We start from the raw sequence: 107897 nt of genomic DNA on the forward strand, positions 1-107897 counted from the left end.
GATCACCGGCTCGGTGGAGGGGCGGTGGTCGCCGAAGGAGGCGAGCAGGCTGTCGAGCGGGCGTCCGCGCAGGGCCTCGACCACGGCCGGGGTGACGTCGATGATCTCGTAGCGCGCGAGCACGCCGCCGTCGGCCGTCGCGACTTCCGCGCCCGCCTCGATCGCGCTCGCCGTCGGTCCCGCCGCGGGCAGATACGTGCAGCCCGAGATCGCCGTCATGGCGAGCAGAGCGAGGGGGAGTTTGCGCATCCAGATGTTGCCCATCGGTTTTGCCGAGCCCGTGCCTAGCCCATAGCGGCTAGGGTGTCCGTAGCGGGTGGGCCACACTTCGCCCGCGACGGGCGAGAGGACGGTTTCATCCTCGCTAAGCACAGCTTTTTCGAGGCGACTCGGGGAAACGTGCCCGGTGCGTTCGGCAAACGGCCCGCCGACGCGACGCTGCAGCGACCGATCGAGGCGGCCTCGGATGGCTGCAATCACTCGGCTTGCGTGACGGTGGCGCTGATCTGGTTGTAGATCGGGATCATCCGGGAGCCGTAATAGCGGATGCTTCCGGCCGCGACGATGAAGATCAGCGCGCCGATCAGCGCGTATTCCATCGCCGTGGAGCCGTTCGCGTCGCGGGCGAACCCCCGGGCCCGGCCGGTCGCGCGGAGGCGGGATCGTCCGGCATCCGCCCCTGACCTGTCGCGGCTCGGCTCGCCCATCCGTGACTCCGACATCCGCCGCGTCCGGCCGGCCCTTACGCGCTGGCTTTAAGTCTAGCCCGGTCCCATTGCCGCCGCCTTAATGCAATCTCCGAAACACGGCGCATGCGGCGCCCGGACCCAAAACGGCGAAGGGCCGGAACCCGGACAGGTCCCGACCCTCGCGGATGCATCAGCGTCGCACCGGGGCCCGCCGAACGGCGAGACCCTGGAGACAATTCAGGCGTGGCCGGCCTTGTGCCGCAGGTCGTCGATCCGCTTGGAGGCCTCGGCCTTGTCGAGATCAGCGTCGAACGCCTCCGGCTCCTTGGCCTCCTCCGACAGGGTCTTGAGATACGAGGCCTGCGCCCCGGTCATCGGCTCGCCGCCGGTGGTCCACTGATCCGGATCCTTGATCTGGTTCGACACGTCCTTCGGATCGGTCTTCGGGTTCTCCTGGGTGGTGTCGTGCTTGTCGGCTGCCTTGGCCATGGGATTTCCGTTCCTGAAATGTTCCGTCTTCGCCATCGAGAACGCGGCGCCCTCGCCCGGGGTTCCGGGCGATGTTGGGGGGCTGCCCGGTGTTCCCCAGAAACCTTTTCTTCCCGGTCCCCGATCCTATTGATGAGGCGCTGGCGCACGGTTGCGCACCTGAACACGGTGGTCCGGATGACCTCGGAGAGGCGGATTCCTGAAGAGGCGGGCGCGGCCGCCCGCACGGCGCAGGTGCTCGTGGTGATGGGGGTCTCGGGCTCCGGCAAGAGCACGCTCGGCGCGCTGATCGCCGAACGGCTCGGCTGGATCTTCGTCGACGGCGACAGCTTCCACACCCCCGAACACATCGCGAAGATGCATGCGGGCCACGCCCTCGACGACGAGGACCGCGCACCGTGGCTCGCCCGGATCGCAACCTGGATCCAGCACCGGCTCGAGGCCGGGGAATCCGGGGTGGTGGTCTGCTCGGCCCTGCGCCGGGCATACCGGGACGTGCTCACCCGCGGGAGCCGGCGCGTGCGCATCGTCTATCTCGAGGGCGAAAGGGCGCTGATCGCCAAGCGCCTCACCGAGCGCCACCGCCATTTCATGTCGCCCCGCCTGCTCGACAGCCAGTTCGCGACCCTCGAGGCCCCCGGCCCCGATGAGCGCCCGATCGTCGTGGGGATCGATGAACCGCCGGACGCGATCGCCGATCGCGTCGTGGCGCAGCTCGCCGAAGAACCCTGCACCACCACCGGAAGGACCTGAGCCATGGATGCGGGATCGCGCAAAGCCTCGGGGATCGCCCTGGTGATTTCCGACGTCGACGGCACGCTGGTGACCGACGACAAGAGTCTCGCCGCCTCGACCATCGCGGCGGTGAAGCGGCTGCGGGCGGCCGGGATCGGGTTCAGCATCGCGTCGGCGCGCCCGCCGGTCGGCCTGAGGGCCCTCGCTGCCGAACTCGCGCTCGACCTGCCGATGGGGGCCTTCAACGGCGCCAGCGTGGTCCGGCCCGACCTCTCGACAATCGAGGAGCGGCTGATCCCGGAGGCCGCCGCCCGCGAGGCCTTGCAGCGCCTCGAGGCCGAGGGCCTCGCCGCCTGGGTCTTCGCCGAGGGGGCTTGGTTCCTGCGCGAGCCGGACGGCCCCTACACCGACCTCGAGCGCCGGACGATCGGCGCCGAGCCCCGCGTGGTCGCCGATCTCGGCACGCTCATGGGCAAGGCCTCGAAGATCGTCGGGGTCAGCCGCGATCACACCCATCTCGCCACCTGCGAGGCGCGGATCGGCGCCGCCCTCGCCGAGCGGGCCACGGTGCACCGCTCCCAGGCCTATTACCTCGACGTGACGCCGCCCGGCCTCGACAAGGGACAGTTCGTGACCTGGATGAGCCGCCATCTCGACATCCCGTCCGAGCGGATCGCGACCTTCGGGGATGCCGGAAACGACCGTCCGATGTTCGCCCACAGCGGCTTCTCGGTGGCGATGGGCAATGCCGAGGATGCCGTGAAGGCCGCAGCCAGCACCGTTACGGAGAGCAACGACGCCGACGGCTTCGCCCACGGGGTCGCCCGATTCATCCTGCCCTGATGGGCCCGACCTCGCAGCGTCCTGTGGATAACCGGGATGGTTAACCGACGGCGCGCGCCTGTGGCCGGCGAGGCACAGACCCGCCCCAGGCGGCGGTCGCCCACAGGCTGCCGAATCCGGGCCGCTTTCCGGCCTCATTTCCCCGCGACCTAGCTTGACCACAGAACAAGCAGGACCGGGTCTCGGAATGCATCGCCTTCTCCTGGCTGCCGCTCTCGCGGTCGCGCCCGCCGCCGCCTTCGGGCAGGCCCCGCGCGACAACATCGACGCGCTGATCGAGCAGCAGGCCAAGGCGAACGGTGTCCCGGCGAGCTTCGTCCACGCGGTGGTCAAGCGCGAGAGCAACTACAACCCGAACGCCAAGGGTGGCAGCGCCCTCGGCCTGATGCAGATCAAGCACGCGACGGCGCGCAGCCTCGGCTATACCGGTGACGCCGCCGGGCTCCTCGACCCGGCGACCAACCTGCGCTACGGCGTCGCCTATCTGGCGGGGGCCTATCGCACCGCGCAGGGCAACGTCAGCCAGGCTTACCAGTACTACAACCGCGGCTATTACTACGCCGCCAAGCGCCGGGGCATCTCCAGCGAGGTCGCCTCGGTGGTGGCCCCCGTGGCGGCCTCGGCCAGCGCCCTGGCCAGCCTGTTCAGCGGCGGCGTCACGGATTCCGGCGCCGCCTCGTCAGCCCTGGCCTACGCGCCCACCGCCACCACGGTGGCCGCCGCGCCGACCGAGACGGTCGAGGTGCCGCTGCCGCCCCGGCGTCCCGCCGCCCTCGGCGCGGCGGTCGATTATGCGAGCCTTTCCGTCGAGCCCGTCTCCACGAGCCCGGCGCCGAGCGCCGCCGTGCAGAGTGCCGCGGTCGAGACCGTGGAGGTGCCGCTGCCGCCGCGTCGCCCGGCCGGCCTCGGCACCGCCGTCGCGGAGGCCGCACCGGCCCAGCTCGCCGAGCTGCGCCTGACGTCGCAGCCGGAGGCGGCCGCGATGACGCAGGCGGCCGCCCCGATCTCCGAAACCGTCGAGGTGCCGCTGCCGCCGCGCCGGCCGTCGATCCAGCTGCTCGCCGCCGCCGCGCCGCGCCGGGCCCCCGCGACTGCGCCGGTCCGCGAGGCCACGGCGATTCCCGTCGAGTGATGCCGCAGGCGGCAGATGGGCTATCGGACAACCACCGCTTGTCCAACATCTGCCCACACGAGGATCCTGCTCAAGGCTTGACCACCGGGCCGTTCCGCAACACATAGGCGCCACGCCAGCAACAGGGTTGGATCGCCGCCGCAACGGTCCGTCAATCGGTCGAGGCGGCCGGACACAGGCGGCGCAATACAGATTTCAGGGCAGGACTCGCCAGGCTTCGCACGAACGGTCGGGCAAGCACCCGCTCGATCCCAGGTTGCGAAGCAGAATTCATCTTGAAGTGGCAGACATGCAGGGCAAGCACTCTGCTTTCGGGCTGGCAGGAAAGCGGACGACGCCATGACCGGCGTGTTGGAACAGGAATCACTCTTTCTCACGGATCTCGGGCGCCGCGTCAGGCACGCCCGCACCGTGCGCGGCCTGTCGCGCAAGGTCCTGTCCCAAACCTCGGGCCTGTCCGAGCGCTACATCGCGCAGCTCGAGGGCGGCCAGGGCAACGTGTCCATTATCCTGCTCCGGCGGGTCGCCAACGCCATGGGCGTGCGCCTCGACGACCTGATCACCGGCAATGACGGCCTGCCCGACTGGCCGGTGGTGCGCGACCTGCTCGGCCAGGCGACGCCGGCCCAGATCGCCGCCGCCAAGGAAGCCCTGTCCGGCGGCAGCCGCCCGGAATCGAGCGGCCGCCTGCGCGTGGCGCTGATCGGCCTGCGCGGCGCCGGCAAGTCGACCCTGGGCAAGCTCGCCGCGGAGCGGCTGGGCTGGACCTTCGTCGAACTCAATGCCGAGATCGAGCGCGAGAACGCCCTGTCGGTCCAGGAGATCTTCGCGATCTACGGCCAGGAGGGCTACCGCCGGCTGGAGCAGGCGGCCCTGCGCCGCCTCACCGAGCATCCGGGCCCGCTGATCCTGGCGACCAGCGGCGGCATCGTGGCCGAACCGCTGACCTACGACCTGCTGCTCCAGGCGTTCTACACGATCTGGCTCCGCGCCCGCCCGGAGGAGCATATGAGCCGGGTTCGCGAGCAGGGCCACTTGGCCACCACGGGCGATCATGCCTCGGCGATGCAGGAACTGCGCGCCGTGCTGGCGAGTCGGGAACCGCTCTACGCTCGGGCCTCGGCCACGGTCGACACCTCCGACATCCCGCTCCAGACCATGGTCGATCGGCTCACGACGGCGATCGAGGCGCGGTTCGGCGAGACGGCGGTCGCGAGCTGAACCGCGCCCGGAACCGGTGACAGCGCCGCCGGTGCGGCATTCCCGGCGGTCCCGATGCCCTTGATCGCCGCAGTGCGGTGCACCACGCTAAGGCCTCATCCCGACGGGGCCAGCCGGGCTACGGAACGCACGATGCATGAGATCAAGCGCCTCGCGCATGGCTTCGCGTGTAGGGCGATGTGCTAGGATGATCCGCGACGGCGGGGTCCTTCACCTCGCTGGCGGCTGCGTCGGAGCTTTGCTGCAGCGCCGGCCGGACCCGTCTTCGGAACAGCGCGGTGCGAGCCCGACAACTCGATCATGAGCCATCGTCCATGAGCGCCAGTCCAGCCTTCAGCCCGGCCTTCAACCACGATTCGGCTGACCTCTCGGTCTGCGATCCGGTCTGGTCGCGGCTGCGCGCCGAGGCCGAGGACGTGCTGCGCACCGAGCCGCAACTCGCCTCCTTCATCGTCGCGACGATCCTCAACCACGCCACCCTCGAGGGCGCGGTGGCCCACCGGGTCGCGGCGCGGCTGGGCCATCCGTCGCTGCCGGCCGAGCTCGTCGCCCACGCGTTCCACGAGGCGATCGGCGCCGATCCCGCCATCGGGCAGGCGTTCCGGGCCGATATCGGCGCGGTGATCGACCGGGATCCCGCGACCCTGCGAGCGCTGGAGCCGGTCCTGTATTTCAAGGGCTTCCACGCGCTCCAGGCCTATCGCCTCGCCCACCACGTCTGGACCCGGGGTCGGCGTGACCTCGCGCTCTACCTGCAGAGCCGGGTCTCCGAGGTGTTCCAGTGCGACATCCACCCGGCCGCCCGCATCGGCCGGGGCGTGTTCCTCGACCACGCCACCGGCCTGGTGGTCGGCTCGACCGCGGTGATCGAGGACGACGTGTCGATCCTCCACGCGGTGACGCTGGGCGGCACCGGAAAGCAGCGCGGCGACCGGCATCCCAAGATCCGCCGCGGCGTGATGATCGGCGCCGGCGCCAAGATCCTCGGCAATATCGAGGTCGGTGCCTGCGCCCGGGTGGCGGCGGGCTCGGTGGTGCTGCGGCCCGTCCCGGCCAACACCACGGTGGTGGGCGTCCCGGCGCGGGTCGTCGGCACCGCGGGCTGCGACGATCCGGCCCGCGCGATGGATCAGCTGGTCGCCCTCGACCAGTTCATCCATGTGGGCGACGGGATCTGACCCCGACGCGACCGCGCTTGCCGCTCCGCCGTGGGCGTGGCAAGCCCTCCGCCGATCCGGGCGTCAGCGCCGACAGGGGAGGCCAGACAGCGTGACCAAAGCCGAGACCGCGAAGCTGCAGGACTACCTGCGCCGCAAGTTCGCCAACAACAACATCCGCCTGACCGCGATGAAGACCGGCGATTCCGCCGAGGTGTTCATCGGCGAGGAGTCGATCGGCGTCATCGCCGACGACAAGGAGGATGGCGACGATTCCTTCGTCTTCCGCATGGCGATCCTCGACATCGACCTCGAGGAAGAAGCCTGACGCCTCCATCGCGGGCCGGGTTCCGCCGGCCCGCGCCTGTGCACGGGTTAAGGCTAACCCGCGTGATTGCTTAACAACCGGTAAATCGTGTGGCTAAACTGCGCCCAACCTTTTTTGGAGCGCGAATAATGGTCCTCACGCCCGCCGCCCTCGAATCCATTCGGACCTTGTGCATCGGTCTGGCGCTCTCGGGGCTGATCGCCAGCGCGTTCGAGCTGTTCGCCGCGCGCCGCGCGAGCTTCAGCCTGCTGGAGCGGGGCGGCCTGCCGGCGGTGGCAGCCCTGCCGATGCTGGCCTTCTCGGCCCCGTTCATCATCCTGCGCAACACCCTGCGCGGCCGCAAGATCGAGGGCCGCCCGATGCCGTTCGTGATGCTGGCCACCGTCATCGCCTGCGGCTGGGGCCTGCTCTCGGGCCGTGTGGCCCTCGACCTCGCGGCGATGCTGGTCGGCGCCTGACATCTCATCAGGGCTCCGCGGTCGCCACCTGGGCGGCGCCGTCCCGGCCCTCGAGGGAAACCCAGGCCTGGCCGTCCTGACCCGCGCGCTTGATGAAGCTGTAGCCGGTGCGCCGCCACGGGCGGATCGCGTCGGTCTTGTTGTCGAGGATGAAGTCGCCGTGGTCGGTGCGCACCGTCAGCACCGCGTGGCCGGCACTGGTCTCGTCGATCACGACGGTCATTAGCAGGGCCCGCCGGGGCAGGCCGCGTTCAGCCAGCATCCGGCGCTTGAGCAGCTGGTAATCCTCGCAATCGCCGAACCCGTCATCGGGAAAGTCCCAGCGGTCGACGACGCCCCAATGCGCTTGGTCGGTGATCGGCCGGATGCGGGTGTTGACCCGGTGATTGACACTCCGCAGCGTCCGCCACACCGCCACGGTCAGCGGGATCACCGCGGGCTCCGCGACATCGAGCGCGCATTCCTCGGGCATACGTTCGCAGAACGCGGTCCAGCCGGCGATCGGGCTGATCGGGCCGTTGGCTTCGTGGGCCGGCGCCCCATCGGGCAGGGTCAAGCGGGCATGGGCGTGGGTGTTGGCGCCGCCCAGCATCAGGATCGTGCCGACCAGGGCGAGGCTCGCGGCCTGCCGGGCTCGGCGCAGCGGCGTGGCCCATCCGCGCCAGTGCGGCGCCAGGAGCGCGAGAGCCGGAATCCCACCATCCGCGTGCCGCATGGATCACGCCCCATCGACCGATGATGACGGGAAGGTGACACGCGGGCGTGCGACGCACAATGCCATGAAGGGCGGAAGAAACGCCCGAGGCCCCGCATCGGTTCCGCTTTAAAGAGGTGTTGCATCCGCGTTGCTCCCGCTCGGCATATGCGCTGGCGGAATGGCCGCCCTGCCATCTCACGGAAGAGCTTGATTCGAACCAGCTTTGCCGGCTTGAGACAGGGGATGCCCACGCGTGGATTCGCGGGTGGATCGATCGTTTCGCAAGAACCCGGCCATCCCCGCGCGGGATCGCCTCAGGCCAGAGAAGGATTTCACGATGCAGCCCGCCATCCAGCAGGTGATCAGAGCGCTCGCCGAGGATGGTCGGGCCGGTGCAATCGGCATCGCCGAGCACGCCGTGGAAGCCTATCTCGCCGGGTCGCCCACCGAGGGCGACCGCGCCCTGTCGCGCGACATCCTGGTCCGCGACCTCGCCAGCCTCCGGGGCATCGCCCCTCACCTCGCCGGCTTCATCGGCCGGGTCGAGACCTTTGTGGCGAACCTCGCGCAGCCCTCGCTGAGCCGTGCCGCCTGAACAGGCCTCGCAGAATCAAGGTTTCAAAGTCCGGAGCCTGAACCTTTCGAGGTTTTGGGGGAGGCGGCGGGCAGTTCACTGTCCCGCCTGCGCGACGACGCGCGGCCTTCGCGAAGGCTGTCCTGACACCAGTCCCGTCATCCCGGGGCCGCGCGGCGGAGCCCGGGATCCAGAACCACCGTGACATCAGGATCTTGCGCCGTCGGCGGCTCTGGATCCCGGTCTCGCCTTCGGCGCCCCGGGATGACAGGTTGGAGGCTGCTATGGTGGGAGGATCGCTTTGCGATGCGTCTCCCCCATCCCAAGCCCGCAAAAGGGCTGAGCCTTCTCGAAAACCGTGATCGGTTGGAGATCGAGGACCGGATCAGCGGTTGGCGGTGGTGACCGGCGAGGTGACGCCGCCGAGGGAAACCCAGGCCGTGGCGTCCTGGCTCTCGCGCTTGATGAACACGTAGCCGGTCTTGTGCCAGGCCTCGATCACGTTGGTCTTGTTGTCGAGGATCAGGTCGCCGCGGTCGGTGATCAGGGTCAGCACCGCGTGGCCCTCGCCCTTCTCGTCGATGACCACGGTCATCCGCATCGCCCGGCGGGGCAGGCCGGCCTCGGCCAGCAGGTGGCGCTTGAGCAGCTGGAAATCCTCGCAATCGCCGATGCCGTCCTCGGCGAGGTCCCAGCGGTCGGCGACGTGCAGATGCTCCATGTCGGTCTTCGGCTCGACCGACTTGTTCACCCGGCGGTTGACCGAGACGATCGTCGCCCAGATCGCCGGAGTCAGGCTGATGTGGGCCGGCTCGCTCCGGTCCACCGCGCATTCCGCCGCGTAGGCCTGGCAGAACGTCACCCAAGCCGCGATCGGGCGGGCATCGCCGCGCACCTTGGCGCCGACCTCGGTCGGCAGGCTCGCCAGGGTCTGGGCCTTGGCGGTCGCCGCGAGGCCGAGCAGCGCCAGCGCGCCGGCGAGCGTCACCCGAACCGTCTTGAGAAGCCCCGCGCCCATCGAACCGTCCTCGTTGTTGAGGACAGGATTGCGCCGCAGAGCCTCCGCGGCGCTGAAGCGGATCGGCGCAATTTTATCGATTCGCCGATGGCGGTGGCGTCTAGCGCGACAACGTCGACGGGGGGCTTGGGAACCCCGGCAAATCCGCGGCTTCCGGTTCGGAAACCGGAAACCTTGAGGGCGCCTTACGGGTCCCTGGCCGTCCGCATCAGCCCGCCGTCTGGTCGAGCTTGCGCTCCGTCTCGCCCTTCAGCTCGGGGAAATCCGACTGCGTGTAGGCCCGGCCCCGGTGCGGATCCTCGGTCACGCCGTCATGCTCCAGGCGGCGCAGCTGGACCCGGCGGATCTTGCCCGAGATGGTCTTGGGCAGTTCGGTGACGAATTCGAGGCCGCGCAGGCGCTTGAACGTCGCCAGCCGCGCATTGGTGAAGCGGAAGATGTCGAGCGCCGTCTCGGGGCCGGCCGAGGCGCCGGCCACCAGCGAGACATAGGCCTTCGGGATCGTGTGGCGCATCGGATCGGGGATCGGCACCACCGCGGCTTCGGCCACCGCCGGATGCTCGATCAGCACGCTCTCCAGCTCGAACGGGCTGATCCGGTAGCCTGACGACTTGAACACGTCGTCGGCGCGGCCGACGAAGGTGTAGCAGCCCTGATCGTCCACGAAGGCGACGTCGCCGGTGTGGTAGAGCGCGCCGTCCGCGCCCGACAGGTTGCCGCTGCCATCGTCATAGCCCTGCATCAGGCCGGCGGGGCGGTGGGCGCCGAGTTCCAGGCAGACCTCGCCCTCGCTGGCCGGCTCGCCGTCGGCGTCGAGCACGCGCACGCGGTAGCCCGGCAGCGGCCGGCCGAGGGCGCCGGGCACCACCGGCTGGCCGGGCGTGTTGGCCATCAGGGCCGTGGTCTCGGTCTGGCCGTAGCCGTCGCGGATCGTGACGCCCCAGGCGTCCTTCACGCGCTCGATCACCTCGGGATTCAGCGGCTCGCCGGCGGCGCAGACCTCGCGCAGAGCCAGCGTCCGGCCGGTCAGGTTCTCCTGGATGATCATCCGCCAGACCGTGGGCGGCGCGCAGAGGGTGGTGGCACGGGTGCGCTCCAGCTGCGTGAGCAGCGCCGCCGCGTTGAACGGCGCCTGGTTGATCACCAGGATGGTCGCGCCGGCATTCCAGGGGGCGAAGAACGACGACCAAGCGTGCTTGGCCCATCCGGGCGAGGACACGTTGCAATGCACGTCCCCGGGCTGCAGCCCGAGCCAGTACATGGTCGAGAGCGCCCCCACAGGATAGGAGCGATGGCTGTGGCGCACCAGCTTCGGCTTCGCGGTCGTGCCGGAAGTGAAGTAGAGGAGCAGCGGGTCGACGGCCGCGGTCGGCCCGTCGGGCATGAAGGTCTCGGAGGCGCCGAACGCGTCGTCGTAGGCGCTCCAGCCCTCCGTCGCCGCGCCGGTGACGATGCGGATCGCGCCGCCGGTCTCGAGGCCGGAGAAGCGCCCGAGTTGCTCCGGGCCGGCGACGATCGCCCGGGGCCGGCCGCGGGCCAGGCGGTCGCCGAGCTCGTCCGCGGTGAGCAGCGTGGTGGCCGGGATGACCACGGCCCCGAGCTTCATCGCCGCCAGCATGGTCTCCCACAGGGCCGGGACGTTGCCGAGCAGCAGGAGCAGGTGGTCGCCGCGCGTCAGCCCGAGCCCGCGCAGGTGGTTGGCGACCTGGTTGGACCGGCGCGCCATCTGCCCGAAGGTCAGGCTCTGCTCGGCGCCGCTGGCGGCCTCGACGATGTGGAGCGCGGTGCGGTCGCAGCTCTCCGGGCCGGCGAGCTCGGCGTCGAACCAGTCGAGCGCCCAGTTGAACGGCACCGGCTCCGGCCAGGTGAAGGCCGAAACCGCCGCCGCGTAGTCTGTGCGATGGGCCAGCAGCAGATCGCGGGCCTCCCGGAAGCTGGGCATGGTCGTTCCCCCCGTCGTTCTTGTCCGGCCGGAAGACCCGGCCCATCCCGCCCTCAGGCGGGAATCAGATCCACGCCGGCCGCGCCGCGCGCGAGGCGCTGCACCATGCCGGCGTGGAAATGGCGGATCTCGTCGGCGATCGCCTCCACCGCGCGGCCGTTGCGGGGGAAGTCGTCGGCGTTGAGCCCGATCAGGCCGGCGGTGTCGCCGGTCTCGTTGTTCTCGAATGGGTCGGCATAGAGCCAGGTCCACCCGTCCCGGGCCGGGACGAGGCTCGCGCCGGGCTTGACCCGCAAAGCCGCCAGGAACCGGAGGTGGCGGAGCAATTCCTTGCGCCAGACCGCACGCGTGTCCGGGGCCACGGCGAAGGCCAGCAGCGTGACGAGAGGCTCGTTGATGGTCTCCTCCCGCTCGCGCGCCTTCTGAGCCACGATCGCGCGCGGAAAGGTCATCTCGAAGCGGGCTTCGCTATCGCGGTCCAGGACGGCCATCGCCCATGCCCCAGCTCAGGTGTTCTCGAACCGGGCCGGTCGCTTCTCCACGAAGGCGGCCATGCCCTCCTTCTGGTCCTGTGTGGCGAACATCGCGTGGAAGACCCGGCGCTCGAAGCGCACGCCCTCGGCGAGGGTGGTCTCGTAGGAGCGGTTGACCGCCTCCTTGGTCATCATGGCGATCGGCAGCGACATGGACGCGATGGTCTCGGCGGCCTTCAGCGCCGCGTCGAGAAGCTGGTCCGCCGGGATCACCCGGGAGACCAGGCCGGCGCGCTCCGCCTCGGCGGAATCCATCATCCGGCCGGTCAGGCACATTTCCATGGCCTTCGACTTGCCGACGAAGCGGGTGAGCCGCTGGCTGCCGCCGATCCCCGGCATGACGCCGAGCTTGATCTCGGGCTGGCCGAACTGCGCCGTGTCGGCGGCCAGGATGAAGTCGCACATCATGGCGAGCTCGCAGCCGCCGCCGAGCGCGTAGCCCGCCACCGCGGCGATGATAGGCGTGCGCACCCCCGTGAACCGCTCCCAGTCGGCGAAGCGGTCGCCGGCATACATCTCGGCGTAGGTCGCGTGCTGCATCTCCTTGATGTCGGCCCCGGCCGCGAAGGCCTTGGCCGAGCCGGTGATGACGATGCAGCCGATCCCCGGATCGGCATCCGCCTCGGTCGCCGCCTGGATCACCTCGCGGGTGAGCTGCGCGTTGATGGCGTTGAGCGCCTGCGGGCGGTTCAGGGTGATCAGCAGGACGCGCCCGCGCGTCTCCGTCAGGATCGTCTCGTACGCATCCATCACGACTCACTCCCTGGGCCGCGAAGCATACGGATGATCGCGGAAAAGTCCTCTCCCCCGTGGCCGAGGCCCTCGAACAGCCCGTAAATCTGCGCGGCCTCGGCGCCGAGCGGCGTCGAAGCCCCCGAGGCGAGGGCGGCGGCCTGTGCCAGCCGGAGGTCCTTGAGCATCAGCGCGGCGGCGAAACCCGGCTTGTAGCCGGAATTGGCCGGCGAGGTCGGCACCGGGCCCGGCACCGGGCAGTAGGTGGTGAGCGACCAGCACTGGCCCGAGGAGACCGAGGCGACGTCGTAGAGCGCTTGATGCGACAGGCCGAGCTTCTCGCCCAGCGCGAAGGCCTCGCTGACGCCGATCATCGAGATCCCGAGGATCATGTTGTTGCAGATCTTGGCCGCCTGCCCGGCCCCGGCCGCGCCGCAATGGAACACGTTCTTGCCCATGGCCTTCAGCAGGGGCTCGGCGCGTCCGAAGGCCGCCTCGGTGCCGCCGGCCATGAAGGTCAGCGTCCCGGCCTTGGCGCCACCGGTCCCGCCGGAGACCGGCGCATCGACCGACAGACAGCCCCTCGCCTCGGCGAGGCCGTGGGCCTTGCGCGAAGACTCGACATCCACGGTCGAGGAATCGATCAGCAGGGTGCCGGCATGCAGCGCTTCGACGAGCTGGGTCCAGACCTCGACCACGTGCCGTCCGGCGGGCAGCATGGTGACCACCACCTCAGCGCCCTCGGCCGCCTCCAGGGCCGAGCCCGTCACCGCGACGCCCGCGGCCCGGGCCGCCTCCAGGGAGGCCGGCGCCAGGTCGAACCCGCGCACGGCATGCCCCGCCTTCACGAGGTTGGCGGCCATGGGGCCGCCCATGTTGCCGAGACCGATGAACCCGATGGTCTGTGCCATCATACCCCTCCCATTCGCTTGTTTGTGCCCCTCCCAACCATCCCCTCATCTTGAGGTGCGGCGAAGCCGCCTCGAAGGAGGGCTCCAGGGATCGCACGGCGACTGGAGGGCTCCTTCGAGGCCCGCCGATCCTATGGATCGCCGGGCACCTCAGGATGAGGGCGTTGTCGGGAGACGCCGCTCACATCACACCGGCCCCGTACGGGCTTGCGAAAAAACCGGCTCCGCCTGCGTCTCGAGCCAGCGGGCGATCCGGGCCGGGTCGACCGCGTCGAGGCTCGGCGGGTTCCAGCGCGGGCTCTTGTCCTTGTCGATCACCGCCGCCCGGATGCCCTCGCGGAAATCGCCCTCCTCCAGCAGCGCCAGCGAGGCGTGGAACTCGCGCTCCAGGCAGGCTTCGAGGTTGGGCGAGCGCCGGCCGAGGCGCAGCAGGCACAGGGTCAGGACCAGGCTCGACGGGGATTTCGTCAGCAGCGTCTTGCGGGTCGCCGCAGCGAAATCGGAGCCGTCCGCCGCCAGAGCGGACAGGATCTCGTCGATCATGTCGAAGGCGAAGCAGCGATCGATGGTCTCGCGATGCTGTACCAGGGGCGGCGCGCCGGGATCGCACGCCAATCGGTCGATCGCCTCCCGCACGCCGGCATCCCCGGCATCGGGCGGCAGCGCCGACAGTGCGTCGATCAGGTCCGGCAGCGCCTGGGACGGCACCATCACGTCGGCGAGCCCGCAATAGAGCGCGTCGGCGGCGCCGACCGGCTCGCCGGTGAGGCCGAGATAGGTGCCGACCTGGCCGGGCGCGCGCGGCAGCAGCCAGGTGCCACCGACATCCGGCAGGTAGCCGATGCCGGTCTCCGGCATGGCGACGCGGGAGCGCTCGGTGACGACCCGGTGGGCGGCATGCCCGGCCAGGCCCACGCCGCCGCCCATGGTGATGCCGTCCATCACCGCCACGAACGGTTTTTCGTAAGCCGCGATCCGGGAATCCAGCCGGTACTCGTCCCGCCAGAAGGTTTCGGCGAAGGCGGTGCCGGAATTGTCGTACAGGCCGCGCAGGTCGCCGCCGGCGCAGAGGCCGCGCTCGCCCTCGCCGGTGAGCAGCACCGCGGCGAGGCCGGGATCGGCCGAGAACTGGTTCAGGGCCGCGTCGATCTCCTGGACCATGCCGTGGGTCAGGGCGTTCAGGGCCTTGGGCCGGTCGAGGCGCAGGCGACCCAGGGCGCCGACGCGCTCGACGATCACATCCGCCATCAGCGTCCCCCGGTCAGCGCGCGGGCGATGATCACCCGCATGATCTCATTGGTGCCCTCGAGGATCTGGTGCACGCGCAGGTCGCGGACGATCTTCTCGATCCCGTACTCGGTGAGATAGCCATAGCCGCCGTGGAGCTGCAGGGCCTGGTTGGCGACCTCGAAGGCGGCGTCGGTGACGTGGCGCTTGGCCATAGCGCAGAGCTGCGTGGCCGCCGGGTCCTTGGCGTCGAGCGCCGACGCGGCGTGGCGCAGGAAGGTGCGCGACACCTCTAGGGCGGTCGCCATGTCGGCCAGCCGGAACTGGAGCGCCTGGAAGTCGCTGAGCCGGGACCCGAAGGCGCGCCGGTCGCTCATATAGGCCAGCGTCTTGTCGAGAGCCGATTGGGCACCGCCCAGCGCGCAGGCGGCGATGTTGAGCCGGCCGCCGTCGAGGCCGCTCATGGCGATGCGGAAGCCCTGGCCCTCCTCGCCCAGGCGGTTCGCCACCGGCACGCGGCAGCCGTCGAACCGCACGGAGCGGGTCGGCTGCGCGTTCCAGCCCATCTTGCGCTCTTCCGCGCCGAAGGAGAGGCCGGGCGTCCCCTTCTCGACCACGATCGCCGAGATGCCCTTCGGCCCCGCCGCGCCGGTGCGGACCATGCAGACGTAGAGGTCGCTGACGCCGGCGCCGGAGATGAACTGTTTCTCGCCGGTCAGCACGTAATGGTCGCCGTCCCGCTCGGCGCGGGTGCGCAAAGCCGCAGCGTCGGAGCCCGAGCCCGGCTCGGTCAGGCAGTAACTGGCGATCGTCTCCATGCCCATCAGGGCGGGGATCCAGCACTGGCGCTGGTCCGCATCGCCGTAGGCGTCGATCATCCAGGCGCACATGTTGTGGATCGATAGGAACGCCGCCACGGTCGGGCAGCCGGTGCTCAGCGCCTCGAAGATCAGCGCGGCGTCGAGCCGCGACAGGCCCGAGCCGCCGACATCCTCGCGCACGTAGATGCCGGCCATGCCGAGCGCCGCGGCCGCCCGCAGGGTCTCCACAGGGAAGGTCTTGTCCCGGTCCCAGTCGAGAGCGTGCGGCGCGATATGCTCGGCCGCGAAGCCGAGCGCCATGTCGCGGATCGCGGTCCGATCCTCATCGAGCCCGAAACTCATGGGCGTAGCTCCAATAGATCAGAACATGGCCCCTGCCCCTGTGCGGGGAAGGGCTATCGCAAGAGCTTGAGCCCTGCACAGACGCCCAAGCATCCCCCGCCATCCCGGGGCCGCGAAGCGGAGCCCGGGATCCAGATCCGCCGGTTGGGCGAACTCTTGCACCGTCGGCGGCTCTGGATTCCGGGCTCGCCTGCGGCGCCCCGGAAAGACCCGATGCTTGAGTCGCCCCAGTCACGGACTGCAGAAGACATCTGAGAGGCCGCAAGATTTCCCAGAGGGCCTGCTGCACGGCCCCTCGCAACGAGGGGGCCCCTACCGCATCGTCGGGATGGAGAACTCCGCCCCGCTCTTGATGCCGCTCGGCCAGCGCTGCGTGACGGTCTTGGTCTTGGTGTAGAAGCGGATCGAGTCCGGCCCGTGCTGGTTCAGGTCGCCGAAGCCGGAGCGCTTCCAGCCGCCGAAGGTGTGGTAGGCGATCGGCACCGGGATCGGCACGTTGACGCCGACCATGCCGACATTCACCCGGGCGGTGAAGTCGCGGGCCGCGTCGCCGTCCTGGGTGAAGATCGCGACGCCGTTGCCGTATTGATGGGTCGAGGGCAGCGCGAGCGCCTCCTCGTAGTTCTGGGCCCGCACCACCGAGAGGACGGGCCCAAAAATCTCTTCCTGGTAGATGGTCATATCGGGGGTCACGCGGTCGAACAGCGAGCCGCCCATGTAGAAGCCGTTCTCGTAGCCCTGGAGCTTGAAGCCGCGGCCGTCGACGGCGAGATGCGCGCCCTCGGCGACACCCTGGTCGATATAGCCCGCGACCTTCCGGACCGCCTCGGCGGTGACCAGCGGGCCGTAATCGGCCGAGCCGTCATGCGACGGGCCGATCTTGAGCGACTCGACCCGCGGGATCAGCTTCTCCATCAGCCGGTCGGCCGTGGCCTCGCCCACCGGCACCGCCACCGAGATCGCCATGCAGCGCTCGCCGGCCGAGCCGTAGCCGGCGCCGATCAGCGCATCGACCGCCTGGCCCATATCGGCGTCGGGCATGATGATCATGTGGTTCTTGGCGCCGCCGAAGCACTGGGCGCGCTTCCCCGTCTGGGCGGCACGCACGTAGATGTACTCGGCGATCTGCGAGGAGCCGACGAAGCCCACCGCCTTGATGTCCTCGTCGTCGAGGATCGCGTCGACCGCTTCCTTGTCGCCGTTGACGACGTTGAGGATGCCCGGCGGCAGGCCGGCCTCCAGGAAGATCTCGGCGATGCGCAGCGGCACGCTCGGGTCGCGCTCGGACGGCTTCAGGATGAAGGCGTTGCCGCAGGCGATCGCCGGGGCGCATTTCCAAAGCGGGATCATGGCCGGGAAGTTGAACGGCGTGATGCCGGCGACCACGCCGAGCGGCTGGCGCAGGGAATAGACGTCGATCCCGGGCCCGGCGCCCTCGGTGTACTCGCCCTTGAGCAGGTGCGGGATGCCGCAGGCGAACTCGACCACCTCGACGCCGCGCTGAATGTCGCCCTTGGCGTCCGGCACGGTCTTGCCGTGCTCGGAGGCGAGGAGCTCGGCCAGGGCGTCGTTCTCGCCGCGGATGAGCTCGAGGAAGCGCATCATCACCCGGGCGCGCTTCTGCGGATTGGTGGCGGCCCAGGCCGGCTGGGCTGCCGCAGCGTTCTCCACCGCGGCGCGAATCTCGGCCTTGCTGGCCAGCGCGACCTGGGCCTGGACCTCGCCGGTCGAGGGGTGGAACACGTCGGCGAATCGCCCGCTCTCGCCGCCGACGAGACGGCCGCCGATGAAGTGTCCGATTGTGCGCATGAGCGCCTCCCTGTTGTCGTTATCGAGTTGGTTTTGGCGCAGCCTAACAGGATCGCTTGAACGATAAAGCCGGATGCGCTTACAGCCGCCGTGCATCGATGCACAGCGGGTTTGCGATCATGAGCCGGACCGGGCGCAACTGGGACGACCTGCGCTTCTTCCTGGCGGTGGCGCGCACCGGCACCCTGAGCGCCGCCGCGGCGCGTACCGGCACCGAGCACACCACGGTCGGGCGCCGGATCCGCGCCCTGGAGGAGGGGCTCGGCGCCCGGCTGTTCCACCGCAGCAACCTCGGCTACGCGCTCACCGAGGACGGCGCCAACCTGCTGGCCGTGGCCGAGACCATGGAGAGCGCCTTCCTGTCGGCCAGCGCCGCCGCGCAGGCCGGCGCGCAATCCGTCTCCGGCACGGTGCGGATCGGCGCCCCGGACGGGTTCGGCAGCGTGTTCCTCGCCTCGCGGATGCACCGGCTGACCGAGCGCCATCCGGGCCTGGAGGTCGAGATCATGGCGACCGCCCGAATCTTCAGCCTGTCGAAGCGCGAGGCCGACATCGTCATCGGCCTCTCGACCCCGCAGCAGGCGCGGGTGGTGGCGCGCCGGCTCATCGATTACCGGCTGTTCGTCTACGGGGCCGAAGCCTACCTCGCCGCGGCGGCGCCGATCGCCGCCGTCTCGGACCTCACGGCGCATCCCTTCGTCGGCTATATCGAGGACATGCTGTTCGCGCGCGAGCTGAACTATCTCGGCGCGCTGGAGCCCGCGGTCTCCGCGCGACTGCGCTCGACCAACCTGCTTGCCCAGGTCCACGCGACGCTGAACGGCGCCGGCCTGTGCATCCTGCCGGCCTTCATCGCGGCGGCCCATCCCGGGCTGGCGCCGGTCCTGCCCGGGGCGGTGTCGCTGACGCGCTCGTTCCACATGCACATCCACGAGGATCACCGGAAGGCCGCCCATATCCGGGCGGTGGCGGGCTTCATCGCCGGCGAGGTAGAGGCGGCGGGCGCGCTGTTCGCCGGGCCGGCGGTGTAAGCGGCGGCGGTTTCGCGGGCCGGCGCCGTGGCCTAAGATCGGCGGAGACCGGCCGACGAGACAAAGCGCCGGGTGGGAGGATCAACAGATGGTCGCCTCGATCGCCCTGCCCCGGCTGATGCGCATCGGCGCCGGCGCCTCGCGGCTGCTGCCGGAGATCCTGGGCCAGCTCGGCCTGTCGCGCCCCTTCGTGGTCACCGACCCGTATCTGGTCAGCAGCGGCCGCACCGACACATTGCTCGAACGGCTCAACAGCGCGGGCGCCCGCGGAACAATCTTCTCCGAGACCGTGCCGGACCCGACCGTCGCCTCCGTGGAGGCGGCGCTGGCCGCGCTCCAGGCCGGCGAGTTCGACTGCGTGGTCGGCTTCGGCGGCGGCAGCCCGATGGACACCGCCAAGGCGGTGGCGGTTCTCGCCCGCCACGGCGGCCACATGCGCGACTACAAGGCGCCACGCCTGCAGGATGAGCCCGGCCTGCCGATCGTCGCGATCCCCACCACGGCCGGCACCGGCTCGGAGGCGACCCGCTTCACCATCGTCACCGACGAGGCCTCGGACGAGAAGATGCTCTGCATCGGCCTGGCCTACCTGCCGGTGGCGGCTCTGGTCGATTACGAGCTGACGCTGACCAAGCCCAAGCGCCTCAGCGCCGATACCGGCATCGATGCGCTCACCCACGCCATCGAGGCCTATGTCTCGCGCAAATCCAACCTGTTCTCGGACGGGCTCGCCCTCCAGGCGATGCACCTGATCGCCCCGAACCTGCGCCGAGTCTGGACCGATCCCAGTGACCGGGCGGCCCGCGAGGCGATGATGCTGGGGGCGACCCAGGCCGGCATCGCCTTCTCGAACGCCTCGGTGGCGCTGGTCCACGGCATGAGCCGACCGATCGGCGCGCATTTCCACGTGGCGCATGGGCTCTCGAACGCGATGCTGCTGCCGGTGGTCACCGCCTTCTCGGCCCCCGCCGCGGTGGCGCGCTACGCCGCCTGCGCCCGGGCCATGGGCATCCCCGGCGTCGACGGCGACGACCGGGCCGCCGTCAACGCCCTGGTGGCGGAACTCGAAGCCCTCAACGACGATCTCGACGTGCCCGGTCCCCGGGAATACGGGATCGACCCGGCCCGCTGGGAAGCGCTGCTCCCGACCATGGCCGCCCAGGCTTTGGCCTCCGGCTCCCCGGCCAACAACCCGGTCGAGCCGACGGCAGAGGAGATCCAGGCTTTGTATCGGCGGGTCTGGGCGGCGTAAGGCCGACCGGGACCCGGCAGGTATGACGCTCTAGCCATCGCTACCAAGCGTAGCTACATTCGGCCCACATCAGGAGCCGACGATCATGCCAGCAGATACGGTCGTTCGCGCGCGTATCGACCACGCCACCAAGGAGCGTGCGACGAAGGCGTTGGACGCGATGGGGCTTTCGGTCTCGGACGCGATCCGGTTGCTGATGGTGCGGATCGCGGATGAGCAACGCCTGCCGTTCGCCGTCAAGGTCCCGAACGCGGCGACCCAAGCGGCCATCGCCGAACTGGAGGCCGGCAAGGGCGAGCGGTTCGGCGATGTCGACGCGCTGATGGCCGACCTGCATGGGGACGACTGAGCGTTCCGCTCAGTTCAAGCGGGACTACAAGCGCGAAGCGAAGGGACGCCATGCCGCGACCCTCGATGCAGATCTGATACCCATTCTCCGGGCCATCGCCAGCGATGATCCGCTGGAGGCGCGCCATCGGGATCATGCGCTGAGCGGCACCTGGGCAGGCTATCGCGACTGTCACGTCAAGCCGGATCTCGTGCTGATCTATCGCAAACCCGGCGCGGACACGCTGCGCCTGGCCCGGCTCGGATCCCACAGCGAGGTCTTCGGCTGATCTGGTTTCCGATCGCGTCGCTCGACCGTCAGATCTCCGCCGTCATCGCGAGCGTAGCGAAGCGACCCAGGGACACGCCAAGGTCCGGGATCGCGCGCTGCACTGGGTTGCTTCGCTGCGCTCGCAATGACGACCACAGGAAGCGTAGCTCATTGGCGAAGTTTCACCTCGCCACTTGGAATGCCTTCGATTCGAGTATCCCGAAGCTCGGGATACTCGAGCAGCCGCTCTACTTCGCCGTCAGCGGGCAGCCGCTCTCGGCCGCGGTGGCGTAGGCTTCCTTGCCCGGGATGGTCGCGAGCTGCCGGTAAAGGTCCCAGGGGCCCTTCGACTCGGCCGGCTTCTTGACCTCGAACAGGTACATGTCGTGCACCATGCGGCCGTTCGGCTGGACGATGCCGCCATGGGCGAACACGTCGTCCACCGGGAGCGCCTTGAGCTTGGCGTTGACCGCCTCGGTCTCGTCCGTGCCCGCGGCCTTCACGGCCTTCAGGTAGGACAGGACCGCCGAGTAGGTGCCGGCCTGGATCATGTTCGGCATGCGGCCGGTGCGCTTCATGTAGCGCTGCCCGAAGGCCCGGGTCTCGTCGTTGGCGTCCCAGTACCAGCCCTCGGTGAGCGTCAGGCCCTGCGCCACCTTGAGCCCGAGCCCGTGCACCTCTGAGAGGGTGAACAGCAGCGCCGCGAGCTTCTGGCCGCCCTCGACGATGCCGTATTCGGCCGCCTGCTTGATCGAGTTGGAGGTGTCGAGGCCGGCATTGGCAAGCCCGATCACCTTGGCCTTCGAGCCCTGCGCCTGCAGCAGGAACGAGGAGAAGTCCTGGTTCGAGAGCGGGTGGCGGACGCTGCCCAGCACCTTGCCGTTATTGGCGAGCACCACGCGGCTGGTATCGGCCTCGAGCGCCGAGCCGAAGGCGTAGTCGGCGGTGAGGAAGTACCAAGTGTCGCCCCCGGCCCGGGTCAGCGCGCCGCCGGTGCCGACCGCGAGCGCGCGCGTGTCGTAGGCCCAGTGGTAGCCGTAGGGCGTGCAGGCCTTGCCGGTGAGGTCGCTGGAAGCCGCCCCCGTGGTGATCGTGATCTTCTTCTTCTCCTTGGACAGGCCCTGGACCGCCAAAGCCACGGAGGAGGTGGTCAGCTCCATGATCGCGTCGACGCCGTCGCGGTCGTACCATTGCCGGGCGATGGCCGAGGCGATGTCGGGCTTGTTCTGGTGGTCGGCCGAGAGGATCTCGATCGGCACGCCGTCGACCTTGCCGCCGAAATCCTCCACCGCCATCTTCGCGGCCTCGATGGAGCCCTGGCCGCCGAACTCGGCATAGAGGCCGGACTGGTCGTTGAGCACGCCGATGCGCAGGGCGTTGCCGGAGAAAGCGCCGGACGCGGCACCTTGGGCGGAGGCCGAGCCCGAGCTTAGCACCGTGCCCGCCAGGGCGGTGGCCAGCACCGCACCGCCAATTCGTCTGATCATGTCACTCCCCGGCATGTTTTGCCCGGATGATCCGAGCACCCGATTCTGACGCGGGTTCGGGGGCAGGATATTGCAGGTGCGGATCCCGCGCCACGGCCAGGATTGGGTCGAGATTGAGAGATTGCGCCGGTTGTGACGCGTCCCGGCAACCGCCCCGTTTCCGGACCGTATCCAGCCGGCGCAGTTATAATACCTTAACCATAAGTACACGAATGGTCGCGCAGGGTCTGGTGATGGACGGCAATTCGGCCGTCTCCGGCGCGTGGCGATGCGATGAATCCAGCCCGTCTCGCCGTCCTCGGCATCGCCCTCGCAGCGGGCGGCGGGGCGGCGTTCCTGATGAGCGGTGGCGATCCGCCCCCGCCGCCGCCGGCCCCCAAGGCCGAGTTGCCGCCGCCTCCGATGACCGAGGTGCTGGTGGCCGCCGCCGACATGCCGATGGGCCAGGTTCTGCGGGCCGCCGACCTGCGCTGGCAGCCCTGGCCGGACGGCGCCATGACGGCGGGCTACATCAGCCGCAAGGACAACGCGAAAGCGCTGGACGAAACCGTCGGCGCCTCCGTGCGCTCGAGCTTCCTCGCGGGCGAGCCGATCCGGGCGCAGAAGCTGGTCCGCCCCGACAGCGGCTTCATGGCCGCGATCCTGCCCGCCGGGATGCGCGCGGTCGCCATCGTCACCGACAGCCGCGGCACCAACTCGGCCGGCGGCTTCATCCTGCCCAACGACCGCGTCGACGTGATCCGCACCTTCCGGGACGATGCCAATTCCCGCGCCAACAACAGCGAGGTTCAGCTCTCCCAGACCATCCTGACCGACATCCGCGTCCTCGCGATCGGTCAGCTGATCCAGGAGAAGAACGGCACCAACGTCGTCACCGGCGAGACCGCGACGCTCGCCGTCACCCCCGCCCAGGCGGAGACCCTGACGCTCGCCCAGAAGGTCGGCTCGCTGTCGCTCTCGCTGCGCAGCCTCGCGGATGCGGGGCGACCGGTCGAGGCCCAGCCGGTCGATGCCGCGATGGCGCAGATGCCCGAACCCGGATTGACCGTCGTGCGCTTCGGCGTCGCGCGGCAGCAGACGCCGTGATCCCCATGATTGTCCTGCCGCGTTTCCTCCGCCCGGCGCGCGCACTGGCGCTTCTCACGCTGATGCATGCCGGCCCGCTCCTGGCGCAGGAGCGCCCGGCCCTCGGCCCGGCCCCGGTGCTCACGGTGGGCTCCGCGGAAGCCGCCTCGTCCCGCCGGGTCGAGCTGACCGCGGGCCGATCGGTGATCGTCGACCTGCCGCGGGACGCCAAGGAGGTGTTCGTCGCCAACCCGGCGGTGGCCAACGCGGTGGTCCGCTCGACCCGGAAGGTGTTCGTGATCGGCATGGCGGACGGCGCCACCTCGATCTTCATCATGGATGCCGAAGGCCGCCAGATCGCCGCCCTCGACGTGACCGTGGCCCGGGACCTCAACCTCGGGACCCTGCGCGAACTGCTCGGCCAGAGCATCCCGGGCGGCCGCTTCGACGTGCGCTCCTCGGGCGCCTCGGTGCTGCTCTCGGGCTCGGTGAACTCGTCCTCCGACGCCCAGCAGGCGATCGACATCGCCAACGCCTTCGTCGGCCTGGGCGGCGGCGCAGCCGCCACGGGGGCGCCGAGCGGCGGCGTCTCGGCCGGCGCGCGGGGCGCGGTGATCAACAACCTCACGATCCGCAACAAGGATCAGGTGATGCTCCGCGTCACCGTGGTCGAGGTGTCCCGCAACGTGCTGAAGCAGTTCGGGATCAACATGACCGGCAATTGGTCGGCGCTGAATCCGCTTGGTTCGGCCGCGTCGCCGGCCCTCGCGAACAACCTGCCGTTTCCGATAACGGGCGGAACGACGCCAACCACTAACCAGATCCAAGCCTCCGTCCAGGGGGCCGGCTTCTCGCTCCAAGCAACGCTCAAAGCGTTCGAGCAAGCCGGTGTTTCGCGCGTCCTTGCCGAGCCGACGCTGACAGCGATTTCCGGCGAGGCGGCGAAATTCCTCGCCGGGGGCGAGTTCCCGGTCCCTTCGGCCGCATCGAGCTGTGTCGGCGGACTCTGCTCTGCACCCGGGATCACCTTCAAGCCCTACGGCGTCGCGCTGAGTTTTACGCCCGTGGTCCTGGCCGACAACCGCATATCGATCCGCGTCGCCACCGATGTGACCGAGATCGATGCCCAGACAAGCTTCAACTACACGAACGACGGTGTCACCACTGCCATCCCGGGCACGCGCGTGCGCCGCTCCGAGACTACGGTCGAGCTGCCCTCCGGCGGCGTGATGATGACCGCCGGCCTGATCCAGCAGACGAACAGACAGGCGATCACCGGCCTGCCCGGCCTGATCAATCTGCCGATCCTCGGCGCGCTGTTCCGGTCCCGGGACTACCAGCGCATGGAGACCGAGCTAATGATCATGTGCACCCCCTACATCGCGCGGGCGATGGAGCCCAAGCAGGTGACCCGGCCCGACGACAACTTCGTCGACGCCACCGACGGGCAGGCGGTGCTGCTCGGGCAGGTCAACCGCCTCTACGGCAAGGTCGGCGCCGCCCCGCTCGGGCGCACCTATCGCGGCCGCGTCGGCTTCATCGTCGAGTAGCGCCGCGCTTCCAGGACCGGATCCATGACCCGACGTCGCCCGCCCGCCCCATCCCGCCGGCCAGCCAGCCTCCTGGCCGCCTGCGCGCTCGGCCTGCTGGCCGCTGCCTGCAAGGGCGAGCCCGCCACCACGGGCGGCATCGACCTGTCCGATTACCGCGCCCGGCACCCGATCGTGCTGGCCGACGGCACCCGCAGCCTCGACGTGTTCGCCACCGGTCCGGGCCATCTCGACCCGCGCCAGGCCGGCGACATCGACGCCTTCATGCTGGAATACCGCCGCTACGGCCGCGGCGGCATCCTGATGGAGGTGCCTCAGGGTCTGCCGCCGGCTCAGGCCGCCGCCGTGGCGCGTACGGTCGCGGCCGTGAGCCGGCGCAGCGCCGAGGACGGCGTCGGCGCCCGCGAGATCGCCCAGTCGCCCTACCCGGTGGCGGCACCGGGGCTGGCCGCGCCCATCCGTCTGAGCTTCCACCGCATGCAGGCCAAGGTCGCCGACCAGTGCGGGCTCTGGCCCCAGGATCTCGGCACCTCGAACTTCGCCTCCGACTACGGCAACCGGCCGAGCTGGAACCTGGGCTGCGCGACACAGGCGACCGTGGCCGCCCAGGTGGCCGACCCGGTCGACCTCGTGCGCGGCCGGCCCGAGGGCCGGATCGACACGGTCAAGCGCGTCCGGGACATCGGCCAGTTGCGGGACGGCAAGGATCCGTCAACCACATGGCGGCAAGATGGGACCAACGCCGTCAAGTCCCAGGTCAGCAACTAGGACAGGCGGTGCCACTCCCCCCGTCCCCACCACTCACGCCGCGACCCGAGCACGGACCCGAAAGTGTCGTCATGGCGGACCTATCCGAGACATCCGAGCGTACGATCGCCCCGGTGCCCCGGATCACGATCCAGGCCTTCTGCGAGACCGGCGAGACCGCCGCGATGATCGAGGGCGCTTCCCTCGACAGGCGCATGCAGAAGGCGCAGGTCAAGGTCCGGATGGGCGGCGGCGCCGCGGCGATCGAGGCCTACCGCCACGCGCCGACGCCCAACGTCATCGTCATCGAGACCCAGGGTGTCCGCTCGAAGCCGGTCGAGTGCCTGGATGCCCTCGCCGAAGTCTGCGACGAGGGCACCCGCGTCCTGGTGATCGGCCACGTCAACGACGTGACCCTGTACCGGCAGCTGATCCAGCGCGGCGTGTCCGACTACCTGATGGCGCCGGTCGAGCCGCTCACCCTGATCGCGGCGATCTCCGACCTGTTCACCGCGCCCGGCGTCAAGCCGGTGGGCCGCACCGTGGCGGTCTACGGAGTCAAGGGCGGCATCGGCGCCTCGACGGTGGCGCATAACTTCGCCTGGTCGGTGGCCCGGAACCAGGGCGTGCAAACGGTGATCGCCGATCTCGACATCGCCTTTGGCACCGCCTCGCTCAACTTCAACCAGGACCCGCCGCAGGGCATCGCCGAGGCGGTGTTCGCGCCCGAGCGCCTGGATTCGGCCCTGGTTGAGCGGCTGCTGTCGAAATGCAGCGACAACCTCAGCCTGCTCTCGGCCCCGGCGAGCCTCGACCGGACCATCGACCTGTCCGAGCCGGCCTTCGATTCCCTGATCGAGTACCTGCGCGCGAGCGTGCCCTGCGTGGTCCTCGACATCCCGCACCAGTGGAGCGCGTGGTCGAAGCGCGTCCTCACCGCGGCCGACGAGATCCTGATCGTCGCCGGTCCCGATCTCGCCTGCCTGCGCAACGCCAAGAACCTGCTCGGGGCGCTCAAGCACGGCCGCCCGAACGACCAGCCACCCCGGGTCCTGCTCAACGGCGTCGGCATGGCCAAGCGGCCGGAGATCGGCACGGCCGAATTCGCCAAGGCCCTCGACGCGCCGATCGCAGCCACGATTCCGTTCGAGCCGACCCTGTTCGGCACGGCCGCCAATAACGGCCAGATGATCGCCGAGATTCAAGCCGGCTCGAAGGTGGCGGAGCTGTTCAACGACCTGGCGGCGGTCACCCTCGGTCGCCCGGAGACCCGGCGCAGCCGGTCGAGCCTGCTGGAGCCGCTGCTGGCCAAGCTCGCCGGCCGCAAGGCCTCGTGATGCGCGGGACCTTCGCCGGGACGATGCCTCACGCGGGCCGCTTGGATCTGACGCATGTTCGGTAGGCGACAATCCGGAGCCGCCCCGGCGGCGCCCGCCCCGGTCCCGCAGATGCGGACCGCCCTGCCGGCGGCACCGGTGCTGCGCGACGCCGCGCCGGCACCGACGCCGCCCAAGCCCGCCGCCCCGGTGGTGGTCGAGAACCTGCGCTCCGAGGATTACTACCGGACCAAGAGCCTGATCTTCGGCGCCCTGATCGAGGCGATCGACCTCACGCAGCTCGCGCGACTCGACGCCGAGACCGCCCGGGAGGAGATCCGCGACATCGTCACGGAGATTATCGGGCTCAAGAACATCGTCCTGTCGATCGCCGAGCAGGAGGAGTTGCTCGACGACATTTGCAACGACGTGCTGGGCTACGGCCCGCTGGAGCCGCTGCTCGCCCGCGACGACATCGCCGACATCATGGTCAACGGCGCCAACCGGACCTTCATCGAGGTCGACGGCAAGATCCAGCTGACCAATGTCCGCTTCCGCGACAACCAGCAGCTGATGAACATCTGCCAGAGGATCGTGAGCCAGGTCGGGCGACGCGTGGACGACGCCTCGCCGATCTGCGACGCGCGCCTGCCGGACGGCTCCCGCGTCAACGTCATCGCGCCGCCGCTGGCCATCGACGGGCCGGCGCTCACCATCCGCAAATTCAAGAAGGACAAGCTGACCCTGGAGCAGCTGGTGCGCTTTGGGGCGATCTCCCCGGAGGGCGCCGAGGTCCTGAAGATCATCGGCCAGTCCCGCTGCAACGTCGTCATCTCGGGCGGCACCGGCTCGGGCAAGACCACGCTGCTGAACTGCCTCACCGCCTTCATCGAGCACGACGAGCGGGTCATCACCTGCGAGGACGCGGCCGAGCTGCAGCTCCAGCAGCCGCACGTCGTGCGCCTGGAGACGCGCCCGCCGAACATGGAGGGCCAGGGGCAGGTCACCATGCGCGACCTCGTCAAGAACTGCCTGCGCATGCGGCCCGAGCGGATCATCGTCGGCGAGGTCCGCGGACCCGAGGCGTTCGACCTGCTCCAGGCGATGAATACCGGCCACGACGGCTCGATGGGCACGCTTCACGCCAACAGCCCGCGCGAATGCCTGTCGCGGATCGAGTCGATGATCTCGATGGGCGGCTTCACGCTGCCATCGAAGACCCTGCGCGAGATGATCTGCGGCTCGATCGACGTGGTGATCCAGGCCATGCGCCTGCGCGACGGCTCCCGGCGCATCACCCACATCACCGAGGTGCTGGGCATGGAGGGCGACGTCATCACCACGCAGGACGTGTTCCTCTACGACATCGTCGGCGAAGACCCGAACGGCAAGCTGATCGGGCGCCATCGCTCGACCGGGGTCGGGCGGCCGAAATTCTGGGAGCGGGCCCGCTATTATGGCCTGGATCGCCGGCTCGGCGAGGCGCTCGACGCCGCCGAAATCGTCGACGGGGCGTGACCATGGCGGACGCGTCCCAGATGCCGCTCGCGGCCGGCCTGATCGGCGTCGCGGTGGCGGCCGTCGCGTATGTGGCGGTGCTGCCGCTGCTGGGCGGCCAGCGCCGGGCGAACCGGCGGCTGAAAGCGATCGGCGTCACGGCCTCCGGGGCGGCGGTGCGCGGCGTCGCGGTCAACCGGCGCGAGCAGGTCGCCAAGACGCTGAGCGAGATCGAGGCGAAGGCCAAGAACGCCAACAAGGCCACGCTGGAGCTGAAGCTAGCCCGCGCCGGCCTGAGCTGGACGAAGCGGACCTTCTACACGGTCTCGGGCGGCTGCGGCGCCGTCCTCGGCCTGCTGCTGTTCCTCATCACCGACAGCCCGGTGGCGGCGGCCGGCGCCGCCTTCGCGGGCGGCTTCGGCCTGCCCGCCTGGATGCTGCGCCACCTGCGCATCCGGCGCATCGCGAAGTTCAACAAGGAACTGCCCAACGCCGTCGACGTGGTGGTGCGCGGCATCCGCACCGGCATCCCGGTGGGGGACTGCTTCCGCATGGTCTCGCGCGAGGCCGAGGAGCCAGTACGCAGCGAGTTCAGGACGGTGATCGAGAGCCAGGCGATGGGCCTCTCGCTGGGCGAGGCCGTCTCGCGCCTGTTCGAGCGGGTGCCGACCGCCGAGGTGAACTTCTTCGCGATCGTGATCAACATCCAGCAGCAATCGGGCGGCAACCTGTCGGAGGCGCTGAACAACCTCTCGGTCGTGCTGCGCGACCGGGCCAAGATGCGCGGCAAGGTCCAGGCGATGAGCATGGAGGCCAAGGCCTCGGCCTCGATCATCGCGTGCCTGCCCTTCGGCGTGGCCGGCATCACCACGCTGACGAGCCCGGATTACATCTCGCTGCTCTGGACGACGGATGTCGGCAAGATCGCCCTCGTCGGGGCGGCGATCTGGATGTCGCTCGGCGTCTTCACGATCCGCAAGATGATCGCCTTCGACTTCTGAGCCCGCCCGGATTCGGACCCCGTTCCATGATCGACGCCATCGCGGAGAAGCTGTTCGATCCCCGCTTCATGGGCACGCTGCTGACCGCCATCGCGGCGGCCGCGACCGCCTTCGCGGTGGCGCAGCCCTTCTTCGAGTCGGACAAGCTTTCCAAGCGGATGAAGCTCGTCAGCGACGAGCGCGAACTCATCCGGCGGCGGGAGCGCCAGGCGGACCGGGCCCGGCCGAACGAGCGGGCGACCCTGCGCGTGGCGCCCAAGGCCTATATGAAGTCGATCGTCGACCGGTACCAGCTCCACCGCTGGCTCGGCACCGATACGGCCAAGCGCAAGCTGATGATGGCGGGTTATCGCGGCCAGGGCGCGGAGACCACGTTCCTGTTCTTCCGCTTCGTCGTCCCTGTCGCGTCGCTGATCGCGTCCGCGCTCTACCTGTTCGTGCTGGAGGTGATCGACGCCTCCTACCTGATGCGGATCGGGATGGTGATCGGCGCGGCCTATACGGGCATCAAGGCGCCGGAACTGTTCCTGGTCAACACCGCCAAGAAGCGGCAGGCGGAGATTCGCCGGGCCTGGCCGGACGCCCTCGACCTGACGCTGATCTGCGTCGAATCCGGCATGGCGATCGAGAACGCGTTCCGGAAGGTGAGCACCGAGATCGCCGCCTCATCGGTGGTGCTGGCCGAGGAGCTCGCTCTCATGACCGCCGAGATGTCGTTCCTGCCCGACCGGCGCCAGGCCTACGAGAATCTCGCCATGCGGACCGGGCTCGAGCCGGTGAAATCGGTCGCGACCGCGCTGATCCAGGCCGAGCGCTACGGCACGCCGATTGGCCAGGCGCTCCGGGTGCTGAGCCAGGAGAGCCGCGACCAGCGCATGAACGAGGCGGAGAAGAAGGCGGCCAGCCTGCCGCCCAAGCTGACCGTGCCGATGATCCTGTTCTTCCTGCCGGTGCTGTTCGTCGTCATCATCACGCCGGCCGTCATCCAGGTCATGCGCACGCAGTGATAGCCGTGCGCATGACCCGGTGATGGTTCAACGGATGCGGCCGGGGCGGGTCGGCTCGAACACGATCCGACGGTGGAAGGCGCACCAGCTCTTGCCGTCGGAGACCGGCGCACCGCAGCAGATCGCGCGGTCGTTCGGCTCGCCGATGATGTACTTGCACACGAAAGCCCCGGACTGCGCGAAGGGCACGCGCAGGTCCGCCGAAGGCTCCTGGACGCCTTCGGCATCGCCGATCTGAGACATGCGGACGAGTTGATTCATGGCGGTGATCGGCTCAATAAGCAGCTGCACGGTCGGCGCGGGCGCCTCGGCAGTGAGGGAGGGTTGAACGCCCTGCCTTCAGGCGGCGGCCCCGTCTCGCGTGTCCGGGACTTGCGTCTCGCGGAGCGGCATCGGGGGCGACCCGCCCGAGCCGGCCTCGACGGCTGGCGCGGTGAGCGTCATCGTGTTGTCGTAACTGGGGTTACAACGATTGAAAACAAGACCAGCGTGCATTCGCTGCATCGGACCACGGTGCGGGGTGCGTAGCTGGCCGCGGAGTCGCGGCTCTTCGGCCTCGATCCGCAGGGCCTGACGAAACCGCCGGAACGCGCCGCCGCAGCCCGCGACCGGGCGTGCAACCGGCCCCTGGCTGTGGTTTGGTGGGCGCTCACGCGAACAGAGCCGGATTGCGGATTATGGCCCACCCGCCCCTCGTGACCCCCGAATGGTTGCACGACCGCCTCGATGCGCCCGACATCGTGGTGCTCGACGCCTCGTGGTACCTGCCGGCCGCCGGTCGCGACCCGGCCGCCGAGTTCCGGGCCGCCCATATCCCCGGGGCGCTGCGCTTCGACCTCGATGCCATGAGCGACACCGAATCGAGCCTGCCGCACATGCTGCCGCGCTCCGACGTGTTCGCCTCGCGGATGCGGGCTTTGGGCATCGGCGACGGCATGCAGATCGTCGTCTATGACGGCCAGGGCCTGTTCTCGGCCCCCCGGGTCTGGTGGATGCTCAAGACCTTCGGGGTCCGCGACGCGCTGGTGCTGGATGGCGGCCTGCCCGCCTGGATCGCGGCCGGCTACCCGACCGAGGACGGCGACCCCGCCCCGCGTGAGCGGCGCCACTTCACCGCCCGCCTCGACCACGGCGCCGTGGCGGATGCGAACGACGTCGCCCGGGCTCTTGAGACCGGCTCGGCCCAGGTGGTCGATGCGCGCTCGGCCACCCGCTTCCGCGGCGAGGAGCCGGAGCCGCGCCCGGGCGTGCGGCCGGGGCACATGCCGGGCGCGCACAACCTGCATTACGCGTCCCTCCAGCGCGACGGCCGCCTGAAGAGTCCGAAGGAGCTGGAGCATCTGTTCGCGGAGACCGGCATCGATCCCGACCGGCCGGTCGTGACCACCTGCGGCTCGGGCGTGACCGCGGCGATCATCGCCCTGGCGCTGGAGACGATGGGCCGGCCGGCCCGCGGCCTCTACGACGGGTCGTGGTCGGAATGGGGTGCCGACACGGCGCGCCCGGTCGCGACGGGCGCTTAGGAAACCCCTGGTTCAGGCGGTGCGCACCGCGCGGCGCTTGTCGGCGGCGCTCCACTGCATCAGCCCGACCATCACCGCGATGGTGCCGACATAGACCAGCCCCTGCAGGGCGGTTGGTCGGTCGGTGTAGCCGACGAGCGCGTGCAGCACCCGGCCCGGCCAGGAATTTTCCGCGATCACCCCGGAGCTGTTCCACAGGGTCTGGCCGAGGACATCGACGACGCCGGCATTGGACAGGAACTGGGCGGCCTGCGAGGCCAGTCCCGCGGCGAGGAAGATGATCAGCGCGCTGGTGATCGAGAACACGTACCGGCTCGGGATCGCGGCCAGGCCGAAATAGGTCACCGCCGAGAGGAGGATGCCCGCCCCGATGCCCGCGAAGGCGCCGAACTGGATATCCGCACCCGAGGTGCCCGACGCCACGAGACCGTAGAGGAACAGCACCAGTTCCGCACCCTCGCGCAGGATTGCGGCGCCGACGACGATCGAGAGGGCGGCGGCCTCGCGCTCGCCCGAGCGCACGGCCTCGCCCGTCGCCCGCAATTCGCCCGCGAGTTCCTTGCCGTGCTTGCTCATCCAGGTGTTGTGCCAGATCAGCAGCAGCACCGCGACGATCAGCACGGCGGCGTTCAGGATGTCCTGGCCGCTGCCCTCGAACGCGTCGGAGATCGATTCCGCGAACAGGGCCACGAGGCCGGCCCCGGCGAGGCCGCCGGCGACGCCGAGCAGGACCCAGCGCATCCGGCCCGGGATGCCCCGGGTGGCCGCCAGCACGATCGAGATGATCAGGCCGGCCTCGATGACTTCGCGGAAGGCAATGATGAAGGCGCCGATCATGGCGTTCTCCTCAGTTGAACGCGGACCGCGCTACCAGACCCAGAACAGGAGCACCCAGTTGGCGACCGAGAGGGTCACCGCCGAGGCGATGCAGGCCGTGGCTGCGGCCCGCTGCAGGCCGCCCGCCGCCAGGCCGGCGACGCGCCACGCGAGCCACACGCTCCACAGGCCGGAGCCGATCAGCATGACGGCGCGGATCTCCGACACGTACGGGATGTGGATGCCGTCACCGCGCAGGAAGGTGACCGTCAGCGCCGAGAGGCCCAGGAAGACGCCGCAACCCGCCACCGGGATCAGCGTCTGCGTGAGGTGGTGAAAGCGCGGGCGCGACCAGCCGCCGAGCGCCACGGTCGCCAGCGCCACGATCCCCGACAGGGCCAGCCCTAGGATGACGGTCGCGGCGCCGATGTAGGCCAGCAGCAATCCGCCGTCGAGCAGGGTCATCACGTCGCTGTGGTCGGGGTAGTTCGTCAGCACGAACCACGGCGCGGACATCTCCAGCGGCCAGGTGATCCCGTGCTCGATCAGCCAGGTGGCGACGATCTGCTTGGCCTCGACGAACCAGGGGCTCGACGACCACTGGAACGCGCCCACCGCCAGGGCCAGCATGCCGAACAGGATCAGCACGGTCTGTTCCAGGCTCGGCTCCTGGCCGGCGACGTGGACGATCTCGTGGTTGGGCGAGCGCAACGCGAGGCGCACCGCGCCGCGATGGCCGCTGCAGCGCCCGCACATGTGGCAGGAGCCGGAGCCGCGCATCGCCTTCACCGGCACCAGGGGGGCGCAGTTGAAATGCTCGGTTCCCTGCGCGGGCTTGGGCGAGGCGGCCCAGGCGGCGCGGTCCACCTGGAAGCTGATCGGCGCGAGCTTCGAGAGCACCGCGAACACGCCGTTGACCGGGCAGAGGTAGCGGCACCAGACCCGCTTGTTGCGCCCGTAGAGCAGGCCGACGCCAATCGCCGCGAGCGTCGAGCCGCCGAGCACGGCGAGCACCGGCTTCGGATAGCCGTAGACGCTGGTCATCTGGCCGTAGACCGTGGTGCCGGCAAATGCCAGGAACGGCCAGCCCTGCCAGGTGATCCAGCGCGGCACCGAGTAGCCCCGGCTCCAGCGGCTGGCGAACTCGCTGAGCGCCCCCTCGGGGCAGAGCACGCCGCACCAGGCGCGGCCGACCAGCACCATGCTCAGGAGCACGAACGGCCACCAGATGCCCCAGAACGCGAATTGCGCGGCGAGCGTCAGGTTGGTCCAGATATGCGCCGTGTTGTCGGGCAGCGGCAGGAGCGCGGGCACGATCACCAGCACGCCGTAGACCCCGACGATCACCCATTGCACGGCGCGGATCATCCCGCCGTGCAGCCGGAGCCAGTCGCCGAAGCGGGCGAGCCGCTCGTCGATCATGTCCCGGCGCGAGGGCGCCTCGGCGAGGAAGGTCTGGGACGCCACCGTCAGGACGCGCTCACTTGGCCACCAGGGTGGCTTTCGCCTCGGGATGGAAATCGTCGAACACCTGGTAGGTGCCGGGATCGAGGGTGCGGAACACGATCGCCGAGGTCGAGCCCGCCGCCAGCGCCTTCTCGCGCTTGAGTTCCGTGCTCTCGAACTCCACCGGCGACTGGCCGGTATTCGAGATCTCCAGCTTGAACCGCGTGTTGGCAGGCACCTCGATGACCGCGGGCAGGATCACGCCGTCGCGCATCTCGACCTTGATGACCGGCATGTCGTCCGCACGCGCGGAAGTCGCCGTCCAGGAGGCGACGAGGAGAGCGGCGGCGAGCCGGAGGGGGCGCAACGAGCGTGACACGGATATCCCTTCGGTTCAGTAGGCGCCCTTCTTGCCGACGCCGGCGAAGGTGAAGTCCTGGGTGACGTCGAAGGGCTCGAACCACGGGCCGACCCCGGTCTCCTTGTCGACGTGGCGGCCGAAATGGCTGTCCTTGCCGGGCGGCGCGACCGTGACCTTCAGACGGTAGCGGCCGGGCCCGAACAGCTTGACGTTGTCGCCGTAATGCGGGCCGTCATTGGCGACCATCGGCATCAGCAGGCCCGACACTTTCTGGTCCGTCGGCTTGTCGCCGTCGAGCTTCACCGCCTCGAAACGGACCTCGAGCGCGGGCACCCAATCGCCTTCCGCGAAGCCGTTCCGGTTGTCCTTGGCGGCGCGGATATCCGTCTCGAGATGCAGGTCCGACTGCGCGGCTTCGCGCATCATGCCGGGCGGGTCCATCTCGATCGGCTGGAGGTACACGGCCGCGACCTCCAGGCCGTTCTTGGTTACGTGCGGACCGATCGGCACCTCCTTGGCGGAGGCGGCACCCGCGCTCGCAAGGAGGGCAGCCGCGGCGAGGCCGCGGAGAATCGGGAAGAGAGTCGAAGCGCGCATGGCATCGCACATAACGCTCTCGGCAGAAGTTTCAAAGAGGCAACCCGCGGTCTATCAAATCATAACAATTCTAAACTAATACCTCTGCAGCCTTGGCGAATGGTAGTTCTTGATCTTTACCTGCGGCATTGCCGAGTTGTGGTGTGCGGGCTGAAGTTATTCCGCCCGCTGTGGCCGGGCCTATCTTGACCGGTGGAGGGATGCAGGGATCGTCACGCCGTTGCCATGCGAGCCGACGACAAGGTGGCACAGGACGAGAAAACGGTGCGGTCTGTGTTCGAGACGATCCGGAACGGCTTGCGCGTCCGCAAATCCCATTATAGCAAGTGCTATATCTTTTCCGCGAGTCCGATGCCCCTCCGTTTCGCGCCGCTCCTCCGCGCCACAGCCCTCGTCCTGGCCGCGCCCCTGATCCCGTCCGTTCCCGCGACGGCCGCCGACCCCGCGGCGCGGCGTCCCGCGACGGACATCCCCGCCTATGCCGACTGGTCGGGGGGCTTCATCGGCCTCGAGGGCAGCGCCAGCGGCTCCTACGGCGCCTATAATTTCGGCCCGGCGGCGATCGGCGGCCGCGCGGTCCCGTCGTTCAAGAGCGGCGATTCGACCGGCCGCAGCGACCAGGGGGGCAACGCCACCACGGCGGTCGGGGGCGTGTTCGGCGGCTGGAATTGGCAGGCCGGCCCCTGGGTCTACGGCATCGAGGCCTCCCTCGACGCGGCGAACCTGAAGCGGCCCGTGCCCTCGACCATCGCGGGCTTCGGCTACGCGGATGTCGACCCGGCGTTCAACATCGTGCGCGCCAAGACCGACCTGTACGGCACCCTCCGGGCCCGGATCGGCTACAGCTTCGACCGGTACCTGGTCTACGGGGCCTTCGGGCTCGCAGGCGCCAATGCCCGCTTCCTGGCGAACTATCCGGATCTCGACGCCGGCGGCCAGAACACGGCACGGCGCGAGATCGGCTATCTCGGGTTCACCCTCGGCGCGGGCATCCAGTATGCCATTAGCGATTCGCTCGCGCTCGGGATCGACTACCGTTACATCGATCTCGGCGGCAGCCGGCGCTTCTCGCTGGGCAGCGTGCCCGGGGACAATGGCGGCCCGGTCACGTCCCGGGCGAGCTTCACCTCGAACCAGCTGTTCGCGCGGCTGATGTGGTTCCCGGACGGCCTGAAGGTGCCGGCCGATCCGGACGAGACCGCCCCGCACGATCCCGACAACGGCGATACTGGGCGCTTCTCGCTGCACGGGCAGACGACGCTGATCGCCCAGGGCGTGCCGGGCTTCCGCTCGCCCTACGAGGGGGCGCAGAGCCTGATCCCGCATCAGGCCCGGCAGACCACCACGGCCACGATCTTCCTCGGACTCAAGCTCACCGACAGCACCGAGCTGTACTACAATCCCGAGTTCAGCCAGGGCTTCGGCCTGTCGCGGACCTTGGGCGTCGCGGGCTTCGTCAACGGCGAGGCGCAGAAGGCCGGCGCCCCATTCCCGAAGCTGCGCTCGAACCGCTACTACGTGAAGCAGACGATCGGGCTCGGCGGCGAGACCGTGGAGGTGCCGGACGGGCCGAACCAGGTCGCTACCCGGTACGATGCGGAGCGGATCACCCTGATCGCCGGCAAGTTCGCGCTGGGCGACTTCTTCGACGGCAACGTCTACGCTCACGACCCGCGGGTCGACTTCTTCAACTGGTCGCTCTGGGGCGCCTCGGCCTGGGATTTCCCGGCCAACCTCCCGGGCTTCACCCAGGGCGTCTACGCCGAATACAACCGGCCGGACTTCGCGATCCGCGCCGCCTACACGCAGGTGCCCAAGGAGCCGTCGAGCGACGTGCTCGACCCGCGGGTGTTCCGGCGCGCCGGCCTGAACGCCGAGTTCGAGGAGCGCCACATCCTCCCGTGGCTGGAGCAACCCGGCAAGATCCGCATCGGCCTGTTCTCGAATGTCGGGGTCTCGGCCAATAACCGGCAGCTCGTCACCCTCACGCAGCTCGGCCTGTTCGACAACGGCAGCGACGCCGCCCTCGCGACCCGCAAGCCGCGTCGCAAGACCGGCGGCTACATCAACCTGGAGCAGGCGCTGACCCCCGAGCTCGGCCTGTTCGCCCGGGCCAGCCTGAACGACGGGCGCACGGAGAACATCTCCTTCACCGATATCGACCAGAGCTTCTCCGGGGGCCTGTCGCTGAAGGGCAAGGCCTGGGACCGCCCGGACGACACGATCGGGATCGGGGCGGCGATGAACCGGCTCTCGCCCTCGCACCGCGCCGCCTTCGCGGCCGGCTATTACGGCCTGCTGATCGGCGACGGGCGGCTCAATTACGGCAGCGAGCGGGCCGTGGAGACCTACTACGCCCTGAACCTCACGAAGTTCGTGACCCTGACCTTCGATTACCAGTTCGTGGCCAATCCCGGCTACAACCGCGACCGCGGGCCGGCGCATTTCTTCGCGTCGCGGCTGCACGCGGATTTCTGATTGCCGGCAGCTAATCCGCCGCCTCGATCACAGTCGCCCCAAAAATGGCCTCGAAGGCGGCGCGCAGCTGCATGTCGACCTCCGCCAGGCTCACCGGCAGGCCGAGATCGACCAGGCTCGTCACCCCGTGCTCGCGCACACCGCAGGGCACGATGCCGGCGAAATGCGACAGGTCGGGCTCGACGTTCAGGCTGATCCCGTGGAAGCTGACCCAGCGGCGCACCCGGATGCCGATGGCGGCGATCTTGTCCTCCACCCCTGGCCCCTTCTCGGGGCGGCGCACCCAGACGCCGACCCGGTCCTCCCGGCGCTCGGCCCGGACGTTGAAGGCCGCCAGCGTCTCAATCAGCCAACCTTCCAGGCTCGCCACATAGGCGCGCAGGTCCCGGCTCCGGCGGTCGAGGTCCAGCATCACGTAGGCGACCCGCTGGCCTGGGCCGTGATAGGTGTACTGGCCGCCCCGGCCGGTGGCGTAGACCGGGAAGCGATCGGGTGCCACGAGGTCCTCGGGCTTCGCCGAGGTGCCGGCCGTGTAGAGCGGTGGGTGCTCGAGCAGCCAGACGCATTCGGGTGCCGCGCCGCGCGCGATCCGCTCCACGCGCGCCTCCATCCAGGCCACCGCCTCCGCGTAGCCCACGGGCGCGTCGCTCACGCGCCAGCCCACCGGACCGGCGGCCGGATCCGAGCCGGGCCGCTTCGGAAAGGCGTGGGGTGAGACCGTGAGGCGGGGCGCGTTTACCAAGGGTTCACCATCCTGCGTCGATGGTCGAAGCCTTCAACATCCGCGGCCGGCGGTGGCAAGATTTTGCGTGCTCCGGGTCGGCTGCGAGACGGGATGGGCAAGCGGTGGCGGTCTTCGAGACTCTGAAGGTCGATCTGACGGTGGTGCTCGGCCGGGCGCGGATGCCGCTGCACATGCTGCTGCGCATGGGCCGCGGCGCCGTGATCGAGCTGGAGGCCAGCGACAGCGACATGGTCGAGATCCTGGCCAACGATCACCCGATCGCCCGCGGGCAGATCGTCGTGACCGGCGACCGCATCTCCGTCGAGGTGACGGAACTGATCCGCAAGGCGGCGGCGATCGTCGAGCCCGGCACCACCATCGGCGACAGCGCGACGCCATTCCTAGACGACGACTACGCTTCCGTTTGAGCGGGGCGCTTGTCGGCGGCGGATCGATCTGTTATCCGCTGCGCCGCCCGACATGACGACGACCCGAGGGGTTCCCCGGAGGTCGCAGCGTGCGGGCGAACGGGCGGATCTTCGCGTCCGATGCGGCCATGGCGGAATTGGTAGACGCGCTAGCTTGAGGTGCTAGTCCCGCGAGGGGTGGAGGTTCGAGTCCTCTTGGCCGCACCACACGTTCGATGTGGTGCTCTTCCTCAGAAATGGATCGTTGGGCGTGAGGCCGCGATCGTCGGTTCGGGAAGCAATCTTTTCTCGATCGCAAGATATGGAGCCCGGCAGGGCAGTCCCCCCCCGAAGGCCGAGGCGGTCAGTCCTTGCGGGTGAACAGCGCTTCGAACGAAGCCTCCGATCGGCGCAAGCCCTCCTCGGTCAGCACCACGGACTTGGCCCGGCCGACCGGATCGCCGATCAGCCCCTTCGCGTGAAGGCGGCCCAGGCTCGGTGCTCGCCGTGGAGCGTCAGCCACAGAAGGGCGAGCACCGCCTCGTCAATGCGCTCTTCGTCGATCTGCATCACCGGATATGAGCATAGCGCGCCTGCATCGGCTCCAGCTTGAAGCGCAGGTGGCGAGCCGTGCAAGTTTCACGACTTTAGATATCCACATCCGAACAACATGATCGTTGATGTGAGCTTTTCATCCAGGAGGCGGATGTCGTTTCGATAGAAACATCGGCCGCAAGCCGACTTACAGCGGGATGATACGCGGGGGCGCCGGTTGTATCCCTCAGCCGCCTATCGATAAACTCGGCGGATGAGGTCCCGGAGCTCGATTCGCATGTCCCGCGGCACCACGCCCGCCGAACTGACTTGGCGCGGCCTCCTGCTCGGCGGCGCGCTGACGCTGCTTTTCACCGCCGCCAACGTCTATCTCGGACTCAAGGTCGGCCTCACCTTCGCGACATCGATCCCGGCCGCGGTGATCTCCATGGCGGTGCTGCGGCATCTGCCCGGCGCCACGGTGCTGGAGAACAACATCGTGCAGACCGTCGCGTCGGCGGCGGGCACGCTCTCGGCGATCATCTTCGTGCTGCCCGGTCTGGTGATGATCGGCTGGTGGCACGGCTTCCCCTGGCTCACCACCGCGGGGATCACCGCGACGGGCGGGATCCTGGGGGTGATGTTCTCCGTGCCCCTGCGCCATGCCCTCGTGGTCGATTCGGACCTACCCTATCCGGAGGGGCGCGCCGCCGCCGAGGTGCTGGCGCTCGGCACGCAGGGCGCAGCGGGACAGGCCGACAGCGCGCTGGGCCTGCGCATCCTCGTCTGGAACAGCTTGGCCTCGGCCGGCTTCGCGATCCTGGCCCAGACCCGGCTGGTGCTCGACAGCGCCGCGACCTGGTTCCGCGTCGGCGCCGGCGCGACCGGCATCGCCGGCAACCTGTCCTTCGCGCTGCTCGGCGTCGGCCATCTGGTCGGCCTGTCGGTGGGAGCCGCCATGGCGCTCGGGCTGGTGATCGCCTGGGTGGTGCTGGCCCCGATCCTGACCGCGCAGCAGCCGATGCCGGACGTTTCGGTCGAGGCCTGGGTCGGCACCGTGTTCCGGCAGGAGGTGCGGTTCTTCGGCGCCGGCGTGATGGGCGTCGCGGCAATCTGGACGCTGATCCGGATCGCCCGCCCGGTGCTGGGCGGCATCCGCTCGGCCCTCGCGGCCGGGCGGGCGCGTCAGGCCGGCGCGACGCTCGTACTGGAGGAGCGCGACCTGCCGGTGACGGTGGTCCTACTGGTCTCGGTGAGCCTGCTCCTGCCAATCGGCTGGCTTCTGTGGGACGTCCTCGCCGGCACGAGCCTGGAGCATCACGGCGTGCTGCTGGTGTCGGGCGGCCTGCTGTTCGTCGGGGTGATCGGGCTCGTCGTGGCCGCAGTGACCGGCTACATGGCCGGGCTGATCGGTGCCTCCAACTCGCCCGTGTCGGGCATCGGCATCCTGGCCGCCCTGGCGAGTTCGGCGATGCTGCTGGGGCTGCTCGGCCGCGACGCGGATGCGCAGAGCAACGGGGCGCTCGTCGCCTACGTGCTGACCGTCACGGGCATCGTGTTCAGCATCTGCACCATCGCGAACGACAACCTGCAGGACCTCAAGACCGGCCAGCTCGTCGGGGCGACCCCGTGGAAGCAGCAGACGGCCCTGATCGTCGGCGTGGTGTTCGGCTCGGCGATCATCCCGCCGGTGCTGAACGTGCTGGCGACGAGCTTCGGCTTCGTCGGGACACCCGGGGCCGGCCCGAACGCCCTGGCCGCCCCGCAGGCCGGCCTGATCTCGACCCTCGCCAAGGGCGTGCTTTCGGGCGAGGGCAACTGGCGCATGCTGGGCTGGGGCGCGGCTGCGGGCGTGGGGCTGGTCGCCCTGGACGAGACCCTCGGCCGGCTGAAGCGCCTGCGCCTCCCGCCGCTGGCTGCCGCCTTCGGGATCTACCTGCCCATGAAGCTGATCGCGCCCCTGGTGGCCGGCGCATTGATCGGCACAGTCTACGAGCGCTGGGCGCGCCGCCAGGCCGACCCGGAGCGGGCTTTCCGGCTGGGCACCCTCACGGCCACGGGGCTGATCGTCGGCGAGAGCCTCTGGGGCGTCGCCTTCGCGCTGATCGTCTACGTCTCGGGCGACGATGCCGCCCTGGCACTGGTCGGCGACGGCTTCGGCGGCCCGGCGCTGATCGGCGGTCTGGTGCTGTTCGCCGGCCTGACGGCGGGGCTCTACCGACAGACGCGGCGGTTGGCCGTAGAGGGCCGACGCCAGGAGCACTTGGGTCGCTGATCGCGCGCGAATCGATACGTGAGGCTTCGCCGAGATACGCGCCCAGGCGATCGGTGCCATGTCATCCGAGGCGCAGCCATGCATTGACTTCGCAGCCGCACACCCGCATATCGGCGATGCAGCGTCAGCGGCCGTCAGGGCCCGCTTGAGGGGGCTGCGTGACGGATCGGGCGCCTTCCGGCGTGATCCGGCCCCCCTCTTCATAACGTGCATGCACCCGGGCCGCCCCATCACGCGGGCTGCCCCCTGCCAACGGACCGACCTGAATTCCGCGCTGCTCGCAAACGACGCGAAGCGCCCGGCCGGCCCTGCTGCATCGGATATCTCTTTGACCCAATTCACCGATTTCGGCCTTGCCCAACCCGTGCTCCGGGCGCTCGGCGAGGCTGGTTACGTCACGCCGACCCCGATCCAGGCCCAGGCGATCCCGCCGGCCATGGAAGGCCGCGATCTCTGCGGCATTGCCCAGACTGGCACCGGCAAGACCGCGGCCTTCGCGCTGCCGATCCTGCATCGCCTCTCGCTCTCCGACCGCCGGCCCCCGCGCCGCGGCTGCCGGGTGCTGGTGCTCTCGCCCACCCGCGAGCTCGCCAACCAGATCGCCGAGTCCTTCGCGGATTACGGTCGGCACCTGTCCTACACCACCACGGTGGTGTTCGGCGGCGTCACGATCAGCCGCCAGGAGCGGGCCCTGGCCCCCGGCGTCGACATCCTGGTCGCCACCCCGGGCCGGCTCATCGACCTGATCGAGCGCCGCTCGCTGACCCTCGAAGGCGTCGAGATCCTCGTCCTCGACGAGGCCGACCAGATGCTCGACCTCGGCTTCATCCACGCCCTCAAGCGTATCGTGAAGATGCTGCCGGCCCAGCGCCAGAGCCTGTTCTTCTCGGCGACCATGCCGAAGAACATCGCTGGCCTGGCCAGCCAGTACCTCAAGGATCCCGTGCAGGTCGCCGTGACCCCGGTGGCGACCACGGCCGAGCGCGTCGAGCAGAAGGTCATCTTCGCCCATACCGGCGCGAAGCAGGCGCTGCTCGCCCATATCCTGCGGGATCCGGCCATCGACCGCGTCCTGGTCTTCACCCGCACCAAGCACGGGGCGGACCGGGTCGTACGCGGCCTCGACAAGGTCGGGATCGCCGGCGCCGCGATCCACGGCAACAAGAGCCAGCCGCAGCGCGAGCGGGCGCTCCAGGCCTTCCGCGACGGCGATTGCCGGGTGCTGGTGGCCACCGACATCGCGGCCCGCGGCATCGATGTCGACGGCGTCAGCCACGTGGTCAATTTCGACCTGCCGAACGTGCCGGAGAGCTACGTCCACCGCATCGGCCGCACCGCGCGCGCCGGGGCGACCGGTCTGGCGATCTCGTTCTGCAACGACGAGGAGCGGGCCTACCTGCGCGACATCGAGCGGCTGACCCGCCAGAGCGTGCCGGTGGCGGGCTTCCCCGAGGGCTTCACGCCCCCGTCGCGTCAGGAAGCGGCCGACATCGCCCGCGAGGAGGAGCGCCGGCCCGAGCGCCAGCAGCAGCGTCCGGCCGGCGGCCGTCCCGGCCAGCGGTCCCGCCCGCAGCAGGGCCGGCCCCAGCAGGAACGCCCGGAAGGCGGCCGCGGCTTCGGCGGCGGCCAGGGCCAGGGTGCCCCGCGCCAGGGCCGTCCGCAGGACGGTCGCGGTGACGGTCGCGGCCCCGCCCCCCAGGGACGTGAGGCCCGGTCGGACCGGCCCGCACGTCCGCAGGGCGAGCGTCCGGCCCAGCAGCAGGCGCGCCCGGCCCGCGACAGCCGCCCCCAGCGGGCCGATGCCCGCCCGCGCAGCGCCGGCGGCGCCGGCGAGGGCCGCAACATCGGCTGGCTGGAGCGGTCGCCCCGGTCCTGAGGACAGCAGGGCTCTGCCCTGCACCCGCAAAAGGTCCCGGACCTTTTGAAACCAGGGTTTTTCTCAAAACCTAAAAAAGCCGCCCCGGGAGGAGACTTCCGGGGCGGCTTCTTTTTTGGACGCGGCATCCCATCTCACCGGACGGTCAGACAGGAGCCTGCCCCATGCGGTTCGAACTCTATCGGGATGCCAAGGGCGAGTGGCGCTGGCGCCTGCGGGCGCAAAACGGCGCAGTGATCGCGGATTCCGGGGAGGGCTACCTCCGCCGCGAGGATTGCGAGCACGGCATCGCCCTCGTCCGCCAGAGCGCGGAGGCGCGCCTCGTCGATATGACCACCCAGATCGCCTGAGCACCCGCGCGGTTGAGGATCTAAGCTCTTGATGCAGCGCGACGAAGTCCGGCGGGCCGCCAGGCCGGCCGGCGGCCGCTGCCGAAAATAAACCCTTTCGCCTATCCGTAGCGGTTACGCTGCAACGCTTGCCATCACCCGTGCGTTGCAGCGTTTCGGACCGCCGGGAGGTTTCTCGTACCTCGCGGTCCGTCGTCCAAGACGTGATCACGCGAAGGGAGTCGAGACCGTGCTGAGGAAATTCCTGCTCGCGGCCCTGCTGGTGCTGGGCTTCGCGGCTGCTGCGCCCCAGGGCGCGTCGGCCGCGCCGGTCGGCCCGGGCATCGCCCTGCCGGCCGATGCCGCGCCGGCCGTGGCCCAGAAGGCCCAGTACTACTACCGCCGTCGGTTCTATGGCCCGCGGCCGTTCTACCGCCGCCCCTACTACCGCCGCCGGTTCTACTACGGCCCGCGGCCGTTCTACCGCCGTCCGTATTACCGCCGTCGGTTCTTCTACTAAGCTCTTCCCGATCCTGACCGGCCCGGCGGCTCACACGAGGCGCCGGGCTTTTTCATGCCCTGATTCGGGATGCGCGGCCGGGCTCCATGCCGTATAATGCAGGAAAAAGTGGCGCCGGCGGCGGACCGGTCCGCCCGGGAGGAGTTTCCGATGAACGATATCGCGCGGCGCGCCGAGGCCACGGCCGCGACGCCGGACCTCTGGCAATCGATCCCGCTCGAATGCATCCTGGGTGCGGTCACCGTCTTTCTGGCGGCGGGACTGAAGCTCGCCGGCCTCCTTCCCTGACGGCGCGCGAGACAGGCGGATGGACGGCATGCAGCACGTCGGACGCGCGAATGGCGAGAGTGAGCGGGCGCTGGCGCCCGAGGCGGACCTGCCGCGGGGGGATCTGACGGTTCGGACCATCGCGATGCCGGCCGACACCAACGCCAACGGCGACATCTTCGGCGGCTGGGTGCTGACGCAGATGGACCAGGCCGGCGGCATCGCGGGGGTCGACCGGGCCCAGGGCCGGGTCGTCACCGTGGCCCTCGACGCGATGACCTTCATCCGGCCGGTCCGGGTCGGGGACGTTCTGTGCGTCTACACCCGGGTCTCGCATGTCGGCCGGACCTCGATGAAGATCGAGGTCGAGGCTTGGGCGCGGCGGTTCTGCACCCAGGTCCGCGAACGGGTGACGCAGGCCACCCTCACCTTCGTGGCGATCGACGAGGCCGGGCGCCCGCGCCCGATCCCGCCCCTGGTGCCCTCGCCCAACCCGGCCTGACCGGCCCTACTTAATCACCGCGCAGGCGACCCGGTCGCCGGCGCCGCCGATCGGCTGGCTGGTGTGGTCGTCCTCGTTGGCGTGGACGATCAGCGCCGAGCCGTCGCCGTCCTTGAGGCCGCCCTCGCCGGTGAGCGGCGTCTCGCTGGTCACCTCGGCATTCGCCGAGCCGTCCTGATTCGCGTAGAGGTTCGGCAGGTCGCCCTCGTCCGGCCCGTCCGGGTTGAGCAGGCCGTGCTTGCTCTGGTCGTGATTCACATGGGCCTTGGAGTTCAGGAATTTCGGATCCGAGCAATCGCCCACCGCATGGAAATGCATGCCGTGCCAGCCGGGCGGCAACCCGCCGGGCTGGATCGCGACGCGCAGCACCAGGCTGTTGGCGCCGTCGCGGATCGCGATCGTGCCGATCGTGTCGCCCTTGGCGTTCTTCACCGGCGCCTGGAACGTCTCGGTGGGCTTGGCGGCTGCCGGCTCCTGGGCCAGCGCGCCGCTCGCCGCGAAAGGTCCCAGCAGCGCGAGCAGCGGCAGGATGCGTGTCATACGGTGGCTCTCCTCTCCAGCCCGGTCTAGGTAGGATACAGGCCGCCCCTTCGACAGGGCCGGCCCCGAAACCTTTGCCGTATCCCTGCCCCGAGCCCGTAAAGCCTTGATGACCGGAGACCGGCCCATACCTGACGGCGGAGCGTCCGCGCACCGCGCGCCTGCGCCGAAGCGGGCCGACCTGTTCCTGGTCGAGCACGGCCATTTCGAGAGCCGGGCGCGGGCGCAGGCCGCGATCCGGGCCGGGCTGGTGCGGGTCGACGGCCGGCTCCTGACGCGGGCTTCGGAATCGATCCCGCCGGGTGCGCGGATCGAGGCTGCACCCGAGCACCCTTACGCCTCCCGGGGCGGGCTCAAGCTCGCGGCGGCGCTCGACGCGTTCGGGTTGGATCCGGCCGGCCTCGCCTGCCTCGATGTCGGCGCCTCGACCGGCGGCTTCACGGATGTCCTGCTCGCCCGGGGCGCGGCCCATGTCCACGCGGTCGATGTCGGCCGGGGTCAACTGCATCCGCGGCTGGCGGGGGATCCCCGCGTCACCAGCCTGGAGGGCACCGATATCCGCGCCCTCGACCCAGCGCGGCTCGTGCCGCGGCCCGCGATGGCGAGCGTCGACGTGAGCTTCATCGGCCTGCGTCTGGTGCTTCCGGCCCTGCCGCCGCTGCTCGCACCCGGCGCCGGGATCGTCGCGCTGATCAAGCCGCAATTCGAGGCCGGGCGCGCGCGCGTCGGGCGCGGCGGCCTCGTGCGCGACCCGGCCGTCCACGCGGAGGTCTGTGCGACCATCCGCGGCGTGCTGGAAGGCCTCGGCGCCACGATCCTCGGCCTGATCGACTCGCCCGTGCCGGGTGGCGACGGCAATTCCGAATTTTTGATCGGCGCAAACCTACCATGAGCGAAACGGTCACGATCCGGGAGCTCGGCGCCCGCGGCGACGGCATCGCGGAGGACGGGATCCTCGTCCCCTACACGCTGCCCGGGGAGCGGGCGACGATCCGCCGGGAGGGCAAGCGGGCGGAGCTGCTCGGCATCGAGCAGCCCTCCCCCGACCGGGTCGAGCCGTTCTGCCCCTACTACATGCGCTGCGGCGGCTGCCGGACGCAGCATCTCGCGACGGCCGCGGAACTGTCCTGGAAGCGCGGCCTCGTCGCCCAGGCCCTCTCGCAGGCCCGTCTCGAGGTCGAGCCGGGGCCCACCGTCGACGCGCACGGGGCCGGGCGCCGCCGCATCACCCTGCATGTCCGGGAGCTCGACGGACAGGGCGAGGCCGGGCTGATGGCGGCGCGCAGCCATGCGCTGGTGCCGATCGACCATTGCCCGATCACCGTGCCGGCGCTGCATCCGGCGCCCGCCGTAGCGCGGCGCCTCGCGGCTCCGCTCGGCCATGGCCGCAAGCCCCTCGACGTGGCCGTGACCGCCACCGACCAGGGCCTCGACATCGACCTGCGGGGCCATGGGCCGGTGAGCGGCGGCGTCGCCTCCGCGCTGGTGCGGATCGCGGGCGAACTCGGCCTCGCCCGGCTGTCGCTCCACGGCGAGCGCCTGATGGAGGCCGAGCCGGTCTCGGTGACCGCCGGCGACAGCCGCCTCTATCCGGCCCCCGGCGGCTTCCTGCAGGCGACCGCCGCCGGGCAGGCGACGCTGACGGACCTGACCGTCGCGGCCCTGGGACGCCGTCCGCGGCGGGTCGCCGACCTGTTCTCCGGCTGCGGCCCCCTCGCCCTGGCAATGGCGCGCCACGCCGCCGTCCACGCGGTCGAGGCGGATGCGGCAGCCCTGGCCGGCCTCGACCGGTCGGCCCGGGCCGCCACCGGCCGGCGCCAGATCACCACCGAGCGCCGGGACCTGTTCCGTCGGCCGCTGCTCCCCACGGAGCTCGACGGGTTCGATGCAGTGGTGTTCGATCCGCCCCGGGCCGGCGCGGAAGCCCAGGCCCGCCAGCTCGCCGCCGCGCGCGTCCCGGTGGTAATCGGCGTCGCCTGCGATACCGGCACCTTCGCCCGGGATGCGGCGACGCTCATGGCCGGCGGCTACCGGCTCGAATCGGTGACGCCGGTCGACCAGTTCCGGCACTCGGACCATGTCGAGATGATCGGCGTGTTCCGGCGCGAGGCTGCGCGCCGACGCTGACGCCTGCAACCTGGGGGCTTGCAACGTGTTGAGGAACCTGACCTTCTTCCGATGACTGGAGGTGTCATGACCGCAGCCTCGATCCGTTCGCTCGCCCTCGCCGCGCTGAGCCTCGCCCTCCCCGCAACGCTGGCGGCCCAGCCGCGCGCGCCCGATCAGACCGGCACCGGCGGCGGGCCGACCTCGACGATCACGGCGCCGAACACCAACAGCCTCGGCGTGACCAAGCCCCCGGGCACGTCGCTGGGACCGGGCGAGGTCCCGTCACGGCGGGAGCAGCGCCGTGAGCGCGCCCTGACCGACAAGATCGAGGACAGCGTCTGCGAAGGTTGCAACTGAGCGTGGAACCGCGCGGCGCCCCACCGCCGAGGCGGGCCGCGATGTCACGGAAGCGTCAGAAAACAACGCCACACCCGCGGCACAGCTTGCGCTTGGAGCCGCCGTGCCGGATGCGGACCGGACCTTGCGCCGACTTGTGACCGTTTCGCACCCGAGACCGCTTCGTGATTTTCATCCACCAGCCCGCAACCGGCGCCGGATCCTCGCTGCTTGAGCGCCGAATCGTCGACCTTCAGGACACGATCCCCGAAGACACCGTCTGGCTCGACCTGATTCGCCCGAGCCGTGAAGAGGAACTCAAGGTCGAGGCCTTCGCGGGCATCGAGGTGCCGACGCGCGAGGAGATGAAGGACATCGAGCCGTCGGAGCTGCTCTATGTCGAGGAGGGCGCCCGCTACATGACCGGGCGCGTGCTCTCGAAGGTCAGCGACGCCGAGGAGCCGGGGCTGGCCGGCATCACTTTCATCCTGCGCGGCAGCCGGCTCGTGACCGTGCGCTACGAGGAGCCGCAGGCCTTCCGGATGTACACCCAGCGGGCCGGCCGCACGACGGGCAACGGCAGCGCCTCCGCCGTCTCCGGCGAGACCATCCTGGCCGGGCTGATCGAGGCGGTGATCGACCGGGCGGCAGACGTGCTCCAGCTCCAGGGCGAGCGTATCGATCGCCTGTCGGGCAAGATCTTCGAAGTGCAGGCCGACCCCTCAGCCCGCAACACCGCCCTGCAGGACACGTTGCGGGCACTCGGGCGCCACGGTGATCTGATCTCGAAGCAGCGCGAGAGCCTGGTCTCGATGGAGCGGATCCTGTTGTCGCTGTCGGCGACCTATCGGACCAACAAGGCACCCCGCGACCTGCGAGAGGATGTGCGATCGACCCTGCGCGATCTTCAGTCGCTGGAGGAGCACGCGACGTTCCTCTCCACGAAAATTCAATTTCTGCTCGACGCGACACTCGGCTTGGTCAACTTGGAACAGAATAACATCATCAAGCTGTTCTCGGTCATGGCCGTGGTCTTCATGCCGCCGACGCTGATCGCCTCGATCTACGGCATGAATTTTAAGTCCATGCCGGAACTAGAACTCCCGTATGGTTACCCGATGGCGGTAGTCATGATGTTCGTGGCGGCGATCCTGCCCTACGTTTTCTTCCGTTGGAAGAGGTGGCTCTAGTCATCTATATTTATGGACGCGCAGCAGAACGTTAAGAACTCTCGTAGAGATTCTGGAGCCTGGAAGCGCGGCCTGTCCGCGACGACGGAAGCTCCGATGCGATTCTCCCTGAAGACGATCCTCTCCGGGGCCATCGGCCTGCTCGCCCTCGCGGCGGCGGGCCAGGGTGTCGTCAGCGTCATGCGGCTGACCGAGATCGAGCGGGACGCCAAGACCGTCTCGCAGGTCTGGCTGCCTGCCCAGAACCAGGCCGAAGCGATCGGCATGGCGGTGCGCGACGTGCGGCTGAAGCTCTACAAGCTGGTGGCGGGCTCACCGGATTTCGCGACCCTCGACAAGAACCAGACGGCGCTGACCGACGGCCTCGGGGCGCTCTCCGAGCTGCGCCAGGCCTATCAGGACCGCCTATCGACCCCGCGGCAGCGCGACACCTACGAGCGCTTCACCGGCGCCTGGAACGCATACCAGAACATCCAGCTCCAGGTGGTCGAGCTGATGATCGCCGGGGACACGAACGGCGCCCTCAAGCTGATCCTGGATCCGGAGACCGGCGCCCAGAACGAGGCGGCGGTCGCCAGCCTCACCGAGGCAATCGATCTGGCCCGGTCGCAGACCGACGCGAACGTCATGGCGACCGCCGACAACGCGACCTCGGCCAAGCTCACCGCCCTGGTCGCCACCGCGGTGGCGCTGGCGGTCGCGGCCGCCGCGATGCTGTTCGCCCTGTTCGGCATCGCCCGTCCGATCCAGCGGATGACCGGCGCCATGGGCCGCCTGGCCGAGGGCGACGCGACCGTGGCGATCCCCGGCACCGGCCGCCGGGACGAGATCGGCGCCATGGCGGCGGCCGTGCAGGTGTTCAAGGACAACCTCATCCACACCCGCGCGCTGGAAGAGGAAACGGCGCTCGCCCGAGCCGGGGCCGAGGCGCAGCGGCGGCGCGCCGTCCAAGAGATGGCTGACGGTTTCGAGGCCGCGATCGGCGGCGTGCTGGCGGCGGTGACGGAGGCGGCCCTCGACCTTCGGGCCAATGCCGAGGCGATGACCAGCACGGCGACTCGCACGGCCGAGCGCTCGGCCGCGGTGGCGAGCGCCGCGCAGGAGGCGGCCGCCCATGTCGGCACGGTAGCGGTGGCGGCCGAGGAACTCGGCGCCTCGGTCCAGGAGATCGGCCGGCAGGTCGACGGCTCCGCCGACCTCGCCCGGGGCGCGGTGGATCAGGCCGGCCGGACCGCGGGCCTGGTTCAGGAGCTGAGCGAGGCCGCAGGCCGAATCGGCGACGTGGTCCGTCTGATCTCCGACATCGCCGGGCAGACGAACCTGCTGGCGCTGAACGCGACGATCGAGGCCGCCCGCGCCGGCGAGGCGGGCCGGGGCTTCGCCGTGGTGGCCTCCGAGGTGAAGGCGCTCGCCGCGCAGACCGCCAAGGCGACCGACGAGATCACCGGACAGGTCGGCCGGATCCAGGGCGCGACCGGCCAGACCGTGGGCGCCATCGACGGCATCACCGGCCGGATCCGCGAGATCGACGGGGTGGCGACCTCGATCGCGGCCGCCGTGGAGCAGCAGGGGGCGGCGACCCAGGAGATCGCCCGCAACATCGCCGACGCGGCCGCCGGGACCGGTTCGGTCACCGGCACGATCGACGCGGTCGCCCGGGCCGCCGAGGAGACCGGCTCGGCCGCCACCAGAATGCTCGCCTCGGCCGAGAGCCTCTCGGCCCAGTCCGCGGCCCTGCGCCGGGAGATCGGCGACTTCCTGCAGACGGTGCGTGCGGCCTGAGCCCGGTGCGGTCGATCAGGCCACCGCGGCGAGGTGCTTGACCTCGGCGCGGGCGACCACCTTGCCGACCGGCGCGGCCTTGCCGCCGTCGTCCTTGTCGGCGGCCAGGATCGGCGGCATCACCCAGCGGCCGGCCTCGAGCTCGGCGATCCGACCGTTGATCTCGCGGATCACGTAGCGCGAGAACGGGTAGACGTGCAGGTAGATCACCATGTTGGTGACCACCGCCTCCAGGGCCGCCGGGTTGTGGCGGGCGGTCTGGAGGAACGCGCCCCAGAAATGCTTGGCCAGCTCCGGCCGCCGCACGGTCATCCGCCAGCAGATCCGGAGCAACGACACCAGATCGCGGGCGACGTGCCGCCAGTTGACTTTGTGGGCGGCGAATTTCGGGCGCTTCACCCGGCGTCCGATCTCTCGGATGCGGGCGAAAAAGTTCGGCGGATCGTAGATCTCGGCCAGCACGTCCCGGTAATCGGCCAGCACGTCCTGCTGCGGGCGCAGGGTCACGAAGTTGAGCCCTTGCGTACAATGGTCGCCCTGCTCGGCGGTGGTGTAGGCGAAGTTCTCGAACAGCCGGCCCTCCTTGCGCAGGCGGCGCGAGAGCTGCGTGTTCGGCATCGCGTAGAGCAGGCCGACCATCGCGATCGGGATGCCGGTCTGGCTGATGCACAGGGACATCGCCTTGCTGATGCTGTCCTTCTCGGTGTCGAATCCGACGATGAAGCCGGCCGTGACGAACATGCCGTGCTCGTAGAGCTTGTGCACGCTGTCGGCGATCGAGCGCTTGGTGTTCTGCTTCTTCTGGGTCTGGATCAGCGTCGCCTCGTCGGGCGTCTCGATCCCGGTGAACAGGGCGAAGAAATTCGCGTCCCGCATCATCCCGAGCAGTTCGTCGTCGTCCGCGAGGTTCAGCGAGGCCTCGGTGGAGAACTTGAACGGGTAGCCGTGCTCCTCCTGCCACTTGATCAGGTGCGGCAGGAACAGCTTGATCGCCTTCTTGTTGCCGATCAGGTTGTCGTCGACGAAGTCGACATGGCCGCGGTAGCCGAGGCCGTAGAGCCGGTCGAGCTCAGCCAGCATCTGCGGCGTGGTCTTGGTGCGCGGCGCGCGACCGTAGAGTTCGATGATGTCGCAGAACTCGCAGGTGAACGGGCAGCCGCGCGAGAACTGGACGCCGATATACAGGTAGTGGCTGAAGGTCAGAAGCTCGAAGCGTGGAATTGGGCTGGTGGTGACGTCCGCCTTGAACTTCTCCGCCGTGAACCGGCCGCGGCGCGCCCCGGATTGCCAAGCCTCCACGAAGGTCGCGAGGATGCCCTCGGCCTCGCCCAGCACGAGGAAATCGGCCTTGTCGTAGATCTCCGGGGTCGAGGTCGGGGCCGGGCCGCCGACGCAGACCGGGACGCCGAGCGCGCGGCATCTGTCGATGACGACGAGGCAATCCGGCTCCTGGGGCAGCATGCCGCCGGTCATCACCAGGTCGGCCGCCAGGATCTGCGCGTCGGTGAGATCCTCGCAATTGCGGTTGACCAGGGTCACCTGCCAGGCCGCCGGCAGCATCGCGGCGAGCGTGATCAGGCCCAGCGGCGGCGCGGGTGCGCGGGCGCCCTGCAGCTCCATGGCTTCCTTGAAGTTCCACATCGAGTTTTCGTAGAACTTGGGGAACACCATCAGCACGCGCGGGGCCATATTCGCATCCGACATGCTTGTTTTCCTCGTCGCCCATAAGTGAGCCGGCTCAAACACCGTCGAGCCGAACACACGATTACGGTCCAACCTGCGGGGCAATTAAGGCCGTTTTTCGCTCCCAAGACGCGCAGAATCTGTTTCGGGCGCGCTCAGGGCCCGACGTGGAAGCGCTCTGGCTGGGTGCCGTCGGCATCGGTGAAGCCGTAGATCCGGGCCAGATCGCCCGCATGCAGCACCGTGCCGGCCCGGGCGGCGACGTTTGGATCGGCGGCCAGCGCGGCGAGCGCCCGGCCGGCATAGAGCGGCCCCTCGGTGGCCTGCGCGTCCTGCCCGAGATCGCGCGCCCGCTCGGTGGCGACGAAGCCCGGCGAGAGGCCCAGCGCGGTCACGTTGTAGGGCGCGAGTTCCCGCCCGAAGGCCAGCGCCAGCCGGTTGGTGGCGGCCTTGGCGGAATCGTAGAACAGGTCGCCGAGGTAATCCTCGGTCCCGAACGAGACCAGCGCGATCAGGCCGGTCCGCGCCGCCACCATGGACGGCGCGACCGCGCGGGCGAGCAGCAGCGCCGGAAGCGGCCCGGCCTGCAGGAAGCCCAGATACGGCTCGGCCGAGCGGCTCCAGAACGGCGTGCCCCAGCCGGCCCCGTCCGGGTAGCGCTCGCCGTCATAGCCCTCGTTGCCGCCCCAGACGCTGCAGGCCGCGACATCGATCCGCCCGAACCGGCGCAGCACCCAGTGGACCATCGAATCCGTGGCCCGCTCGGAGCGGTGGTCGCAGAGGTAATGGTGGCCGCGCCCCCCGGCCGCATCGACCAGGCGGGCGGTGTCCTCGATGGATTCCGGCCGCATCTCGGTGCGCGGGCCGGTCTCGCTGGAGCGGGCGGTGACGATCACGGTCGCCCCGGCCTCGCCGAGCGCCCGGGCCAGGCCCCGGCCGACGCCCCGGGAGGCGCCGGCCACCAGGCAGATTTTCTGGGACAGATCGGGGGGGCTGCTCACGCCGACGAAGCGGGTTTCGACCGCGCCGGGAAGGCGGCGAGCCGCTCCTGGGATTCGGGCGAGCGCAGCTGCGCGTCGAAGGCCCGCGCCTCCGCCTCCAGGGCCGCCTCGACCTGGGCCTGATCGCCGCGGATCAGCACCCGGGACGCCGCCAGGGCGCCAGGCGGCAGGGCGGCGAGCTTGGCCGCCTGGGCGATGGCCTGGTCCAGCAGCATGTCGGCCGGCAGCACGGCGTTGACGAGGCCCAGGGCCAGCGCCTCGTCGGCGTCGAGGGGCCGCGACAGGAGCAGCAGCTCCGTCGCCTTGAGCCGCCCGACCCGCAGGGGCAGCAGGTAGCTCGACGCCGCCTCGGGCACGAGGCCGAGCTCCACGAAGGGCATGCGCAGCCGCGCCGCCGGGCTCACAAAGACCATATCGCAATGCAGGCTGAGCGTCGCCCCGATGCCGACCGCGATCCCGTCGATCGCCGCAACCATCGGGGTACGGGTCCGGGCGAGCTGGCGGATGAAGGCCAGGGCCGGCGAGGCGCTGAAGCCGCCCGCGGCGCCGCCCATGAAGTCGGCGAGGTCGTTGCCGGCGCTGAACATCCCGGGCTGCCCGGCGAAGACCACGGCACCGGTCCGGTCCGAGGCGTCGGCCCCCGCCAGGGCCGCGCGCATCGCGTCGTACATCGCCCCGGTGAGCGCGTTCTTCTTCTCCGGGCGATTCAGGGTAATCAGGCGGACGCCGCCCTCCAGATCGGTGATCGTGACGGTCTCGGCCATGTCTGCCCCCCTCAAACCGCCAGTGCCAGCGCGGCGTCGTCCGTGAAGGCGCCGCCCGCGACGACGCTCTGTTCCAGGCCGCCCGCGGCCACCAGGAGATTCTCGGCGTAGAACCGGGCCAGCGCGATCCGGGCGGCATGGGCCGGGTCGGTCTCGCCGGCCTTCAGGACCGCCGACGCCGCGAGCGCGCCGCGCGCCAGGCAGGCGCCGCCCAGCACGAGGCCGAACAGACGCAGATACGGGGTCGCGCCGGCCAGAGCCGCGTTCGGGCGGTTCGAGGTCAGCGCCGCCAGCTGGTGGCTGGTCGCCCGATCGAGGTTGCCGATCCCGTCACGCAGCCGCGCCGCCATATGGCCGAGGGCGGGATCGCCCGCCTTGAGCAGGCCCTCCGCGGCCCGGCGCATCCAGGCGATCTGCGACCGGGCTGTGGCGCCGCCGTTCAGCGGCAGCTTGCGGGCGGTGAGGTCGATGGCCTGGATGCCGTTGGTGCCCTCGTAGATGCCGAGGATCCGGGCATCGCGCATCAGCTGGGCCGCCCCGGTCTCCTCGACGAAGCCCATGCCGCCATGAACCTGCACGCCGAGCGAGGTCACCTCGTTGGCGAGATCCGTGGAGAACGCCTTGGCCACCGGGGTCAGCAAAGAGGCGCGATCCAAGGCGCCCTGCCCTTCCGGCCCCCGGGACGCGTCGAGGGCGGCCGCCGTGAGGTAGCAGACGCCGCGGGCGGCCGCCGTATAGGCCTTCATGGTCAGCAGCATGCGCTGCACGTCCGGATGCGCGACGATCGGGCTCGTCGCCTCGGCGGCCCCGACCGCCCGGCCCTGTCGGCGTTCCTGTGCGTAGGCCAGCGCCCGTTGGGTCGCGGCCTCGGCGACGCCGACCCCCTGCAGGCCGACATTGAGCCGGGCCGCGTTCATCATCGTGAACATGCAGGCCAGCCCCTTGTTCTCCTGGCCGATCAGCCAGCCCACGGCACCGCCCTGGTCGCCGAAGGCCATCGAGCAGGTCGGGGAGGCATGGATGCCGAGCTTGTGCTCGATGCCGGAGCAGCGCAGGTCGTTGGCGGTCCCGTCGGGCAGGATCTTCGGCACCAGGAACAGCGAGATGCCGCGGGTGCCGGCGGGCGCATCGGGCAGGCGCGCCAGCACGAGGTGGACGATGTTGTCCGCCAGATCATGCTCGCCGTAGGTGATGTAGATCTTGGAGCCGATGATCCGGTAGGTGCCGTCGCCGGCCCGCTCGGCGCGGCTGCGCAGCAGGGCGAGGTCCGAGCCCGCCTGCGGCTCGGTCAGGTTCATGGTGGCGGGCCACTCGCCGGTGACGAGCTTCTCGAGATAGCGCGCCTTCAGATCGTCGGAGCCGTGCGCCGCCAGGGCCTCGATGCCGCCCTGGGTCAGAAGCGGGCAGAGGCCGAAGGCGAGGTTGGCGCCGTTCCACATCTCGGTGCAGGCGGCCTCGATCAGCTTCGGCAGGCCCTGGCCGCTATGGTCGGACTCGGCCGAGAGGCCGTTCCAGCCGCCTTCGGTGAAGGTGCGATAGGCCTCGCGCCAGCCGGGGGGCGTGGTGACGCGCCCGTCCGCGAACGGGGTGCCGTGCCGGTCGCCGACCCGGTTCAGCGGCGCGATCACTCCGGCGGCGATCCGTCCGGCCTCGGTGAGGATCGCCTCGGCGTCTTCGGGCTCGACACCGTCCAGCCCGGCCACGTGCCGAAGGGTGAACAGCATCTCGGGAACGGGGGCGCGGTAGCTCATCGGGTGGTCGCTCCTCTCGGCCCGCCCGCTCGTTCGGCCCGGGGCGGGTTTGACCGCGCCCGGGCACCGGGGCTACGGCGGCCCCAGGATAGGCGCGCGACGGGCGCGCCGCCATCATTTCGCGCGACGGCTTCTCGCATGAACGATTCCGGGTCAACGGTCCCGGCCGCGACCCGGCGGCTCGATCCCGACGCGGCCGGCCTCGCGCAGGCCGCCGCGCTGCTGCGGGCCGGCGCGCTCGTGGCCTTCCCCACCGAGACGGTCTACGGGCTCGGCGCCGACGCCACCGACCCCGCCGCGGTGGCGCGGATCTTCGCCGCCAAGGAGCGGCCGCGCTTCAACCCGCTGATCGCCCACCTGGCCGACAGGGACGCCGCTCTCGCCGAAGGCAGCTTCGACGAGGCCGCCCGTCGCCTCGCCGAGGCGTTCTGGCCGGGCCCCCTGACCCTGGTCGTGCCGGCCCATGCGGGCACCCACGTTTGCGATCTGGCCCGGGCCGGGCTGCCCAGCGTCGCCCTGCGGGTCCCCGGGCATCCGGTCGCCTGCGCCCTGCTGGAGGCCGTCGGCCGGCCGGTGGCGGCGCCCTCGGCCAACCGGTCGGGCCGGGTCAGCCCGACACGGGCCGAGCACGTCCTCAACGACCTCGCCGGGCGGATCGCCGGGCTGCTCGACGGCGGCGACACGCCGGTGGGGGTCGAATCGACAGTGGTGGCCTGCTTAGGCGGACCGCCACGCCTGCTGCGGCCGGGCGGGATCACCCGGGCGGCGCTCCGCGCGGTCCTGGGCTTCGACCCGGCCGCCCCCGAGGCGGCCGATGCCGACAAGCCGGCCGGCCCCGGCATGCTCGCGTCGCATTACGCCCCCCGGGCGCGGGTTCGGCTCGACGTGGAGCGTGTGGAGCCCGGCGAGGCACTGCTGCTGTTCGGGGGCGGACGACCCGAGGGTCACGACCGGGCGCGGGCGGTGCTGAACCTGAGCCCGGCAGGCGATCCGGCCGAGGCGGCGTCCCGCCTGTTCGGGGCGTTGCGCGACCTCGACGCGGCCGGCGCCGCCACGATCGCGGTCGTGCCGATTCAGGCGGAGGGCCTGGGCGAGGCGATCCGGGACCGTTTAGCCCGAGCGGCCGCCCCGCGCTGACAGAAAAGTATTTTCATCACTGCTGTGGAACAGATCCCGGCATGGATCGTTCATTGATCACGAAGGCCTTCTCAGCCCCCAAATGGCCTTTTTCCTTCAAGGCTCGGAGCAATCCGAGCCTTTTTTCTTGTCTTGCTCCGTTCCGAGCCACGCTGCGACCGAGACGGCCCTCGGTGGCGAATAGCGCGCCGGATCAGGCGAGCTTGGCCGCGATCCCGGCGACATGGCGGCCCTGGAACCGGGCGCCGTCCAGCTCGACCGCGCTCGGCTGGCGCGAGCCGTCGCCATCCGCGATCGTGCTGGCGCCGTAGGGCGTGTTGCCCTTCACCGCCTCGACGCCCGTCTGGCCCGGGAACGCGTAGGGCAGGCCGACCACCACCATGCCGTGGTGGAACAGCACCGTGTGGAAGCTCGTCAGCGTCGTCTCCTGGCCGCCATGCTGGGAGGCCGTGGAGGTGAAGACCGAGCCGACCTTGCCGATCAGGGCGCCCTTCATCCACAGGCCGCCGGTCTGGTCGATGAACTGCTTCATCTGTGAGGCCATGTTGCCGTAGCGGGTCGGCGTGCCGAAGATGATGGCGTCGTACTGCGGCAGCTCATCCACGGTGGCGATCGGCGCGGCCTGATCGAGCTTGAAGTGATTCTGCCGGGCGACCTCCTCCGGCACCAGTTCCGGCACGCGCTTGACCACCGCCTCGGCCCCGGCCTCGCGGGCGCCCTCGGCGACGGCATAGGCCATCTGCTCCACATGTCCGTAGGTCGAGTAGTACAGCACCAGAACCTTGGCCATCGCGCGATCTCCCGTCTCGGGTTGCGGAATGCCGCCGGGCTTCCCCGACGGCACGATGGCCTTTCCATCGCGCGTTTTGTGCTTTGCAAAAATGCCCTTCGGCGCAAGAGCGCGCTTGCAGCCATGCAAGAGAGTTCGCGTGTCGCTCGATTGGGACGAGTTTCGCTTCGTGAAGGCGGTCGCCGACCGGGGCGGCCTGACCGCGGCTGCGGCGCAGCTCGGCATCAACCACTCCACGGCGTTCCGGCGCCTCGGATCGATCGAGGCCCGGCTCGATGTGCGCCTGTTCGAGCGCCTGCGCACCGGCTACGTGCCGACCCCGGCCGGGCTGGCGATGATCGAGGCGGCGGCCCGGATCGAGACCGACGTCGCGAGCTTCTCCCGGACGGTCGCCGGCCAGGATCAGACGCCGTCGGGCGAGTTGCGCGTGACCGCTCCGGTCAATCTCGCATCCACTCTGCTGATGCCGATCCTCGGATCCTTCTGCGACCGCTATCCGCAGATCCGCCTCGACCTGATCCTGGCCGAGGAGGCGCTGAACCTGTCGCGCCGGGACGCCGACGTGGCGATCCGCGCCAGCCGGAACCCGAGCGAGACATTGGTCGGGCGACGCCTGACCGGGATCGCCTGGGCGGTCTACGGGCGGGCCGGGCAGACCTACGGGGACCTCGCCGACGCGTACTGGGTGGTCCCCGGCTCGGCGGTCGCAGCCTCCCTGTTCACGCCGTTCGTGGCGGAGCGCGCGCCGGCCGAGCGGGTACGGCTGCGGATCAACACGGTGACTGGCTTGACCGCCGCGGTGGCGGCGGGGATCGGGATCGGCCCGTTGCCCTGCTTCGAGGGCGATGCCGACCCGATGCTGCGCCGCCTGTCGGGCCCGCATCCGGAGATCGGCGCCGACCTGTGGATGCTGACGCATCCCGACCTGCGCCATGCCGGGCGGGTGCGGGCCTTCATGGATCACATGGCCGAAGCGATCCTACCGCTGCGGCCGCGCTTCGAGGGCCGGTAGCCGCGTTCAGGCGCGGACCTCGACGACCTCGACCTCGTTGCCGTTGACCTCGACGACGTCGCCAACGCTCTTGCCGGTGATCGCCCGGGCCAGGGGTGCCACATAGGAGATCGTGCCCTTGTGCGGGTCGGCCTCGTCCTCGCCGACGATGCGAAAGGTCTGACGGGTCTCCTTGCCGGACTCGTCCTCGCGCAGGATCGTGACGGTGGAACCGAAATGCACGGTGTCGCCGCTCATCGGCTCGACCACCTGGGCGGTGTTCTTGCGCGCCAGCCAGTAGCGCAGGTCCCGGCCGATCCGGGAATCCTCCGCCTTGTCGGCGTGGTCCAGGGTGGACAGTTCCTTCTCCAGGCGCGCGACCTCAGCCTCGATCTGCGTCAGCCCTTCCGGGGTGACAAAGTTCGCGTGCGGCGAGATCGGACGATCGGGCAGGTTCTCGAAGGCTTCTCCACCTTCGGTCTCTTTGAGGAATGCGACGCTCATAAGGAATGCAATGCGGCAGGAACGGCAGAGGTTCCAGCCGGCACCGCCCGCGTCTCTGCGAAGACATCGGGCGCGAACTGTCGAAGAAGGTGAAGGCTTGGCGTTCCGCGACGCGCGACATTCGTGCAGAAGGCCTGCTCTTCGAAGGATCTCCGGAGCAGCCGATGTCGTCCCCACCCTTTTCCGAGGCCATCGCGGCCAACCGCAAGGCTTGGGATGCTTCCGCTCCGCTTCACCGGGCGGATCCCACCTGGGATCGACTGACCCGTCATTTTGCCAGCAACCCGAACTTCTCCTGGTTCGACCCACCGATGCAGGCGGCCCTGCAGGCGATCGGGCTCGCGGACAAGACGGTTGCCCATCTCTGCTGCAACAACGGCCGGGAGACCGTGTCGCTGATGAATCTCGGCGCCCGGGCGGCGGTGGGGTTCGACCAGTCGGAGGCGTTCCTGGATCAGGCCCGGGAGCTGGCCCGGATCGCCGGCCGCGCCTGCCAGTTCGTCGCCGGCGACGTGCACGCGATCGACCCGCACTACGACGCCAGCTTCGACCTCGTGGTGATCACGATCGGCGTGTTCGGCTGGATGCCGGACCTCGCCCAGTTCATGGCGGTTCCCGCGCGGCTGCTGCGCCCGGGCGGCCGGATCCTGATCCACGAGGAGCACCCGATCGCGAACGTGTTCGAGCCGAAACAGGAGCCGGCGCTCCTCGTCCGGCACTCCTACTTCCGCGACGCGCCCTTCGTGGGCGAGACCGCCATCGTGTACGGGGACGGCCCGGCACCAGAGGTCGGGCCGCATTACTGGTACGTGCATCCGATGAGCCGGGTGATCGAGGGCCTGATCGGCGCGGGGCTCGCGATCGAGCGGTTCCAAGAATTCCCGGACAACATCAGCACCACCGCCGACGAGCCCCTTTCGGCCGGCCGGCTGCTGCCGCTGAGCTACCTGCTCCAGGCCCGGAAAGGGCCCTAGCATCGAGCGCTCTAGCCGACCTCCACCACGGTGCGGCCCCGGATCCGGCCGGCTAGGATCTCCGGACCGAGCCGGCCGACCTCCTCCAGGCGAACCCGGCTCGTCATGCGGGCGAGCGTGTCGAGATCGAGTTCCCGGGCGAGGCGCGCCCAGGCCTCGCGGCGCTTGGGCTGCGGGGTGGTGACGCTGTTGATCCCGAGCAGCGAGACGCCGCGCAGGATGAACGGCGCCACGGAGGTCGGCAGGTCCATGCCCTGGGCCAGCCCGCAGGCCGCCACCGCGCCGTCGGATCGGGTCTGCGCCAGCACGTTGGCCAGGGTGGTCGAGCCCACCGCGTCGATGCCGGCCGCCCAGCGCTCCTTGCCCAGCGGCTTGCCGGGCTTGGATAACTCCGCCCGGTCGAGGATCTCGGCGGCGCCGAGGCCCTTGAGGTAGTCGGCCTCGCCGTCCCGGCCCGTGGAGGCGATCACGTGCCAGCCGGCCCGGGCCAGCAGTGCCACTGCCACCGAGCCGACGCCGCCCGAGGCCCCCGTGACGATCGCGGGCCCGTGCGCCGGCGTCAGCCCATGCGCGTCGAGGGCCATCCGGGACAGCATCGCGGTGTAGCCCGCCGTGCCGATCGCCATGGCCTGTTCGGCGGTCAGCCCCTCGGGGAGCGGAACCAGCCAGTCGCCCTTGACTCGGGCGCGCTCAGCGTAGGCGCCCAGATGCGTCTCGCCGATGCCCCAGCCGGTGAGCACGACCGCGTCGCCGGGCTTGTAATCCGGGTGATCCGAGGCCTCGACGATCCCGGAGAAATCGATGCCGGGAATCATCGGGAAGCGGCGCACCACGGGCGACGTGCCGGTGAGCGCGAGCCCGTCCTTGTAGTTCAGGGTCGAATGCGTCACCCGGACCGTGACGTCGCCCTCCATCAGGTCGGCATCGTCGAAATCCCGGAAGGCGAGACTCTGTCCGGCCTCGCCCTTGTCGACCACCCAGGCCTTGAACGTCCCCATCACCACCTCCCATGCATGCGCCGTGAGGTGTCGCCGGGACGTCCGGAATCAAGCCGGCCGGATCAGTAGCCGTCGTACCGGCTGCCGGTGGAGAAGCCGAGGCCGACGCCGATATCGGCCGAGCTGGCGCCCGTGATGCCCACGGCGTCCGGGATCGACCCGACCAGGGGCCCGCCATAGGACGCGGCGCGGTAGCCACCGCCATAGCCGCCGCCGACCGGCACCCAGCCGGCGCGGGCCGGCGCCACCAGGACGCGCCGGGAGACGGAGGCGTATTCCGGCGGGATGGTCTCGGGGATCGACTGGGCAGGCCGCACCAGCACGGTCCGGGTGCGCAGGGCGAAGCGCGGCGGCGTGGTGACCCAGCAGCCGATCAGCTCGCCGCCGGGACCGCGGCTCGTCTGCCAGACGCGACCGCCGGGCGAGACCAGCACGCGCTCGGATACGGTGTCGTAGACCGGCGGCGTGGTGCGGTAGACCGTGCGCGGCGGCCGCACCAGCACGTTCTCCTGCACCGTGTCGTAGACCGGCGGGGATGTGACGTGGCGGTAGCATTCGGAGCCGTAGCAACCGCCGGCCTGCGCAGGGGCGGCGAACAGCAGGCCGCCGAAGACGGCGGCGAGAAGGGTGGAGCGTGCGACCGGCGCGGTCATGGAAGTCCTCTGGTACGCGGTACGGGCGAGATGCTGCGCAAAGGCGGCGCTCGTCTCGACGCACTACAGGCCAGACTCGTTGCCCGGTTCGCAAGCAGAGTTCAAAAGGAAGGTAAAATTAACCCTCGGTTTGGACTGCTTAGCGATCGACTACCTAGGTAAGATTCTATCGAAGAGCGTTACCATTCCTTAGCGCCGCTCTCGAAGGCGGCGCTAAGGAACCCGACAGGGACTCGGAGTGCCCTGATCGGCGCCTCTCCAACCCGCCCCCTCATCCTGAGGCGCCCGGGGATCGAAGATCGCCGGGCCTCGAAGGAGCCCCCCAAGGGGCGCCGTGATCCCTGGGGGGCCCTTCGAGGCCTCCGCTACGCTCCGGCGCCTCAGGATGAGGGCGAGAGTGGGAAAGATCGGTCGAACAGACCCTCAGGTCTGCCCGGGCTTGAGCTGGTAGAAGATGTGCCGCCCGATCACATCCATCTTGCGCAGGCGGCGCGCCCAGCCCGGCCGCACGTAGTCGGCGTGGTAGTGGGTGGCGGCGCCGACCTCGGCCAGGTAGGTCCGGCCCTCGATCACCGAGCGGGCGATCCGGGTCGCCGATTCCCAGGCGCCGGCATCGGTGATGCGCAGGGACTTGCCCTCGCAGGCGAAGGAGAACTGGCAGCCCATGTAATGGTGCCGGTTCTGGTAGACGACGCCGCAGACGCTGCTCGGGTAGAGCCCGCTCTTCACGCGGTTGAGGACCACCTGGGCGACGGCGGCGCGGCCGGCCTCGGATTCGCTGCGGGCCTCGAAATACACCGCTTCCGACAGGCAGCGCTGCTCCTTGTCGAGGGAGTCCGGATCGATGAGGTCGGCGTAGCGCCGGCGCGCATCCTCAGGCACCGATTGCAGGGTCTCCGGGCGATCGGGACGGATCGCGAAATCGGGCAACGCCAGGCTCGCGGCCGCCACCTCGATCGGGATCGCGTCGGCCGGCGCGGGCGTGGTCGAGGACAGGGCCACGGCCCGGGGCACGGGCGGGGTCGAGCCGTCGAAGCGGCGCTCGGTCTCGCCATCCTCGGTAAGGTCGGCACTGCCCTCCCCCGTGGAGGCGGCGCTGCCGGACCCCGTGGTCAGGCCGAGATCGGGCACCGGCACGAAGCCGGCTTCCGGCTCGGCCTCCGGATCCCAGACCGCCGAGCCCGCGCTCAACACGCCGCTGACGCTGCCGGTGACGTCACCGAACACCAGGGCGGCGCCGGTCTCGCGCAACGCGGCGGCACGGCGGGCGAAGCTCGCAGCCGGCGGCTGGGACGGGCCGCCCTTGCCGTCCCGCTGTACCACCGGGAAGACATGCGCGCCGGTCTTGAGCACCGCCTGGAGCGGCTCGTCGGCGCTGCGCCGCAGGACGGAGCCGATCAGCGCCGTGCCGGGCGGCAGGGCCGGGACCGTGAAGGCGTCGATCGCCCCGAGCCGGCTCGAGCCGATGGCGTTCTCGGTCCCGGCATCCGCCGTGAACGAGACCAGCAGGCCGAGCCCCGCCAGCCAGGGCGTGAAGGCGGCCGAGAGCCAGCGCAGGCTCGATTCCCGTCGTCCTCGTCTCGCACGCACGGCTTCAGACCCGTTCCGACCAACCCCATCCGCGATCCTGCGCGCCGAAGACGGCGGTTCCGGTGCGGCCCGGGATTTATCGGCCGGTATGGTTGAGGTCGGGTTAAGCACGGCCGCTCAGGCGCGTCCGAACCGGGACGGTGCTCCCGCCCGAGCGGACCTCAGCTGCCGGGCGATTCGAGGCGGGGCGCCCAATCCTCGACCGCGCCGCGTTCGAGACGCCGCCGGGCCAACGCCCGCCAGGAGGGGGACAGCGCGTCGAGCGCCGCGATCCCCGCGAGGGCATCCCGATCGGTCCACGTAGAAGGCCCGCAGGAGCCGGGCGAGTGGCCAGGCCGGGTGGGGCCGTTCGACCAGGCGCAGGCGGTCGCTCGCCGCGATCGCCCCCGGCTCGACCACGCGGTAACCCGGCCTACGGGGTGCGAGCGCTGATACCCGGGGCCGACGGCCGGGCCGGCTCGCTCTACGTCGTCGAGCCGGGGGACGCGTTCCTCACCCAGGACCGGCCGAGCCATGGCGGCCAGGAGATCGCCTACGTGCTGGAGGGCGCGGTCGAGCTGGCGGTGGCGGACCGGCTCATCACGCTGCGGGCCGGCGACTGCGCCACCTACGCGGCCGGCTTGCCCCATCGCCTGCGCCGGCTCGACGGGCGCAAGGCCGCCGTGCTGATCTTCGTCGCCGGCTGACCGGAGCCGGCAAAAAGAAAGGGCGGCCTTTCGGCCGCCCCTCCTGTGTCCGGCGCTCCCGATCCGATCACTCGGCGGCGGGGGGCAGCTCCTCGATCGGATCCGCGGCGCTGCCGGCCTGCTTCTGCTGCAGGATCATCGCGTCGCGACGGCGCGCCACGGCGCGGATGTCGGCCACCATCGAGCCCGTGCCTGCCGGGATGAGCGACCCGACGATGACGTTCTCCTTGAGGCCTTCCAGATGGTCGACCTTGCCGTTGACCGCGGCCTCGGTGAGCACCCGGGTCGTCTCCTGGAACGAGGCCGCCGAGATGAACGACTTCGTCTGCAGCGACGCCTTGGTGATGCCGAGCAGAACCGGCACGCCCTGGATCGGCTTCTTGCCCTCGGCAAGCAGCTTCTCGTTGTACTCGGTCAGCTCCGTGCGATCGATCTGGTCACCCGCGAGGATGTCCGAATCGCCACCGTCGGTGACTTCGACCTTCTGCAGCATCTGCCGGACGATGACCTCGATGTGCTTGTCGTTGATCGACACGCCCTGCAGCCGGTAGACCTCCTGGATCTCGTTGACGAGGTAGGCCGCGAGTTCCTCCACGCCCTTGATCGCCAGGATGTCGTGTGGGGCTGGGTTTCCGTCGACAATGTAATCGCCGAGTTCCACCACGTCCCCGTCCTGCAGGTGGATGTGCTTGCCCTTCGGGATCAAGTACTCCACCGCCTCGGAGCCGTCATGCGGCGTCAGCGTGAGCCGACGCTTGTTCTTATAGTCGCGGCCGAACGCGATGGTGCCCGACTTCTCGGCGATGATCGCCGCGTCCTTCGGGCGCCGCGCCTCGAACAGCTCCGCCACCCGCGGCAGACCGCCGGTGATGTCGCGGGTCTTGGCCGAGTCGGTCGACACACGGGCCAGGATGTCGCCGGCATTGACCTTCGCCCCGGGATCGAAGCCGATGATGGCGTCGACCGGCAGGAAGTAACGGGCGTCCGAGCCGCGCGGCAGCTTGAGCGCCTTGCCTTCCCTGTCGACCACGACCATCGCGGGCTTCAGATCCGAGGTCCGGGCCGAGCCGCGCCAATCGACCACCACGCGCTTGGCGATGCCGGTCGACTCGTCGGTGGTCTCGGTCATGGACTGACCGTCGACCAGATCCTCGTAGGCCACGATACCGTCGACCTCGGTGAGGATCGGACGGGTGTAGGGATCCCACTCGGCGATCCGCTGGCCGCGCTTGATCTTGTCGCCCTCGTCGACCCGGAGTTTAGCGCCGTACTGCAGGCGGTGGACCGCCCGCTCGACCCCGTCCGACCCGACGATCACGACCGCCACGTTCCGGCCGGTGGCGATCAGGTCCCCGTCAGAGTTCTTGGCGATGGCCCGGTTGCGGATCTTGATCGTGCCCTCGAAGCTCGACTCGATGAACGACGAATCGGCGATCTGCGCGGCGCCACCGATGTGGAAGGTGCGCATGGTGAGCTGGGTGCCCGGCTCGCCGATCGACTGCGCCGCGATGACGCCGACCGCCTCGCCCATGTTGACGGGCGTGCCGCGGGCGAGATCGCGCCCGTAGCAGGTGGCGCAGACGCCGCTCTTGGTGGCGCAGACCAGCACGGAGCGGATCTTAACCTCCTGGATGCCCGCCGCCTGGATGGCCGGCAGGTGCCGCTCCTCGATGGTCTCGCCAGTCTTGACGATCACCGTGCCGTCGGCCGCAACCAGATCCTCGGCCGTGGCGCGGCCGAGAATGCGGGTTGCCAGCGTCGCCACGACCTGGCCGGCATCCACGATGGCGCGCATCTTGATGCCGTTGGTCGTGCCGCAATCGACCTCGCGGATCACGGCGTCCTGGGCCACGTCGACGAGGCGGCGGGTCAGGTAGCCGGAGTTGGCGGTCTTCAGGGCGGTGTCGGCGAGGCCCTTACGGGCACCGTGCGTGGAGTTGAAGTACTCCAGCACGTCCAGACCTTCCTTGAAGTTCGAGATGATCGGCGTCTCGATGATCTCGCCCGAGGGCTTGGCCATCAGGCCGCGCATGGCGGCGAGCTGCTTCATCTGGGCGGGCGAGCCACGGGCACCCGAGTGGCTCATCATGTAGATCGAGTTGACCTGCTTGTCGGCGCCGTGCTCGTCCTTCTGGACGCTCGAGATCCGGTTCATCATCTCGGCGGCCAGCTTGTCCGAGCACTTGGCCCAGGCATCCACGACCTTGTTGTACTTCTCGCCCTGGGTGATCAGGCCGTCGTTGTACTGCTGCTCGTAGTCCTTCACGAGCGTACGGGTGGTGTCGACAATCGACCACTTGTTGTCCGGCACGACCATGTCGTCCTTGCCGAACGAGATGCCGGCCTTGAACGCGTGGTTGAAGCCGAGCGCCATGATCCGATCACAGAAGATCACCGACTCCTTCTGACCGCAGTGGCGGTAGACGGTGTCGATCATCGCCGAGATCTCCTTCTTGGTCATCAGCTTGTTGACGACGTCGAAGGGAACCTTGGCGTGCTTCGGCAGGGCGCCGGACAGGATGACCCGGCCCGGGGTGGTGTCGTAGGTCTGGGTCAGCGGCTCGCCGTCCGGGCCGATGCCGGTCCAGCGCCACTTGATCTTGGTGTGCAGCGACACGGTCTTGGCCGCGAGCGCGTGCTCGAGCTCGCCCATGTCACCGAAGACGCCCTGCATCGGGTTCTTGGCGTTGTCGGCCTTGAATTCGCCCGGCGCGCCGTCGGCCACGATCGACAGGTAGTAGAGGCCGAGCACGATATCCTGCGACGGCACGATGATCGGCTGACCATTGGCCGGGTGCAGGATGTTGTTGGTCGACATCATGAGGACGCGCGCTTCCAGCTGCGCCTCGAGCGACAGCGGGACGTGCACGGCCATCTGGTCGCCGTCGAAGTCGGCGTTGAACGCGGCGCAGACCAGCGGGTGCAGCTGGATCGCCTTGCCCTCGATCAGCTTCGGCTCGAAGGCCTGGATGCCGAGGCGGTGCAGCGTCGGCGCGCGGTTCAGCATCACCGGGTGTTCGCGGATCACCTCGTCGAGGATATCCCAGACCTCCGGCTTTTCTTTTTCGACCAATTTCTTGGCCTGCTTCACCGTCGCCGAGAAGCCCTTGGCGTCGAGGCGCGCGTAGATGAACGGCTTGAACAGCTCGAGCGCCATCTTCTTCGGCAGGCCGCACTGGTGCAGCTTCAGCTCGGGGCCGACGACGATGACCGAACGGCCGGAATAGTCGACGCGCTTGCCGAGCAGGTTCTGGCGGAACCGGCCCTGCTTGCCCTTCAGCATGTCGGCGAGCGACTTCAGCGGGCGCTTGTTGGCACCCGTGATGACGCGGCCGCGGCGGCCGTTGTCGAACAGCGCGTCGACGGCCTCCTGCAGCATCCGCTTCTCGTTGCGGATGATGATGTCGGGCGCGCGCAGCTCGATCAGCCGCTTGAGGCGGTTGTTGCGGTTGATGACGCGGCGGTAGAGGTCGTTCAAGTCGGAGGTCGCGAAGCGGCCGCCATCCAGCGGGACCAGCGGGCGCAGGTCCGGCGGGATCACCGGGACGACGGTCAGGATCATCCACTCCGGCTTGTTGCCGGACATCTGGAACGCCTCGATGATCTTGAGGCGCTTCAGCAGCTTCTTCGGCTTCAGCTCGGAGGTGGTGACCGCGATCTCCTCGCGCAGATCGTTGGCGATCTTGTCGAGGTCGAGCTCCTGCAGGATGCGCCGGATGGCCTCGGCGCCGATCATGGCGGTGAACGAATCCTCGCCGTACTCCTCCTGGGCGCGCAGGTACTCCTCCTCTGACAGGAGCTGACGCTCCTTCAGGGGGGTGAGGCCCGGTTCGATGACGCAGTAGGACTCGAAGTACAGGATGCGCTCGAGGTCCTTGAGGGCCATGTCGAGCAGCAAGCCGATGCGCGAGGGCAACGACTTCAGGAACCAGATATGCGCGACCGGGGCGGCCAGCTCGATATGGCCCATGCGGTCGCGCCGGACGCGCGCGAGGGTGACCTCGACGCCGCACTTCTCACAGATGACGCCCTTGTACTTCATGCGCTTGTACTTGCCGCACAAGCACTCGTAGTCCTTGATCGGCCCGAAGATGCGCGCACAGAACAGGCCGTCGCGCTCGGGCTTGAAGGTCCGGTAGTTGATGGTCTCGGGCTTCTTGATCTCACCGTACGACCAGGAGAGAATCTTCTCCGGCGACGAGATCGAGATCTTGATCTGATCGAAGCTGACCGGCGTGGCCTGCTGGTTGAAAAGGTTCATGACCTCTTGGTTCATGATCCGCTCCTTGTTGACGCCGGTTGCCCCGCGCCGGGCCCCCGTGTCCTGAAAAAGATCCGGCGCCGCGCCCCGTTCGAGCGCCGCTGACCGTCGTCACCGGAGGCCCCGCCCCTCCCCGCTCGACCGTGGCGGCCCGAGGCCGCCACGGGAGGTGTTTGCGACGCCGCTACTCGGCGGCGTCGGCGGGCGGCTCCAGCTGGTCGTTGGCGGCCTTCTTGGAGGACGTCAGCTCGACGTTGAGGCCAAGCGAACGCATCTCCTTGACGAGCACGTTGAACGATTCGGGGATGCCGGCCTCGAACGTGTCGTCGCCGCGGACGATCGCCTCGTAGACCTTGGTGCGGCCGGCCACATCGTCCGACTTCACCGTGAGCATCTCCTGCAGCGTGTAGGCCGCGCCGTAGGCCTCCAGCGCCCAGACCTCCATCTCGCCGAAGCGCTGACCGCCGAACTGCGCCTTGCCGCCCAGCGGCTGCTGGGTGACGAGCGAGTACGGGCCGATCGACCGGGCGTGGATCTTGTCGTCCACCAGGTGGTGCAGCTTCAGCATGTAGATGTAGCCCATCGTCACCTTGCGGTCGAAAGGCTCACCGGTCCGCCCGTCGTAGAGCGTCGACTGCGCCGAGCGGTCGAGGCCGGCCATCTCAAGCATCTGCTCGATGTCGGCCTCCTTGGCGCCGTTGAACACCGGCGTGGCCATCGGCACGCCGCGACGGACGTTGTTGCCGGCCTCGGCCAGCTCCTCGTCGGTCAGGCCATCGAGCTCGCCCGGAGAGTAGATCGCCGTCATCTCCTCCCGCAGCGGGGTGATGTCCTGGGTCTTCAGATAGGCATCCACCGCCTTCGACACCTTGCGACCCAGGCCCGCAGCCGCCCAGCCCAGATGGGTCTCCAGGATCTGGCCGACATTCATGCGCGAGGGCACGCCCAGCGGGTTGAGCACGATGTCGGCATGGGTCCCGTCTTCCAGGAACGGCATGTCCTCGATCGGCACGATCCGCGACACGACACCCTTGTTGCCGTGACGGCCGGCCATCTTGTCGCCCGGCTGGATCTTGCGCTTCACCGCCACGAAGACCTTGACCATCTTCATGACACCGGGCGGCAGCTCGTCGCCGCGCTGCAGCTTCTCGACCTTGTCGAGGAAGCGCTGCTCGAGGCGCTTCTTCGACTCGTCGTACTGCTTCTGCATCGCCTCCATCTCGGTCATGAGACGGTCGTCAATGACGGCGAACTGCCACCATTGCGAGCGCGGGTAGTCGTTGATCAGCTCGCGGGTGAGCGTGGTGTCCTTCTTGAAGCCCTTCGGGCCAGCCACCGGCGCCTGACCGATCAGCACGTCCGCCAGACGGGCGTAGGTGTTGCGGTCGAGGATCGCCTGCTCGTCGTCGCGGTCCTTGGCGAGCCGCTCGATCTCCTCGCGCTCGATCGCCTGAGCACGCTCGTCCTTGTCGACGCCGTGGCGGTTGAACACCCGGACCTCGACGATCGTGCCGGTGACGCCCGGCGGCACCCGCAGGGAGGTGTCGCGCACGTCCGAGGCCTTCTCGCCGAAGATGGCGCGGAGCAGCTTCTCCTCCGGCGTCATCGGGCTCTCGCCCTTCGGGGTGATCTTGCCGACCAGGATGTCGCCGGCATTCACCTCGGCACCGATATAGACGATGCCGGCCTCGTCGAGGTTCTTGAGCGCTTCCTCGGAGACGTTCGGGATGTCGCGGGTGATTTCTTCCGGCCCGAGCTTGGTGTCGCGGGCCATCACCTCGAATTCCTCGATGTGGATCGAGGTGAACACGTCATCCTTCACGATCCGCTCGGAGAGCAGGATCGAGTCCTCGAAGTTGTAGCCGTTCCACGGCATGAACGCGACGAGCACGTTCCGGCCGAGGGCCAGCTCGCCGAATTCCGTCGACGGACCGTCGGCGATGATCTCGCCCTTCTTCACCGGCTCGCCGACGCGGACCAGCGGCTTCTGCGTGATGCAGGTCGACTGGTTCGAACGCTGGAACTTCTGCAGGCGGTAGATGTCGACGCCCGGCTTGGTGGCGTCGGCCTCCTCGGTGGCTCGGATGACGATACGGGTGGCGTCAACCTGATCGACGATGCCGGAGCGGCGCGCCGCGATGGCTGCGCCGGAATCGCGGGCGACCACGGCCTCCATGCCGGTGCCGACGAACGGCGCGTCGGCGCGCACCAGCGGCACGGCCTGCCGCTGCATGTTCGAGCCCATGAGGGCGCGGTTGGCGTCGTCGTTCTCGAGGAACGGGATCAGCGCCGCGGCCACCGAGACGAGCTGCTTGGGCGAGACGTCCATGAGGTCGACGCGCTCCGGACCCACGACGATCACGTCGCCGGCCCGGCGGCAGACCACGAGGTCTTCCGTCAGCTTCTTGTTCTCGTCCATCTGCGCGTTGGCCTGGGCGACGTAGTACTTCGCCTCCTCCATGGCCGAGAGGTAGGCGACCTCGTCGGTGACCACGCCGTCGCGCACGCGGCGGAACGGGGTCTCGATGAAGCCGTACTTGTTCACCCGGGCGAAGGTCGCCAGCGAGTTGATCAGGCCGATATTCGGGCCTTCCGGCGTCTCGATCGGGCAGATGCGGCCGTAATGGGTCGGGTGCACGTCGCGCACCTCGAACCCGGCGCGCTCGCGGGTCAGACCGCCCGGGCCAAGCGCCGAGAGGCGGCGCTTGTGCGTTACCTCGGAGAGCGGGTTGGTCTGGTCCATGAACTGCGAGAGCTGCGACGAGCCGAAGAACTCGCGCACCGCCGCTGCCGCCGGCTTGGCGTTGATCAGGTCCTGCGGCATCACCGTGTCGATATCGACCTGGCTCATGCGCTCGCGGATCGCGCGCTCCATGCGGAGCAGCCCGAGGCGGTACTGGTTCTCCATCAGCTCGCCGACCGAGCGCACCCGGCGGTTGCCGAGATGGTCGATGTCGTCGATTTCGCCCTTGCCGTCGCGCAGCTCCACCAGCGCCTTGACGACCGCCAGCATGTCCTCCTTGCGGAGGGTGCGGACCGTGTCGGCGGCGTCGAGGTCGAGGCGCATGTTCATCTTCACGCGGCCGACCGCGGAGAGGTCGTAGCGCTCGGAATCGAAGAACAGCGAGTGGAACATCGCCTCGGCGGTGTCGAGCGTCGGCGGCTCGCCGGGCCGCATGACCCGGTAGATGTCGAACAGCGCGCCTTCGCGGTTCGAGTTCTTGTCCACCGCCAGCGTGTTGCGGATGTAAGGGCCGACATTGACGTGGTCGATGTCGAGCACCGGCAGCTCGGTGATGCCGACCTCTTCGAGGCTCTTCAGGAGCTTCTCGGAGATCTCCTCACCCGCCTCGGCCCAGATCTCGCCGGTCTCGGTGTTGACCAGGTCCTCGGCGATGTACTGGCCGACGAGATCCTCGTCGGTCGCCTTGAGGAACTTGGTGCCCTTCTCGGTGATCTGCCGGGCGTTGCGGGCATTGAGCTTCTTGCCGGCCTCGAGCACGACCTCGCCGGAATCGGCGTCGATCAGGTCGACGGTGGCCTTCATGCCCTTCATCCGCTCGGGGTCGAACGGCACGCGCCACTCGGCGCCGTCGCGGTCGTAGACCACGCGGTTGTAGAAGGTGGACAGGATCTCCTCGCCGTCGAGGCCGAGCGCGTAGAGCAGCGACGTCGCCGGCAGCTTGCGCTTGCGGTCGATGCGGACGTGCACGATGTCCTTGGCGTCGAACTCGACGTCGAGCCAGGAGCCGCGATACGGGATGATGCGGGCGGCGAACAGGAGCTTGCCCGAGGAGTGGGTCTTCCCCTTGTCGTGGTCGAAGAACACGCCCGGCGAGCGGTGCATCTGCGAGACGATGACGCGCTCGGTGCCGTTGACGATGAAGGTGCCGTTCTCCGTCATCAGGGGCATGTCGCCCATGTAGACGTCCTGCTCCTTGATGTCCTTGACCGACTTGGCCTGGGTGTCCGGATCGACGTCGAACACGATCAGCCGCAGGGTGACCTTCAGCGGGGCCGCGAAGGTGATGCCGCGCTGGCGGCATTCGTCGACGTCGTATTTCGGCTGCTCGAACGTGTAGCGCACGAATTCGAGCAGGGCCGTCGAGGCGAAGTCCGAGATCGGGAACACCGACTTGAACACGCTCTGGAGGCCCTCATCGCCGCGGCCGCCCTCCGGCTCGTCGACCATGAGGAACTGGTCGTAGGATGCCTTTTGAACCTCGATGAGGTTCGGCATCTCGGCGACTTCCTTGATCTTGCCGAAGAACTTCCGAATGCGCTTGCGACCGACCAGCGTGTTGGCCATGTGAACTCGCTCCATCCCGCGTGCCTCGCGCCCGGGGAAGCGTTCCCGAAAGGGACCTCCCGCGCCGGGCCGTAACGCGCGCCCCGCCGGACCGCGCCACCGAACCGAATCTCTCTGGCCCGTTTCAGGGCCCTCCGCCGAAGCGGCCTAAAGCCCGCGGGTGCTGCACCCGCGGGCTCCAGTCACGACAGGCCCTAAGCGGACCTCCGTGGGGTGATGGGCCGGAACCGGCCCATCGTCGACTTACTTGAGCTCGACCTTGGCGCCAGCCTTCTCGAGCTGAGCCTTGAGCTTCTCGGCCTCGTCCTTGGCGACGCCTTCCTTGACCGGCTTCGGAGCGCCCTCGACCAAGTCCTTGGCCTCCTTGAGGCCGAGGCCGGTGATCGCGCGGACCTCCTTGATGACCTCGATCTTCTTGTCGCCAGCGGCGGCGAGCACGACCGTGAACTCGGTCTGCTCCTCGACGGCGGCGGCGGCGCCACCGGCGGCCGGGCCAGCGGCGACGGCGACGGCAGCAGCAGCCGAGACGCCCCACTTCTCTTCGAGCATCTTGGCCAGGTCGGCGGCCTCGAGAACGGTCAGCGAGGACAGGTCGTCGACGAGCTTGGCAAGATCAGCCATTTTCAATTCCTCTCAGATATCGGTTCGAACGATTGGTTTTTGAAGGGCCTCAAGCGGCCTCGTCCTTGGTGGCGTAGGCCCCGAACACGCGGGCGAGCTTGGCCGCCGGCGCATTGACGACCTGGGCGATCTTGGTCGCGGGCGCCTGTACGAGGCCCACGATCTTGGCGCGCAGTTCGTCGAGGGACGGGAGCGAGGCGAGAGCCTTCACGCCGTCCGGGTTCAGGGTTGTCGTCCCCATCGCGCCGCCGAGAATCACGAGCTTGTCGTTCGTCTTGGCGAAATCGACCGCGACCTTCGCGGCTGCGACCGGATCGCCGGAATAGGCGAGCAGGGTCGGGCCCTTCAGGAGCGGCTTGATGGAGGCGACGTCCGTACCATCGAGTGCGATGCCGGCGAGGCTGTTCTTGGCGACCTTCACGGTGGCGCCGGCCTGCTTCATCTGCGAACGCAGCTTCTGCATGTCGGCCACCGTGAGGCCCTTGTAGTGGGCCACGACGACGACGGCGCTCTGATTGAACACGCCGTTGAGCGTCGAGACGAGGTCAGCTTTTGCTGTCCGGTCCACTGGGCTCTCTCCGGTTGGCGGAACCCGGTCTCGGGTCCGCCGGTTGCACATGCCGCCCGGACGTCGTCTCGGCCTTCAAGAGACCGGGAACGTCCGAACGACGCTTCGCGGCCCTGTCCCCGCACGTGCCCCCTGGGGGCCGCTTCGGGCGAGTTGGTTCAAACCGACACCTCTCTGCGGCGTTTGCCGGAGCGAGGCTTTTCCGAAGTTCGGTCTTCCCCGTCTGTGCAGGCTGGTCTTTGATTAAGCCGGCGAACCGGCACCTGCAGTCTCGGACAGGACATGGCCGGACAAGGCTCCGCGGGGCTTGGCGCCCTCTGGATCCTGCCGGCCTTTGCCACCCGGTTGCCCGGGCGACATTTCATGCGGAAACCGGCCGATTGGCCGTCTCCTTCCGTGAGGATGAAATGCGTAAGGCGCGGTGTATAGAGGCTAGCACGCCGCCTGCCAAGGGCCGAAGCACGACTTTTCCGCCGCAGGCAAAAGCCCGTGGGGAGATCGGCTTCGGACGGAGGGTCAGTCGGGTTCAGCTCGGCCTTCATCCTAGGCAAAGGCTCGATCCTGGAGCGCCGGCGCTCCAGGATCGAATCAAGATCGATGTCGGTGGGGCCGCCCAGCCCCGCAAAGGCGACCCGTTACGCTAGGCCGCCTCACGCTCCGGTGCCAGCTTGCGCCGGGCATTCTCCCACCACGAGCGCCGCCGCGCATCCTCCGCCTCTGCGGCCTTGGCGGCGTAGAACGAGGCGTTGTGCTCGCCCCGCAGCGCCTCGCGGGTGAAGCGGATCAGGTGGTGGGCAACGAAGCCCATGTTGAACACCGCCTCGATCTGCCCGCGCTTGAGCGCGTAGCCGGCGGCGCTCCAGAAGGGCCTGCGGTAATCCGAGAGCAGCCCGACCCGCGTGATGATGTTGAAGCCAAGGATCAGGCCGCGACGCAGGTTCGTGAAGGTGAGCTTGCCCTTGGTCGGCGTCTTGATCCGGTTCGGGTAGGTGGTCTGGCACTGGTGCTTGAACCGGGAGAAGAGCTGCTCCGGCTCGTAGGCGTGGGCGATCGCCCGGCGCCAGCTTGCCACGACGGTGTCGTGCGGGCGCTTGAACAGCACGTTCGATTCCAGCGCCGCGTCGTGAACCAGCCGGCCCTCGCGCTCCAGCCGGTCCCAGAGCGGGGTCTTGGGCAGGGCCTGGAGCAGGTTGATGGTCAGCACCGGGATCGCCGACTTGTCGATGAAGTCGATCAGGTTCTGCTCCGACTTGTCGCTGTCGGAATCGAGCCCCAGGATGATGCCCGAGGTGACTTCGAGCCCGTAGGAATTCAGGGTCTCGATCGCCTCGTACATCGGCACGGCGGCGTTGTGGGTCTTGTCGATGCCCTTGAGCGCGTCCGCCTCCGGCGTCTCGATGCCGACGAACACGGTCATGAAGTTGGCCTGGCGCATCAGCTCGAGGATCTCGGGCTGCTTGGCCATGTTGAGGGTCGCCTCGCAGGCGAATTGCAGCGGGTAGTTGTTCTTCTTCTGCCACTCCACGAGATGGGGCAGCATCTCGCGGGTCGCCTTGCGGTTGGCGATGAAGTTGTCGTCGACGAAGTAGACCACCGCCGGATGCCCGGGCTGGCTGATGATCGCGTCGAGCTCGGCGCACATCTGCTCGGGAGTCTTCAGCCGTGGCTGGCGGCCGTAGAGCTGCGGGATGTCGCAGAACTCGCAGCGATACGGGCAGCCGGAGGAGAACTGGAGCGAGCCGATCAGGTAGCGCTTGAGCGGGGCCGCCTCGTAGGCCGGGGCCGGGAAGTCCGAGAGCGCCAGCCGCTCACCGGTCTCGAACACGACCTGCTGGGTCGGCCGGGCGACGTCGGCATCGAGCCGCTCGATCAGCCGGTCGGTGGCGTCGCCGATCTCGCCGACATGGAGATAGTCGAAATCCGGGTATTTCTCGCGCGCCCCGGATACCGAGGGGCCGCCCAGCACCGCGACCTTGCCGGCCGCATGGGCGCGCCGGCCGATATCGTGGATCTGGCCCTCCTGGATATGCATCCCGGAGACGAACACGGCGTCGGCCCAGGCGAAATCCTGGGCGGAGGCGCGCCGGATGTTCTCGTCGATGAAGCGGTACTCCCAGCTCTCGGGCATGTAGGCCGCGATCACCAGGAGGCCCTGCGGGGGCATGAACGCCTTGACGCCGCCCATCAGCGGGTAGGCGTGCGAGAAGGTCCCGAACGAGGGCGTGTAGGCGGGGAAGACGCACAGGATGCGTCGGCGGGTCGTGACGGAGACAGTGCTGCGCATGACGCCTATCTAGCACAGCCGTGCGGGATGGCGCCCCCCTTCCATGCTGAGAATAACGTGATGGATCGAACCACCGTGGGGAGACCAGGCTGACGCGTCGCGCACGAAAAACGCCCGGCCGTTTCCGGCCGGGCGCTTCAAGCACACTCGATTCGAGGCGGGCTCAGCCTCAGGCGGTCAGGACCGTGTTCGGCTCAACCTTCACGCCCGGGCCCATCGTCGAGGTGACGGCGATGCGCTGGACATAGGTGCCCTTGGCGCCCGCGGGCTTCGCCTTGGCGACCGCGTCGGCAAACGCCTTGATGTTCTCGACGAGCTTGTCGGCGTCGAACGAGACCTTGCCGACGCCGGCATGGACGATACCGGCCTTCTCGACGCGGAACTCCACCGAACCGCCCTTGGCGCCGGCCACGGCGCTCTTCACGTCCATGGTGACAGTGCCGACCTTCGGGTTCGGCATCAGGCCGCGCGGGCCCAGAACCTTACCGAGACGGCCGACCAGCGGCATCATGTCCGGGGTGGCGATGCAGCGATCGAACTCGATCTTGCCGCTCTGGACGATCTCGAGGAGATCCTCGGCGCCCACGATGTCGGCGCCCGCCGCCTTGGCGTCGTCGGCCTTGGCGCCGCGGGCGAAGACCGCCACGCGGACCGTCCGGCCGGAGCCGTTCGGCAGGTTGCAGACGCCGCGGACCATCTGGTCGGCGTGGCGCGGATCGACGCCGAGATTCATCGAGACCTCGACGGTCTCGTCGAACTTCGCGGTCGCCCGCTCCTTGACCAGCTTGATCGCCTCGTCGAGCGGATAGAGCTTGGTCACCTCGATGCCCTCGCGGGCGGCGCGGATGCGCTTTCCTTCGCGTGCCATGATGTCCTCCCTCAGGCCGTGATTTCGAGGCCCATGGCCCGGGCAGAGCCGCGGATCATGGCGACGGCCGCTTCGACCGAGTCGCAATTGAGGTCGGGCATCTTCTTCTCGGCGATCTCGCGCAGCTGCGCCTCGGAGATCTTGCCGACGGACGGACCCTTACCGGGGGTCTTCGAGCCCGAAGCCGGCTTCTTGCCGATCTTCAGACCGACGGCCTTCTTCAGGAAGAAGGTGACCGGCGGCTGCTTCATCTCGAAGGTGAAGGAGCGGTCCTGATACGCGGTGATGATCACCGGGATCGGGGTGCCCTTCTCCATCTGCGCGGTCTTCGCGTTGAAGGCCTTGCAGAATTCCATGATGTTGAGACCGCGCTGACCGAGCGCGGGACCGATCGGGGGCGACGGGTTCGCCGCGCCGGCCGGGACCTGAAGCTTCACGTAACCCGTGATCTTCTTCGCCATGGGATGACTCCCAAACTGCGTCCGCCGCCGGGCTGCCTAAGCGCGGGCGGGTCGGACGATTGCAGGTCGCGGTGCGATCCGTGGATCCCGGAGGCGAGGCCGGGCAGATCTTCCGCGGGTGAGACCGCCCCCGCGCGGGGTGCGGCCGCTTCGCGGCCGATGCTCAGCACCGGCCGGAAGAGGATGGGCGGCCGAAGACCGACCGCCGAAATCCGTTGTCGCTCAGGCCTTCTCGACCTGGGCGTATTCCAGCTCCACCGGGGTGGCGCGGCCGAAGATCGACACGGCCACCTTGAGGCGGGAGCGGGCCTCGTCGATCTCCTCGACGGTGCCGTTGAAGCTCGCGAACGGGCCGTCGGCGACCCGGACGGTCTCGCCGATCTCGAACGCGATCGACGGCTTCGGCCGGTCGACGCCCTCGGCGACCTGGCCCTTGATCCGCTCGGCCTCGGCGTCGGGGATCGGAACCGGCTTCGACTTGTCGGCGCCGAGGAAGCCCGTGACCTTCGGGGTGTTCTTGATGAGGTGGTAGACCTCGTCGGTCAGGTCGCACTTCACCAGGACGTAGCCGGGAAAAAATTTGCGCTCGGCATCGACCTTCCGGCCGCGGCGCACCTCGACGACCTTCTCGGTCGGGACCATCACCTCGTCGAACAGCTCGGTCAGCCCGCGCTGGGCCGCCTGGTCCTTGATGGACTGCGCGACCTTGTTCTCGAAGTTCGAGTAGGCGTGGACGATGTACCAGCGCTTCGACACGGTTCCGTTCAACTCCGACAAGTCCGCGAGGTCTCCCCCGATCGATATCGCCCCTCAGAGGCCGAGCACGAGGCCGACCACGAAGCGCAGGGCCTGGTCGACCACCGTGAAGAACAGGCTGGTGACCACGACCATCACGAACACCATGATGGTGGTGATCGTGGTCTCCCGGCGGGACGGCCAGGTGACCTTGCGGGCCTCGTCGCGGACCTGGGAGAAGAACTCGCCCGGGGTCACGCGCTTCTGCGGCACCTTGGCGGGCGTGGCCGGGCGGGCCGGCGGCGTGTTCGCGGGACCGCGAGCTGCGCCGCGCGCCACATCCACCTTCTTGGTCGCTTCGTTCGATGCCATGGCGCCAGTGTTTTTTGCGTGCGCGGGCCCGAGGCAGGGCCTGCTTCCGGGAACGCGAACATCCGGCGCCGAGGGCCTGGACGGGCCCGCACCGACGGTCGCTTCAGATCTCGGATTGCGCCCGCTCTAGCGCAACTCCGCCGGCTTGTCGACCGGGGCGACCGCGCGGGGTTGGGTGAGATATCTGGCAGGAGTGGAGGGACTCGAACCCGCAACCTCCGGTTTTGGAGACCGGCGCTCTGACCAGTTGAGCTACACTCCTAGCGTCCCGCCAAATGCCCGATCGCGGCGCCGCTTGCAAGAGGTTTGCGACCGCTTTGCCAGGACTTTCAGGGGGCTGAGGCCCGAAACCGGCGCCCAAGCCGGCGGCGATGACGGGTTCGGTGGGCGGGTGCCCGACGCGACGACGCCGGCCTCCGTGGGGACGGAGACCGGCGCCGGTCCGTTGACGTTCAGCCGGCGGCCCGACGGGTCGGGCCAGGCGGGATCTCAGTCGTTGATGGCGGCGACGACGCCGGCGCCGACGGTGCGGCCGCCTTCACGGATGGCGAAGCGCAGCTTCTCCTCCATGGCCACCGGCACGATCAGCGTGACGTCCATGGTCACGTTGTCGCCCGGCATCACCATCTCGGTGCCTTCCGGCAGCTCGCACACCCCGGTCACGTCCGTGGTCCGGAAGTAGAATTGCGGCCGGTAGTTGGTGAAGAACGGCGTGTGGCGACCGCCCTCCTCCTTGGTCAGGATGTAGGCCTCGGCCTTGAACTTGGTGTGCGGCTTCACCGAACCCGGCTTGCACACGACCTGGCCGCGCTCCACGTCCTCGCGCTTGGTGCCGCGCAGCAGCACGCCGACGTTGTCGCCCGCCTGCCCCTGGTCGAGCAGCTTGCGGAACATCTCCACGCCCGTGACCGTCGTGGTCGTGGTCGCCCGGATGCCGACGATCTCCACCGTCTCGCCGACCTTGACGATGCCGCGCTCGACGCGACCCGTCACCACCGTGCCGCGGCCCGAGATCGAGAACACGTCCTCGATCGGCATCAGGAACGGCAGGTCGATCGGACGCTCCGGCTGCGGGATGTAGGCGTCCACCGTCTCCATCAGCTTCAGGACCGCGTCCTTGCCGATCTTGGGCTCCTTGTCCTCGAGCGCCATCAGCGCCGAGCCCTTGGTGATCGGGATGTCGTCGCCCGGGAAGTCGTACTTCGACAGAAGCTCGCGCACCTCCAGCTCGACCAGCTCCAAGAGCTCCTCGTCGTCGACCATGTCGACCTTGTTCAGGAACACCACCAGCGCCGGAACGCCGACCTGGCGGGCCAGCAGGATGTGCTCGCGGGTCTGCGGCATCGGGCCGTCGGCCGCCGACACCACCAGGATCGCGCCGTCCATCTGGGCGGCACCCGTGATCATGTTCTTCACGTAGTCGGCGTGGCCGGGGCAGTCGACGTGGGCGTAGTGCCGGTTCTGCGTCTCGTACTCCACGTGCGCCGTCGAGATCGTGATCCCGCGCGCCTTCTCCTCAGGCGCCTTGTCGATCTGGTCGTAGGCCGTGAACGTCGCCCCGCCCGTCTCCGCCAAAACCTTCGTGATCGCCGCCGTCAACGACGTCTTGCCGTGGTCGACGTGGCCAATCGTGCCAATGTTGCAGTGCGGCTTGGTGCGGGAGAACTTTTCCTTGCCCATGATTCCCATTCCTGCGGCGGGGACCACGCTGTTCCCCGGATCCTGGTCGGCCGCCCCGAACGTGAAGAGGGGCGAAAAACGCGGTCCGCTTAGAGGCTCGGCCGCTCGCGATCAAGGTCCGGCGCGCACGAGGCCCTCGGGGCGACGCCGTCTGTCAAGCGCAGAGCCGCCACATTGGACCACGCGGATACTGATGCTCACCACTTCCGGTGGACACTTTCGAGACACAGTGTGGCTTGCAGGGCATAGCGGACCTGAAGCGGCCGAGCTTAAGTGGCGACAACCACTGGTCACCCGGGTCCCGCAAACATGATGAAGAAGTTCCTCCTCGCCACCGCCGCCACGGCGCTGGTCTCGACGGCCGCCGTCGCTGCCGACCTGCCGCGTCGCGCCGCGCCGCCGCCGGTCTTCACCTGGACGGGCTTCTACGCGGGTCTCGAGTCGGCCTACACCTTCACCGACCGCGAGCGCATCACCACGGTCGGCGTCCTTCCGGGCAACGCCGCCAACGTCGCGCTGGGCCGCCGCCCGGCCGTGACCTCGACCACGCAGGACGGCTTCGCCAACATCGGCGGCACCGCCGGCTACAACTATCAGTTCACGCCGGGCTCCGGCATCGTGGTCGGTATCGCCAACAGCATCGACTGGACCGACATCACCAAGAACCGGGTCGTTCTCGGCACCGGTAACGTCGCCGGCGGCCCGCCGAATCTCAGCCAGTTCCGCCAGAGCCTCGACTGGCTCGGCACCCTCACCGGCCGCGCCGGCTACGCCTTCGACCGGGTCCTGGTGTACGGCATGGGCGGTCTCGCCTACGGCAACGTGTTCCACGACGCGAACTTCTACACCCCGGGCGGCGCCCTGCAGTTCGCCGGCCGCTACGACGACTTCAAGACCGGTTTCGCCTATGGCGGCGGCATCGAGTTCGCGATCCCGACCGACAGCTTCCTGAACAACTTCGCGGTCGGCAAGTATCTCGGCATCAAGTACGACGCCGTGACCATCAAGGCCGAGTACCTGCACTACGACCTCGGCAGCCAGAGCGTCCTCGTCGCCGCGCTTCCGGGCGTCGGCAACGGCTCGTACATCTCGCGCTTCCGGACCGAGGGCAGCATCGTCCGCGCCGGCTTCAACTACAAGTTCGGCGGCTTCTAGGACCGAGCCGACAGGCGCGGCCTGGGAGCGAACCGCCCGGGCTGACTTTCGCGGGCGCGTGCCGGGATCGGCGCGCGCCCGTCTCGTTTTCGGGCTGTCGCGCCCCGGCGTGAGACCGCCTAGCAGGCGCGCAGATGCGCGATCAGCCGGGCCGCCGCTTCGTCCGGCGTGCCGGTGTTGAGGATGGTCAGGTCGGCCCGGACCCGGGCCTCGCGGGCCAGGCGCGCGGCGAGGTTGCCGTCCTCCGGCCGGTTGCGGGCCGCGATACGGCTGGCCAGGATCTCGGGGGGCGCCGTGACCTCGACCACGCTGACCGGAACGGTGCCGCCTCGGGCCTCCTCGACGATGCGCCGCGAGACGTTGCAGACCACGACATGCCCGCCGGCGGCGAGATCGGCGGCCTGCGCCGGAATGGCATAGCCGAGGCCGTGGGCGCGCCAATGCAGGGGGAAGGCACCGGACGCGCAGCCGGTCTCGAAGGCGGCCGCGTCGATCTCGTCGTTGTCCTCGTCGCCGGAGGGCGGTCGGGTCACGAGGCGGCGGGGGAAGACGTAGCGCGGGTCGCCCGCCAGCTCCGCCCGGGCCAGCCGGATCAGCGTATCCTTGCCGGCCCCGCTTGGGCCGACCACCAGGACCAGGCAGCCCGCCATCAGGCGACCCGCAGGCCGGCGCGCCAGACCTCCCGGACCACCGGCACCCCTTCGGTGCGCTGGACCCGCACCAGGTCGGCCCGCAGGCCCGCCTCCAGGGCGCCGCGGTCGGTCAGGCCGGTGGCGCGGGCGGGATTGGCCGTGACGGTGGCCAGCGCCTGCGGCAGCGAGATCGCGGGCGCCTGCTCGGGCAGCAGGAAAGCCGCCATCAGCAGGCTCGCCGGCACGTAATCCGACGACAGGATGTCGAGATGGCCGGCCTCGGCCAGCGTCAGGGCGGCGACGTTGCCGGAATGCGAGCCGCCGCGAATCAGGTTCGGCGCACCCATCATCACGGTGATCCCGCGCCCGTGAGCGGCCTCGGCGGCCTCCAAGGTGGTCGGGAACTCGGCCAGCGCCACGCCCTCGCCGGCGGCAAGCTCGACATCGTCCAGGGTCGTGTCGTCGTGGCTCGCCAGGGGGATGCCCATCTCCTGGGCGAACTGGACCAGGGCCGGACGGTTGCGGCCGTTCAGCGCCTGCCCCTCCCGGATCTTGCGCTCGGTGTTGACCCGGATCTCCTCCAGGGTGCGGCCGCCCCGCGTGGCGTAGGTGTAGTATTTCTCCATATCCCGGAACTGGCGCTGCCCCGGGGTGTGGTCCATCAGCGAGATCAGGCCGATCGGGTAGCGCGCGTTGAAATCCGCCACCGTGTCGAGCACGTCCGCCGAGGGCAGCTCGCAGCGCAGATGCGTGTAGTGCTCGGCCCGGAACAGGTTGCCGGCGCGCGCGGTCTCGATCGCCGCGGCGAGCTGCTTCAGCTCGGAGCCCAGCCCGCTGCCGTCGGGGTCGCTGCCGGCGCGCAGGGAATCGAACACCGTGGTGATGCCCGAGGCGGTGATCTGCGCGTCGTAGGCCAGCACCGCGCCGAGGGGATGCCAGCGGACCTTGGGCCGAGGCGCGAAGTGGCTCTCGAGATGGTCGGTGTGCAGCTCGATCAGCCCGGGGATCAGGTGGTCGCCGCCGAGGTCGAGGCCGCGCTCGGGCGCGCGCCCGGTGCCGATCTCCGCGATGAGGCCGTCGGTCACGGCGAGCCAGCCGTGCTCCACCCGGTCCGGCAGGATCAGGAGCGCGTTCTCGAGGATCAGGTCGCTCATCGGAACTCCTCTACAGCATCGTCCCGCACGACGGCATCCAGCGTTCGGAAAAAGACGATGTGAATCAAAAGTCTAGCGCGTCGTGCCGGCTCCGATGTCCGCCGCGCCGTACTAGGCCGCCCGGGCTTGCGCGAAGCGCGTCACGTCGACGATTCGCGTCGCCACAGCATCGCGCATCTCGCTGTCGTGAAAGATGCCGAGCACGCCGGCCCCGGCGGCCAGCTTCTCGCGCACGAGCTCGGCCACCACGGCGCGGTTGCTGGCGTCGAGCGAGGCGGTGGGCTCGTCGAGCAGGAGCAGCGGCCGGTCGGCGATCAGCCCCCGGGCGATGTTCACCCGCTGCTGCTCGCCGCCGGAGAAGGTGGCGGGCGGCAGGCTCCAGAGCCGCTCGGGCAGGTTGAGCCGGGCCAGCAGATCCTTCGCCCGCGCGCGCGCCGTGTCCTCGGACAGGCCGCCCTCGCGGCCGGCGGCCTCGACCACGTCGAGGGTCGAGACCCGGGGGATCACCCGCAGGAACTGCGACACGTAGGCGATGACCCGCGCCCGCAGGGCCAGCATCCGGCGCGGATCGGCCCGCACCACGTCCACCACGGCGTCCCCATCGCGGACCAGGATCGCGCCGGCATCGCAGCGGTAATTGCCGTAGGCCATCTTCAGGAGCGAGGACTTGCCCGCCCCGGAGGGGCCGCCGAGCACCACGCACTCGCCCGGCGCCACCGAGAGGCTCACCCCGCCCACCACCGGAAGAATGACGCCGTCGCGCAGGTGCAGGGTGAAGCTCTTGGCGACGTCCTGGAAGGTCAGAAGCGCGGTCATGCGGCGAGCACCGAGGAGACGAGGAGCTGGGTGTAGGCGTGCTCGGGATCGTCGAGCACCCGGTCGGTCAGGCCGGTCTCGATCACCCGGCCGGCGCGCATGACGATGATCCGGTGCGAGAGCAACCGCGCCACCGCGAGGTCGTGGGTGACGATGATCACCGCCAGGCCGAGCTCGGCCGAGAGCCGCCGGATCAGGTCGAGCAGCCGGGCCTGGACCGAGACGTCGAGCCCCGAGGTCGGCTCGTCCATCAGCACCAGCCTCGGGCCGGTGATGAGGTTGCGGGCGATCTGCAGGCGCTGGCGCATGCCGCCGGAGAAGCGCGTCGGCGGATCGTCGATCCGGTCGGCGGCGATCTCGACCCGGCCGAGCCAGTCGAGCGCCTGCCCGCGGATGCGGCCGTAATGGCGCTCGCCGACCCCCATCAGGCGCTCGCCGACATTGCCGCCGGCCGAGACCGTCATGCGCAGGCCCTGGGCCGCATCCTGGCGCACGAAGCCCCAGTCGGTGCGCATCAGCGCCCGGCGCTCGGCCTCGCTCAGGCCGGCGAGGTCGCGCAGCACCCCGTCGCGCATCCGGTAGGAGACCGTCCCGGCATCCGGCGCCAGCTCGGTGGCGACGAGGGAGAGCAGCGTCGACTTGCCCGAGCCGGATTCACCCACGATCGCCAGCACCTCGCCGGGATCGAGGTCGAACGATACGTCGGCGCAGCCGAGGCGCGCGCCATAGTGCTTGGTCAGGCCGCGAACCTGAAGCAGGGGCTCGCTCATCGGGTCACCTCTGCGGCGTCGGGCACGAAGGGCGGATCAAGGCGGAAGCTGTAGCCGTAGCGCTCGAAGCCGAGGCTCTCGTAGAAGGCGTGCGCCGGCTTGGCGTCGACATTCGAGGACAGGGCGAGCTTGTAGCAGCCCCGGGCCTGGGCGATGCGGAACGCCTCGCGCATTATCGCCCGACCGAGGCCGCCGCCGCGATGCCCGGACGCGACCACCACACTCTCGACGAGGGCCGACGGCATGCCCCAATGGGCGATGTTGTCGAGGATGACGAGGCAGAAGGTGCCGACGATCCCGCCGTCGACCTCCGCCACGTAGAGCCCGTAATCGGGATAGGCCGTGACGATCCGGTCGAGGAGCGCCTCGGCCTGATCGATTGTCGCCACCCGGCCGGCATTCAGCTCGGCGTAGAGGGCGAGGACAGCCGGAAGGTCGGGCTTTCCGGCCCGGCGGACCGTGAGGCCGGTCATACCGCGTCTCCCGTGCCGACATGGCCGTCGGCGCGGCGCCCCTCGCAATGGTCGGTGTCCGAGCAGACGAACATCCGCCGGCCGGCATCGTCGAGCAGCATCTCGTCCAGATAGACGCCCTCGGCCCCGCACAGGGCGCAGGGCTGGTCGAATTGCTGCACCCGGAACGGATGGTCCTCGAAGTCGAGGCTGCGCACTGAGGTGTAGGGCGGCACCGCGTAGATGCGCCGCTCGCGCCCCGCCCCGAACAGCTGGAGGGCCGGGCAATCATCCATCTTCGGGTTGTCGAATTTCGGCGTCGGCGACGGGTCCATCACGTAGCGGCCGGCGACCTCCACCGGGTAGGCGTAGGTGGTGGCGATGTGGCCGTGGCGGCTGATATCCTCGTAGAGCTTGACGTGCATGGCGCCGTACTCGCGCAGCGCGTGGAGCTGTCGGGTCTCGGTCTCGCGCGGTTCGAGGAAGCGCAGGGGCTCGGGGATCGGCACCTGGTAGACCAGAACCTGGCCCTCCCGCAGGGGCGTCTCCGGGATGCGGTGGCGGGTCTGGATGATCGTCGCCTCGGTGGTCCGGGTGGTGGTGGCGACCCCGGAGGTGCGGGCGAAGAAGCGCCGGATCGAGACCGCGTTGGTGGTGTCGTCGGCGCCCTGGTCGATCACCTTGAGCACGTCCGCGCGCCCCAGGACCGCCGCCGTGACCTGCACGCCGCCGGTGCCCCAGCCGTAGGGCATCGGCATCTCCCGGGAGGCGAATGGCACCTGGTAGCCCGGCACCGCGATCGCCTTGAGGATGGCCCGGCGGATCATCCGCTTGGTGCCCTCGTCGAGGTAGGCAAAATTGTAGCCGGCTTCGGATCGGCTCGGCTCCATCATCGCTGTCGCACTCACTCGGCCGCCTCCCGCACGCTGTCTGAGTCTCGAAAAAACTCGGCGCGCAGGCGCCGGACCAGCTCTAGCTCCGCCTGGAAGTCGACGTAGTGGGGCAGCTTCAGGTGCTCGACGAAGCCGGTGGCCTGGAGGCTATCGCAATGGGCGAGCACGAATTCCTGGTCCTGGGCCGGGCTCGTCACGGGCTCGCCGAGCTCCGCCGCCCGCAGCGCCCGGTCGACCAGGGCCATGGCCATCGCCTTGCGCTCGCTCTGCCCGAAGGTGAGCCCGTAGCCGCGGGTGAATTGGGGCGGCGTCGTCCCGGAGCCCGTGAACTGGTTGACCATCTGGCACTCGGTGAGCCGGATCCGGCCAAGCGGCACCGGAAAGCCCAGCTCCTCCGGCACGAACTCCACCGCCACGTCGCCGACCCGGACCTCGCCCACGAACGGGTGGGTGCGGCCGTAGCCGCGCTGGGTCGAGTAGCCGAGGCCGAGGACGAAGCCCTCGTCGCCCCGAGCCAGGGCCTGGAGGCGCAGGGCCCGGTCGGCCGGGTAATCCACCGGTTCCCGGGTGAGGTCGCCCACGGGGGCGCCGTCATCCGGAGGCGAGGGCTCGATCAGGCCGTCCTGGGCCAGCAAGTCGGTGACCCGCGGGCAGGTGCCGGCATCGTCGCGCGGCTCGGCCTCGGCGGCGGGCTCGACCGTGCCCTCGGCGGCGAGCGCGAAGTCGATCAGCCGGTGGGTGTAGTCGAAGGTCGGCCCGAGCACCTGACCGCCGGGCAGGTCCTTGAAGGTCGCCGAGACCCGGCGCGCCACCGCCATGGCGCCGGTATCGACCGGCTTCGAAGCGCCGAACCGCGGCAGGGTCGTCCGGTAGGCGCGGACCAGGAAGACCGCCTCGACCACGTCGCCGCGGGCCTGCTTGAGGGCCAGCGCGGCGAGGTCGGGATCGTAGAGCGAGCCTTCCGCCATGACCCGGTCGACCAGGAGCGTCATCTGCTCGCGAATTTGCGCGACGGTGAGCTCCGGCACGGCCGGGTCGCCCCGGCGGGTCTCGGCGAGCAGCCGGTGGGCGTTGTCGATGGCGGCCTCGCCGCCCTTCACAGCCACATACATCGGTCAGCTCTCCGTGACGGCGGTGGAGCGCGGGAGGCCGGCGACGCGGCCGGGGGCGGTGAGGATCAGGTCGATTCCCAGCGGGAACCCGGCGCGGTTCTCGGCCAGCTGCGCGACGAACCGCTCCGGCAGGGGCGCGAGCGCGAGCCGCGTCGTACCGTCGATCCCGGGACCCGTGAGACGCAGCCCCTCCCCGGCCGTGATCGTGTCCAGGGCCAGCACCAGGGTGGTCGAGGTGTCGGGATAGGCCGGCGTGCCCTGCGCGAAACGGACGAACGGCAGGCATTGGGCCGGATCCCGGATCAGCGCGAAGGCCGCCCGGGCCGGGTCGTGGGTGAGCGGCGCCCCGGTGTGGAAGCGCAGATAGGCGGCGACCTCTGGCGCGGCCGCGAGGCCGGCATCGAGCCAGACCGGCGTGTCGGCATCGGTGAGCGCCAGCGCGATGGCGGCGAGTTCCGGGGTCAGCGGAGCCGGGGGTTCCAGCCCGGCCTCGAGGCGCCGGGGCAGGCCGGGGCGGGCGAGCGCGTCCATCACGGCGCGGAACGTGCCCTGCGCGTCATGGACCGGATCAGCGAAGCCGGGTGCGAGCATGCTCAATCCTCCCCGCGGGCCAGCGTCAGGAAATCGACGCGGGTGGCGGCGGTGCGACGGGCCGCCCGATGGCGGGCGGCCTCGGCCTTCTCGGCAGCCGACCGGAGCGCGTCCTCGACCCGGGCGCGGCGGGACGGATCCTGCCAGAGCGCGTCGAGGGTGGCGGCGAGCCGCGCCTTCGTGCGGTCGCGGCCGAGATGGTAGGCGAAGCCGGTGGCCCCGTCGGGGAGCCGGATCGCCGCCCGGGTCACGCTGACCTCGCCGAGATTGAACGGCCGCCCGTCGCCGCCGATTCGGCCGGTGGCCATCACCAGCCCGGTCTCGGGCGGGCGCAGGTCCTCGATGGGCGGGGCTGCGAGGGTCTGCAAGGCGGCGTCGAGGTCGTCGCGGCTCGCATCGGCGCAGAGCGCCATCACGGCCCGGCGGGCCGCAATCTCATCCGGGCCTTGGTGAAGCGGGCTCGTCGCCATCGCGAATCTCTCTGTCGAGCTGTTGTATAGTCGTGTAGACAACTAGCGTGCCGGGCGCAAATGAAGTTTGGATGACAGGATGGATGCACAGGAGCAGACGCCCGGCCTCGTCCGGGGAGAGGGGCTGACGGCGTGGCGGCAGATCGCCGACGCGCTGACGGCCGATATCGCGGCGGGGCGCTACGCGCCGGGACAGCAGATGCCGACCGAGGCGGCGCTCGCCGCGCGCTTCGCGGTCAACCGGCACACGGTGCGGCGGGCGCTCGCCGCCCTAGCAGAGAGCGGCCTCGTGCGCGCCAGCCAGGGGCGCGGCACCTTCGTGGAGGAGGCGCCGCTCGCCTACCCGATCGGCCCGCGCACCCGCTTCTCCGAGATCGTCACCGGGGCCGGGCGCGAGGCCTGGGGCGACCTGCTCGCCTCGGCCACCGTCCCGGCCGGACCCAAGCAGGCGGCGGCGCTGGCGATCGAGCCGGGCGCGCCGATCCTCGAATTGCTGACGATCCACCGGGCGGACGATGCCCCGATCTCGACCGCGCAGACCTGGCTGCCCCTGCCGCGCTTTTCCGGTTTCGCCGCGGCTTACGCCGAGCGCGGCTCGATCACCCGCGCCTTCGCGGCCTGCGGGGTCCACGATTACACCCGCCTCTCGACGCGGATCCGCGCCCGCCCGGCCGATGCCCAGGAGGCGGAGCGCCTCGACATCGCCCCCGGGCGGGTGGTCATGGTGGTGTCGAGCGTCAACATCGACTCCGCTGGCGTGCCGATCCAGGCGAACCGCACGCTGTTCGCCGCCGACCGGGTCGAGCTGGTGATCGGCGGCTGAAATCGCTCAGCGCGCCGCCGGCCCGATGATCGCCCGGCGCAGGCGGGTCGAGACCCAGTCGATCGCCGCCACGGTGGCGAGGATCATCAGCACCAGGAACGCGACTTGCTTCAGCTCCAGGACGCGGATCAGCTCGGTGAGGTACTGGCCGATGCCGCCCGCCCCGACGATGCCGATGATCGTGGCCGAGCGGGTGTTCGATTCGAAGAAATACAGCACTTGGCTCGCCAGCACCGGCAGCACCCCGGGGATCAGCCCGAAGCGGATGCGGTGCAGGGCCGAGCCCCCCGAGGCGACGACGCCCTCGCCCGGTCGCCGGTCGCAGGTCTCGATCGCCTCGGAGAACAGCTTGCCGAACGCCCCGAAATCCGAGCACGCGATGGCGAGCATCCCCGCGAAGGGGCCGAGGCCGACGACGTTGATCCAGATCAGCGCCCAGATCAGCACGTCGACCGAGCGCATCACGTCGAGGCCCCGGCGCACGGCGAAATGCGCGAACGGGTTGGGCACGACGTTGCGGGCGGCGAGCAGCGCCACCGGGAAGGCCAGGATCGCCGCCGTCAGCGTGCCCAGGAAGGCGATGCCCAACGTCTCGCCCAGGGCGTGCACGAAGGTGCCGAGATGCCCCTCCGGCGACGGCGGCAGCATCAGCAGCGCGAAGGCGCCGAGGCGCCCAAGCCCGTAGAGGAGCCGCGCGGGCGACATCTCGAACTGCCAGGCGCCGAAGCCGGCCAGCCCGATCAGGCCGCCGAGAAGCAGCGCGGCGCGCAGGCGCGCGGGCCAATCCGTCCGGAACTGCGCCGGATAGTGGGCGCGCAGGCGCGCGAGCTCGGCCCGAGCCTCGGCCCGCAGGGTTTCGGAGCGGGCCTTGCTCATCGGGCCTCCTCGGTGCCGGTCAGCCGGTGGCGGACCTGCTCGGTGGCGAGGTCGATGCAGATGACGGTGAGGATAATCAGGCCGAGGATCGCGCTGACATCCGCGTAGTAGAAGTTGCGGATCGCGGCCAGAAACTCCTGCCCGATGCCGCCGGCGCCGACGAAGCCCAGCACCGCCGCCCCGCGCACGTTGATCTCGAAGCGCAGCAGCGCGTAGGAGGCGAAGTTCGACAGGACCTGCGGCAGCACGGCGAAGCGCACGGTCTCGATCCAGCTGGCGCCCGAGGCCGACAGGCCCTCGACCGGGCGCATGTCGATATTCTCGACCACCTCGGAGAACAGCTTGCCGAGCGCCCCGGTGGTGTGGACCGCCAGGGCCAGCACGCCGACCATCGGGCCGAGCCCGAAGGCGATGACGAACAGCAGCGCGAACACCACGTCGGGAATCGTGCGGCACACCTCCAGGAAGCGCTTGGCGACGAAGCGCACCGTGGGCGACCGAACCAGGTTGGCGGCGGCCACGAAGCTGAGGGCGAAGCCCGCGAGCCCGCCCAGCAGCGTGCCGAGATAGGCCATCAGCACGGTCTCGCCGAGCAGGGCGAGCCATTTGGGCAGGCCCCAGTACCAGGCGCGCACATCCTCGAGCGGATGCTCGAGACCGACCGGCGGCCAGATCTGCGCGAGATAGGCGGTGAACTTGCCGATATTCTCGGCGAAGACCAGCGGCCGCACCTCGGCGGCGAGGGCCGCGAGCAGCGCCAGCACCGCCACGGCGGCGAAGCTCGCGAGCGTGCGGCGGCGCGCGGCGCCGCTCGCCGCCGCGTACAGGCCGGAGAGGGCGGCTGCCCGCTCCGGCGGCAGGGGTGTCAGGCCGCGCAAGGCGGGGGTCCGATCAGGCTTGCGATCAGGATTTCTTGCGCTGCTCGTCGTTGAACTTCAGCATGTCGATGATCGGCTGGTAATCCTTGAGCGTCACCGGGGTGAGGCTGAGATCCTTGCCGTCGGACAGCTTGTCGAACGCCGCCTTGTCGGCGGTCGGCATGTCGAGGAAAGCCTGGCGGATCTTGGCCTTCAGGTCGTCCGGCAGGCTCGCCAGCACGGCATAGGGGCCCTCGGGCAGGAAGTCGGACTTGAACACCACCCGGAAATCCGACTTCTGCATCGGCGTGCCGTCGGGCTTCTTCAGCATGCCTTTCGTAATCATGCGAGTCACGATCGAGTCGGTCTCGGAGTTCCACAGGTTCGCGGCGGCGTCGACGGTGCCCTGGGTCAGGGCCAGGACGGCATTCTCGTGGCTGCCGGCAAACACCGCCTTGGCGAAATGCTTGTCCACGTCGAAGCCCGCCCGCTTCAGGAAGAAGCGCGGGGCCTGGTTGCCGGAGGTGGAGTTCGGATCGACCAGGGCGAGGTTCTTGCCCTTGAGGTCTTCGACCGTCTTGTACGGGCTGGAGGCCAGCGTGTAGATCACCGAGTAATAGCCCGAGGCGCCGGTCTCGTGCTGCGGGTTCACCATCGGATCGACCTTCACGCCGGTCATCACGGCGCGGGCGAAGGAAGCCGGCCCGTAGAACGCGATGTGGATGTTGCCGGCGCGCTGGCCCTCGATCACCGCGGCGTAGTCGCTGGCGACCCGCAGCTTCACCGGCACGCCGACCGCCTTGCTCAGGTAGTTCGCCAGGGGGGCGTAGCGGTCGTTGGTACCGCTGGCATTCTCCATGGGGATAACCGCCAGGGTCAGCTCGGGATACTTAACCTTCCAGTCCTGGGCGGCGGCCGGCAGGCCGAGGAGGGCGAGCGCCGCGGCGGCGGCGAGGGTGCGTCGGGTGATCATCGTGTGGTCCTCAAGTGGGCGTCGGGCGACGGATCGGCCGGCCGCAGGGCGGCGGCATGCCGGTGGTGAGGCGGTGGCGCTCGCAACGCGGTGCGAACCGGGTGAAGGCCGGGATCAGGAGCGTTTGCGCTGCTCGTCGTTGGCCTTCAGCATGTCCATGACCGGCTGGTAGTCCTTGAGCGTCACCGGGGTGACGCCGAGATCCTTGCCGTCGGAGAGCCGGTCGAACGCCGCCTTGTCGGCCTTGGGCAGATCGACGAAGGCCTGGCGGATCCTGGCCTTCAGGTCGTCGGGCAGGGTGGCCAGCACGGCGTAAGCGTCCCCCGGCAGGGAGCCGGACTTGAACACGATGCGGAAGTCCGACTTCTGCATCGGCTTGCCGGCAGCATCCTTGACGACGCCTTTGGTAAGCATGCGCGTGAGATTGCTGTCCGTCTCGGAGTTCCAGAAGTTCGCCGCCGCATCCACGGTGCCCTGGGTCAGGGCCAGGACGGCGTTCTCGTGGCTCCCGGCATAGACAGCTTTGCCGAAATACGTGTCGACGTCGTAGCCGGCCTGCTTCAGGAAGAAGCGCGGCGCCTGGTTGCCGGAAGTGGAGTTCGGATCGACCAGGGCGAGCTTCTTGCCCTTGAGATCCTCGACCGTCTTGTACGGGCTGGAGGCCAGGGCGTAGATCACCGAATAATAGCCCGCGGTTCCGGTCTCATGCACCGGGCTCACCATCGGCTCGAGCTTCACCCCGGTCATCGCGGCACGGGCGAGCGAGGCCGCCCCGTAGAACGCGATGTGGATGTTGCCGGCGCGCTGGCCCTCGATCACCGCGGCGTAGTCGCTGGCGACCCGCAACTTCACCGGCACGCCGAGCGCCTTGGTCAGGTAAGCGGTCAGAGGCGCGTAACGGTCGGCCGTGCCGCTGGCGTTCTCGGCGGGGATCACCCCCAGGCTCAGCTCGGGATAGCGGTCCTTCCGATCTTGGGCGGCGGCCGGCAGGCCGAGCAGCGTGAGCGCTGCCGCGGCGGCGAGGGTGCGTCGGGTGATCATCGTGTTTGTCTCAGATCCGTATCAGGCGTTGGATCGGCCGACCGCAATCGGCACACCAAGCCAGGCGCTTCCCCGCCCCATCGTTTTTAGCGTTTTGGTCCCGACGCCGCCGGCTCAGGCGCCGATGGCGGCCTCACGGATGGGCTGGACCGGCACGAGACCCGGGAGTCCCGGCATGGCCGCCCGCTGCTCCGCCTCGCGCTCGGCGGAATCGTCCAGCACCTCGCCGGCCTCCAGGCCGTAGAGGCGGCGCGCCACATCCTCGGTCAGGTCGAACGGACCGCCATCGAACACCACCCGGCCGGCAGCAAGGCCGACGAGGCGGTCGCAATAGGCGCGGGCGAGGTCGAGCGAGTGCAGGTTGCACAGGACCGTGATGCCGTAGCGCCGGTTCACCGCGGCCAGCGCGTCCATCACCAGGCGGGTGTTGCGCGGATCCAGGGACGCCACCGGCTCGTCGGCCAGCAGGATCTCCGGCTCCTGCACGAGGGCCCGGGCGATGGCGACGCGCTGCTGCTGCCCGCCCGACAGGCCGTCGGCCCGCTGGCCGGCGAACTCCCCCATGTCGAAGCTCTCGAGGGCGGCGAGCGCCATGGCTCGGTCCTCGTCCGACCACATCCGGAGCAGGGACCGATGGGTCGGCACATGGCTGAGCCGGCCCATCAGGACGTTGTTCATCACGTCCAGCCGGCCGACCAAGTTGAATTGCTGGAAGATCATGGCGCAGCGGGTGCGCCATTCCCGCAGGGCCCGGCCCGTCAGGCCGGTGACATCGCGGCCGTCATAGAGGATGCGGCCCGAGCTTGGGTCGGCAAGCCGGTTGATCAGGCGCAGAAGTGTCGATTTGCCAGCTCCAGACCGGCCGATCACGCCCACGAAGGTCCCGCGTTCGATCTGCAACGAGACACCGTCCACGGCCCGGCGGCCGCCGTACTGACGCGTGAGATCCTCGACGACGAGCATTCATTTCCATCCACTGCGGAATGCGCGCAGATAAACGCCTCTTCGACGACAATTGGATGACGAATACGATCCGATGTACTTAGTCGGCGCATCAAAGCGGCCACTGTGCATAGCGCTGTGCTCTATGTCCCGGACCAGCCCGTGTACCGCTCCAGGAAATCCTCGATCGGGAGCGTGCGGAAATCCGGCAGCGCCCGGCGCAGGCGCTCATGGTCCCAATCCCACCAGGCGAGTCGCTCCAGGCGTTCGGCGATTGCCTCGGGAAAGCGGCGGCGCACCGGCCGGGCCGGGTTGCCGACGACGATCGTGTAGGCCGGCACGTCGCGGGTCACGATCGCCCCCGCGCCGATTACGGCGCCGGTGCCGATGGTGCGGCCGGGCAGCACGACGACCCCGTGGCCGATCCAGACATCGTGGCCGATGGTCACCGGGCTGGACCGGCGGCGCTCGAAGAAAGATTCCTCGTCCACCTCCTCCGGCCAATAGGCATGGGCCCGATAGGTGAAATGCGCCTGGCTCGCGCGCTCCATCGGGTGGTTGCCCGGGTTGATCCGGACGTGGGACGCGATCGAGCAGAACTTGCCGATGGTGGTGTAGATCACCTCGCCGTCCTGGCTGATGTAGGAATAATCGTCGAGGACGGTCTCGGTCAGGCGCGTGCGGGCGCCGACCTCGGTGTAGCGGCCGAGATGGCACTCGGTGACCCGGGCGCTCGGGTCGATCGCGGGCGTGAGGCCCAGATAATGCTCAGCCATGGGCGCCCCCAAAGGGCAGGCGCGCCAGAAGCCGGAACGGCTCGGACCCGTCCTGGGACAGGAGGCACACGGCGTCGATCACCACCGGTTCCGGTCCGGAGGCCGCGTAGGCGTCGGTCAGCCGGCGCAGCCAGGCGGCCCGGTCGGGCTCCGGCAGGGCATCGGTCAGCGTCATGTGGAACCGGAAGGCCTCGAAGACATACGGGTAGCCCCAGCGGGCCAGGAGCGCGCGGCCGCGCGGATCAAGGCGCTCCGGGCGGCGCTTGGCGCGCTCGGCCTCCGAGAGCGGTGCCCGCAGCGGATCGAGGGCGGCGACGCATTCGGCGGCGAGCAGGCCGAGCTCCGGCGGCGGGGCTTCGGGCACCAGGGCGAGGAACGGCCCGAGCGCCGCGACCCGCAGCAGACCGAGCGAAACCGGCGGGTGCCCGGCCGCGAGGTCCCGGGCGGTCGCGAGAAGGTCGGCCTCCTCGGCCGCCGGGGCGAGGCGCATCGGCGCCTTGAGGGTCGCGTGGAACCCGTAGATCCGGGCCCCGGCGGTGACCCCAGCGAAGTCGCCGAGCCCGTCCGGATGCGGGACCGGGGCGCCGGCGACGTTGTCGTAGCCGAGCACGGCATTGCCGAAGGCCGCGAGCCCCGAGCCGGGGGCGGGGAGCCAGTAGAGAGCGTAGCGGCGCGTCATGTCCCGACCTCCGGCTCCCGCGCGGTCACGCCGTCGGCGCGCAGGCGCGGTCGACGCTCGCCCGGCGCGGGCGCACATCCATGGCGTTGCCGCGCCACACGATGGCGCTCTGCACCCAGGCCCCCAGCCAGATCGCCGGGATCAGGGCGTCGCGAACCAGGAAGGCCACCCACATCCGCGGCCCGCGATGCCAGCCCGCGCGGGCCGCGAGCCGGTCTTCGGCGACATAGCACAGCCCGGCGAGGGCGGCAGCGCCCGCGAGCCCGGTCAGGCTGCCGGCCCAGAGGGCGATCAGGAGCGCCGGCAGCAGGACGCCGCTGCCGATCTCCGGGGCGAAGAACAGCGGGAAGGTCACCCGCCGCAGCCGGGCCCAGCGCAGCTGCCGGGCCCAAACCTCCCGGAAGCCGCGGGGCCCGAGCGGCTGCTCGAACGGGCTCGCGACCAGATGGACGCGCTTGCCCGCCGCCCGCACCAGCTTGGTGGCGGCGGCGTCCTCGGCGATCTCGGAGGCCAGCGCCTGCAGGCCGCCCTGGGCCTCCAGGAAGGGCTTGTGCCAGAGCATGCTCTTGCCCTGCGCGAAGCCCAGGCCGAACGCCTCGGCAGCGTATTGCCAGCGCGCCTGCAGCGTATTGAGGAAGGCGCATTCGACCTCGGCCATGAAGCTGCCCGGCCGGGCGCCCGCCGGGGTCGAGCAGACGAGGCCGGTCTCGTCCCGCCAGGCCGCCTGGAGCCGTTGTAGGTAGTCCGGCGGCATGGCCACGTTGGAATCGGCCAGCACGACCCAGTCATGCGCGGCGGCGCGCCAGCCGCGCAGGCAATTGTTGAGCTTCGGATTGTCGCTGATGCGCTCGTCGCCGAGGATCAGCCGGGCCGGCACCTGCGGGTGGTCGGCGATCAGGCGTTGCACCCGCGGCACGATCGGATCGTCGGAATCGGCCACGCAGAAGATCAGCTCGTAGGCCGGATAGGCGAGGCGGAAGCTGCGGGCCAGCATCTCGTCGCTGAACGCCTCGATCCCGTGGAGCGGGCGGACCAGGGAGACGGGGGCGCCGGCCGGGAAGGTGGAGGCGCCGCGGACCTGGCCGATGCGCCGGCCCGCGATCGCGATGCTGGCGATCTGGACGAGGGCCAGGATCGCGCCGAGGGACAAAGCCGACACCGTGGGGTCAATCATGCGGATCCCTCGTGTACGCTCGTGATCGGCCTGGCTCGCCGGCGAGCGCGCGTCGCATCAACGACTTAGAGCCGCACCCAGTCCGAGCGCGGCTCTAGCGGCCGGACCGCGTCAGTCGTGTGACAGAGCGCCCATCAGAACCGGAGGGTGAAATTGCCCTTGACGGCCTGGTCCTGGGCGCGGGCGCCGACCTGGCCGGTATAGGCCACGCCCAGTCTGGCGTTGGGCGCCACCGCCAGGTCGAGCCCGGCGCCGGCCACCAGCGCGTCCCAGTCGATCGGGACGCCCGCGCTCAGGAAGGAAGGCCCGCTGCCGAAGCTCAGCAGAGCCGTCGGCACCACGTCCCCGAACGCCCGCCGGTAGCCCAGCTGCCCGTGCGCCGTCACCGGAAGCCCGAAGCCCAGATCCAGGCTGGTCTGCGCCCGCACCCCCGCCGTCACCGCGCCGAGGTCGTAGTCGCGCGCGTAGCTCACCAGCGCCGCCGCGCCCCCGGTCTCCGCGAACCCGTCGCGCCGGATGCCGATATACGCCCCGCCCACGAACGGCTCGATAGACGAGGCCGCCACCGCCGGCCCGTCCTTCGAGGCCCCGGCAGAGGCCGCGCCGAACGCGAACCGGTAGCCGATCTCGCCGAAACCCTGGACGGTATGGCCGCCGCCATGGCCGGTCGGGCTGTCCGACAGGCCGTAGAGCACGCTGCGCCGGGTGCGGGTGTCGGTATCGGCGTAGAGGGCGCCCAGCCGCACCGAGACCGGGCCGAACGCGTAGCCGCCGTAGACGCCGCCGAAGCCGCTCTTGAGCGTCGCGCTCTCCGCCCGGGCACCGCCGCCCAGCCGGCCGGCGCTGTCGAGGTTGGTCTCGGTGTAGCCGCCGACCAGGCCGAACCGGACCCCGCTCGGCAGCCGGATGTCGGCGCCGAGCGCGAAGCCGGCGATCTGCCGGTCGAGGTCGAAGGCGTTGCCGCCCCCGCCCGCCGTGCCGAACGCGCCGAAGCCCTGGCCCCAGAGGCCGAACACCTGCGAATCGAGGGCGCGCACCGGGACATGGGCCACCGGCGGCGCCCGGCCCGGCAGGTCGGCGGTGTAGGCCGCCGGCACGGTGCCGTAATCCAGGCCCTGGGCGTCGCTCCCCCGGCGCAGGCGGTCGAGTACCGCCTCGCGCACGAAGAACGCGGTCTCGTAGGCGGCCGAGACCGTGCTGGCATGGATGTCGCCGGAGAGCGCCCGGAAGCCGTCGGCGGCCTCCTCCGTGGTGAAGGCCAGGGCGGCGTCATAGGCCCGGCCGGCGCCGGCCGCCTGGATCGCGTCGGCGGCGGCGATGCCGTTGCGGCCGGTGGCGCCGGCGGCGAGCGGCACGTCGTTGCGGGTGAGGGTCAGGTCGACCGCGTTGGGGCGGTAGCGCAGGCCCGGGGACAGGAAGGCGAGGTTGGCGGTGACCCCGTCGAACCGGCCGGAGACGCCGCCGGCGGCGGTGAGGATCGCGTAGGTGGTGCGCGGGTTGTAGGCGCCCGAGGCCGCCTGCACCTGCACGGTGCCGCCGGCCAGCGTCGCGGTGCCGCCGGCGGCGATCTTGTCGGCCTGTCCGGCGGCGTTGGCCTCGACCCGGTAGGTCGAGCCCGGGGCGAAGGCGGCCGCGCCGGCGACGGTGAGCGTGCCGATCGAGTTGCCCGGCGACACCGTGCCGCCCGACAGCGCGTTGACGCCCCCGACGCTGCCCGAGCCGCCCAGCAGGCCGCCGGCATTGACCGAGACGGTGCCCGCGATCGTGCCGTTGGCGTAGAGCGCGCCGCCATTGCCGATGCCGACATCGATGCCGAGGCGGTCGGTGGCGTCCATGCGCAGGGTGCCGGTGACGTTCCCGAAATAGCCGGCGGCGGCGTAGAGGTCGATGCGGCTCCAGTAGCTCAGCGGGGTGCCGTAGAAGGCGGCCAGCGCGTTGGTCTCGGTGTTGACGACGACCTGGTTGATCGTGTCGGTCGCGAGCTGGCCGTAGAGGCCGCCCTGGGGGGCGAGGGTGCGGGCGGCCGCGGTCGATCCGCCGTAGAGCGGGGCCAGCAGGATCGAGGCGTCGGGCCCGCCCGCGGGGGCGGCCTCGCGCGGGGCCTGGGCGAAGGACAGGGTCGGCAGGCCGTAGGTCAGGCGGGCCCGGTAGGCGGCCTGGTTGGCGGCGGAGGGGATGTAGGGGTTGCCCGTGATATTGGGCGCCCCGGCCGCGCAGGCCGCGACGGTGTTGCCGCACTGGGCGGCGAGGTAGGCCTGGATCTGGCCCTGGGCCTGGACGAACTGGTTGGGCAGGTTGAGCGCGACGCCGGTCACCGCGGCGTTGTTGATATAGGCCGGGTTGGTGAAGGCCTGGGCGAGGCCGTAGGCCGACAGGGCCCGGCTGCCGATGACGTCGAGCGGGTAGTGGACGCCGAGGACGATGCGGCTCTCGCCGTACTCGGAGGCGCGCAGCAGCAGGCTCTGATATTGCTGCGGCACCAGCATCGCGAGCAGGTAGCCGCTGGTGAACGCGTAGGTGGTGTGGCCGCTCGGGAAGGACGGGTTCGTGGCGATGCCGTTGAGCGCCGTCGGATCGAACGCGTTGAACCGCTTGGGCGCGACCTGGACGGGGCGCGAGGACCCGTAGACGTCCTGGCCAGGTTGGGTGTTGTTCACTCCGTAGGCGAGATCGTAGACGCTGTTGGTGGTGTTGGGCAGGCCGTTATAGGTCGGCAGCGTGTAGCCTGCCGGCGCGACCGCGGGCACCGCCGCGTAATTGGCCGGGGTCACGCTCGGATTGTTGGCCGCGCCGTTGGCGAAGTAGTTCTTGGCGACGCCCAGGTTGTTGCCCGTGAACGTGTTGGCATTGACCAGCAGGTTGGCCACGCTGCCGAGTGCGCCGCCGGCGCCCTGGGCGACCCCGCGCTGGTAGATCGGCCCGAGCTGCGTGCCGAGACCGCCGACGAGCTGCTGCGGGACGATGCCGTTGATCGGCGTCTGACGGGGCAAGCCGCCGCCGATATTCGCGGCGACGCCGTAGGTGCCCAGCCCGACCGAGGACAGGTTGTTGCTGGCCGACGCGAGGAGGTTCTTGTCGCTGATCGCCAATTGCTGCCGGGCGAGCCCGGCACCGTTGTTCAGTGCCGCCGTCTGCGACAGGTTCTGGTCCAGCGTCGCCTGCCCGGTCGCCGTCGCGTTGAGCGACAGGAACGGCGACAGCAGGTTGAGGACGTTGACGTCGGAGGCCGTCGTGTTGACGGTCTGCGCCTGCACACCCGAACCGCATGCGGCGACCATCAACGCCGCGATCGAGACCCCGTAGCGAAACGTCATTCCCGGCCCCCAAGCCTGCGGCCATTCGGCCTGCGGCAGGAGATTTAACGAATTCTACGGATGCGAACGCGTCATAATCCATACACATTGCGCTGAATCACGGGCTGTATCTCACGCGCAACAGGCACTTATCTTAGCCGGCATAAATTTTCCGATCGCGTTGCTTGCACGTTGCTTCTTGCATCCCAGCCGCCGATGACCAAATCTACTCACGACTGGTTGAATCCGCGGCATCGTCCAGCGGACGGCTCGAGTTTTCTGCGGACAGATGTCAGTCCTCGGCATCCGCAGCGGGTGCCGCCGTATCAGTAAACACACCGGCCCTGAACTCTAGGAAGACCGACTGAATGTCGTCCCAATTAATAGCTTCGTATTATCGGCCCTAGACGCGCGAATATAATGCTGCCGTGAATCGGCCCGGTAAAACGTCACTGAACCGTCATCGCGTAATCCTAATCCCGCCCCGCTTCCGAAGACGATTCAACGCGAGGGCCCATGTCCGATTCCGCCGTAATGCCGCAGCCGGCGGCGGGAGGCAGGCCAGCGAGCGGTCCGCGTCTCGACCACGGGATGCATCTGGGTGGCGTGGTCGCCTTCCTGGCTGTCCTGGTGGCCGGGCTCGGCTACGCGGTGGTGAGCCTGATCACCGACATGAACGCGGCCGGCGAGGCGCCGCTGGCCTACGGGGCCTTCGCGCTGCTCGGGCTCGCGCTGCTGATCGCCCTCGCCTTCGAATTCGTGAACGGCTTCCACGACACCGCCAACGCGGTGGCGACCGTGATCTACACCCACTCGATGCCGCCGCTGGTGGCGGTGGTCTGGTCGGGCTTCTTCAATTTCCTGGGGGTGATGCTGTCCTCCGGCGCGGTGGCCTACGCCATCGTCACCCTGCTGCCGGTGGAGTTGATCCTCCATGTCGGCTCGGGGGCCGGCTACGCGATGATCTTCGCGCTGCTGCTGGCCGCCATCATCTGGAATCTCGGGACCTGGGCCTTCGGCCTGCCGAACTCGTCGTCGCACGCGCTGATCGGCTCGGTCCTGGGCGTCGGACTGGGTAACCAGCTCATGAGCGGCGGCACCGGCACCGCCGGCGTTGATTGGGGCCAGGCGCTCAACGTGTTCAAGGCGCTGCTGTTCTCGCCGGTCTGCGGCTTCGTCCTGGCCGCGGCGCTGCTGCTCGTCCTGAAATTCCTGGTGCGCCGCAAGGACCTCTACGAGGCCCCCAAGGGTGAGGCGCCGCCGCCGATCTGGATCCGCGGCATGCTGATCCTGACCTGCACGCTGGTGTCGTTCTTCCACGGCGGCAATGACGGCCAGAAGGGCATGGGCCTGATCATGCTGATCCTGATCGGCGCCGCGCCCACCGCCTACGCGCTGAACCGGACCATGTCGGACGAAACGACCCCGGCCTTCATCGAGGCCTCCACGTCGGCGAGCCAGGTTTTCGCCGCCCGCGCCGCCCGCGCCCCCCAGCCGGATGCCGTGCAGGCGCGCCGGACGGTGACGGAGGCCCTGAAGACCAAGAACCTGAACCAGCCGCCGGTCTACGCCGCCCTCTCGGCGCTCGCGAACGACATCGCCGCCAGCGTGAAGAATTACGGCGCAATCCGCACCGTGCCGGCCGCCCAGACCGAGAACATGCGCAGCGACATGTACCTCGCCGCCGACGCGGTGCGGCTGCTGCCGGGCGCCGGGGTGGACTTCTCGGACCCCGAGAAGGCGACCCTGAAGACCTATACCGGGCTGCTGAACAACGGCACCCGCTATATCCCGGGCTGGGTGAAGATCTGCGTCGCCCTGGCGCTCGGGCTCGGCACGATGGTCGGCTGGAAGCGCATCGTCGTCACGGTGGGCGAGAAGATCGGCAAGACCCACCTCACCTACGCCCAGGGCGCTTCGGCCGAGATCGTGGCCGCGGGCACGATCGGGCTCGCCGAGCTCTACGGCCTGCCGGTCTCGACCACGCACATCCTGTCCTCGGGCGTGGCCGGGACGATGGCGGCCAACGGCTCGGGCCTGCAGATGTCGACGGTGCGCAACATGGCGCTCGCCTGGGTGCTGACCCTGCCGGCCGCCATCACGCTGGCGGCGGGCCTGTATTTCCTGCTGCGCCACGTCTTCTGACGGGGCCGGGCCCGCGGTGCAGGATCCTGCGCCGCGGGCCCGGTGGCACGCAGCGCGCTATCGAGACGGACAGGGACGTTTCCGTGGTCGACGGAAACGGCCCTGTCCGTTCTGGTCCCGATGTCTCGGGTGGTTACGGGCGCGCCATGGCGCGCACGAAGGCCAGGCAGGTGCGGCGCGCGGCGACGGTCTCGATCGCCATGAAGGCCGTCACGAGATCCGCGGCCTGAGCGACCGTCTCGCCCGGTGCGCGCTCGTCCGGGAAGAACGCGTCGACCGGCAGATGGAGCGTGTCGGCGATGCGTTCCAGGATCGCCGCGGAGCGATCCGCCTCCGGATGCCGGCAAACCGGCTGGGTCATGGCGCGGGCCGTCATTCAATCCACCTGATTGCCGAGCTGGATCGCCCGGGCGATCTCGGAGCGCCGCGCGGCGTAGCCGGGGGCGACCATCGGGTAATCGGCGGGCAGGCCGAACTTGGCCCGGTAGCGCTCGGGCGTCAGGCCGTTGGCGGTGAGGTGCCGCTTGAGCGTCTTGTAGGAGCGGCCGTCGATGAAGCTGATCAGGCCATCACGGCCGATCGAGGCCTCGATCTGCTCGGCGGACGGGCCGGTCCAGCCCGCGGCGCGGCCGGTGGGGTTCCTCTGCAGCACCGCGATGGCCGTGTGGACCTGGTCGATCAGCACCGGCAGGTCTCCCGCCCCCACGGGGTTCCGCGACACATAGGCAGCGACGATCGCGCCGACTTTCTCGATCAGGAAGGAAGAGCGGGGTTCGGTTTGATTGATCATGTCAGGTGTCGCTGTTCAACATTTCGTTACTAATGGCCCGCGTTGCCGATCGACGGCCCGAAGATCCGCCCCAGTGATCGACATCCGCCGGACACCCCACCGACGGTGAGTTGCCACGCTAACCTCAAGTTGCCTAAGTGCATCTCTTGAGGTGAGAAACAATATACAATATGTGCCCGGCGGCGCTTGTCTGAAGACGCGGATCCCTTGTCCTCGCCGCGCGGAATGCCGGTCGATAAAAAAATTTACTGATGGAACCACTGTTTTCGACCGAGAGCGTTAACCCGTTGCACAGTTTTCGGCAGCGGCGGGATGCAATCTCTGGGTGGGGCGTGCCCTACGAGCCGTCGCATCGCGACGACGGGCCGTTCACCGGCAAGCGCGCGGCCGCCCGTCCCGGGCCCCTATCGCTGATGCGCATCATCGGTAGCGCCACCCGAAGCGAGGCGCCGCACGAGCAGATCCAGCGCCACAGCGAGGACGGCACGGTCGTGGTGATCTTCAAGCTCGCCGGCGTATCGATGCTCGGCCAGGAGGACCGGTCGACTGTGCAGCGGCCCGGTGACATCGTGGTGATCGATCATCGTCCGGCGCCCCACGAATCCCATGCGGGCAGCCAAGCGCTGCTCCTGGAACTGCCGCGCGAGCGCCTGGAGAGCGTTCTGGGATTCACGCGCCTCTATGCGGCCATGGCGACGGGCGCGGACGGCGCCTCCACGGCTGTGACAGTCACATTCGTCCACGAGTTGGTCCGCCTGTGCGCCCAGCTCGATCCTGCATCGGCCGCCCGGATGGCATCGATCGGCATCGACTGGATCCGGCACCGCCGGCCCGAGGTCGTGACCAAGCGCCTGACCGAGCCGCGCGGCGTCCACCTGTCGATCGGACCGCTTTCCTTCGGCTTCGGCTTCGCCAACCAGACCCGTTTCTCCCGCCGCTTCAAGGAACGCCACGGCATGACTCCCCGCGAGTATCGCCAGGTGGCCCTCGTCAGCACCCCGTAGGCCATCACGCCACTCGGCCCCGCCAGGGAACAGCACCCGTGCAGCCCGTATTCACGACTGACGGCCTCCACCCGAAGAACAGCTTCCAGATCTGGCGGGAGGTGCTGTTCGAGCGGCTCGTGCCGATCGAGATCGAACGCCTCGACGACAGACCGTTCGCCGGCAAGATGGAGGTCGCCAGCGTCGGCTCCCTCAACATGAGCCGCATCACGCAGGGCGCCCTGCGCAGCGAGACGACGCCCAACGCCGCCCGCCATCACGACAGGGCCGGCATGGCCGTCGTGCTGTTCAAGCTCGCCGGCACCTCGACCTGCCTTCAGGACGGCAGGGATTCCGTTCAGAAGCCCGGCGACATCGTCGTGCTCGATCACCGGCCGGCCGTGGTGACGACGAGCGCGGGCAGCCAGTCCATGTTTTTGGAACTGCCGCGTGAGCGCCTAGAGAGCATGCTCGGGCCCACCCGGCTCTACACCGCGCTGGCGATGGGGGCGGAAGTGGCCTCGACCAGCCTCGCCGCAAGCTTCTTCCGCGAGTTGGTTCAGGTGCGCCACCGGCTCGATGCCGACGCGGCCGAACGGATGTCGACGATCGGCGTCGACCTGATCGTGGCCTGTATCGCCGAGCGGATGGCCAAGGAGGTGCCGCAGCCGCTGCACGGGACCGTCGTAGTCCAGCGCGCCAAGGCGTATGTCGAGGCCCATCTCGGCGACCCGACCCTGGACCCACCGCATCTGGCGGCCGCGGTCGGCGTTTCGTTGCGCCGGCTCCAGGAATTGTTCCACGCGCGCGGCCAGCACATTTCCGACTGGATCTGGCATCGCCGGCTCGAGGCCGCCGCCAAGCGGCTGGCCGATCCGAGCGGCGCCCATATACAGATCGGTGCCGTGGCCTTCGGCTGCGGCTTCGCGAGCCAAGCCCATTTCTCCCGCCGCTTCAAGGAACGCCACGGCATGTCCCCGCGCGAGTACCGGATCGCGGCCCTCCTGGGCACGCCGTAGGGGCGTTCGACCCGTCGCGGCGGGGCGCGGGCCGCAACGGACGCCCCGCATGACCGCACGATGCCCGGGCGTGCTGCATGGCGGCCACGGCATGTGTTGTCCCGCCGGCGGGATGCTCGGCGGCCTGTGAAAAAGCAGAGCGGCATTTGCATCGGCGGCGGAAATTTTGATATAGGCCCCTGCAACACCTTACTCCGGTGGCCGCGAGACCGGTCGATATTTGATCTACATTATAAAAATACAATCAAGCAATCAAAGCCCCAAAACAATACCTCAGAACAGCATAACGCGATGACACCGCAAATCGTATCTGTGAAAATGGAATTATATTTATGAGATTATTGTTTTCGACCGAAAATATCCCTATCAATACCAGATTCAAGCGGTGGCTGGAGACACTGGAAGAGCAGCGCCTGCCTCTCGAGCAGGAGCGGCTCGGCTCTGGTCCGTTCGAGGCCAAGCTGGAGAGCGCCACCCTTGGCCCTCTGACGATGACGCGCGTCTCGGAGGGCCCCCTCCGCAGCGAGGCGACACCGCGCGCAATCCGTCGCCTGGGCGACGAGGGCGGGATCAGCGTGGCCTTCATCCTCGCCGGCTCGACAACGGTCGGGCAGCGGGATCGGACATCCTTGCAACGCCAGGGCGACCTGGTCGTGATCGAGCATCAACCGACGGTGATCACGACGAGCCCCGGCAACCAATCACTCTACCTGAAGATGCCGCGCGAGCGCCTGGAGCGCGTGCTCGGGCCGGCCCGTCGCTACGCGGCCCTGACCGTGGGCGCCGAGCTGGCCACCGCGATCCTGGCAATGAGCTTCTTCGAGGAGCTGAGCCGCATGCATCACCGGCTCGATCCCGTCACGGGCGCCCGGATGGGGTCGATCGGCGTGGACCTGATCGTGGCCAGCATCGCCGAGCGGATCGCCCTGGACGCGCCCCTTCCGGCCAGCGGCGACGTCCTTGTCCAGCGGGCCAAGGCGCATGTCGAAGCGCATCTCGGCGACCCCACTCTCGATCCGCCCCGGCTCGCGGCGGCGGTCGGCGTCTCGCTGCGCCGGCTCCAGGCGCTGTTCGACGAGCGCGGCCAGCACGTCTCCGACTGGATCTGGCAGCGCCGTCTGGAGGTCGCGGCCGATCGCCTGGCGGACCCGACCTGCACCCACCTGACGATCGACACCCTGGCCGGCGGCTGCGGCTTCGCCAGCCGGGCCCATTTCTCCCGCCGGTTCAAGAGCCGGTTCGGCCTGGCGCCCAGCGACTTCCGGCGCGCCATCGGGCTGGGTCTGCAATAACGCTCCGGCGCGCCCCGCTCAGGGGCCGCGATCGCTTCGGCGCAGGCTCGCCGGCATGGCGAACAGCAGGAGGCCGGCCGCCACCAGGCAGAGCGAGCCGATGACGTAGAGGGCCGGCGTCGTGGATCCGGTCAGGTCCTTGACCCAGCCGACCATCACCGGGCTGACGATGCCGCCGAGCTGGCCGAGCGTGTTGATCAGCGCGATGCCGCCCGCCGCGCCGACGCCGGTCACGAGCTTGGCCGGCAGAGTCCAGAAGGTCGGGATCGAGGCGACGATCCCGGACCCCAGCAGCGCCAGCGAGATCATCAGCGGCACGATCTGCCGATCGAACAGGCCGGCGGTGAAAAACCCGATGGCCGCAGCGATCGCCAGCGCGGCGACGAATTTCGGCCGCTCACCCGAGGCGTCGGACAGGCGCCCGACCACCACCATGCTGATCGCGCCGCAGATGTAGGGGATCGCGGTCAGGAACCCGACATAGGCCGCGCTGCTGCCGCTGGCGGTCTTGATCAGGTCCGGCCCCCAGAAGTTCAGGCCGTAGGAGCCGATCTGGAGGAGGAAGTAGACCAGCCCGATCATCAGGAAGCCCGGCTGGCGGAGCGCGCCGAGGAGCGAATGGTCGCCGATCTCCCGGTTGTGGTGGGCGATCCGGGCCGACAGCAGGTCCTTCTCCGGCTGCGAGAGCCAGCCGGCGTCGGAGATCCGGTCGTCGAGGCGCATCAGCACCAGCGCGCCGAGCAGGAGGCAGGGCAGGCCGCCGGCCAGGAACAGCCATTGCCAGCCGGCGAGCCCGGCGACGCCGTTGAGTCCACCGAGGATCAGGCCGGCCACCGGCGCCCCGACGATGCCGGAGAAGGCCGAGGCCACGAACAGGAACGAGGTGATCCGCCCGCGATGGGAGGCCGGGAACCACAGGGTCAGGTAGTACAGGATGCCGGGCGCGAAGCCCGCCTCCATGGCGCCGATGAGGAAGCGCAGGGTGTAGAAGTGCCACTCGGTGCGGATGAAGATCATCAGCGCGGTGGCGATCCCCCAGGAGATCATGATCCGGGCGATCCAGCGGCGCGCGCCGACCCGGTAGAGGAACAGGTTCGACGGCACCTCGAAGATGACGTAGCCGACCACGAACATACTGGCGCCGAGCCCGTAGGCGACGTTGCTGAAGCCGAGGTCGCTCTGAAGCTGGAACTTGGCGAAGCTGATGTTGATCCGGTCGAAGAACGCGAACAGGTAGCAGACCATGATCAGCGGCATCAGCCGCCACGCGACCTTCCGGACGATTCCGGTCTCGGTCACGTCCTCTGGGCGCGCGGGCGCGCCGGTCACCGCGATGGCCATCGTGTTCCTCCCTGGAGAAGTCCGGCCGCCCCGTCGCGGAAGGGCCGGATGCGCGGAGCCGCCTTCGATGGGCGGCTTTGTCGCGCGGCGTTCGTTGAGACGTCAGGCGGCCCGGGGGACCGGGTGCAGGTCGCAGGGCCGGCCGGCCTTGGCGACCTGGCCCGGCACCTCGTGGCCGACGAGCCGTGGCAAGTCCCGGGACAGGGCGATCAGGGCCGGCAGGTCGAGACCGGTCCGGATCCCCATCTCGTGGGCCATGCTGACCAGATCCTCGGTGCAGATGTTGCCGGTGGCACCCGGCGCGAACGGGCAGCCGCCGAGACCGCCGAGCGCCGCGTCGAAGCGG

The 107897-nt window shown here is 69.6% G+C and carries 102 protein-coding genes, 2 tRNA genes and 4 pseudogenes; 44 read left to right on the plus strand and 64 right to left on the minus strand.

The annotated features are described in order from the left end of the window. The 3 genes and pseudogenes from AKJ13_RS21700 to AKJ13_RS21710 form a co-directional block, all read right to left on the minus strand. Positions 1 to 249, minus strand: a pseudogene (locus AKJ13_RS21700) (sugar transporter); the annotation flags it as partial. Between the two features lie 227 nt (positions 250 to 476). Then, positions 477 to 707 (minus strand): hypothetical protein, encoded by a 231-nt coding sequence (locus tag AKJ13_RS21705; protein WP_050735236.1) that lies wholly within the window; start codon positions 705 to 707, stop codon positions 477 to 479. 219 nt (positions 708 to 926) lie between these two features. Further along, positions 927 to 1178 (minus strand): DUF3072 domain-containing protein, encoded by a 252-nt coding sequence (locus AKJ13_RS21710; RefSeq protein WP_007565930.1) that lies wholly within the window; start codon positions 1176 to 1178, stop codon positions 927 to 929. A gap of 177 nt (positions 1179 to 1355) precedes the next feature. Between AKJ13_RS21710 and AKJ13_RS21715 the strand changes: the two genes are divergently transcribed. The 7 genes and pseudogenes from AKJ13_RS21715 to AKJ13_RS21745 all read left to right on the plus strand — a co-directional run bounded on the left by AKJ13_RS21715 (position 1356) and on the right by AKJ13_RS21745 (position 7052). Next, entirely contained in the window at positions 1356 to 1931 is a 576-nt protein-coding gene (locus AKJ13_RS21715) for a gluconokinase (RefSeq protein WP_050735311.1), read from the plus strand. 3 nt (positions 1932 to 1934) lie between these two features. Beyond that, a complete protein-coding gene (locus AKJ13_RS21720; protein WP_050735237.1) occupies positions 1935 to 2756 on the plus strand; it encodes a Cof-type HAD-IIB family hydrolase in 822 nt (273 codons plus the stop codon). A gap of 187 nt (positions 2757 to 2943) precedes the next feature. After that, positions 2944 to 3888 carry a transglycosylase SLT domain-containing protein gene (locus tag AKJ13_RS21725; protein ID WP_050735238.1) on the plus strand — a complete coding sequence of 315 codons (945 nt, stop codon included), beginning with the start codon at positions 2944 to 2946 and terminating at the stop codon, positions 3886 to 3888. A gap of 336 nt (positions 3889 to 4224) precedes the next feature. After that, positions 4225 to 5109: pseudogene (locus AKJ13_RS21730) on the plus strand (helix-turn-helix transcriptional regulator); the annotation flags it as partial. A gap of 314 nt (positions 5110 to 5423) precedes the next feature. Beyond that, positions 5424 to 6287 carry a serine O-acetyltransferase gene (cysE, locus tag AKJ13_RS21735; protein ID WP_050735240.1) on the plus strand — a complete coding sequence of 288 codons (864 nt, stop codon included), beginning with the start codon at positions 5424 to 5426 and terminating at the stop codon, positions 6285 to 6287. Positions 6288 to 6378: 91 nt separating this feature from the next. Next, a complete protein-coding gene (locus AKJ13_RS21740; protein ID WP_007565940.1) occupies positions 6379 to 6594 on the plus strand; it encodes a DUF3126 family protein in 216 nt (71 codons plus the stop codon). Positions 6595 to 6722: 128 nt separating this feature from the next. Beyond that, positions 6723 to 7052 (plus strand): hypothetical protein, encoded by a 330-nt coding sequence (locus tag AKJ13_RS21745; RefSeq protein ID WP_007565941.1) that lies wholly within the window; start codon positions 6723 to 6725, stop codon positions 7050 to 7052. A 7-nt stretch (positions 7053 to 7059) separates the two neighbouring features. Here AKJ13_RS21745 and AKJ13_RS21750 read toward each other — a convergent pair whose 3' ends face one another. After that, positions 7060 to 7767 carry a transglutaminase-like cysteine peptidase gene (locus tag AKJ13_RS21750; protein ID WP_050735241.1) on the minus strand — a complete coding sequence of 236 codons (708 nt, stop codon included), beginning with the start codon at positions 7765 to 7767 and terminating at the stop codon, positions 7060 to 7062. 319 nt (positions 7768 to 8086) lie between these two features. Here AKJ13_RS21750 and AKJ13_RS21755 point away from each other — a divergent pair, with 319 nt between their 5' ends. After that, positions 8087 to 8344 (plus strand): hypothetical protein, encoded by a 258-nt coding sequence (locus AKJ13_RS21755; RefSeq protein ID WP_007565945.1) that lies wholly within the window; start codon positions 8087 to 8089, stop codon positions 8342 to 8344. 364 nt (positions 8345 to 8708) lie between these two features. On the opposite strand, the gene AKJ13_RS21760 is transcribed toward AKJ13_RS21755, so the two are convergent. The 8 genes from AKJ13_RS21760 to AKJ13_RS21795 form a co-directional block, all read right to left on the minus strand. Beyond that, positions 8709 to 9341 (minus strand): transglutaminase-like cysteine peptidase, encoded by a 633-nt coding sequence (locus AKJ13_RS21760; protein WP_050735242.1) that lies wholly within the window; start codon positions 9339 to 9341, stop codon positions 8709 to 8711. A 208-nt stretch (positions 9342 to 9549) separates the two neighbouring features. Beyond that, positions 9550 to 11283 (minus strand): AMP-binding protein, encoded by a 1734-nt coding sequence (locus AKJ13_RS21765; protein ID WP_050735243.1) that lies wholly within the window; start codon positions 11281 to 11283, stop codon positions 9550 to 9552. 53 nt (positions 11284 to 11336) lie between these two features. Beyond that, positions 11337 to 11774 (minus strand): hypothetical protein, encoded by a 438-nt coding sequence (locus AKJ13_RS21770; RefSeq protein ID WP_050735244.1) that lies wholly within the window; start codon positions 11772 to 11774, stop codon positions 11337 to 11339. Positions 11775 to 11789: 15 nt separating this feature from the next. Continuing rightward, positions 11790 to 12566 (minus strand): enoyl-CoA hydratase, encoded by a 777-nt coding sequence (locus tag AKJ13_RS21775; protein ID WP_050735245.1) that lies wholly within the window; start codon positions 12564 to 12566, stop codon positions 11790 to 11792. Then, positions 12566 to 13459, minus strand: a complete 894-nt coding sequence (gene mmsB, locus AKJ13_RS21780) for a 3-hydroxyisobutyrate dehydrogenase (protein WP_050735312.1) — start codon at positions 13457 to 13459, stop codon at positions 12566 to 12568. Before mmsB ends, AKJ13_RS21775 begins: the two co-directional genes overlap by 1 nt. Before the next feature lie 186 nt (positions 13460 to 13645). After that, positions 13646 to 14707: an enoyl-CoA hydratase/isomerase family protein gene (locus AKJ13_RS21785; RefSeq protein WP_050735246.1), complete on the minus strand. Its 1062-nt coding sequence runs from the start codon at positions 14705 to 14707 to the stop codon at positions 13646 to 13648. Then, positions 14707 to 15849, minus strand: a complete 1143-nt coding sequence (locus AKJ13_RS21790) for an isobutyryl-CoA dehydrogenase (protein ID WP_050735247.1) — start codon at positions 15847 to 15849, stop codon at positions 14707 to 14709. The genes AKJ13_RS21785 and AKJ13_RS21790 overlap by 1 nt, the downstream gene beginning before the upstream one ends. Before the next feature lie 312 nt (positions 15850 to 16161). Further along, positions 16162 to 17658, minus strand: a complete 1497-nt coding sequence (locus tag AKJ13_RS21795; protein ID WP_050735248.1) for a CoA-acylating methylmalonate-semialdehyde dehydrogenase — start codon at positions 17656 to 17658, stop codon at positions 16162 to 16164. A gap of 119 nt (positions 17659 to 17777) precedes the next feature. On the opposite strand from AKJ13_RS21795, the gene AKJ13_RS21800 reads away from it, so the two are divergent. The 4 genes from AKJ13_RS21800 (at position 17778) to AKJ13_RS21815 (ending at position 20558) form a co-directional block, all read left to right on the plus strand. Further along, positions 17778 to 18689 (plus strand): LysR family transcriptional regulator, encoded by a 912-nt coding sequence (locus tag AKJ13_RS21800; protein WP_050735313.1) that lies wholly within the window; start codon positions 17778 to 17780, stop codon positions 18687 to 18689. An 88-nt stretch (positions 18690 to 18777) separates the two neighbouring features. Then, complete coding sequence (locus tag AKJ13_RS21805; protein WP_007565966.1) at positions 18778 to 19941, plus strand: iron-containing alcohol dehydrogenase; 1164 nt, start codon at positions 18778 to 18780, stop codon at positions 19939 to 19941. An 85-nt stretch (positions 19942 to 20026) separates the two neighbouring features. Continuing rightward, complete coding sequence (locus AKJ13_RS21810; RefSeq protein ID WP_050735249.1) at positions 20027 to 20290, plus strand: type II toxin-antitoxin system RelB/DinJ family antitoxin; 264 nt, start codon at positions 20027 to 20029, stop codon at positions 20288 to 20290. After that, on the plus strand, positions 20277 to 20558 hold the full coding sequence (locus AKJ13_RS21815) for a type II toxin-antitoxin system YafQ family toxin (RefSeq protein WP_050735250.1): 282 nt from the start codon (positions 20277 to 20279) through the stop codon (positions 20556 to 20558). Before AKJ13_RS21810 ends, AKJ13_RS21815 begins: the two co-directional genes overlap by 14 nt. Positions 20559 to 20787: 229 nt before the next feature. Here AKJ13_RS21815 and AKJ13_RS21820 read toward each other — a convergent pair whose 3' ends face one another. Beyond that, positions 20788 to 22026, minus strand: coding sequence for an ABC transporter substrate-binding protein (locus tag AKJ13_RS21820; protein WP_050735251.1), 1239 nt, complete (start codon positions 22024 to 22026; stop codon positions 20788 to 20790). 273 nt (positions 22027 to 22299) lie between these two features. Here AKJ13_RS21820 and cpaB point away from each other — a divergent pair, with 273 nt between their 5' ends. The 7 genes from cpaB (at position 22300) to AKJ13_RS21855 (ending at position 30209) form a co-directional block, all read left to right on the plus strand. Then, the gene (gene cpaB / locus AKJ13_RS21825; protein ID WP_050735252.1) at positions 22300 to 23112 is read left to right on the plus strand and encodes a Flp pilus assembly protein CpaB; all 813 of its coding nucleotides are present in this window, start codon (positions 22300 to 22302) and stop codon (positions 23110 to 23112) included. Between the two features lie 62 nt (positions 23113 to 23174). Further along, on the plus strand, positions 23175 to 24641 hold the full coding sequence (locus AKJ13_RS21830; RefSeq protein WP_244471679.1) for a type II and III secretion system protein family protein: 1467 nt from the start codon (positions 23175 to 23177) through the stop codon (positions 24639 to 24641). A gap of 24 nt (positions 24642 to 24665) precedes the next feature. Continuing rightward, entirely contained in the window at positions 24666 to 25409 is a 744-nt protein-coding gene (locus AKJ13_RS21835; protein WP_050735254.1) for a CpaD family pilus assembly protein, read from the plus strand. Between the two features lie 71 nt (positions 25410 to 25480). Then, entirely contained in the window at positions 25481 to 26725 is a 1245-nt protein-coding gene (locus tag AKJ13_RS21840) for an AAA family ATPase (protein WP_050735255.1), read from the plus strand. Between the two features lie 54 nt (positions 26726 to 26779). Next, positions 26780 to 28222, plus strand: coding sequence for a CpaF family protein (locus AKJ13_RS21845; protein WP_050735256.1), 1443 nt, complete (start codon positions 26780 to 26782; stop codon positions 28220 to 28222). A 2-nt stretch (positions 28223 to 28224) separates the two neighbouring features. After that, positions 28225 to 29202: a type II secretion system F family protein gene (locus AKJ13_RS21850; RefSeq protein WP_050735257.1), complete on the plus strand. Its 978-nt coding sequence runs from the start codon at positions 28225 to 28227 to the stop codon at positions 29200 to 29202. Between the two features lie 26 nt (positions 29203 to 29228). Further along, positions 29229 to 30209 (plus strand): type II secretion system F family protein, encoded by a 981-nt coding sequence (locus tag AKJ13_RS21855; RefSeq protein ID WP_050735258.1) that lies wholly within the window; start codon positions 29229 to 29231, stop codon positions 30207 to 30209. 27 nt (positions 30210 to 30236) lie between these two features. On the opposite strand, the gene AKJ13_RS21860 is transcribed toward AKJ13_RS21855, so the two are convergent. Next, on the minus strand, positions 30237 to 30470 hold the full coding sequence (locus AKJ13_RS21860; RefSeq protein WP_039903524.1) for a GcrA family cell cycle regulator: 234 nt from the start codon (positions 30468 to 30470) through the stop codon (positions 30237 to 30239). Positions 30471 to 30886: 416 nt separating this feature from the next. Between AKJ13_RS21860 and sseA the strand changes: the two genes are divergently transcribed. Further along, positions 30887 to 31732, plus strand: a complete 846-nt coding sequence (gene sseA, locus AKJ13_RS21865) for a 3-mercaptopyruvate sulfurtransferase (RefSeq protein ID WP_050735259.1) — start codon at positions 30887 to 30889, stop codon at positions 31730 to 31732. 12 nt (positions 31733 to 31744) lie between these two features. Here sseA and AKJ13_RS21870 read toward each other — a convergent pair whose 3' ends face one another. The 4 genes from AKJ13_RS21870 to AKJ13_RS21885 are packed head-to-tail and all read right to left on the minus strand — an operon-like array spanning position 31745 to position 34952. After that, positions 31745 to 32569, minus strand: coding sequence for an FTR1 family protein (locus AKJ13_RS21870; RefSeq protein WP_050735260.1), 825 nt, complete (start codon positions 32567 to 32569; stop codon positions 31745 to 31747). 30 nt (positions 32570 to 32599) lie between these two features. Continuing rightward, positions 32600 to 33970 carry a 4Fe-4S binding protein gene (locus AKJ13_RS21875; protein WP_050735314.1) on the minus strand — a complete coding sequence of 457 codons (1371 nt, stop codon included), beginning with the start codon at positions 33968 to 33970 and terminating at the stop codon, positions 32600 to 32602. A gap of 58 nt (positions 33971 to 34028) precedes the next feature. Continuing rightward, complete coding sequence (locus tag AKJ13_RS21880; protein WP_050735261.1) at positions 34029 to 34373, minus strand: cupredoxin domain-containing protein; 345 nt, start codon at positions 34371 to 34373, stop codon at positions 34029 to 34031. A 15-nt stretch (positions 34374 to 34388) separates the two neighbouring features. After that, on the minus strand, positions 34389 to 34952 hold the full coding sequence (locus AKJ13_RS21885; RefSeq protein WP_200905682.1) for an iron transporter: 564 nt from the start codon (positions 34950 to 34952) through the stop codon (positions 34389 to 34391). Between the two features lie 351 nt (positions 34953 to 35303). Between AKJ13_RS21885 and AKJ13_RS21890 the strand changes: the two genes are divergently transcribed. Continuing rightward, complete coding sequence (locus AKJ13_RS21890) at positions 35304 to 37430, plus strand: carbohydrate porin (protein ID WP_050735315.1); 2127 nt, start codon at positions 35304 to 35306, stop codon at positions 37428 to 37430. Positions 37431 to 37440: 10 nt separating this feature from the next. Here AKJ13_RS21890 and lipB read toward each other — a convergent pair whose 3' ends face one another. Then, a complete protein-coding gene (gene lipB / locus AKJ13_RS21895; protein WP_050735263.1) occupies positions 37441 to 38172 on the minus strand; it encodes a lipoyl(octanoyl) transferase LipB in 732 nt (243 codons plus the stop codon). Positions 38173 to 38276: 104 nt separating this feature from the next. Between lipB and AKJ13_RS21900 the strand changes: the two genes are divergently transcribed. Both AKJ13_RS21900 and AKJ13_RS21905 read left to right on the plus strand, forming a co-directional pair. Next, a complete protein-coding gene (locus tag AKJ13_RS21900) occupies positions 38277 to 38582 on the plus strand; it encodes a FliM/FliN family flagellar motor switch protein (RefSeq protein ID WP_007565993.1) in 306 nt (101 codons plus the stop codon). 122 nt (positions 38583 to 38704) lie between these two features. Beyond that, positions 38705 to 38789: transfer RNA gene (locus AKJ13_RS21905), tRNA-Leu, on the plus strand. 136 nt (positions 38790 to 38925) lie between these two features. Here AKJ13_RS21905 and AKJ13_RS21910 read toward each other — a convergent pair. Beyond that, positions 38926 to 39131 (minus strand): annotated as a pseudogene (locus AKJ13_RS21910) (DUF6429 family protein). 262 nt (positions 39132 to 39393) lie between these two features. On the opposite strand from AKJ13_RS21910, the gene AKJ13_RS21915 reads away from it, so the two are divergent. From AKJ13_RS21915 to AKJ13_RS21940, 6 genes are all read left to right on the plus strand, one after another. Then, positions 39394 to 41370 (plus strand): oligopeptide transporter, OPT family, encoded by a 1977-nt coding sequence (locus AKJ13_RS21915; RefSeq protein ID WP_144426332.1) that lies wholly within the window; start codon positions 39394 to 39396, stop codon positions 41368 to 41370. A 328-nt stretch (positions 41371 to 41698) separates the two neighbouring features. Continuing rightward, entirely contained in the window at positions 41699 to 43246 is a 1548-nt protein-coding gene (locus tag AKJ13_RS21920; RefSeq protein WP_050735265.1) for a DEAD/DEAH box helicase, read from the plus strand. A gap of 164 nt (positions 43247 to 43410) precedes the next feature. Continuing rightward, positions 43411 to 43596, plus strand: coding sequence for a DUF1508 domain-containing protein (locus AKJ13_RS21925; RefSeq protein WP_050735266.1), 186 nt, complete (start codon positions 43411 to 43413; stop codon positions 43594 to 43596). A 229-nt stretch (positions 43597 to 43825) separates the two neighbouring features. Then, positions 43826 to 44095 carry a hypothetical protein gene (locus tag AKJ13_RS21930; RefSeq protein WP_007566004.1) on the plus strand — a complete coding sequence of 90 codons (270 nt, stop codon included), beginning with the start codon at positions 43826 to 43828 and terminating at the stop codon, positions 44093 to 44095. A 150-nt stretch (positions 44096 to 44245) separates the two neighbouring features. Beyond that, positions 44246 to 44383: a hypothetical protein gene (locus AKJ13_RS32310; protein ID WP_200905683.1), complete on the plus strand. Its 138-nt coding sequence runs from the start codon at positions 44246 to 44248 to the stop codon at positions 44381 to 44383. Between the two features lie 124 nt (positions 44384 to 44507). Then, entirely contained in the window at positions 44508 to 44864 is a 357-nt protein-coding gene (locus AKJ13_RS21940; protein ID WP_244424239.1) for an acyl-CoA thioesterase, read from the plus strand. Between the two features lie 6 nt (positions 44865 to 44870). Here the strand turns inward: AKJ13_RS21940 and AKJ13_RS21945 are convergent, their stop codons facing one another. Next, a complete protein-coding gene (locus tag AKJ13_RS21945; RefSeq protein ID WP_007566007.1) occupies positions 44871 to 45404 on the minus strand; it encodes a superoxide dismutase family protein in 534 nt (177 codons plus the stop codon). Positions 45405 to 45513: 109 nt separating this feature from the next. Between AKJ13_RS21945 and AKJ13_RS21950 the strand changes: the two genes are divergently transcribed. The 5 genes from AKJ13_RS21950 (at position 45514) to AKJ13_RS21970 (ending at position 50821) form a co-directional block, all read left to right on the plus strand. Next, positions 45514 to 46296 (plus strand): TlyA family RNA methyltransferase, encoded by a 783-nt coding sequence (locus tag AKJ13_RS21950; protein ID WP_244471677.1) that lies wholly within the window; start codon positions 45514 to 45516, stop codon positions 46294 to 46296. Beyond that, positions 46293 to 47531 carry a class I SAM-dependent RNA methyltransferase gene (locus AKJ13_RS21955; protein WP_050735268.1) on the plus strand — a complete coding sequence of 413 codons (1239 nt, stop codon included), beginning with the start codon at positions 46293 to 46295 and terminating at the stop codon, positions 47529 to 47531. Before AKJ13_RS21950 ends, AKJ13_RS21955 begins: the two co-directional genes overlap by 4 nt. Before the next feature lie 66 nt (positions 47532 to 47597). Then, positions 47598 to 47870, plus strand: coding sequence for a hypothetical protein (locus AKJ13_RS21960; RefSeq protein ID WP_050735269.1), 273 nt, complete (start codon positions 47598 to 47600; stop codon positions 47868 to 47870). Positions 47871 to 48034: 164 nt separating this feature from the next. Further along, positions 48035 to 49039, plus strand: coding sequence for a magnesium transporter CorA family protein (locus AKJ13_RS21965; protein WP_050735270.1), 1005 nt, complete (start codon positions 48035 to 48037; stop codon positions 49037 to 49039). Between the two features lie 96 nt (positions 49040 to 49135). Then, complete coding sequence (locus tag AKJ13_RS21970; protein ID WP_050735271.1) at positions 49136 to 50821, plus strand: methyl-accepting chemotaxis protein; 1686 nt, start codon at positions 49136 to 49138, stop codon at positions 50819 to 50821. A gap of 15 nt (positions 50822 to 50836) precedes the next feature. On the opposite strand, the gene AKJ13_RS21975 is transcribed toward AKJ13_RS21970, so the two are convergent. From AKJ13_RS21975 to AKJ13_RS21990, 4 genes are all read right to left on the minus strand, one after another. Continuing rightward, a complete protein-coding gene (locus tag AKJ13_RS21975; protein ID WP_050735272.1) occupies positions 50837 to 52525 on the minus strand; it encodes a B12-binding domain-containing radical SAM protein in 1689 nt (562 codons plus the stop codon). Positions 52526 to 52659: 134 nt separating this feature from the next. Beyond that, positions 52660 to 53466: an SDR family NAD(P)-dependent oxidoreductase gene (locus tag AKJ13_RS21980; RefSeq protein WP_050735318.1), complete on the minus strand. Its 807-nt coding sequence runs from the start codon at positions 53464 to 53466 to the stop codon at positions 52660 to 52662. Positions 53467 to 53501: 35 nt separating this feature from the next. Beyond that, positions 53502 to 54269: an enoyl-CoA hydratase-related protein gene (locus tag AKJ13_RS21985; RefSeq protein ID WP_050735273.1), complete on the minus strand. Its 768-nt coding sequence runs from the start codon at positions 54267 to 54269 to the stop codon at positions 53502 to 53504. A gap of 11 nt (positions 54270 to 54280) precedes the next feature. Then, positions 54281 to 56020 (minus strand): acyl-CoA dehydrogenase, encoded by a 1740-nt coding sequence (locus AKJ13_RS21990; RefSeq protein WP_050735274.1) that lies wholly within the window; start codon positions 56018 to 56020, stop codon positions 54281 to 54283. 138 nt (positions 56021 to 56158) lie between these two features. Here AKJ13_RS21990 and AKJ13_RS21995 point away from each other — a divergent pair, with 138 nt between their 5' ends. Further along, a complete protein-coding gene (locus AKJ13_RS21995) occupies positions 56159 to 57157 on the plus strand; it encodes an L-threonylcarbamoyladenylate synthase (protein ID WP_050735275.1) in 999 nt (332 codons plus the stop codon). Between the two features lie 193 nt (positions 57158 to 57350). Here the strand turns inward: AKJ13_RS21995 and wrbA are convergent, their stop codons facing one another. Beyond that, positions 57351 to 57947 carry an NAD(P)H:quinone oxidoreductase gene (gene wrbA, locus AKJ13_RS22000; RefSeq protein ID WP_050735276.1) on the minus strand — a complete coding sequence of 199 codons (597 nt, stop codon included), beginning with the start codon at positions 57945 to 57947 and terminating at the stop codon, positions 57351 to 57353. A gap of 139 nt (positions 57948 to 58086) precedes the next feature. Here wrbA and AKJ13_RS22005 point away from each other — a divergent pair, with 139 nt between their 5' ends. Continuing rightward, positions 58087 to 58959, plus strand: coding sequence for a LysR family transcriptional regulator (locus tag AKJ13_RS22005; protein WP_050735277.1), 873 nt, complete (start codon positions 58087 to 58089; stop codon positions 58957 to 58959). Between the two features lie 6 nt (positions 58960 to 58965). Here the strand turns inward: AKJ13_RS22005 and greA are convergent, their stop codons facing one another. Beyond that, positions 58966 to 59442: a transcription elongation factor GreA gene (gene greA, locus AKJ13_RS22010; protein ID WP_050735278.1), complete on the minus strand. Its 477-nt coding sequence runs from the start codon at positions 59440 to 59442 to the stop codon at positions 58966 to 58968. Between the two features lie 164 nt (positions 59443 to 59606). Between greA and AKJ13_RS22015 the strand changes: the two genes are divergently transcribed. Then, positions 59607 to 60416 carry a class I SAM-dependent methyltransferase gene (locus AKJ13_RS22015; protein ID WP_050735279.1) on the plus strand — a complete coding sequence of 270 codons (810 nt, stop codon included), beginning with the start codon at positions 59607 to 59609 and terminating at the stop codon, positions 60414 to 60416. 11 nt (positions 60417 to 60427) lie between these two features. On the opposite strand, the gene AKJ13_RS22020 is transcribed toward AKJ13_RS22015, so the two are convergent. The 4 genes from AKJ13_RS22020 to AKJ13_RS33295 all read right to left on the minus strand — a co-directional run bounded on the left by AKJ13_RS22020 (position 60428) and on the right by AKJ13_RS33295 (position 64172). Beyond that, entirely contained in the window at positions 60428 to 61414 is a 987-nt protein-coding gene (locus AKJ13_RS22020; RefSeq protein ID WP_050735280.1) for an MDR family oxidoreductase, read from the minus strand. A gap of 62 nt (positions 61415 to 61476) precedes the next feature. Beyond that, positions 61477 to 62067: a hypothetical protein gene (locus tag AKJ13_RS22025; protein WP_050735281.1), complete on the minus strand. Its 591-nt coding sequence runs from the start codon at positions 62065 to 62067 to the stop codon at positions 61477 to 61479. Between the two features lie 423 nt (positions 62068 to 62490). Next, positions 62491 to 63591, minus strand: coding sequence for a cell wall hydrolase (locus AKJ13_RS22030; RefSeq protein ID WP_050735319.1), 1101 nt, complete (start codon positions 63589 to 63591; stop codon positions 62491 to 62493). A gap of 227 nt (positions 63592 to 63818) precedes the next feature. Next, positions 63819 to 64172, minus strand: coding sequence for a 3-alpha domain-containing protein (locus AKJ13_RS33295; protein ID WP_348270961.1), 354 nt, complete (start codon positions 64170 to 64172; stop codon positions 63819 to 63821). Here AKJ13_RS33295 and AKJ13_RS22035 point away from each other — a divergent pair. After that, entirely contained in the window at positions 64077 to 64343 is a 267-nt protein-coding gene (locus tag AKJ13_RS22035) for a cupin domain-containing protein (RefSeq protein WP_050735282.1), read from the plus strand. The genes AKJ13_RS33295 and AKJ13_RS22035 overlap by 96 nt on opposite strands. A 67-nt stretch (positions 64344 to 64410) precedes the next feature. Here AKJ13_RS22035 and rpoC read toward each other — a convergent pair whose 3' ends face one another. From rpoC to tuf, 11 genes are all read right to left on the minus strand, one after another. After that, positions 64411 to 68619: a DNA-directed RNA polymerase subunit beta' gene (gene rpoC / locus AKJ13_RS22040; protein WP_050735283.1), complete on the minus strand. Its 4209-nt coding sequence runs from the start codon at positions 68617 to 68619 to the stop codon at positions 64411 to 64413. Between the two features lie 169 nt (positions 68620 to 68788). After that, positions 68789 to 72913 (minus strand): DNA-directed RNA polymerase subunit beta, encoded by a 4125-nt coding sequence (gene rpoB / locus AKJ13_RS22045; RefSeq protein ID WP_050735284.1) that lies wholly within the window; start codon positions 72911 to 72913, stop codon positions 68789 to 68791. A 243-nt stretch (positions 72914 to 73156) separates the two neighbouring features. After that, positions 73157 to 73534 (minus strand): 50S ribosomal protein L7/L12, encoded by a 378-nt coding sequence (gene rplL, locus AKJ13_RS22050; protein WP_007566046.1) that lies wholly within the window; start codon positions 73532 to 73534, stop codon positions 73157 to 73159. Between the two features lie 49 nt (positions 73535 to 73583). Further along, the gene (rplJ, locus tag AKJ13_RS22055; RefSeq protein WP_050735285.1) at positions 73584 to 74102 is read right to left on the minus strand and encodes a 50S ribosomal protein L10; all 519 of its coding nucleotides are present in this window, start codon (positions 74100 to 74102) and stop codon (positions 73584 to 73586) included. Positions 74103 to 74742: 640 nt separating this feature from the next. Then, positions 74743 to 76386 (minus strand): DUF4070 domain-containing protein, encoded by a 1644-nt coding sequence (locus AKJ13_RS22060; protein WP_050735286.1) that lies wholly within the window; start codon positions 76384 to 76386, stop codon positions 74743 to 74745. Positions 76387 to 76555: 169 nt separating this feature from the next. Next, on the minus strand, positions 76556 to 77254 hold the full coding sequence (gene rplA, locus AKJ13_RS22065; protein ID WP_007566052.1) for a 50S ribosomal protein L1: 699 nt from the start codon (positions 77252 to 77254) through the stop codon (positions 76556 to 76558). An 11-nt stretch (positions 77255 to 77265) separates the two neighbouring features. Beyond that, complete coding sequence (rplK, locus tag AKJ13_RS22070; protein ID WP_007566054.1) at positions 77266 to 77715, minus strand: 50S ribosomal protein L11; 450 nt, start codon at positions 77713 to 77715, stop codon at positions 77266 to 77268. A gap of 222 nt (positions 77716 to 77937) precedes the next feature. Beyond that, positions 77938 to 78471, minus strand: coding sequence for a transcription termination/antitermination protein NusG (gene nusG, locus AKJ13_RS22075; RefSeq protein ID WP_007566056.1), 534 nt, complete (start codon positions 78469 to 78471; stop codon positions 77938 to 77940). A 54-nt stretch (positions 78472 to 78525) separates the two neighbouring features. Beyond that, positions 78526 to 78822, minus strand: coding sequence for a preprotein translocase subunit SecE (gene secE / locus AKJ13_RS22080; RefSeq protein ID WP_007566058.1), 297 nt, complete (start codon positions 78820 to 78822; stop codon positions 78526 to 78528). Positions 78823 to 79007: 185 nt separating this feature from the next. After that, positions 79008 to 79084, minus strand: a tRNA-Trp gene (locus tag AKJ13_RS22085). A gap of 227 nt (positions 79085 to 79311) precedes the next feature. Beyond that, the gene (gene tuf, locus AKJ13_RS22090; RefSeq protein ID WP_050732917.1) at positions 79312 to 80502 is read right to left on the minus strand and encodes an elongation factor Tu; all 1191 of its coding nucleotides are present in this window, start codon (positions 80500 to 80502) and stop codon (positions 79312 to 79314) included. 309 nt (positions 80503 to 80811) lie between these two features. Between tuf and AKJ13_RS22095 the strand changes: the two genes are divergently transcribed. Beyond that, a complete protein-coding gene (locus tag AKJ13_RS22095) occupies positions 80812 to 81657 on the plus strand; it encodes a porin family protein (protein ID WP_050735287.1) in 846 nt (281 codons plus the stop codon). 119 nt (positions 81658 to 81776) lie between these two features. Here AKJ13_RS22095 and phnN read toward each other — a convergent pair whose 3' ends face one another. The 9 genes from phnN to phnG all read right to left on the minus strand — a co-directional run bounded on the left by phnN (position 81777) and on the right by phnG (position 88547). Continuing rightward, positions 81777 to 82307: a phosphonate metabolism protein/1,5-bisphosphokinase (PRPP-forming) PhnN gene (gene phnN / locus AKJ13_RS22100; RefSeq protein WP_050735288.1), complete on the minus strand. Its 531-nt coding sequence runs from the start codon at positions 82305 to 82307 to the stop codon at positions 81777 to 81779. Further along, positions 82307 to 83443, minus strand: a complete 1137-nt coding sequence (locus AKJ13_RS22105) for an alpha-D-ribose 1-methylphosphonate 5-triphosphate diphosphatase (RefSeq protein ID WP_050735289.1) — start codon at positions 83441 to 83443, stop codon at positions 82307 to 82309. The genes phnN and AKJ13_RS22105 overlap by 1 nt, the downstream gene beginning before the upstream one ends. A 111-nt stretch (positions 83444 to 83554) precedes the next feature. Beyond that, entirely contained in the window at positions 83555 to 84259 is a 705-nt protein-coding gene (phnL, locus tag AKJ13_RS22110; RefSeq protein WP_050735290.1) for a phosphonate C-P lyase system protein PhnL, read from the minus strand. After that, positions 84256 to 85029: a phosphonate C-P lyase system protein PhnK gene (gene phnK, locus AKJ13_RS22115; RefSeq protein WP_050735291.1), complete on the minus strand. Its 774-nt coding sequence runs from the start codon at positions 85027 to 85029 to the stop codon at positions 84256 to 84258. Before phnK ends, phnL begins: the two co-directional genes overlap by 4 nt. After that, complete coding sequence (locus AKJ13_RS22120; RefSeq protein WP_050735292.1) at positions 85026 to 85502, minus strand: GNAT family N-acetyltransferase; 477 nt, start codon at positions 85500 to 85502, stop codon at positions 85026 to 85028. The genes phnK and AKJ13_RS22120 overlap by 4 nt, the downstream gene beginning before the upstream one ends. Beyond that, the gene (locus AKJ13_RS22125; RefSeq protein ID WP_200905684.1) at positions 85499 to 86371 is read right to left on the minus strand and encodes an alpha-D-ribose 1-methylphosphonate 5-phosphate C-P-lyase PhnJ; all 873 of its coding nucleotides are present in this window, start codon (positions 86369 to 86371) and stop codon (positions 85499 to 85501) included. Before AKJ13_RS22125 ends, AKJ13_RS22120 begins: the two co-directional genes overlap by 4 nt. A gap of 14 nt (positions 86372 to 86385) precedes the next feature. Further along, a complete protein-coding gene (locus tag AKJ13_RS22130; RefSeq protein ID WP_050735294.1) occupies positions 86386 to 87486 on the minus strand; it encodes a carbon-phosphorus lyase complex subunit PhnI in 1101 nt (366 codons plus the stop codon). A gap of 3 nt (positions 87487 to 87489) precedes the next feature. After that, on the minus strand, positions 87490 to 88077 hold the full coding sequence (phnH, locus tag AKJ13_RS22135; RefSeq protein WP_050735295.1) for a phosphonate C-P lyase system protein PhnH: 588 nt from the start codon (positions 88075 to 88077) through the stop codon (positions 87490 to 87492). Between the two features lie 2 nt (positions 88078 to 88079). After that, positions 88080 to 88547 (minus strand): phosphonate C-P lyase system protein PhnG, encoded by a 468-nt coding sequence (phnG, locus tag AKJ13_RS22140; protein ID WP_082317059.1) that lies wholly within the window; start codon positions 88545 to 88547, stop codon positions 88080 to 88082. Between the two features lie 79 nt (positions 88548 to 88626). Here phnG and phnF point away from each other — a divergent pair, with 79 nt between their 5' ends. Then, on the plus strand, positions 88627 to 89370 hold the full coding sequence (gene phnF, locus AKJ13_RS22145) for a phosphonate metabolism transcriptional regulator PhnF (RefSeq protein WP_050735296.1): 744 nt from the start codon (positions 88627 to 88629) through the stop codon (positions 89368 to 89370). 6 nt (positions 89371 to 89376) lie between these two features. On the opposite strand, the gene phnE (AKJ13_RS22150) is transcribed toward phnF, so the two are convergent. From phnE (AKJ13_RS22150) to AKJ13_RS33140, 9 genes are all read right to left on the minus strand, one after another. After that, positions 89377 to 90246 carry a phosphonate ABC transporter, permease protein PhnE gene (phnE, locus tag AKJ13_RS22150; protein ID WP_050735297.1) on the minus strand — a complete coding sequence of 290 codons (870 nt, stop codon included), beginning with the start codon at positions 90244 to 90246 and terminating at the stop codon, positions 89377 to 89379. Beyond that, positions 90243 to 91124 (minus strand): phosphonate ABC transporter, permease protein PhnE, encoded by an 882-nt coding sequence (gene phnE, locus AKJ13_RS22155; RefSeq protein WP_050735298.1) that lies wholly within the window; start codon positions 91122 to 91124, stop codon positions 90243 to 90245. Before phnE (AKJ13_RS22155) ends, phnE (AKJ13_RS22150) begins: the two co-directional genes overlap by 4 nt. Before the next feature lie 25 nt (positions 91125 to 91149). Then, complete coding sequence (gene phnD / locus AKJ13_RS22160) at positions 91150 to 92076, minus strand: phosphonate ABC transporter substrate-binding protein (protein ID WP_050735299.1); 927 nt, start codon at positions 92074 to 92076, stop codon at positions 91150 to 91152. A gap of 114 nt (positions 92077 to 92190) precedes the next feature. After that, entirely contained in the window at positions 92191 to 93117 is a 927-nt protein-coding gene (phnD, locus tag AKJ13_RS22165) for a phosphonate ABC transporter substrate-binding protein (protein WP_050735300.1), read from the minus strand. A 114-nt stretch (positions 93118 to 93231) separates the two neighbouring features. Then, positions 93232 to 94080 (minus strand): phosphonate ABC transporter ATP-binding protein, encoded by an 849-nt coding sequence (gene phnC, locus AKJ13_RS22170; RefSeq protein WP_007560215.1) that lies wholly within the window; start codon positions 94078 to 94080, stop codon positions 93232 to 93234. Positions 94081 to 94202: 122 nt separating this feature from the next. Beyond that, a complete protein-coding gene (locus tag AKJ13_RS22175) occupies positions 94203 to 94835 on the minus strand; it encodes a chloramphenicol acetyltransferase (protein ID WP_050735321.1) in 633 nt (210 codons plus the stop codon). Continuing rightward, positions 94828 to 95514, minus strand: a complete 687-nt coding sequence (locus AKJ13_RS22180; protein WP_050735301.1) for a DUF1045 domain-containing protein — start codon at positions 95512 to 95514, stop codon at positions 94828 to 94830. Before AKJ13_RS22180 ends, AKJ13_RS22175 begins: the two co-directional genes overlap by 8 nt. Positions 95515 to 95539: 25 nt before the next feature. After that, positions 95540 to 96688: a ceramide glucosyltransferase gene (locus tag AKJ13_RS22185; RefSeq protein ID WP_050735302.1), complete on the minus strand. Its 1149-nt coding sequence runs from the start codon at positions 96686 to 96688 to the stop codon at positions 95540 to 95542. Between the two features lie 134 nt (positions 96689 to 96822). Beyond that, entirely contained in the window at positions 96823 to 100002 is a 3180-nt protein-coding gene (locus AKJ13_RS33140; protein WP_050735303.1) for an autotransporter domain-containing protein, read from the minus strand. Positions 100003 to 100497: 495 nt separating this feature from the next. Between AKJ13_RS33140 and AKJ13_RS22195 the strand changes: the two genes are divergently transcribed. Further along, positions 100498 to 102126 carry an inorganic phosphate transporter gene (locus AKJ13_RS22195; RefSeq protein WP_050735304.1) on the plus strand — a complete coding sequence of 543 codons (1629 nt, stop codon included), beginning with the start codon at positions 100498 to 100500 and terminating at the stop codon, positions 102124 to 102126. A 133-nt stretch (positions 102127 to 102259) separates the two neighbouring features. Here the strand turns inward: AKJ13_RS22195 and AKJ13_RS22200 are convergent, their stop codons facing one another. Together AKJ13_RS22200 and AKJ13_RS22205 are read right to left on the minus strand one after the other, a co-directional pair. Continuing rightward, complete coding sequence (locus AKJ13_RS22200) at positions 102260 to 102502, minus strand: hypothetical protein (RefSeq protein ID WP_050735305.1); 243 nt, start codon at positions 102500 to 102502, stop codon at positions 102260 to 102262. Further along, a complete protein-coding gene (locus AKJ13_RS22205) occupies positions 102503 to 102916 on the minus strand; it encodes a MucR family transcriptional regulator (protein WP_050735306.1) in 414 nt (137 codons plus the stop codon). 332 nt (positions 102917 to 103248) lie between these two features. On the opposite strand from AKJ13_RS22205, the gene AKJ13_RS22210 reads away from it, so the two are divergent. The 3 genes from AKJ13_RS22210 to AKJ13_RS22220 all read left to right on the plus strand — a co-directional run bounded on the left by AKJ13_RS22210 (position 103249) and on the right by AKJ13_RS22220 (position 106210). Next, positions 103249 to 103920 (plus strand): helix-turn-helix domain-containing protein, encoded by a 672-nt coding sequence (locus AKJ13_RS22210; RefSeq protein WP_244471678.1) that lies wholly within the window; start codon positions 103249 to 103251, stop codon positions 103918 to 103920. 38 nt (positions 103921 to 103958) lie between these two features. Then, positions 103959 to 104918: a helix-turn-helix domain-containing protein gene (locus AKJ13_RS22215; RefSeq protein WP_050735308.1), complete on the plus strand. Its 960-nt coding sequence runs from the start codon at positions 103959 to 103961 to the stop codon at positions 104916 to 104918. A gap of 332 nt (positions 104919 to 105250) precedes the next feature. After that, complete coding sequence (locus tag AKJ13_RS22220; RefSeq protein WP_050735309.1) at positions 105251 to 106210, plus strand: helix-turn-helix domain-containing protein; 960 nt, start codon at positions 105251 to 105253, stop codon at positions 106208 to 106210. Positions 106211 to 106228: 18 nt separating this feature from the next. On the opposite strand, the gene AKJ13_RS22225 is transcribed toward AKJ13_RS22220, so the two are convergent. Beyond that, positions 106229 to 107551 (minus strand): MFS transporter, encoded by a 1323-nt coding sequence (locus AKJ13_RS22225; RefSeq protein ID WP_050735310.1) that lies wholly within the window; start codon positions 107549 to 107551, stop codon positions 106229 to 106231. A gap of 102 nt (positions 107552 to 107653) precedes the next feature. Then, a pseudogene (locus AKJ13_RS22230) lies at positions 107654 to 107897 on the minus strand (hydroxymethylglutaryl-CoA lyase); the annotation flags it as partial.

Origin of the sequence: Methylobacterium sp. ARG-1, from assembly GCF_001262595.1 — a bacterium.
Classification (GTDB): domain Bacteria; phylum Pseudomonadota; class Alphaproteobacteria; order Rhizobiales; family Beijerinckiaceae; genus Methylobacterium; species Methylobacterium brachiatum.

What these genes read in the sequence shown, in the direction of transcription:
- tuf (WP_050732917.1), bottom strand. Translation starts at nt 80,502, where the DNA reads ATGGGCAAGGAAAAGTTCTCCCGCACCAAGCCGCACTGCAACATTGGC.
- AKJ13_RS21755 (WP_007565945.1), top strand. Translation starts at nt 8,087, where the DNA reads ATGCAGCCCGCCATCCAGCAGGTGATCAGAGCGCTCGCCGAGGATGGT.
- AKJ13_RS21985 (WP_050735273.1), bottom strand. Translation starts at nt 54,269, where the DNA reads ATGGCCGAGACCGTCACGATCACCGATCTGGAGGGCGGCGTCCGCCTG.
- wrbA (WP_050735276.1), bottom strand. Translation starts at nt 57,947, where the DNA reads ATGGCCAAGGTTCTGGTGCTGTACTACTCGACCTACGGACATGTGGAG.
- sseA (WP_050735259.1), top strand. Translation starts at nt 30,887, where the DNA reads ATGGCCCACCCGCCCCTCGTGACCCCCGAATGGTTGCACGACCGCCTC.
- phnF (WP_050735296.1), top strand. Translation starts at nt 88,627, where the DNA reads ATGGATGCACAGGAGCAGACGCCCGGCCTCGTCCGGGGAGAGGGGCTG.
- AKJ13_RS21915 (WP_144426332.1), top strand. Translation starts at nt 39,394, where the DNA reads ATGTCCCGCGGCACCACGCCCGCCGAACTGACTTGGCGCGGCCTCCTG.
- AKJ13_RS21710 (WP_007565930.1), bottom strand. Translation starts at nt 1,178, where the DNA reads ATGGCCAAGGCAGCCGACAAGCACGACACCACCCAGGAGAACCCGAAG.
- AKJ13_RS21820 (WP_050735251.1), bottom strand. Translation starts at nt 22,026, where the DNA reads ATGATCAGACGAATTGGCGGTGCGGTGCTGGCCACCGCCCTGGCGGGC.
- AKJ13_RS21750 (WP_050735241.1), bottom strand. Translation starts at nt 7,767, where the DNA reads ATGCGGCACGCGGATGGTGGGATTCCGGCTCTCGCGCTCCTGGCGCCG.
- AKJ13_RS21925 (WP_050735266.1), top strand. Translation starts at nt 43,411, where the DNA reads ATGCGGTTCGAACTCTATCGGGATGCCAAGGGCGAGTGGCGCTGGCGC.
- AKJ13_RS22020 (WP_050735280.1), bottom strand. Translation starts at nt 61,414, where the DNA reads ATGGGGACGTTCAAGGCCTGGGTGGTCGACAAGGGCGAGGCCGGACAG.
- AKJ13_RS21850 (WP_050735257.1), top strand. Translation starts at nt 28,225, where the DNA reads ATGGCGGACGCGTCCCAGATGCCGCTCGCGGCCGGCCTGATCGGCGTC.
- AKJ13_RS21845 (WP_050735256.1), top strand. Translation starts at nt 26,780, where the DNA reads ATGTTCGGTAGGCGACAATCCGGAGCCGCCCCGGCGGCGCCCGCCCCG.
- AKJ13_RS22185 (WP_050735302.1), bottom strand. Translation starts at nt 96,688, where the DNA reads ATGATTGACCCCACGGTGTCGGCTTTGTCCCTCGGCGCGATCCTGGCC.
- AKJ13_RS21815 (WP_050735250.1), top strand. Translation starts at nt 20,277, where the DNA reads ATGGGGACGACTGAGCGTTCCGCTCAGTTCAAGCGGGACTACAAGCGC.
- AKJ13_RS21970 (WP_050735271.1), top strand. Translation starts at nt 49,136, where the DNA reads ATGCGATTCTCCCTGAAGACGATCCTCTCCGGGGCCATCGGCCTGCTC.
- AKJ13_RS22180 (WP_050735301.1), bottom strand. Translation starts at nt 95,514, where the DNA reads ATGACGCGCCGCTACGCTCTCTACTGGCTCCCCGCCCCCGGCTCGGGG.
- AKJ13_RS21860 (WP_039903524.1), bottom strand. Translation starts at nt 30,470, where the DNA reads ATGAATCAACTCGTCCGCATGTCTCAGATCGGCGATGCCGAAGGCGTC.
- AKJ13_RS22025 (WP_050735281.1), bottom strand. Translation starts at nt 62,067, where the DNA reads ATGACCGCGCCGGTCGCACGCTCCACCCTTCTCGCCGCCGTCTTCGGC.
- AKJ13_RS21940 (WP_244424239.1), top strand. Translation starts at nt 44,508, where the DNA reads ATGCCGGCCGACACCAACGCCAACGGCGACATCTTCGGCGGCTGGGTG.
- AKJ13_RS21765 (WP_050735243.1), bottom strand. Translation starts at nt 11,283, where the DNA reads ATGCCCAGCTTCCGGGAGGCCCGCGATCTGCTGCTGGCCCATCGCACA.
- AKJ13_RS21990 (WP_050735274.1), bottom strand. Translation starts at nt 56,020, where the DNA reads ATGAGCTACCGCGCCCCCGTTCCCGAGATGCTGTTCACCCTTCGGCAC.
- rplA (WP_007566052.1), bottom strand. Translation starts at nt 77,254, where the DNA reads ATGGCACGCGAAGGAAAGCGCATCCGCGCCGCCCGCGAGGGCATCGAG.
- AKJ13_RS22015 (WP_050735279.1), top strand. Translation starts at nt 59,607, where the DNA reads ATGTCGTCCCCACCCTTTTCCGAGGCCATCGCGGCCAACCGCAAGGCT.
- cpaB (WP_050735252.1), top strand. Translation starts at nt 22,300, where the DNA reads ATGAATCCAGCCCGTCTCGCCGTCCTCGGCATCGCCCTCGCAGCGGGC.
- AKJ13_RS22060 (WP_050735286.1), bottom strand. Translation starts at nt 76,386, where the DNA reads ATGCGCAGCACTGTCTCCGTCACGACCCGCCGACGCATCCTGTGCGTC.
- AKJ13_RS21995 (WP_050735275.1), top strand. Translation starts at nt 56,159, where the DNA reads ATGAACGATTCCGGGTCAACGGTCCCGGCCGCGACCCGGCGGCTCGAT.
- AKJ13_RS21855 (WP_050735258.1), top strand. Translation starts at nt 29,229, where the DNA reads ATGATCGACGCCATCGCGGAGAAGCTGTTCGATCCCCGCTTCATGGGC.
- AKJ13_RS21795 (WP_050735248.1), bottom strand. Translation starts at nt 17,658, where the DNA reads ATGCGCACAATCGGACACTTCATCGGCGGCCGTCTCGTCGGCGGCGAG.
- AKJ13_RS21840 (WP_050735255.1), top strand. Translation starts at nt 25,481, where the DNA reads ATGGCGGACCTATCCGAGACATCCGAGCGTACGATCGCCCCGGTGCCC.
- AKJ13_RS22120 (WP_050735292.1), bottom strand. Translation starts at nt 85,502, where the DNA reads ATGACCGGCCTCACGGTCCGCCGGGCCGGAAAGCCCGACCTTCCGGCT.
- AKJ13_RS22125 (WP_200905684.1), bottom strand. Translation starts at nt 86,371, where the DNA reads ATGGAGCCGAGCCGATCCGAAGCCGGCTACAATTTTGCCTACCTCGAC.
- AKJ13_RS22220 (WP_050735309.1), top strand. Translation starts at nt 105,251, where the DNA reads ATGAGATTATTGTTTTCGACCGAAAATATCCCTATCAATACCAGATTC.
- phnH (WP_050735295.1), bottom strand. Translation starts at nt 88,077, where the DNA reads ATGCTCGCACCCGGCTTCGCTGATCCGGTCCATGACGCGCAGGGCACG.
- rpoB (WP_050735284.1), bottom strand. Translation starts at nt 72,913, where the DNA reads ATGGCCAACACGCTGGTCGGTCGCAAGCGCATTCGGAAGTTCTTCGGC.
- AKJ13_RS22095 (WP_050735287.1), top strand. Translation starts at nt 80,812, where the DNA reads ATGATGAAGAAGTTCCTCCTCGCCACCGCCGCCACGGCGCTGGTCTCG.
- AKJ13_RS32310 (WP_200905683.1), top strand. Translation starts at nt 44,246, where the DNA reads ATGAACGATATCGCGCGGCGCGCCGAGGCCACGGCCGCGACGCCGGAC.
- AKJ13_RS22130 (WP_050735294.1), bottom strand. Translation starts at nt 87,486, where the DNA reads ATGTATGTGGCTGTGAAGGGCGGCGAGGCCGCCATCGACAACGCCCAC.
- phnD (WP_050735300.1), bottom strand. Translation starts at nt 93,117, where the DNA reads ATGATCACCCGACGCACCCTCGCCGCCGCGGCAGCGCTCACGCTGCTC.
- AKJ13_RS21745 (WP_007565941.1), top strand. Translation starts at nt 6,723, where the DNA reads ATGGTCCTCACGCCCGCCGCCCTCGAATCCATTCGGACCTTGTGCATC.
- AKJ13_RS21800 (WP_050735313.1), top strand. Translation starts at nt 17,778, where the DNA reads ATGAGCCGGACCGGGCGCAACTGGGACGACCTGCGCTTCTTCCTGGCG.
- phnL (WP_050735290.1), bottom strand. Translation starts at nt 84,259, where the DNA reads ATGACCGCGCTTCTGACCTTCCAGGACGTCGCCAAGAGCTTCACCCTG.
- AKJ13_RS21830 (WP_244471679.1), top strand. Translation starts at nt 23,175, where the DNA reads ATGCATGCCGGCCCGCTCCTGGCGCAGGAGCGCCCGGCCCTCGGCCCG.
- mmsB (WP_050735312.1), bottom strand. Translation starts at nt 13,459, where the DNA reads ATGGCACAGACCATCGGGTTCATCGGTCTCGGCAACATGGGCGGCCCC.
- AKJ13_RS21725 (WP_050735238.1), top strand. Translation starts at nt 2,944, where the DNA reads ATGCATCGCCTTCTCCTGGCTGCCGCTCTCGCGGTCGCGCCCGCCGCC.
- AKJ13_RS21950 (WP_244471677.1), top strand. Translation starts at nt 45,514, where the DNA reads ATGACCGGAGACCGGCCCATACCTGACGGCGGAGCGTCCGCGCACCGC.
- AKJ13_RS22195 (WP_050735304.1), top strand. Translation starts at nt 100,498, where the DNA reads ATGTCCGATTCCGCCGTAATGCCGCAGCCGGCGGCGGGAGGCAGGCCA.
- AKJ13_RS21775 (WP_050735245.1), bottom strand. Translation starts at nt 12,566, where the DNA reads ATGGATGCGTACGAGACGATCCTGACGGAGACGCGCGGGCGCGTCCTG.
- AKJ13_RS21720 (WP_050735237.1), top strand. Translation starts at nt 1,935, where the DNA reads ATGGATGCGGGATCGCGCAAAGCCTCGGGGATCGCCCTGGTGATTTCC.
- cysE (WP_050735240.1), top strand. Translation starts at nt 5,424, where the DNA reads ATGAGCGCCAGTCCAGCCTTCAGCCCGGCCTTCAACCACGATTCGGCT.
- AKJ13_RS22105 (WP_050735289.1), bottom strand. Translation starts at nt 83,443, where the DNA reads ATGAGCGACCTGATCCTCGAGAACGCGCTCCTGATCCTGCCGGACCGG.
- phnN (WP_050735288.1), bottom strand. Translation starts at nt 82,307, where the DNA reads ATGGCGGGCTGCCTGGTCCTGGTGGTCGGCCCAAGCGGGGCCGGCAAG.
- AKJ13_RS22225 (WP_050735310.1), bottom strand. Translation starts at nt 107,551, where the DNA reads ATGGCCATCGCGGTGACCGGCGCGCCCGCGCGCCCAGAGGACGTGACC.
- AKJ13_RS21960 (WP_050735269.1), top strand. Translation starts at nt 47,598, where the DNA reads ATGACCGCAGCCTCGATCCGTTCGCTCGCCCTCGCCGCGCTGAGCCTC.
- AKJ13_RS33140 (WP_050735303.1), bottom strand. Translation starts at nt 100,002, where the DNA reads ATGACGTTTCGCTACGGGGTCTCGATCGCGGCGTTGATGGTCGCCGCA.
- AKJ13_RS21805 (WP_007565966.1), top strand. Translation starts at nt 18,778, where the DNA reads ATGGTCGCCTCGATCGCCCTGCCCCGGCTGATGCGCATCGGCGCCGGC.
- AKJ13_RS21870 (WP_050735260.1), bottom strand. Translation starts at nt 32,569, where the DNA reads ATGATCGGCGCCTTCATCATTGCCTTCCGCGAAGTCATCGAGGCCGGC.
- AKJ13_RS21705 (WP_050735236.1), bottom strand. Translation starts at nt 707, where the DNA reads ATGGGCGAGCCGAGCCGCGACAGGTCAGGGGCGGATGCCGGACGATCC.
- AKJ13_RS21715 (WP_050735311.1), top strand. Translation starts at nt 1,356, where the DNA reads ATGACCTCGGAGAGGCGGATTCCTGAAGAGGCGGGCGCGGCCGCCCGC.
- AKJ13_RS33295 (WP_348270961.1), bottom strand. Translation starts at nt 64,172, where the DNA reads ATGGCTCGGCCGGTCCTGGGTGAGGAACGCGTCCCCCGGCTCGACGAC.
- AKJ13_RS21785 (WP_050735246.1), bottom strand. Translation starts at nt 14,707, where the DNA reads ATGGCGGATGTGATCGTCGAGCGCGTCGGCGCCCTGGGTCGCCTGCGC.
- AKJ13_RS21975 (WP_050735272.1), bottom strand. Translation starts at nt 52,525, where the DNA reads ATGTCGGATGCGAATATGGCCCCGCGCGTGCTGATGGTGTTCCCCAAG.
- AKJ13_RS21760 (WP_050735242.1), bottom strand. Translation starts at nt 9,341, where the DNA reads ATGGGCGCGGGGCTTCTCAAGACGGTTCGGGTGACGCTCGCCGGCGCG.
- AKJ13_RS21835 (WP_050735254.1), top strand. Translation starts at nt 24,666, where the DNA reads ATGACCCGACGTCGCCCGCCCGCCCCATCCCGCCGGCCAGCCAGCCTC.
- AKJ13_RS21890 (WP_050735315.1), top strand. Translation starts at nt 35,304, where the DNA reads ATGCCCCTCCGTTTCGCGCCGCTCCTCCGCGCCACAGCCCTCGTCCTG.
- AKJ13_RS21790 (WP_050735247.1), bottom strand. Translation starts at nt 15,849, where the DNA reads ATGAGTTTCGGGCTCGATGAGGATCGGACCGCGATCCGCGACATGGCG.
- phnD (WP_050735299.1), bottom strand. Translation starts at nt 92,076, where the DNA reads ATGATCACCCGACGCACCCTCGCCGCCGCCGCGGCGCTCGCCCTCCTC.
- AKJ13_RS22175 (WP_050735321.1), bottom strand. Translation starts at nt 94,835, where the DNA reads ATGGCTGAGCATTATCTGGGCCTCACGCCCGCGATCGACCCGAGCGCC.
- phnK (WP_050735291.1), bottom strand. Translation starts at nt 85,029, where the DNA reads ATGAGCGAGCCCCTGCTTCAGGTTCGCGGCCTGACCAAGCACTATGGC.
- AKJ13_RS21885 (WP_200905682.1), bottom strand. Translation starts at nt 34,952, where the DNA reads ATGCGCGCTTCGACTCTCTTCCCGATTCTCCGCGGCCTCGCCGCGGCT.
- rplK (WP_007566054.1), bottom strand. Translation starts at nt 77,715, where the DNA reads ATGGCGAAGAAGATCACGGGTTACGTGAAGCTTCAGGTCCCGGCCGGC.
- greA (WP_050735278.1), bottom strand. Translation starts at nt 59,442, where the DNA reads ATGAGCGTCGCATTCCTCAAAGAGACCGAAGGTGGAGAAGCCTTCGAG.
- AKJ13_RS21945 (WP_007566007.1), bottom strand. Translation starts at nt 45,404, where the DNA reads ATGACACGCATCCTGCCGCTGCTCGCGCTGCTGGGACCTTTCGCGGCG.
- AKJ13_RS21955 (WP_050735268.1), top strand. Translation starts at nt 46,293, where the DNA reads ATGAGCGAAACGGTCACGATCCGGGAGCTCGGCGCCCGCGGCGACGGC.
- rplL (WP_007566046.1), bottom strand. Translation starts at nt 73,534, where the DNA reads ATGGCTGATCTTGCCAAGCTCGTCGACGACCTGTCCTCGCTGACCGTT.
- AKJ13_RS21810 (WP_050735249.1), top strand. Translation starts at nt 20,027, where the DNA reads ATGCCAGCAGATACGGTCGTTCGCGCGCGTATCGACCACGCCACCAAG.
- phnG (WP_082317059.1), bottom strand. Translation starts at nt 88,547, where the DNA reads ATGGCGACGAGCCCGCTTCACCAAGGCCCGGATGAGATTGCGGCCCGC.
- AKJ13_RS21875 (WP_050735314.1), bottom strand. Translation starts at nt 33,970, where the DNA reads ATGATCGACGAGCGGCTCGCCCGCTTCGGCGACTGGCTCCGGCTGCAC.
- AKJ13_RS21770 (WP_050735244.1), bottom strand. Translation starts at nt 11,774, where the DNA reads ATGGCCGTCCTGGACCGCGATAGCGAAGCCCGCTTCGAGATGACCTTT.
- secE (WP_007566058.1), bottom strand. Translation starts at nt 78,822, where the DNA reads ATGGCATCGAACGAAGCGACCAAGAAGGTGGATGTGGCGCGCGGCGCA.
- AKJ13_RS22200 (WP_050735305.1), bottom strand. Translation starts at nt 102,502, where the DNA reads ATGACGGCCCGCGCCATGACCCAGCCGGTTTGCCGGCATCCGGAGGCG.
- phnE (WP_050735297.1), bottom strand. Translation starts at nt 90,246, where the DNA reads ATGAGCAAGGCCCGCTCCGAAACCCTGCGGGCCGAGGCTCGGGCCGAG.
- rpoC (WP_050735283.1), bottom strand. Translation starts at nt 68,619, where the DNA reads ATGAACCAAGAGGTCATGAACCTTTTCAACCAGCAGGCCACGCCGGTC.
- AKJ13_RS22205 (WP_050735306.1), bottom strand. Translation starts at nt 102,916, where the DNA reads ATGATCAATCAAACCGAACCCCGCTCTTCCTTCCTGATCGAGAAAGTC.
- phnC (WP_007560215.1), bottom strand. Translation starts at nt 94,080, where the DNA reads ATGCTCGTCGTCGAGGATCTCACGCGTCAGTACGGCGGCCGCCGGGCC.